A 115,343-nucleotide genomic window follows, 5' to 3' on the forward strand; every position below is an offset into this window, starting at 1 on the left:
GTCGGCGACCTCTTCGACGTCGTCCCCGCCCTCACCGAAGAGGTCAACACCCGCAAGGGCTGATCTCATCGACCGTACGAGGCCCTCACCCCGCAGTGCCGGGTGAGGGCCTCGGCGCGTCACAGGGTCAGGCTCGCCTGCACCGGCAGATGGTCGCTGGGGAACTGCCCGCCCAGCGCGAAGGTGTTGATGGCCGCCGAGTGGACCCGCACCCCGGGCGTCGCCAGGATCCAGTCGATCCGGTCGCCGTCCGGCTTCAGCGGCTTGTAGCCGTGGAAGGTGGCGTACGCCTTGCCGCGCTCCTCGGCCGCGTCCCACGTGTCGACGAGACCGGCGCCCAGCATCGTGTCGTAGACCGGGTTCTTGTGGGCCGCGACGTTGAAGTCACCCGTGACCAGGAGCGGCAGGGACGAGTCGAGGCCGCCGATCCGTTCGGAGATCAGATGCGCGGCACGCGCGCGTGCGTTCTGGCTCGCGTTGTCGAGGTGGGTGTTCAGGACGTACAGCTCCGCGTCCGTGCGCAGATCGTGGAAGCGGACCAGGGTGACCATACGAATCGAGCCGCCGCCCCAGGTGTTCGATCCGATGACGTCCGGGGTGTCGGAGAGCCAGAAGTGGTCGTACTCGACCGGCGCGAGTCTGCGGGTGTCGTAGAAGACGGACATGAACTCGTCGCGGCTGCCGCCGGCCCGGCCGGTGCCGATCCAGTCGTAGTGCTGGCCAAGGTCCCCGGCGATGTCCCGCACCTGCTGGTAGAGGCCTTCCTGGGTGCCGATGACGTGGGGGCGCGCCCGGCGCAGGAGTTCGCGGGTCACCGGGCGGCGGTCGGCCCAGGTGTTGGGCGGTGTGGTGCTCGCGTAGCGGAGGTTGAACGACATGACCTCCAGGCGCCGCCCCGCGCGCTCCACCGCGTGGGCGGGGGAGGCGGCCAGCGCGGTGGTGAACAGGGGCACTGCCGCCGCGGCGAGCGCGGTCTGCAGGCCGAAGCGGCGCGTTACTCGGGTGTCGTTCGGCACGCGGTCTCCTTCGATGGGTGACGGTCAGCATGAGGTGCGGGCACGCGAGTGCGGAAGCAGGATCTGAGACACGGGTGAACGGACGAGGTCCGGCAGACGAGAGAGTGTTGACCAGCGGGAAGGTCGCCGGATAACTTCGCCATACGGATTGCTGATTCCGTGAAGCGGAAAACCTGGGCGGTCCGAGTGAATGATCCCGAGCGTGTGGAGGGTGCAGGAATGGGTCAGCAAGAGAAGGTGGCAACGAGTCTCGCGGGCGCGGTCAGCGAGGGCATCAGCGCTTCCCTCGCCCCGGTGGACGCGGAGCTCGAACGCCGCTACCCCGGCGACCCGGGCACCCGCCAGCCGGTCCACACCGTGTACGTCCCCGGTGAGCTTTTCGGCGCCGACACCATCCGCACGTGGGGCGACCAGGCCCTGAAGGCCCTCGACGAGCACGCCCCGGACGCCGCCTCCTTCGCGTCCGTCCTCGGGCTCTCCGACGAGCTCGCCGTGCCGGTCTACGACCGCGTACGCGCCAAGCTGGAGCGCGAGCCCGTCGAAGACCTGCGCATCGACTTCGAGGACGGCTACAAGGGCGCGAACGAGGACCAGGACGCCGCCCGCGCGGCCCGCCTCGTGGCCGAGGCCTGCAAGAACGGCACCGCCGCCCCGTACATGGGCATCCGCATGAAGTGCTTCGAGGAGAACGTGCGCGACCGCGCCATCCGCACCCTCGACATCTTCCTGTCCGGGCTCATGGAGGCGGGCGGCCTGCCGGACGGACTCGTCCTGACGCTGCCCAAGGTGACCTACCCCGAGCAGGTCACCGCGATGGTGCGCCTCCTGGAGGAGTTCGAGAAGGCGCGCGGCCTGGAGCCGGGCCGGATCGGCTTCGAGATCCAGATCGAGACCAGCCAGTCCATCCTCGCCGCCGACGGCACCGCCACCGTGGCCCGCATGATCGACGCCGCCGCGGGCCGCGCCACCGGCCTGCACTACGGAACCTTCGACTACAGCGCCTGCCTCGGCGTGAGCGCCGCCTACCAGACCAGCGACCATCCGGCCGCCGACCACGCCAAGGCGATCATGCAGGTCGCCGCGGCCGGAACCGGTGTACGCGTCTCGGACGGCTCCACGAACGTCCTGCCCGTCGGCACCACCGAGAAGGTCCACGACGCCTGGCGGCTGCACTACGGCCTCACGCGCCGCGCCCTGGCCCGCGCCTACTACCAGGGCTGGGACATGCACCCCGGCCACATCCCCACGCGCTACGCCGCCGTGTTCGCCTTCTACCGCGAGGGATTCGAGCAGGCCGCCGCACGCCTGTCCGCGTACGCCGCGCACCGCGAGGGCGGCGACGTGGCGGACGAGCCGGCATCGGCCAAGGCGCTCGCCGGCTACCTCCTGCGCGGCCTGGACTGCGGCGCCCTCGACGCGGGCGAGGTCACCCGGCTCACCGGCCTGACGCTGGCCCGCCTGCAGCACTTCTCGGGCCCGCGCCGCGGCGACCTCACGCCCTCCGCCCAGTAACCTCCGGCGTCCGGCGGCCCGGGCAGCGGTCACGTTCCGCCGCTGCCCGTCAGCCCGCGGGCGGCAGTTCGCCCGAACCGCGCTTGATGAGACGCGTCGGAAGTTCGATGCGCTCCGGGGCGTCGGACGCGCCGTCGAGCTGACGGAACAGGCGCTCCGCGGCGGTCCTGCCCAGCTGCGCCGCGTCCTGCGCGACGACGGTCACGCCCGGCTGCAGCAGGTCCGCGAGCTCGATGTCGTCGAAGCCGACGAAGGCCACGGGGCGGGGGAGCCCGGCCAGCACGCGGACGACCGTCACCGTCACACGGTTGTTGCCCGCGAAGATCGCCGTGACGGGGTCCGGGGCGGACAGCATGGTCCTGGTGGCCTGCTCGACACGGTCCGGGTCGGTGGCGCCGAGGGACATCCACTCCTCCTCGACGACGATGCCCGCGTCCTCCATCGCCGCGCGGTAGCCGCGCAGCCGCTCTATGGCGGTGTGGATGCGCGGCTGGTCGCCGATGAAGCCGATGCGGCGGTGGCCGTGCGCGATGAGATGGGCGACGCCGTCGCGCGCGCCGCCGAAGCTGTCGGAGAGCACCACATCGGCGTCGATCTTCCCGGCGGGACGGTCGACGAAGACGGTGGCGACACCGGCGGCGATCTCCGGCTCCAGATAGCGGTGGTCGTCACCGGCGGGGATGACGACGAGGCCGTCGACCCGGCGTGCGCACAGCGCGAGCACCAACTCCTGCTCGCGGTCGGGGTCTTCGGCACTCGAACCGTTGATCAGAAGCGCGCCGTGGGCGCGGGCCACCTCCTCCACGGCACGGCTGAGCGGGCCGTAGAAGGGGTCGGCGAGGTCTTCGAGGACGAGGCCGATGCTGGCGGTACGGCCCTTGCGCAGGACCCGCGCGCTGTCGTTGCGGCGGAAGCCCAGGGCGTCGATGGCCTCCTGTACGCGGCGTTCGGTGTCCGGGGTGACGCCCGGCTCGCCGTTCACGACGCGGGAGACCGTCTTGAGGCCGACTCCGGCGCGGGCGGCGACATCCTTCATGGTCGGCCGGTTGCCGTAGCGGGATTCGGGTCGCTCGGGTCGGCTGGCGGTCTCGGCCACGGTGCGCTGTCCTGTCGTCGACGTAGGTGAGCTGGAAGTGGTGCGTAAGTGATGTGGCGTCGAGCATAGAACCTGGACAACGTTGTCAGATGCAAGAGAGACTGTCCTTCGCATTCTCCGGCCTGCCCTTTCACCGAAAGAGCGGCCTGCCCTTTCACCAGGAGATCTGACACTGATGCACACGGACCTCGTCGCCGCACTCGACATCGGCGGCACCAAGATCGCCGGCGCCCTGGTGGACGGCCGCGGCCGGATCCTGCTGCGCGCCCAGCGGCCCACGCCCGCGCGCGAGGACGGCGACACCGTGATGCGGGCGGTCGAAGAGGTCCTGGGCGAGCTCACGCGCTCCCCGCTGTGGAGCGGGGCGCGCGCGGTCGGCATCGGCAGCGCGGGCCCCGTGGACGCGTCGGCGGGGACGGTCAGTCCGGTCAATGTCCCCGGCTGGCGTGGCTATCCGCTGGTCGAGCGGGTACGCGCGGCCACCGGCAACCTTCCGGTCGAGCTGGTCGGGGACGGCGTGGCGATGACGGCCGCCGAGCACTGGCAGGGCGCGGCCCGCGGGCACGACAACGCGCTGTGCATGGTGGTGTCCACCGGCGTCGGCGGCGGCCTGATCCTCGGCGGCAAGCTGCACCCCGGCCCCACGGGTAACGCGGGGCACATCGGGCACATCAGCGTCGACCTGGACGGCGACCCCTGCCCGTGCGGTGCGCGCGGCTGCGTGGAGCGCGTGGCGAGCGGGCCGAACATCGCGCGGCGCGCCCATGAGGGCGGGTGGCGTCCGGGGGCGGACGGCGACACGTCCGCCGCCGCGGTGGCCCTCGCCGCGCGGGCCGGCGACCCGGTCGCCGTCGCCTCCTTCGAACGGGCGGCACAGGCGCTGGCCGCGGGCATCGCCGCCACCGCGACGCTCGTCGAGATCGACATCGCGGTGATCGGGGGCGGGGTGGCAAAGGCGGGCGACGTGCTCTTCGACCCCCTGCGGCGCTCCCTGAAGGACTACGCCACGCTCTCCTTCGTGCGCCAGCTGACCGTGGCACCGGCCCTGATGGGAACGGACGCGGGACTCGTGGGAGCCGCGGCGGCCGCGCTCAGCCAGGATCGGGCGCTGGATCTGCGTTCTGCGGTGGGGGGCTGACCGTTCCGGTAGGCGAGTCCTTCGGCTGCGGGCCGGGACTGACTTTCCCGGTCCGGCCCGCGTTCGCCGGTCCGCACAGAGCCGAGGCGCACGATCCGCGTTGCCCGCGGGCGGCAGCGCGTCGAGGAGAGGAGGGGGGTGAGGGAGCCCGCCTTCTGGCCGGATGGCGGCCGTCCGCATGACCCCTCTCGTGTCATGGGCTGTCGTCACCCCCGCCGACCAGCGGGATTGAGATTGTCGGGCGTGGCCACCGACAACCTCCAGCAGACGGAGCACTTCGCATGAAAGCCCCGAAGTACGTACGTGACATTCCCGGCCTGTGCTGGGACGAGAGGCCCGGTGACGTCCTCCACTGCACCCTCGAACAGGGCCACACCGGCGATCACTTCCACGCGTACACCCGGACCAGGTGGACCAACCGGGCGGTGAAACGCTGCGCCCGGCCCGGCCGGGCGTAACGGGTCCAGGATTCACACGGGGTGTGAAGGGAATGCATATATGCACCTGGCGCGCACGCTCGCGGCGGCGACACCGTGCGAGGCAGGCTCATGGTGCTGCCCGGACCCCGCAGCACTCCTGCGCCGCCCTGTCAGTCGTCTTCCTGTAGGGCCTTCTCCAGCGTGGGAACGGGCAACAGCGTGGGTGTGAGGCCCGTGAGGCGCAGAATGCGCAGCGTCAGGCGGTGGGTGCAGACCACGGAGAGCCGGGCGCCCCTTGCCGTCATGCGGCGGTGCGCGCGGACCAGCAGGGCGAGGCCGGAGCAGTCGAAGAACGTGGTCCGGGTCAGGTCGATGACCACTGTCGCCGCGGTGCCGCCGGTGATGGGGTCCATGAGCGGGATCATCCGCTGGTAGGCCAGCAGATCGATCTCGCCGTGCAGTTCGACGACCACCGCGCCGTTGTGGCCGTACACGCGTGGTTGCTGGTCGGATTCCTCGAAGGCGAATTCGTTCAGTGCGTCGAGCTGCACGTGTCCCCCCAGTGTCGGCGTCGGCCGGATCCTCGCGGCAGCGGAGTGCGTCGGGAGAGCCGGATTCAGGAGGTCACCAGGGGCTGGGGCGCCTGGCGGATCACGCTAGTGGGGTCGGACGCGTCCTGGAGTGAGGGAACGATTCATGCAGGCTGACTGCCACCCGATGGGGTGAAGTGGCAGCGAATCGCTTGACACATTATGGCGTCTTGCGGTCCAGATATCGGCCGCCTCATCAGGGCCTGGTTTCCGTGGCAGGGTGTTGCGGGCAAGCCACAGGGGGCCGACGGAAGAGGGGGAACCGTGATCGTCTGGATCAACGGTGCGTTCGGTGCGGGCAAGTCCAGCGCCGCACGGGAACTGATCGAGCTGATCCCGAACAGCACACTCTTCGACCCTGAGATCATCGGTGGCGGACTGCCCGACCTGCTGCCGTCCAAGCACCTCGCCGAGGTGAGCGACTACCAGGACCTGCCGATCTGGCGGCGGCTCGTCGTGGACACGGCGGCGGCGCTGCTCGCCGAGCTCGGCGGCGTCCTCGTGGTCCCCATGACCCTGCTGCGGCAGGACTACCGCGACGAGATCTTCGGCGGTCTCGCCTCACGCAGGATCGCCGTACGACATGTGGTCCTGGCCCCGGACGAAACGATCCTGCGTACACGGATATCCGCCGGCCCCGTCCCGGACCCGCCGGACGGCCGGACGCGCGTACGGCAGTGGTCGTCCGACCACATCGAGCCGTACCGCGCCGCGCTCGCCGGCTGGCTCGGCACCGACGCCCACCGCATCGACACCGGCGCGCTCACCCCGCACCAGATCGCCGAGCGCATCGCGGACGCCGTACGCACCGGGGAGGCGAGCGTCTGCGACATCGTGCAGACCCCCGAACCCACCGCGGAGACGGTCGCGGCCGGGGTACTGCTCTTCGACGAGCGCGGCCGGGTGCTGCTCGTCGACCCGACGTACAAGGCCGGCTGGGAGTTCCCCGGCGGCGTCGTCGAACCCGGCGAGGCTCCCGCGCGCGCGGGCATGCGCGAAGTGGCCGAGGAGACCGGCATCCGACTCACCCATGCCCCCCGGCTCCTCGTCGCCGACTGGGAGCCCCCCGCACCGCCCGGCTACGGAGGGATGCGGTTCCTCTTCGACGGCGGGAGCCTCGACGGCGCCCGGGCCACGCAGCTGCTCCTGCCCGGCCCCGAACTCCGCGACTGCCGCTTCGTCACCGAGGAGGAAGCGGCCGCACTGCTGCCCTCCGTACGCTACGAACGACTGCGCTGGGCCCTGCGTGCACGGGAGAGCGGCGTCGCCCTGTACCTGGAGGCGGGGGTGCCGGTGGGCGCGCCAGAGTGACCGGCCCCGTCAGGACGGACGGTCCGTACTCGTCGGCCGTGGGGCCGAGAGGCTCCCCGGGCCCCCGGAATTCTCCCGCCCCCGGCCGGCGGCTCAGCTCGCCGCGTACTTGCGCAGGAACAGTGCCTCCGCGACCGACAGGCGCTCCAGCTCCTGCGGCGACACGCTCTCGTCCACCGCGTGGATCTGGGCCTCGGGCTCGCTCAGGCCGATCAGCAGGATCTCCGCGCGGGGGTAGAGCGCGGCGAGGGTGTTGCACAGCGGGATGGAGCCGCCCTGGCCCGCGTACTGCATCTCCTCGCCGGGGTACGCCTCGCTCATCGCCGCCGCCATCGCCGCGTACGCCGGACTCGTGGTGTCCGCGCGGAACGGCTGGCCCTGCCCGATCTGCTCGGTGGTCACCTGCGCGCCCCACGGGGTGTGCGCCTCCAGGTGCGCCTGAAGCAGCTTGGTGGCCTCGGCCGCGTCCACGCCCGGCGGCACCCGCAGGCTGATCAGGGCCCGCGCGCCCGCCTGCACGGACGGCGTCGCGCCGACCACCGGCGGGCAGTCGATGCCGAGCACGGTGACCGCGGGACGCGCCCAGATGCGGTCGGCGACCGTGCCCTTGCCGACGAGACGGACGCCTTCGAGGACCTTGGCGTCCCTGCGGAAGTCGGCCTCTTCGTACTGAAGCCCGTCCCACACCTCGTCGCCGGTGAGCCCGTCGACCGTCGTCGAACCGTCCTCGGCGCGCAGCGAGTCCAGGACCCGCACCAGGGCGGCGAGCGCGTCCGGGGCCGCGCCGCCGAACTGTCCCGAGTGCAGATTGCCCTCGAGGGTGTCGATACGGACGCGTACGAGGGTCATGCCGCGGAGCGTGGCGGTGACCGTGGGCAGGCCGACACGGAAGTTGCCCGCGTCGCCGATGACGATCGTGTCGGCCGCGAGCAGGTCGGGGTGCTGCTCGGCGTAGCGCTCGAGGCCGCCCGTGCCCTGCTCCTCGGAACCCTCGGCGATCACCTTGACGCTCACCGGAACGCCGCCGTTCGCCTTGAGGGCGCGGAGCGCGAGCAGGTGCATCAGGACACCGCCCTTGCAGTCGGCGCTGCCGCGTCCGTACCAGCGGCCGTTCCGCTCCGTCAGCTCGAACGGCGGGGTGGTCCACGCCGCCTCGTCGAGCGGCGGCTGCACGTCGTAGTGGGCGTAGAGCAGGACGGTGGGAGCGCCCTCGGGGCCGGGCAGCAGGCCGTACACCGACTGGGTGCCGTCCGGGGTGTCGAGCAGGGCCACGTCCTGGAACCCCTCGGCGCGCAGCGCGTCCGCCACCCAGTTCGCGGCGGCCTCGCTCTCGCTGCGGGGGAACTGGTCGAAGTCCGCCACCGACTTGAAGGCCACCAGTTCGGTGAGCTCCGCCTTCGCCCTCGGCATGAGTGAGGCGACGGTTTCGGCGATCGGATCCGGCGACATGGGCACGCTCCTCGCGGGTGCGACGTTGTACGTAAGTGGGTGATGTGATCCTCCCACAGGAGGGTGGCCGGGGTGCCCGCCGTAGGATGCCCTGGAAAGCGCGGCCAACAGCTGGATCGGGAGCGGTAGACCAACGTGAGCAGCGAGAACTCAGCGGACTCGGCGGACGACGCGCAGTATGTGTGGGACGTCGTCGTGGTGGGAGCAGGGCCCGCGGGGGCGTCCGCGGCCTATGCGGCGGCCGTCGCGGGACGCAGTGTCCTCGTCCTGGAGAAAGCCGAACTGCCCCGGTACAAAACGTGTGGCGGCGGCATCATCGGCCCCTCGCGTGACGCGCTCCCGCCGGGCTTCGAACTGCCCTTCAAGGACCGCGTGCACGCCGTGACGTTCTCCCTGGACGGCAAGTTCTCCCGCACCCGGCGCTCGAAGCAGATGCTCTTCGGCCTGATCAACCGCCCCGAGTTCGACCAGCAACTGGTCGAGCACGCGCAGAAGGCGGGCGCCGAGGTGCGCACCGGCGTCACCGTCGCGCGCGTGGAGCAGCACGGCTCCGCGGTGCCCGACCGGCGCACGGTCGCCGTGGTCCTCCAGGGCGGCGAGACGGTGCTCGCCCGCGCGGTCGTCGGGGCCGACGGCAGCGCGAGCCGTATAGGGGCGCATGTCGGCGTGAAGCTCGACCAGGTGGACCTCGGTCTCGAGGCCGAGATCCCGGTGCCGCAGAGCGTCGCCGAGGACTGGGCGGGCCGTGTGCTCATCGACTGGGGCCCGATGCCCGGCAGTTACGGCTGGGTTTTCCCCAAGGGCGACACCCTCACCGTCGGCGTCATCTCCGCGCGCGGCGAAGGCTCGGCCACCAAGCGGTACTTGGAGGACTTCATCGCCCGCCTCGGTCTCGCGGGCTTCGAGCCGAGCATCTCCTCCGGCCATCTGACGCGCTGCCGCAGCGACGACTCGCCGCTCTCGCGCGGCCGGGTCGTGGTGTGCGGTGACGCGGCGGGGCTGCTTGAGCCCTGGACCCGCGAGGGCATCTCCTTCGCGCTGCGCTCGGGGCGGCTCGCGGGGGAGTGGGCGGTGCGGATCGGTGAGGCGCACGACGCGGTCGACGCCCGCCGCCAGGCCCTGAACTACGCCTTCGCCGTCAAGGCGGGGCTCGGCGTCGAGATGAGCGTCGGCAAGCGCATGCTCGCCGTCTTCGAGCGCCGTCCGGGCACGCTGCACGCGGCGATCACCGGGTTCAGGCCCGCGTGGAACGCGTTCGCGAAAATCACCCGCGGCTCGACGACGCTCGGCGAGCTGGTGCGCAGCCACCCGCTGGCGGGACGGGCGCTGAGCGCGTTCGACAAGTAGAGCCGCCGCCGGGGGATTCCGCCGTGCTGCCGGGCGGGGTCACTTCGTGACGGTGATGCGGAAGACGGGGTGGTCGCCCGCGGCTGCCCCGATCTCCGCGTCCGTGGACTTGGCGGTGACGCCCTTGAAGTACTGGTTGACCTCCCAGCCCCACTTCTCCAGATAGCCGCGCAGCAGCGGCAGCTTCTCGGCGTCCGGGACCTCCTCGACCGTGAACCGGCGGATCTTGCGTCCGACGCGCAGCTCGCCGCCGCCCGCCACGCGCATGTTGCGCACCCACTGCGAGTGCCCGCGGGCCGAGATCAAGTACTGGGCGCCCTGGTGCGTGAACGGGTTGACCGGGACGCGCTGCATCTGCCCGCTTTTGCGTCCCCGCACGGAGAGCTCGGCCGACCCGGCCAGGCTGATGCCGTGCCGCGCAAGCCAGCCGACGATGTCGTTGAACCACAGGGCCACGGGTCCGGCCTGGAGGTAATGGGCGCCGGTGCCGTGCGCCGTGGGGGTGGTGGGGTTGGTGGGGGAGATGGGCGCTGTGGGAGCGGAGGTGGCCGCGAGGGAGGGCGTGGGCATGGTGACCGCCAAAGTCGAGAGGGCTTCCGAGAGCACTGCTCTCGCTTAAGAGCAGTGTGCACGAGAGCGGTGCCCCATTTCAAGAGCAGTGCTCTCGAAAATGTGCGGCTCTCTCTCTTTGGTGTGCTGCTCTCGTTTCGGCGCACCGCTCCAAACGCATGTCACACTGCCTGCATGAGCAGCGCCACCAGCGGGGCCAGGGCCCGCGCCCGAGTCGAAGTCACGGCCGCCATCAAGGACGAGGCCCGCAGACAGCTGGCCGCCGACGGCGCCGCCAAGCTCTCGCTGCGCGCCGTCGCCCGCGAGCTCGGCATGGTCTCCTCCGCCCTCTACCGCTACTTCCCCAGCCGCGACGACCTCCTGACCGCGCTCATCATCGACGCCTACGACTCCCTCGGCGCCGCCGTCGAGGAGGCGCACGCGGAGGTCGCGGCGGCCGGACCCGTGCGGCGCTGGACGGTCGCCTGCGAGGCCGTACGGTCCTGGGGGCTCGACCACCCCCATGAGTACGCCCTCATCTACGGATCGCCCGTGCCGGGCTACAGCGCGCCCGTCACCACGATCCAGGCCGCCGCCCGCGTCGGGCTGCTGCTCGTCGGGATCGTGCGAGATGCCCACCGGGGGCGCGGTGTCGCCGTACGGCCGCTGCCGGACACCTTGCGTGCCGAGGCCGAGCGGATCGGCGGGGACCTCGCCCCCGACCTGCCGCCCGCGGTCACCATGGCGCTGGTCGCGGCGTGGGCCCAGCTCTTCGGCCTCGTGGGCTTCGAGGTGTTCGGGCAGTTCAACCGCGTCGTCGAGGACCGATCGGCGTTCTTCTCCTACGCGATCACTCAACTCGCCCACAGCGTGGGCCTCTTGGGTCAGGAGTAGCTGGACCAGGAACAACTGGACCAGGAGTAGCTGGACCAGGAACAACTGGACCAGGAGTAGCTGGACCAGCTGAATCGGGAGCAGCCCGGCCGCTCACGCCGCCGGCGCGGGAGCGGGCGTCCGCGTGGCCAGGAGTTGCGGGTCCTGGCGCAGCATCCGTTCGTGCAGGGACCGCAGGGCCGGGCCCGGATCCGCGCCCATGGCGTCCGCGATCCGGTGCCGCGCCTCCTCGAAGACGAGCAGCGCGTCCGAGGAACGGCCGGTGCGGTAAAGGGCGTTCATCAAGAGCTCGACCGGGCGCTCGCGCAGGGGGTGGGCGGCGACGAGCCTGATGAGTTCGTGGACGTACTCGAAGGAGCGGCCGATCTCGATCTCCCCGGCGATCCTGGCCTCCAGGACGCTGAGCCGCTTCTCGCGCCACCGGAGCCTTTCCGCCGCCAGATAAGGCGCGTTGAGGCCCTCGGCGAACTCGCCGCGCCACAACGCCTCGGCCCGGTCGACGAGTTCACCGGCGTGCCGCAGCTGCCCCGCGTCACGCGCCGCGAGCGCCGCGTCGACCAACTGCCGGCGCTCCCGCAGATCGTCGGCCGCCGCGCCGGAGAGGCGATAGCCGCTACCGGTCCACGTCAGGGCCGGTCCCGCCACGCCCGACAGCGATCCCGATGACGATGCCGGGGGCGCGCCCGCGGACGAGCCCGCGCCGACGGACGCGAAGGCACGCCGCACCCCGGAGACGTACTTCTGCACGAGGTTGCGCACATGCACCGGAGGTTCGTCGCCCCACACCGCGTCGACCAGACCCTCGTACGAGAGGGGCCGCCCCTCCTGGAGGAGCAGTACCGCGAGCACGGCGCGCTGTTTCGGCGGCCCCAGCGGAACCTCCTCGTCGCCGCTCAACGCCCGCAGCGGACCGAGCAGTTCGAAACGCATCCCCGTGGACATCCCCGCACCACCCATGGGCCGAGCGTATCCCGGCGCCCGGCCGCCCGCGTGCCCCGCCTTCCAGCGGATCTTCCAGCGGGCCTTCCAGCGGTGACCGCGACCGTGGCGGCACCGGATCCCGCTCGGGGATCCAGGGGAGAGAGGCAGACAGCGATGCTGACCCGGCTCGGCCGTTTCGTGGTGCGGCGCAGCCGCGCCGTACTGATCGGCGTGGTACTGGCCTTCCTCGGCCTCGGCGCGTACGGAGCCGGCGCCCGGGCCGACCTCGACCTCGCGCGGTGGGGCGCCCCCGGCACCGAGTCCGTGCGCGCGGCCGACATCCTGCGCGAGGAGTACGGCACGGGGAACCCCAACCTCGCGCTCCTCGTCACGGCCCGCGACGGCGACGTCGACTCGCCGCGTACGACGGCCGCGGCCCGCGGACTGGCCGCCGAAGTACGGGACATACCCGGCGTCACGGACGTCAGCGCCTACTGGAGCGGAAAGAGCCCGGCCCTGCGCGCCTCCGACGGCGCGCGCGCCCTGATCCTCGCCCGCCTGGAGGGCAGCGCCACCGACACCCGCGGGCAGCTCGCCACCATTTCCCCGCAACTGGCCGGTACCACGGCGGAGTTGTCGGTGGCCGTCGGCGGTCAGGAGGAGATCTCCCGGCAGGTCGGCGAGCAGGCCCGTACCGACTTCCTGCGCGCCGAGGCGCTAGCCCTGCCCGCCGTCGTGCTCCTGCTGATCCTCGTCTACCGGCGGACGGCGGCGGCCCTGCTCACCGTCGGCGTCGGGCTGCTCTCCGTCGTCGGCACCCTCGCCGGGCTGCGGGCGATCGCGCAGTTCACCGAGGTGTCGACGTTCGCGGCCAATCTCGCCCTCGTCCTGGGCCTCGGGCTCGGCATCGACTACAGCCTCTTCGTCATCAGCCGCTACCGCGAGGAACGGTATGCGGGGTACGCGCAGCAGGAAGCCGTGGTCCGCGCGACCGCCGCCGCCGGACGCACCGTGATCTTCAGTGGGGTCACCGTGGCCGTCTCGCTCTGCGCGCTCCTCGTGTTCCCCTTCTTCTTCCTGAGCTCCTTCGCCTACGCGGGCGTCCTCGTCGTCGTGTCGGCGGTGGCCGGAGCGCTGCTTCTGCTGCCTTCCGCGCTGGCCCGCTGGGGCCACCGCGTGGAGCGCCCGCAGAGCACGGCGAGCGGCTTCTGGGAGCGGATCGCGCGAGGGGCGATGCGCCGGCCCGTCGCCGCGGGCGCGGCCGTTCTCGGCGTCCTGCTGCTCGCCGCGTCACCGCTGCTCGGCCTGCGGTTCGGGCTGCCGGACGAGCGCGCCCTGCCCGTCGGCACATCGTCCCGTACCACCTCCGAAGCCATCCACGAGGAGTTCCCCGCCGAGCCCACCGACACCGTCCACGTCGTGCTCCGGGAAGCGGTGAGCGCCGAGGAGACGCGGCGGTACGCCGCCGAACTCTCGCGAGTGGAGGGTGTGTTCCAGGTGGACGCCCCGACCGGCAGCTATCAGGAAGGCCGCCGCACCGGCCCCTCCACGATCGGCTCCGGGCCAAGGCGTGACGGTGCACGGCTCGCCGTCGTCCCGACCCGGGCCGTGATGTACGGAGACGTGCCCGGCTTCGTCGAAAAGGTCCGCGACACCCCCGCGCCCGCGACCGTTCTGGTCGGCGGCTACCCGGCCGAGACCACCGACTTCCGCGCCACCCTCCTGGACCGTCTCCCGTACGCCGTCGGGCTGGTCCTCGTCGTCACCTTCGCCATCCTCTTCCTGCTGACCGGCAGCCTGCTCCTGCCCGCCAAGGCGACCGTGCTCAATCTGCTCAGCCTGTCGGTGATGTTCGGGAGCCTGGTGTGGATCTTCCAGGACGGTCACCTGTCGGGGTTCCTCGGCTTCACGCCCACCGGGTCGATCGAGCCGAGCATCCCGGTGCTGATGTTCTGCGTGGTCTACGGCCTGTCCATGGACTACGAGGTGTTCATGCTGGCCCGCATCAAGGAGGAGTACGAACGGGTGGGCGACACGGAGCGGGCGGTGGCCACCGGTATCCGCAAGAGCGCCCCGCTGATCACCGCGGCTGCCGGAATCCTCGCGCTCTCCTTCCTCACGTACGCGACCGGGGGCGTCGTCTTCCTCAAGGAACTCGGCGTCGGCACCGCCCTGACGATCCTCGTGGACGCCACCCTCATCCGTGTCGTCCTGCTGCCCGTCGCCATGCGGCTGGCGGGGCGCGCCAACTGGTGGGCGCCCGGTCCGCTGCGCCGCCTGCACCGCCGCTTCGGCCTGCACGAGAAGCACGCGGACTCCGAGGAAGGCAAGACCCCCGTGCTACTCCCGCGGGAGTACGCGTGATCGCCACGCCGGGCTGACGCCCGCCGCCGGTCCCGCGGTCTAGCGTGGCCGTATGGACGAGCGGTGCGAACAGGGGCGCGGCGGTCCGTCCCTCCCGTGGGGCGGACCGCCGATGTGGCGGCACGGTCCGCCCTGGTGGCGCCGGCGGGGCGAGGCGGCGGACGCCGGCAGGCTGCCCTGGGCGACGACACTGGCCATCACCGTGTTCGTGCAGATCGGCTCGAAGTACGCGGCGCAGGGCCAGCTCGACCGGCTGGAGCCGGACGTCCCGGCGCGGCTGCTGCTGCTCGCCGGCACGCTCTCGCTCCTGCTGCGCCACCGTCACCCGGTCCCGGTCGCGTACGTCACGGCCGGGACCGCCCTGTGCTACCTCGGGGGCGGATACGCGTACGGCCCCGTCCTGATCACCGTCGCCGTCGGCTGCTTCGCCGCTGTCGTCGCGGGGCACCGGCGCGCGGCCCGGGGCGCCGTCGCGATGCTGTGGGCAGGGCATCTGCTGGTCGCGCACTGGCTCTACCAGTGGCTGCCGCCGGACGGCGACCACGCGCGGAGCTGGGGCGAGGAGACCGTCGTCGCCGTCTGGGTCGTCGCCATCGTCGCCGTGTCCGAACTGGCCCGGGTACGCCGTGAGCAGTGGATGAAGGAACGGGCGGAGCGCGCGCGGGCCGCCGAGCGGAGGGCCGACGAGGAGCGCCTGCGCATGGCGCGGGAACTGCACGACGTCCTCGCGCACAGCATCTCCGTGATCAACGTCCAGGCGGGCGTCGGCCTCGCGCTGCTCGACTCCGACCCCGAGCAGGCCCGCACCGCGCTGACCACCATCAAGGCCGCGAGCAAAGAGGCGCTGGGGGAAGTCCGCCAGGTCCTCGACACCCTCCGTACGCCCGGTGACGCGCCCCGCGCCCCGGCCCCCGGGCTCGACCGGCTGCCCGAACTCGTGCAGCAGGCCGCGAGCGCCGGGCTCACCGTCGACGTCGACACGCAGGGGTCCGGCAGAAAGCAGACGCCAGGTGTCGACCTCGCCGCCTTCCGCATCGTCCAGGAGGCCCTGACCAATGTCGTACGGCACTCCGGATCGCGCCACGCGCGTGTGCTCGTGCGGTACGAGGCGACGGCGCTCACCCTGCGCGTGGACGACGACGGCCCCGCCACCGGCGCCGACACGGGCGGCAGCGGCAACGGCCTTGCCGGCATGCGGGAGCGCGCCGCCGCCCTCGATGGCACGATCGAGGCGGGGCCGCGCCCGGACGGGGGGTTCCGCGTCACCGCCGTACTGCCCATCCGCACGGCATCTCAGGAGGACCAGTGATCCGCGTACTGCTCGCCGACGACCAGTCGCTGGTCAGGGCCGGGTTCAAGGCGTTGCTCGACGCCCAGCCGGACATCGGGGTCGCGGGGGAGGCGGCGGACGGCGACGAGGCGGTGCGCAGGGTGCGCGAACTGTGCCCCGACGTCGTCCTGATGGACATCCGCATGCCGCTGCTCGACGGGCTCGCCGCGACCCGGGCGATCACCGGCGAACCCGACCTGAACGACGTCAAGGTGGTCATGCTGACCACCTTCGAACTGGACGAGTACGTCTTCGAGGCGATCCGTTCCGGAGCCTCGGGCTTCCTCGTCAAGGACACCGAGCCCGAGGAGCTGCTGCGCGCCGTCCGCGCGGTGGTCCATGGCGACGCGCTGCTCTCGCCCGGTGTGACGCGTCGCCTCATCGCCGAATTCGCGGCCCGTTCCAAGGAGCCGGCGGGCCCCGAGCCGCTGGGCGGACTGACCGAGCGGGAGCGGGAGGTGATGGCGCTCGTCGGCATCGGCCTGTCGAACGAGGAGATCGCCCGCCGCCTCGTCGTCAGCCCGCTGACCGCCAAGACCCACGTCAGCCGGACCATGGTGAAGCTCGGCGCCCGCGACCGCGCCCAACTGGTCGTCCTCGCCTACGAGTCGGGCCTGGTGCGCCCCGGCTGGCTCGGCTGACGCGTCGCGCGCCGGTGGCGGACCAGGATCGTCACCAGGGTCGTGACGAAGACGACGGCCCCCGCGATCACTCCGGCCCGCACGAGCGTGCCCTCGCCGGGCGACGTCACGCCGAAGAAGAACGCGGGCGAGGCCACGGCCAGCACCGTGGCGCACGCCAGGGACGTCGAGACGAAGAGGGCGAAGCCGATCTCCACCGTGTTCGCGTCACGCTCGGCCTGCGTCCTTCGCCCCATTCCGCGAGTGTGCGGTGCGCGCTCCCGGCGGGCAAGCAACCGCGCGCCGGGAGCGGCTCGTTGATCGGGTGGGCCGTTCAGTCGTCGACCGTCACCGGCTCCCTGTCCGCGACCGCTTGTGGCTGCGACTTCGCCACGACGACCGTCTCCCGCGTGTGCCTCGTCCGGACCCCGGTGAGGGTGATGAGCAGTCCCGCGACCGCGATCGCCGTGACCACGATCAGGCCGGGGCGGTAGCTGTCGAGCACGGCCTGCGGCGAGGCGTCGGCGCCGTGCGACGACGCGGTGATCACGGCGGTGACGACGGCGAGGAAGATCGCGCCGCCCACCTGGATCGAGGTGTTCAAAAGGCCCGACACCATGCCCTGCTCGTCGTCGTCCACTCCGTTGGTGGCCTGGATGTTGAGCGAGGGGAAGACCAGGGCGCACGCGAAGCCGAGCAGGATCATGGACGGCAGGACCATGGAGGCGTACGACGGGGTGAGGCTGACGCGCAGGAACAGCGTGTACGAGGCGACGAGCAGGACGAAGCCCGCCACGATGACCCGCGGTGTGCCGAACCGGTCGATGACCGAGCCGACCTTCGTGGACGAGAGGGCGACCAGGGCGCCCGCTGGCAGGAAGGCGAGCGCGGTCTCCAGGGCGGACCAGCCGAGCAGCGTCTGGAAGTACTGCGTGGCCAGGAACTGGAAGGAGACATAGCCCCCGAAGAACGTCATCGCGCCGATCTGCGCACGGAGCTGGGGCCCCGAGCGCAGAACGCCGAGGCGGATCAGCGGGTTGGCGGTGCGCAGTTCGATGCGTACGAAGACGGCGAGCAGTACGGCCGCGGCGAGGAACGACAGGAGGGTGCGGGCCGACGCCCAGCCGGCCTCCGGCGCCTCGACGACGGTGAACACGAGCAGCAGCATCGCCGCCGTGCCGGTGACGGCGCCCGGCACGTCGTAGCCGCCGGTGTTCTTCTCGCGGGCGCTGCGCGGGATCAGCTTGAGTCCTGCGATCAGCGCGATGACGGCGATGGGTGCGGGCAGCAGCATCGTCAGGCGCCAGCTGGCCTCGGTGAGCAGGCCGGACAGGACCAGGCCCATGGAGAAGCCGGTGGCGGCGCAGGTGGTGTAGATGGTGAGCGCGCGGTTGCGGACCGGGCCCTCGGCGAACGTGGTGGTGATGATGGAGAGCCCGGCGGGCGCGGTGAACGCGGCGCTCAGGCCCTTGATGAAGCGGCTTGCGATCAGCAGCGGGCCCGAGTCGACGAACCCGCCGAGCAGTGAGGCAAGGGCGAAGACGGCGAGCGCGATCAGGAAGACCCGGCGTCGTCCGAGCAGGTCGGCGGCCCGGCCGCCCAGGAGCAGCAGGCCGCCGTAGCCGAGGATGTAGCCGCTGACGACCCATTGCAGGGTCGAGGTGGAGAGGTTCAGTTCGGAGCCGATGGAGGGCAGGGCGACGCCGACCATCGACACGTCGAGCGCGTCGAGGAACATCGCGGCGCAGAGCACGAGCAGAGTGCCCCACAACCGCGGGGACCAGCGCTCCGGGGACGCGGAGGCAGCTGTGAGCGGAGAAGTCATGCGGAGCACAGTACATGCACGTGCATTGAGTGCAAGTGCATTTAATTCCAATGCAACAAACGGGGCTTTCTCTGCTACGGTGCGGTGTCATGGCGGTGAAGACGGCCGAGCAAGGGCTCGTGGACCAATGGCGCGACATCCTCGCGGTGCACGCGCGCACCCTGTGCGAGATCGACGGTGCCCTGCGCGAGCACGGACTCGGGGCCAGCGACTTCGAAGTGCTCGACGTGCTGACCGAGGGCGCCGCGGCCGACGGCGACTGCGGCTACCGCGTGCAGGACATCGCCGGCCGGGTGCACCTGAGCCAGAGCGCGCTGTCCCGCCTCATCGGCCGCCTGGAGAAGGACGGCCTGGTGGAGCGCGCCATGTGCAGCGAGGACCGGCGCGGAGTACGGGTCGTGCTCACCGACAAGGGGCGCCGACTGCACACGGAGGTGCGTCCGCTCCAGCGCGCGGCGCTCGAACGGACGCTGGCGCGGACCCCCTCCGCCTAGCCGCCGGAGCCGGAGCCGGAGTCACACGCCCGACGTCTCGCTCCACAGCGTGCTCAGCGCGCTGTCTCCGGTGACCTGCGGGAACGGTCCGCGGTTCCACAGCGCGAGGTAGAGCTGCCCCGCGGGACCCGACACCTCGCAGTCCGCGCGGCCGTCATCGCCCCGCTCCGTGACCGGCGGCTCCTGCGAGAGGCGTACGGTCCACACGGCGTCGTCCGCGTCCGTCGCCCGCACGCGAAGTACCCGGGGCTCCTGTGTGCGCACCCTGCTGCGCGAGCGCGCGTGGAACCCGCGCAGCAGTTCGTCGATCCCGTCCGCCGCGAACTCCGTACCGAACGGCGACGGCGCGCCCCCGCGCGCCGACTCGGCGTCCACGCGGTGGACCGCCGTCTCGTTCGCCTGGCGCCGCGCCCAGAACGCGAGCGGGGAGGGCGCGGGCAGAAACGCCCAGCACCGCACGTCGGGCGCCGCGGCGCGCAGCGTGCCGACCAGACCGCCGTGCGCCTGCCGGTACCAGTCGATCAGTGCGGCGCCGTCCAGCTCCGGCGGGTCGCCCATGGGCCGCGGCGACATGTGCCCCTCGGCGACGAAGGCCGCGGCCCAGAGGTGCACCGACCCCGTGTGCCGCAGCAGATCCCGCACGGTCCAGTCGGGACAGGTGATCACTTTGGCGCCGGTCCCGGCCGTTTCGGCGGCGCGGGCCAGCAACTGGCCTTCGTGGTCCAGGACTTCGAGGTGCTCGGCAATCTCCATGCGGGGGATTGTGCCGGATGGAGTGCGCTCGACGGGCAGCGGGATCCCGGGCGTGCCCGGGGGCTCGGGCACGCCGGGGCTACTGGAGCGCGTACATGCGGATGACGACCGCGTCCTCTCCCTCGCCCGCGGGCCGGGCCAGGCCCACGAAGACCGTCTCGGCGAGCCAGCGATGCGCGGGGGCGTCGGTGCGGAAGACGGGGGAGGTGCGGTAGTAGTGACCGGCGTGGGTGACCTGGAGGTCACCGTCGTGCTGGTCGGGGCTGTCGGGGGCGGGGTGGTAGTAGCCGCGGTTGACGATGTCGATGACGGCGCCGTCGTCGGCCTGGATCAGATAGCGCGCGTCGAGCTGGCAGACCTCCCCGCGCGTACTGCTCCAGTCGCCGCCGCCCGCGAGGATCTTGCCGCTCAGCAGCGGCCCCTCCACGGTCCCGCCGACGATCGGGGTGAACTCGGTGACCTCGCCCTCGCCGTGGCCGATGTGCAGGGACTCGGTGAGGTGGGCGCGGATCTCGAACGCGTAGGTCAGGGCGGGGGAGAAGGGCATGATGTCACTCCGGTGGGCAGAGGGTTCGGGCGGGTGGTCGAGGTACGTCAGGCGGTAGCACCGCGCTTGGGGGTCCAGCCCCGGCGCGGCACCGAGTCGATCAGCTTGCGGGTGTACGCGGCGCCGGGCCGTTCGAGCACGGAGAGCGTGCGCCCTCGCTCGATGATCCGCCCGCGGTGCATCACCGCGATGTCCTCGCAGATGTGCTGGACGATGCCGAGGTCATGGGTGATGAACAGGTAGGCGGTGTCGCTCTGTTCGCGCAGCTCCCGCAGCAGCGTGACGATCTGGGCCTGCACGGACACGTCCAGGGCGGCGACCGCCTCGTCGAGCACCAGGACGCGGGGGCGCACGGCCACCGCGCGGGCGATGGCGACGCGCTGGCGCTGGCCTCCCGAGAGCGCGCGGGGCAGCGACCGCGCCTGGCCGGCGGTGAGACCCACCTGGTCCAGGAGTTCCGCCGTGCGCCGGGCCAGCGCGCTGCCGCGCAGGTCCGTGTGGTGTGCGAGGACTTCGCTGATGCTGTCCGCCACGCGCTGATGCCGGTCCAGTGAGGCGTACGGGTCCTGGAAGACCATCTGGACGTCCCCGGCGAAACTCCCGCGCACGGCGGTGCGGGCCCGGCGCCCCGGCAGGACCCGGCCGTCGAACCGTACGGTTCCGGCGGTCGGCGCCTCTAGGCCGGCGATCATGCGGGCGGTCGTGGTCTTGCCCGAGCCGGACTCACCGACCAGCGCGAGGGACGCGCCGGGGGCGAGCGACAGCCCGACGTCCTCGACCGCGACGAAGTCCCCGTAGGTTTTGCGCAGGCCGGCCGCTTCCAGGGCCGCAGGGGCGCCGGCGTCAGCCATGGCGCACCGTCCTTTCCGTACCGGGCGCCGCGTCGTCCGCGCCCGCGAGGAGGGGGAAATGGCAGGCGGTACGTCCGTCACCGGTCCGCTCCGGCAGCGGACGATCCGTCGTGCAGAGGTCGCGGGCCGCCGGGCAGCGGGGTGCGAACGCACAGCCGGGACCGGCCTCGGACGCCGACAGCGGTCGGCCCTCGATCGCCCGCAACGGCCTCGCACCCGTCCCCGGGTCGGGCCGTGCGGCAAGGAGGGCGCGGGTGTACGGATGACAGGACGCGTCGTGGAGGCGCGCGGCGGGCAGTTGCTCCACCACCGACCCCGCGTACATCACCGCGATGCTGTCGCAGACGGCCGCCGCCAGCGCCAGATCGTGCGTGATGAACAGCATCGCGAGGCCGCGCTGCTCCCGCGCCTCGTCGATGACGGCCATGACTTCGGCCTGTGTGGTGACGTCGAGGGCGGTGGTCGGCTCGTCCGCGAGGAGCAGCCGGGGCTCGCCGATCAGGGCCGCCGCGATCATGACGCGTTGCAGCAGCCCGCCGGACAGTTCGGCCGGGCGCTGGCGCAGCCGCCGCGGCGCGTCGGCGATGCCCACCTCGCGGAGGAGGTCCGTGGCCCGGGCCGTGGCGGCACCCTGGCGCTGCCCGCGCGTGGTGACCAGGCCCTCGGTGAGGAAGTCGCCGATGGTGCGCAGCGGATTGATGTGCGCCCGCGGGTCCTGGAAGATCATCGCCGCCCCGCTGCCGCGCAGCGCGCGCAGCGAGGCCGCGTCCATGGCGGTGACCGAGGCGCCGTCGAAGCGCACGTCGCCGCCGACCCGGGCACCGGGAGGCAGCAGCCGCAGCACCGAACGGGCGGTGAGCGACTTGCCCGAGCCGGACTCGCCCACCAGGCCCACGGCGCCGCCCGCCGGGACGGTGAGGTCCACGCGGTGGACGACGGCACGGTGTTCGCCCCGGACGGGCAGGGTGATGTGCAGGCCCTCGAACGCGAGCAGCGGAGTCTCCATGTGGTTCATCGGTCCTCCCCGAGGAGCCGCCGGGACAGACCGCTGCCCAGCAGATTGCAGGCGATGACGAAGACGACGATGACCAGACCGGCGTACAGCGACTGCTCGGGCTGGCCGGCGATGATGCCCGGCGCGCCGTTGGCCACCATCAACCCCCATTCCGCGGTGGGCGGTTGGGTGCCGAGCCCGATGAAGGAGAACGCCGCCACGTCGAGCATCGTGTAGCCGAACGAAGTGGTCGCCTGCACGAGGACGAGAGGCAGCAGATTCGGCAGCAGATGGCGCAGGCAGATCCGCCGGCCGGAAAGCCCCAGCAGGCCCAGCGCGGACACGTACGGAAGCGCGCGTTCGCGCAGGGCCGCGCTGCGCACGACGCGGGCGATGTACGGCAGATAGGCGAGGGAGAGGGTGATGACGGCGATGTCCAGGCCCGCCCCGAAGACCGCCGCGCCGACCACGGCAAGGACGAGTCCCGGGAAGCCGAAGACGAGGTCGAGGAAGGCGGAGACGACCCGGTCGTACCAGCCGCCGAGCCAGGCCGCAGACACCGCGAGCGCCGTGCCGGCCAGGCCCGCGGTCAGGGTGATGAGCGCGGGCGCGAGCAGACTGGGCCGCGCCCCGTACAGGAGACGGGAGAGGATGTCGCGCCCCGTGTCGTCCGTGCCGAGCCAGTGCGCCGCCGAGCTGCCCTGTGAAACGGCGAGCGGATCAACCGCGTTGGGGTCGTACGGCGCGAGCAGCGGGGCGAACACGGCGGCGAGGACCACGAGCGCCACGACGGTTCCGGCGGCGATCGGCACCCCCTGGCCGCGGGCGAGGGCGCGGACCCGGCCGAGCGGGAGCCTGCCGCCTGCGGCCGGGACCGACTGATAGGCGCTCATCGGCTTCCTCCCGGCGGAAGACGGTGGTCGAGTGCCGCGCTCAGCACGTCGACGGCGGTGTTGATCAGGGCGAACGCCACCACCGTGAGCAGCGCGAGAGCCTGCACGACGGCCAGGTCCTGCTTGGCGGCGCTCTGGATGAGGAGCGCCCCGACGCCGTTGAGGCCGAAGGCCTGTTCCACGATGGACGAGCCGGCGATCAGGCCCGCCACGGCGACCCCCGAGACGGAGACGATCGGTGCGGCGGCGTTGCGCAGGATGTGCTTGCGGACGATGCGGCTCTCCTTGATGCCCCGGCTGCGCGCGGTCTGCACATGCTCGGAGACCAGCTCGGCGCGGATCGCCGCGCGGGACACCTGGGCGACGTAGGCGAGCCATGAGGCGGCGAGGGCCAGGGCGGGCAGGGTGAGATGCTCCAGGCGGTCGGTGAATCCGGTGCCCGAGCCGTAGGCCGGGAACCAGCCGAGCCGCACGGCGAAGCCCCAGGTCAGCAGGACCGCCATGACGAAGACCGGCACCGCCATGAAGGTCGTGGAGAGCACCGTCACCACGGTGTCGGCCCACTCGCCGCGCAGGGCGGCCAGGGCGCCGAGGGCGACGCCGAAGGTGACGATGAGGAGGGCGGCGTAGGCGATCAGGAGAAGGGTGTTGCCGATCCGGGCGCCCAGCAGGTGGGTGACGGAGTCCTGGTAGCTGAGGGACTGTCCCGCGTCGCCCCGCAGCATGCCGGTCAGCCAGCGCCAGTAGCTCGCCGGGAACGGTTCGTCCAGGTGGTACTGGCGGTGAATTTCCGCGAGCAGCCGGGGACTTGGCTCCTTGCCCCCGCCGACCAGCAGCGTCGCCGGATCGCCGGGGGACAGGAACAGGGCGCCGTAGATGGCGACGCTCGCGATCAGCAGGGTCACCGCCAGGGCCGCCGCCCGGCGGACGACGAAGCGGGCGATCACGAGGTGCCCTTGCCGGTGCCGCCGAGGTGGGCCGCCCACGGCATGTTGAGGTAGGCGAAGGATGAAGGGGCGCCGCTGAGACGCTTGTTGAGGAACAGTCGCTCGTGCGGGGAGGCCAGGGGCACCACGGGCAGGTCGGCGCTGTAGCGCTGCTGTGCCCGGGTGAAGAGCCGGGCCGACTTCGTCGGCTCCGTGGCGGCCCGGGCCCGGTCGAGCAGCGAAGTGACCTCGGGGTCGCGGTACTTGGTCCAGTTGAACAGGGATTCCGGATCCGTGAGGAGCTGTGCGTACGAGATCGGGTCCGGGATCTCGACGTACCCGAGGACCATGGTCGCGTCCAGGCCCTTGCGCAGCGAGGCGTCGAAGAAGAGGCCCGACATCTGCGTCGGCTGCAACTGCTTGATGACTATCTTGATGCCGATCCGCTTGGCCCCCGCCTGGAGGAAGGTGAGGGTCTGCTGCGACTGCTGGTCTCCCGCGGCCATGGCGACGGTCAGCGTGCGCCGCTCGGTACGGGCCTGGTCCACCAGCTTCTCGGCCTTCTCCACGTCGACCCCGGGCACGGCGGGCAGGGCGTCGTACCCCTCGGCGTAGATGTCGGCTGCCTCGCCGTTCTCCCACACCAGCGGCGGGACGAAGGTCTTTAGCTTCTGTGCGGCGCCGGCGTACACGTTCTTGATCAGGTCGTCCCGGTCGAGGACGAGCGAGAGGGCCTCGGAAATCTTGCGGTCCGCAAGCGGTGAGTCCTCGCCGATCGCGGCGATGAAGTTCGTCTGCGCCGAGGGGCCGTGGTAGAGAGTGCCCACGTCGGCGGAGCCGAGGGCACGGGCGCCCGCCGAACTGATCTCGTAACTGCCGTCGACCTCGCCGGACAGCAGGGCGCTGGTGAGCGTGGAGCCGTCGGTGATGAACGTGAACCTCAGCTTCTTGATCTTCGGCCGGAGCGAGGTGTCCCAGTACTCCGCGTTGCGCGTGGCGGTGATGGACTCGCCGGGTTTCCACGACGCCAGCTCGAAGGGGCCCGTGCACATCAGTCCGCCCTTGGCGCTTCCGTAGGCGCGCCCGGCCTTCTTCACGTACGCGGCTTCGTTGACCGTGCCGAAGCTGGTGGCGAGCCCTTTGAAGAACATCTCGTCGGGGGACTCGAAGCGGACGGTCACCTGGTGTGCGCCGGTCGCGGTGATCGTCTTGACCCGGGCGAGGAGACTCGCGTTGACGCTCTGCGTCGCGGGGTCCCCCTGGCGCCGCAGACTGCTGACGACGTCGCCCGCGGTCATGGGGTGCCCGTTCCAGAACCTCACGCCCTTGCGGAGGTTGAGGACCAGCGTCTTGTCGTCGGGCCTGCTCCAGGAGGAGGCGAGGCCGGGGGCGATGGAGTAGTCGGGCTCCAGCCGCAGCAGCGAGTCGCAGAGGTTGGCCTTGACGGTGCTCGGCGAGTAGTCGGCGACCTTCGCCGAGTCCAGCGTCCTCGGCTCGCCCATGGGCAGGTTCCAGGTGACGTCGTCGAGGGCGCCCGTGGCGGCGGGCGTGGTCAGCGTGAGCTTCCGGGGGCCCGGTGCCGGATCGGCGGTGGTGCCCGACGTACAAGCGGTCGCGGTGAGCAGGACGCACAGGGCGCCGCCGGCGGCCGGGGCGGTGATTCTGGGAGCCTTCATGAGGGAGCACCTCGGGGAGGGAGTCGGATCGCTGCGGAAGTGTTCTTTCGGCCGGGTGTGGGGTGCGGGGGAGCCGTCGGAGCGCGGAGTGCGCGTCGGTGTGCGGGGCGACGCGGGCGGTTCAGGGGCCGGTCGGGGGCATGACCGTGACGGTCAGCCGGGACGGGCGGGCGCCGCCGGAGTACAGGGTCTGGGTGCTGGGCTTCGTGGTGAGCGCTGTCCAGGGGTTCTCGCCGGTGCCCGGCGCGGGCAGGAAGAGGGGATGGTCGCTGCCGGCCAGGAGCAGTGCGAGGCGGTGGCCGGGGCGCAGCCGGTAGCCGGTGTGCCCGAGGTCGAGACGGATCTCGTCGGCCGTCCCCGCGGCGCGCACCGCCACCTGGCCTCGCGCGATCTGATGTGCGCGCCCGTCCGGCCCGAGGTCGACGAGCTTGGCGAATACGTCGAACTCCGGCGCTGTGCCGGTGACATGGAGACAGACGCCGACCGGGCCCGCCAGATCCAGGGGCTCGCTCACCGCGGGCGCGGAGAATACGAGCACGTCATCGCGGGCGGCCACCGGCGCGAGGTCCGGGTAGGCGTGCAGAAAGGCGAACGAGTCCTCGACCAGGGAGGGCACCGGTGAGTCCGGGTCGTGCGCCCACTGGGCCGCCTGGTCGTCCCCGGCGGGCGCGTCGGCCAGCGAGGCGCCCGGCAGCGGGCCGCTCGCACGGGCCAAGTCGGCGAGGTGGAAGGTCCGTTCGGTGCTTTCGGCGGGCGGCCAGGCGGTCGCGGTCCGCCAGTCGGCATGGCCGAGTTCCCATGTCACCCTGGACAGCGAGGATACCGGCCGTACGCCCTTCAGGAACACGTCGAAGAAGTCGATGGCCGGGTTCGCGTACTCCGGGAGCATCCGGGCGAGGGCGTCCTCATCGGTGTTGTGGTTGTCCTCGTCACGGACCGGCGCCTGCGCGAGGCGGTAGTTCTCGTGGTCGACCGCGCCGGCCCGCAGATACTGCACGGCGTCCCAGCCCGGCCGCGACGCGAGTTCCAGGTAGTCCCGCATGTGCGCCGTGACGATGTTGTCGAACCACCCCACGCAGTGCAGCACCGGCACCGGCCGTGCGTCGAAGGGGTGCAGCCCCGGCTGCGTCGACAGGCCGGCCGGCCGGGGCGCCAGCAGGTCGAACCAGAGGGAGCGGGCCCCGATGGCGCGGAACGCCTCCTCGTACTGCTCGATGACGGGGCGTCTGGAGCGGTCGACGCGGTAGTCGTAGGAGTCGTTGTCCACCCAGTGGTGGGCGAAGTACTCGACGCCCTCCAGCCAGACGGGCGAGGCCTGCCCCTCGGGGTGCCAGATGGTGTTGAAGTCGGCGGCGGTCATCCGGGGCACGATCGCCCGCAGGGCCGGATGCTGGGCGGCGACGGCGGCCCACTGCGTGAACCCGTAGTAGGAGTCGCCGAACATGCCGACGCTCCCGTCCGACCAGCTCTGGTGGACGATCCAGTCGATGGCGTCGTGGCCGTCCTGCGACTCCCGCAGGAAGGGCACCGTCGTGCCGCCCGAGCGGAACTTGCCCCGCACGTCCTGCACCACCACCGCGTAGCCGCGGGCGGTGAAGAGGCGCGCGATGCGGTCGAAGTACACGTAGCGGCTGTTCTTGTCGTAGGGCAGCCGCACGAGCACCGCGGGGAACGCCGCGTCGTCCCGCGGGTCCGCGGCGAGGCGGGGGAGGTAGACGTCGGTGGCGAGTCGCACGCCGTCGCGCATGCGGACCATGTACTGCCGGGCGGTCTCGGCGGGGGGCGCCGCGCCGATCCGCTCGAAGGTGAAGGGCATGGGAATTCTCCGGCCACATGAGATACAACGGCGTTGTGTAACGTCGTTGTATGACAACATTGCAGCAGTTCGCCACCGCGTCAACACTCCGTATCGAGGTCGATTTGAGGTCTCGGGATCGATTTGAGGTCGATGACATGCCGATCGAGGTAGACACAGCCCAGCGGCTCGACGAGATCGCCGCCGCCACCATCCGGGTGGCCCGCGAGCGAGGGGTGCGCGCCGTGACCATCCGCGCGGTCGCCGAGCAGCTCGGCGGCTCGACGGCCATGGTCACCAACTACGTCCCGAGCCGCTCCGATCTGATGGCCAACGCGCTGCGGCACGCGGAGGAGGAATGGGGGCGCGAGGTGGAAGACGTCCTCGAAGGCACGCGGGGGGCCGAGCGTCTCGCGGCGTTCGCGCGCTGGATGTGCACCACCCGCGACGACGACGAGGTGCTGCGCAGGCTCCTGATGGAGACCGTCGGTGCGGCGTCGGGGGCGGGCGCGGCTGTCGGGCGCGAGGTCGACCTGGTCCGGACACTGGCGCGTACCCAGCGCGACGAGTTGGAGGAGGTGACCGTCGCCGCGGGCACGCCGGCCCCGGAGTTGGCGGCGGACGTCCTGCATCTGCTGTTCCGCGGGTACTGGCTCGCCACGCTGGAGGACCCCGAGGGGTGGTCGGACGAGCGGGGGGCGCGGGCCGTGCTCGCCGCGGTCGAGCTGCTCCAGAGCGGGGCGGCCGAGGGGGGTGCCGGGCCCGGGGAGCGAGGCGCCAAGTCTTGACAAGCCGGGTGCGGGGCGTGACGCTGAGCTTCGATCAAACGCCGTTGTATCACGGCGTTTGATATCCGCGCGGAGCGGTCCTCCGCCGCGCTTTCCGTACGACCGGGCGATCTCCCGGACGCCGGGGCAGTCTCCCGGCCGCCGGACAGACGCCGGGGTGCGGGCGCCCCCTTCCCCAGAGGCGAGAGGCGATCATGGAAACCCGGAATCCTGCTGCCGAGCCGTGGCAGCGCACCGCCACCGACCTGGCCGACGCCATCCGCAGGCGCGAGGTCTCGTCCGTGGAGGTCGTACGGTCCTGCCTCGCGCGCATCGAGCAGACCAACCCGCGACTCGCGGCGCTGGTGGACATCCGCCCCGAGGAAGCGCTGGCCGACGCGCGCCGCGCCGACCGGGACGTCGCCGCGGGAGTCGAACTCGGCCCGCTGCACGGCGTACCGGTCTCCACCAAGATCAATACGGACCAGCGGGGCCGCGTCACGAGCCACGGCGTCGCCGCCCTCGCGGGCCGCCCCGCCGAAGGGGACGCGGCCTGCGTCACGGCCCTGCGGGAGGCGGGCGCCGTCCTGCTCGGCCGGAGCAACGCCCCCGCCTTCTCCTACCGTTGGTTCTCCACCAACGCCCTGCACGGCCGCACCCTCAACCCCTGGGACGCCACCCGCACCCCCGGCGGCTCCAGCGGCGGCGCCTCCAGCAGCCTCGCCGCCGGCATGACACCGATCGCGCAGGGCAACGACATCGGCGGCTCGATCCGCTACCCCGCGGCCTGCTGCGGCGTGGTCGGCATCCGCCCCACCGTCGGCCGCGTCTCCGGCTGGACGCCGCCCGCCTACGCCGACACCCCCGCGGGCCGCCGGCAGATCGACGTCCCGCCCACGGTTCAGGCGTGCGCCGTAGAGGGGCCGTTGGCCAGATCGGTGGCCGACGCCCGACTCGCGCTGCACGTCATGACCACCCCCGATCTGCGCGACCCGTACGGCATCCCCGCCGCGCCCGTCCGACTCCCGGAAGGCGTCAAGGCCAAGGTCACGGTGGTGCGCGGCATCGGCACGGTGAAGAACCACCCCGCCGTCGACCGGGCCGTCACCGAAGCCGCCGCCCAGCTCGCCGAAGCCGGGCACGAGGTCGAGGAGCTCGACGATCTGCCGCTGCTCGCCGAGGCCGCACGCATCTGGGCCCTGCTGATCTACGAGGACTTCCGCCCGATGCTCCCGCTGGTGAACGACGTCGGCGACGACGACATCCGCACCTCGCTGCGGTACTCCTTCGGCGCCGCCGCGGCGATCTGGGGCGAGCGCCCGTCCCTCGAGACGTACATCCAGGGCTGGGCGCGCCGCGCCTCGCTCATCACCCGGCTCCAGCAACTCCTGGGCAACCACCGGGTGTTGCTCACCCCCGTCTGCGCCGAGCCGGCGTTCGAGCAGGACGCGGACATCGCGAGCCCCGAACGTGCCGCCGAACTCGTCGCGGCCATGTGGCCGATGGCAGCCGTGCCCGTCCTGGGCTTCCCCGCCGTCACGGTGCCGTCGTCACTGAGCGACGGCCTGCCGGTGAGTGTCCAGCTCATCGGCGGCCGGTACGCGGAGGAGCGCATCCTCGACGCGGCCCGGGCCATCGAGGACCGCACCCCCCGCTTCCTGCCGCCCCTCGGGACCGGTTAGGGGTCCGGTGCCCCGGCTTACCGGGCGGTCCGAAGGCCGGTGGCCGGGTGGTGTTTTCTCCCGGTGTCAAGCTTCCTTCTTTTGGCCGGAAGCCGCCGCGGCGCGCTCGAAGGCGGGCTGCCGCACGGGCCGCCGGCCGCACCGTGGTGCGCGGTCCTCGGCGGCCCGGTCTCCGCGACCGCGGTCGCCCTGTGGGAACCGCACCGGACGCGCACCCGCCACGGCGTCCGCATCCGGCGCTGGAGACGGCGTCAACAGGGGCCAAATCAAGCCCAGTTGACAATTCCGGAACGGCTCGGAACCGCCGGTGGCGGTAGCCCGGGAGATTCACGTCGTCACAGGTCACAGGGTGTGTCCTTGTCGTCACGGCGTGCCGGGGGCCGCGCCGGCCGGTGCGTCCAGTCCCAAGGGTTGAACACGAATTCCACACACCCCCTCTACACGGCGACCCCGATGGTCTAAATTGACCGTGCTTCAGCTGTTCGAGCATGAAGCGACCAACAAACATCAATAGGTCCGGCGCTAGAGGCAGGCGGCAGTCGCGTCCCCGGCGCCAGACGCGGAAGTTGTCAACACCGGGGCCCGGAAGGGGCCTTGGGTGCGGGGAGCACCCGGGGTTTCGACGGGTTCCCAGGCATGGCAACTCGAACGTCTGGCAGGTCACGCGAGTCTGCTGCCCGTCGGGGTGGGCTGTGCCGATATCGGCGAGGCAGCCGGGATGTTGCACGCGGAGGGTGGGGGCCTTCCGCCGGGGGAAGAACGGCGCGACGCGGGAGGCGGGGGCCTCCCGTAGGGGGAAGAAGAGCGCGACTCGGGGGGCGGGGGTCTCCTGAGGGAACCAGGCGACCTGTGGGGGGTCCGGTGCAGCAGGGGGAATTAGTCGACCCGTTTCCGTCGGCGCGAGGGCGTCTGACCAACGGGACCATCAGACGACCGGCCAGTGACTGGGAACAGCGGTACCGCCGTACCGTGATCATCAGCGACACGGTGGTCACCGCCGTCGTGGTGGCGTCCATCGGCATCTTCTTCGGTGCCAGGGACGCGGCCAACTGGCACGAGAAGTGGGGCATCCTCGCCTTCGGCACCGAACTTCTGGTGCTGGCGGCGCTCGCGATGAGCCGGGCCTGGGTTCCGGCCGTACTCGGCCAGGGCGCCGAGGAATTCCGCCGGCTCGGGCGCTCCCTGTTCACGGCGGTCGTCGTACTGGCGCTCGGCGGGATCGCTCTCACCTCGCGCAACATCAAACTCTGGATCTTCGTCGCGGTCCCCGCGATCGCGCTCGTCACCATGACGGCGAGATATCTGCTGCGCCTGTGGCTGCACAAGCAGCGCAAGGAAGGGCGGTGCCTGCGCCCGGTGCTCGCCGCCGGCAGCCTGGCCACCGTCAGTGACCTGATCGCCCGCACCCGCAAGTTCCCGCATCTGGGCTGGCAGGTGGACGCGGTGTGCACGACGGACGGTCTCGGGCTCGACGGAGACCGACTCGACGGCGTGCCGGTCGTCGGCCAGCTGACGGACGTCGCGAACCACGTGCACCGCGACGGCTACCGCGTCGTCGCGGTCACCCCGGACCCGCACTGGTCACCGGACCGGCTGCAACGCCTTGCCTGGAACCTGGAGGGCAGCGACGCCGAGATGGTCGTGGCCCCGGTCCTCATGGAGGTGGCCGGACCGCGGCTGCACGTGGACGCGGTGCTCGGAATCCCGCTCCTGCGGGTCAGCATGCCGGCCTTCACCGGGGGGCGCCGGGTGGTCAAAGGAGTGGTCGACCGCCTCGGCGCCGCGATCCTGCTGGTGCTTTTCGCGCCGCTGATGGTGCTCGTCGGCCTGCTCGTCCTCGCGGAGAGCCGGGGCGGGGCGCTCTACCGCCAGCGCAGAGTCGGCAAGGACGGCCGCGAGTTCACCATCTTCAAGTTCCGCACGATGGTGGTCGGGGCCGACGCGGCACGCGCCCAGCTCGCCCACCGCAACGAAGGCGCGGGGCTGCTGTTCAAACTGCGCCGGGACCCGCGGGTGACCCGGGTGGGAGCCGTGCTCAGGCGGTACTCGATCGACGAGCTCCCGCAGCTTTTCAACGTACTGACCGGATCGATGTCGCTCGTCGGCCCGCGGCCTCCGCTGCCGGAGGAATCCGCCGCCTACGGCCCGGACATCCGGCGGCGGCTCCTGGTCAAGCCCGGCCTCACCGGCCTGTGGCAGATCAGCGGCCGCAGTGACCTGCCGTGGGAAGAGGCGGTCCGGCTCGACCTGCGCTACGTGGAGGACTGGTCGCTCGCCCTGGACACGGTGATCTTGTGGAAGACGCTGCGTGCGGTGCTCTATGGCCAGGGGGCCTACTGATGCGCGGGGTGCGTCGCCCGCCGGGCGCGCGGATCGCAGGCCGTGGGGGCCTGCTTGGGGGGATGGACGGGGTATGAGAGTCAGCGTTTTCGGTCTGGGTTACGTGGGCTGCGTGTCGGCGGCGTGCCTGGCCAGCATGGGCCACGAGGTCATCGGGGTGGACGTCAACCAGGTCAAGGTCGACCTGGTCAACGACGGCAAGGCACCGGTGGTCGAGGAGCGGATCGGCGAGCTCACGGCCGAGGTCGTACGGAGCGGTGCGCTGCGCGCCACCGTCGACGTCCGCGAGGCGATCATGGGCAGCGAGGTGTCGCTGATCTGCGTGGGCACGCCCTCGGAGCCCAACGGCAGCCTGTGCACCACGTACTTGGAGCGGGTCACCGAGCAGATCGGCGCCGCGGTGGCCGAGCGGGGCGGGCGGCAGACCGTCGTCTTCCGCAGCACCATGCTGCCGGGCACCTGCCTGAACCTGCTCGTGCCGATCCTGGAGAAGGCCCTCGGCGGCACCGCCGGGGTGGACATCGGGGTCGCGGTCAACCCGGAGTTCCTGCGCGAGGGCACGAGCGTGCGGGACTTCTTCGACCCGCCCAAGACCGTCATCGGCGAACTCGACCCGGCGAGCGGCGACGTGGTCGCGTCGCTGTACGAGAGCGTGCCCGGCGAGGTGTTCCGGGTGCCGGTGCCGACGGCCGAGGCGATCAAGTACGCCGACAACGCGTTCCACGGCCTGAAGATCGGCTTCGCGAACGAACTGGGCGCGGTGTGCCAGGCGCTCGGCGTCGACTCGCACCAGGTCATGGACGTGTTCCTGGCCGACCGCAAGCTCAACATCAGCCCCGCCTACCTGCGGCCCGGCTTCGCCTTCGGCGGCTCCTGCCTGCCCAAGGACTTACGCAGCCTGGTGTACGCGGCACAGCGGGCGGACATCTCGGTGCCGATCCTCTCCCACGTGCTGCCCTCCAACGCGGACCACCTGCAGCGCGCGGTGGAGCTGGTCGAGCGCACCGGCAAGCGCCGTGTGGGCCTGTTCGGTCTCTCCTTCAAGCCAGGCACCGACGACCTGCGCGAGAGCCCGCTCGTCGAGCTGGCCGAGAGACTCTTCGGCAAGGGCTACGACCTGCGGATCTACGACGCCAACGTCAGCCTCTCGCGGCTGATCGGCGCCAACCGCGAGTACATCGAGACCCGCCTCCCGCACCTCGCCCAGCTGCTCGCGGACTCCGCCGAAGAAGTGGTCGAGCACTCCGAGGTGTGTCTGGTCGGAACCAAGGATCCGGCCGTCCTCTCGGCGCTGCCCCACGGGGCAGGACCGGTGCTCATTGATCTGATCCGCCTACCCGACGCCGAAGCGCGCCGGACAGAACCGGGGTACGTAGGCCTTGCTTGGTAATGCAACGAGCGGCGGCGGGCCTGCCCGCCGCGCGCTGATCTTGGTGGAAAACCTGTCGGTGCCGTTCGATCGGCGGGTGTGGCAGGAGTGCACGACACTGCGCGACGCGGGCTGGAAGGTGCACGTCATCTGCCCGCAGGGCACCAAACGGGACACGGAGGCGGAGGTCGAGATCGACGGGGTGCGGATCCACCGCTACCCGTTGCAAGCGGCCACCGGAGGGCCGTCCGGCTATCTGCGCGAGTACGGATCGGCCCTGTGGCACACGGCCCGCCTGATCCGCAAGGTCGGCCCGGTCCATGTGGTGCACGCCTGCAACCCGCCCGACCTGCTGTTCCTGCCCGCACGGTGGCTGCGGCGGCGCGGCGCGCGGTTCATCTTCGACCAGCACGACCTGGTGCCCGAGCTGTACCTCTCCCGGTTCGACCGAGGCGAGGACCTGCTCTACCGCGCCGTGTGCGCCCTCGAACGGCTGACGTACCGGGCCGCGGACGTCGTCCTCGCAACGAACGAGAGCTACCGCGACGTCGCGGTGCGGCGTGGCGGCAAGCGGCCGCAGGACGTGTTCGTGGTGCGCAGCGCGCCCGCGGTCGACCGGTTCCAACCGGTGCCGCCCGAGCCGGAGTTGAAGCGCGGCAAGCCTCATCTGCTGTGCTACCTCGGCGTCATGGGCCCGCAGGACGGCGTCGACTACGCGCTGCGGTCCCTGGCCAAACTCCGTGACGACCTCGGGCGTACCGACTGGCACGCGGTGTTCGTCGGTTCCGGTGACGCCTTCGACGCGATGGTGGAACTGTCGCGGCAGCTCGGGCTCACCGACCAGGTGGAGTTCACCGGGCGCATCCCGGACGCCGACCTGGTGCGCTACCTCTCCACCGCGGACGTGTGCCTGTCCCCGGACCCGCGCAATCCGCTCAACGACGTGTCGACCATGAACAAGGTCCTGGAGTACATGGCCATGGGCCGGCCGATCGTCTCCTTCGACCTGCGGGAGGCGCGCGTCTCCGCCGGCGACGCCGCCGTGTACGCGCCCGCCGACGACGAGGCCGAATTCGCCAGACTCACCGCGCTGCTCCTCGACGACCCGGAAAAGCGGGCCAGAATGGGCAAGCTCGGCCAGGAGCGGGTCAGCGGACCGCTGTCCTGGGAGAACTCACAGGCGTCGCTGCTCGCCGCCTACGCCGTCGCCTGCCGCGACCACGCCCGTGTGGGCGGCACCCCGATCCGGAAGGGGAGGAGGCGGCGACGTTGAGCGAGGACACCATACGTCTGGTGACGATCGGACGGATCTTCCGCAGGCGCTGGCGGCTGCTCGCCGTCGTCGCCCTGGCGGGCGCACTCCTCGGCTACGGCGCCTCGTTGGTGCTGTTCCCGCCGCGCTACACGGCATCGGCGTCCGTACTGCTGCCGGGCGCGTGGGAGGAACGCGAGCTGCTCACCCAGGTGAACGTCGCGACCAGTTCGTCGGTCGTCGACCGGGCGGCCGGCGCGCTCGACTGGACGGACGGCGACGGCAGCGAACTCATCGACCAGGTGAGCGCCAAAGCAGCCGACGGCAACATCGTCGAGATCTCGGGTACGGCCGACACCCCGGAGCATGCCCAGCAGCTCGCCGACCGGGTGGCCAAGGAGTTCGTCACCTTCGCCACCCGGGTCGCGGGCGGCAGCACCGACCCCGCACGCGCCTCGGGCCCCGAGGCGCTGCGGAAGAAGGTCGAGGAGACCAACCGCCGCATCAGCGAACTGGCCAAGGCGGCCGATCCGGGACAGACCGTGGAGAGCGTGCAGGCCCGCACCTCGCTCGAGAAATTGCGCAGCTCGCTGGAGGAGGCCATGAAGAAGCTTGAAGAGGCCGACCCGGCGACCGGAAAGGCCGGCATGGTCGTCATGGGAAACGCGGTCCTGCCGACCGGCGAGGCACCGCCGACGAGGACGCAGCTCATGGTCGGCGGGGCGCTGCTTTCCCTGCTGGCCGCGGTCATCGCCCACCTCACCGCGGCACGGTCCGATCGCCGCCTGCGCGCCGAACCGCAGATCGCCGCGGCGCTGGGCTCGACGGTCATCGGCACCGTCGACGTGCCCGGCGGACGGACCGCGCACCGGCCCCGGGGCGGCGGCCCGCGGGCCCGGGCGCGCCGTTTCCTCGGCCTCGACACCCGCTGGAACACACCGGCCCCCCTGCCCTCCGACGAGGCGGGCAGACAGCTCCGCTACCGGCGCGTGTGCGCGCGTATCCGGATCCAACTGCCGGGCTCCCGCGGGCTGCTCGTGGTCGTACCGGACGGTGACGAGATCGGCCGCCAGGCCGCCGGGCGGCTCGTCGACGAGGCCGGGAACGATCCGCACATGCGCCTTGTGGACGTCTCGGTGTCCCGGCCGGTGGTGCCCGACCGCGAGGCCGAGTCCGGCGCCCTGGTCGTGCTGAGCGCGGGCAGTTGGACCGCGGGTGACCTCGCCGCCATCGCCGACGCGTGTGCGGACGGCAGGCACGAGGTCGTCGGCGTCGTCGTCGCCGGCACGGTCCGGGCCCGTCCCGGCCGGTCAACCGGAGACCCCGCGCGGAACGCCACACCCGCGCTCGCGGGCCGCGGCCAAGCGACGGGGGGCCCGGCGTGACGACCGACACGACCCCGGAGCCGTCGCCGGCCGCTCCGCTGCTGAACCTCCAGGCGCTGGTGGTGGCGGTGCGCAGGCGCCGCCGCCTCTGGTGCTCCCTGGCAGTCCTCGGGCTGCTGCTCGGCGCGGCGGTGGCGGTCCTGCGACCGCCGCCCCCGGCCGCCATGGCCAAGGTGCTCGTCGCGCACCAGGAGGACCAGCCGAACGACACCGGCACCCTGATCCGCACCGACGTGGAGGTACTGCAGACCACGCGGATCGCCGACAAGGCCCTGAAGTCCCTCAAGTCACCGGTGAAACCGGAGGACTTCCTGCAGGACTACCGGGGCACCGGCGTGACCAACAATCTGCTGCAGATCGACGTGACGGGTGACAGCGACGCGGACGCGGTGGCCCGGGCGAAGGCCCTGGCGGACGCGTTCATCGCGGACCACATACGGCGGATGCAGGCGGCCGCGAAGGCCGAGTCCAAGGCCCTGCGCGACCAGGGCGACCGCATGCGCAACGAACTCGCCCGGGTCAACAAGTCGATCGGGGGCAGGACACCGGAGAGCGACCCCGGGTCGTCGGCGAGCATGGAGTCGCTCTTCGCCCGCCGGGCCGAACTGACCTCCCGGATCGCCGATTTCGACCAGCGCGCCGAAGAGGCGCGGATGGGCGCGCCCCGGATCATCGCCGGCACCCAGATCGTGGACGATCCGCGCGCGGTGGAACACTCCCTGCCGATGGCCGTCGTGACCAACGCCGGGATCGGGCTCGTCCTCGGGCTCGTCCTCGGGCTCGCGGTGGCCGCGGTCGGTTCGGTGGTGGCGGACCGTCCCGTCCTCCGCCGGGAGATCGCCGCGAACCTCGGCGCCTCGGTCATCGCGGAGCTGCGGCGCGTGCCCCGCCGGCCGATCAGGCTCTGGCAGCTGCGACGGACCCGTGCGGCACACGAACGGCTCGTATCGACCCTGGCCCGCACCGTGCGCGACTCCGCGGAATCGGTGTCGCTCCTGGAGCTGGGCTGTGCGCACAGCACGAGCGTGCTCGCCATCGACCTCGCCAAGGCGCTGTCGGAGGAGGGCCCCGTCGTCATCATCGATGACCTGCCGGCCCTGCAACGCGCCGGCCGCGGCCAGGAGCCGGGAGGCCCGGCCGTGGTCAGCGCCGACCGCGCCGCCACCGTGCCGCATCAGATGCGCCGGCTCGGTGTCGGCTCCGTCGCACCCGGCACGGCGTGGACCGGCCTGCAGGACCTCGGTTCCCAGACCGTGCTCGTCGTGCGCGCCGGGCACGGCAGCACCGCGTGGCTGCACACCGTGGCGCGGCAGCTCGCGGACCTGCTCATCCCGGTGATCGGTGTGGTGCTCGTCGACCCCGATCCGCGGGACCGGACCGACGGCACCCTGTGGGACGGCCGGCACACCGCGCTGCGCGGCCACAACGAACGCCTTGCCCGGCAGAACGCGGCAGGCAGGCAGCCGGCGGAGCGGCCGTCATGGTCAGTACGAGTCCCGGACAGCGACCAGGAAGCGCGGTAAGACATGTGTGGCATCGCAGGCACCTACAGATGGCCGGACGGGAAAGCCGTGACCGACCGGCTCACCGATGTCCTCGCCCACCGCGGACCGGACGGGGCGGGCCGCTACGGCCACCGGGCCGCTGACGGCGAAGTGCAGCTCGGGCACCGCCGCCTGTCCATCATCGACCTGTCCGAGACCGGCGCCCAGCCGATGGTCTCGGGCGGACTCGCCCTGACGTACAACGGCGAGCTGTACAACGCGCCCGAGCTGCGCGCCGAACTGGAGGCCGGCGGGGTGCGCTTCCGCGGCACCTCCGACACCGAGGTGCTGCTCGAGGCGTGGCGGCGCTGGGGCACCGACTGCCTGCCCCGGCTGCGCGGCATGTTCGCCTTCGGCGTCTTCGACGAGCGGACCGGTGAACTGGTGCTGGCCCGCGACCAGCTCGGCATCAAACCGCTGTTCCTGCTGCGGCGCGGCGGTGGCCTCGTCTTCGCCTCCGAGCTCAAGGCGCTCGCCGCCGTGACCGGCGGCTCGCTCCAGGTGGACGACGCGGCGCTGGTGGCCTCGCTGCTGTACTACTGGGTGCCGGACTCGCGTTGCGCGTTCCGCGAGGCGGAGAAGCTGCCGCCGGGCAGCTGGCTCAGGTGCCGGCCCGACGGCCGGGTGGAGCGCGGGCAGTACTGGAACCTGCGCGACGTCGCCGCCGAGGGGCAGGAGCGGGCCCGCAGCGGCGAACTGCCGGACCTGGCCGCCGTCGTCGAGGAGTCGACCCGGCAGCACCTGCTCTCCGACGTGCCCGTGGCGACCTTCCTCTCCGGCGGACTCGACTCCAGCTACCTCACCGCGCTCGCTGCCCGGGACCGGCCCGGGATCTCCGCTTACACGATCGGGTTCCGCCCCGAGGACGCCAAGTTCGAGGCGATGCCGGACGACCTGCGCTACGCCCGGCAGGTCGCCGAGCAGTTCGGCGTCGACCTGCACGAGATCGAGATCGCCCCGAACGTGCTCGACCTGCTGCCGCGGATGACGCACCACCTGGACGAGCCGATCGGCGACCCGGCCGCGATCAACACCTTCCTGATCTGCTCGGCGGCCCGCGAGGCCGGGATCAAGGTGATGCTCTCGGGGATGGGCGCCGACGAACTGTTCGCCGGCTACCGCAAGCACCTGGCCAACGTGCTCGCGCTGCGCTACCAGCGCGTCCCGCGGCCCCTGCGGCGCGGCCTGTCCAGGGCGGTGGACCGGCTGCCGGTCGCCACGGCCCGCCGGGGATTCCGCTCGGTGCGCTTCGCGAAGCGGTTCCTCTCCTTCGCCGATCTGTCGGAGGAGGCCGCGTTCCGGCGCAGCTACACCATGTACGACCAGGACGAGCTGCTCGCCCTGGTCAATCCGGACCTGGCCGGGACGGTCGAGGACGTACTGACCGAACACGCGGACATCTACGAGGACAACACGCTCGACGACTTCGTCAACCGCATGTGCCTGGGCGATGCCCGGATGTTCCTGCCGGGCCTGAACCTCGCCTACACCGACCGCTCCAGCATGGCCGCGTCGACCGAGGTGCGGGTGCCGTACGTGGACGTCGAGGTGGTCAAGGCGGCGTTCGCCCTGCCCGGCGATCGCAAGATCGTCGGACGGCAGAGCAAGGCCGTCCTCAAGGAGGCGGCCACCTCGATCCTGCCCGGGGAGATCGCGTACCGGCCCAAGGGCCTGTTCAGCGCCCCGCTGCGGGCCTGGATGAGCCGGGATCTGGCACCGCTGGTGCGCGAGGTGGTCAACGACGGAGTGCTGGTCAGTTCCGGGATCCTGCGCCGCGAAGCGCTGGAGCGGATGGTCGCCGAGGACGCCGCGGGGCAGCGAGACTTCTCCAAGCATCTGTGGCACGTGCTGACCCTCGAGTACTGGTATCGCGACGCGACCTCCGGCTCCGGCCAGAGGCAAGCGGCTTGACGGCGTTGGAAGTTGAAACAAGAGGAGCTCGGGTGAAGCAGGTCGTACAGAACTACAAGAGCGGCGAACTGGCGCTGCTCGACGTCCCGGTGCCGGGATGCAAGCCGGGCGGAGTGCTCGTCCGGAGCGCCTACTCGCTGATATCCACCGGGACCGAGCTCATGAAGGTGTCCGAGGCCGGCATGTCGATGGTGGGCAAGGCCCGCTCCCGGCCCGACCAGGTGGCCAAGGTCGTGCAGAGCGTGGCCACCAACGGAGTGCCCGCCACCTACCGCAAGGTGATGGGCAAGCTGGACTCCTACACCCCCCTCGGCTACTCGCTGTGCGGGGTGGTCGAGCAGGTCGGCGCCGGGGTCGACGACGTGAAGGTCGGCGACCTCGTGGCCTGCGCCGGCAACGAGCACGCGCTGCACGCCGAGCTCAACTGGGTGCCCAAGAACCTCTACGCCCCCGTGCCCGAAGGGCTCGCGCCGCGGCACGCGGCCTTCGGCACCGTCGGGTCGATCGCGATGCAGGGCGTCCGCCAGGGCGAGCCGCAGCTCGGCGAGGTGGCTCTTGTCGTCGGCCTCGGCCTGATCGGGCAGCTGGTGGTGCAGCTCCTCGTCGCGGCGGGAGTCCGCGTCGTCGGGGCCGACCCCGACCCGGCCCGCTGCGAGCTCGCCGAGCGCCTGGGCGCCGCGGCCTGCGGCGATCCGGGCTCCGCGGCCGTGGAAGCCGCCGTCGCCGAACTTACCGGCGGGCACGGCGTGGACCAGACGTACCTGGCCGCCGGTGGTGGCAGCAACCAGCCCGTCGAGCTGGCCGCCCGGCTCAGCAGGGACCGCGGCAGGGTTGTCGACATCGGCAAGTGCCGCCTTGACCTGCCGTGGAACGCGTACTACGAGAAGGAGCTCGACGTCCGGTTCTCCCGCTCCTACGGCCCCGGGCGCTACGACCCGGAGTACGAGCTCGAAGGGCGTGATTACCCGATCGGTTACGTGCGCTGGACCGAGCGCCGCAACCTGGCGTGCTTCCTCGACCTGGTCGCCCGCGGCTGCGTCGACGTGGAGCCCCTGATCTCCCATGTCGCCGACTTCGACGACGCCGTGGAGACGTACCAGAGCCTGAAGGACGGCGAGTTGAAGGCCGTGGCCGTGCTGTTCCGCTACGCCGAGCAGGCGGCGGCGGAAGCAGGGCCCCGGACGGTGGCCGTGCCCTCGGCGACCGTGCGGCCGAGGGCGGCCCGCTCCGTCAGGACTCCGGTGCGCGTGGCGTTCGTCGGGGCGGGCAACTACGCCACCTCGATGCTGCTGCCGCACCTGACGGGCCGCGAGGGCGTCGAGTTGTCCACGGTCGTCACGACGACGGCGCTCTCCGCGGCCAACGCGAAGCGCAAGTTCGGCTTCACCGATGCGACCACGGATCTGGACGCCGTGCTCGGCGACAGTGCCGTCGACGCGGTGTTCGTGGTCACCCGGCACAGCTCGCACGCCGAACTGACCAAGAAGGCCCTGCACGCAGGCAAGGCGGTATTCGTCGAGAAGCCCCTGGCCCTCACCGAGGACGAGCTCGCCGGTGTGCTCGCGGCGGTGGAGGAGTCCGGCAACGACCGGCTGCAAGTGGGCTTCAACCGCCGGTTCGCACCGCTCCTGCGGGAGGCCAAGGAGCGGTTCGGCACCCGGACAGGACCGGCGAGCCTGCGCTACCTCGTCAACGCGGGCCGGTTGCAGCACGGCAGCTGGTACCTCCGCCAGGACTCCGAGGGCTCGCGGTTCGCCGGAGAGGGCGGGCACTTCATCGACACGGCGAGCTGGCTGCTCGGGGCCGACCCGGTCTCGGTGTACGCGGCCGCCACCTCCGGCAACGAGGACCTCCAGATCGTCCTCGGCTACCCGGACGGGTCCACCGCCACCATCAGCTACGTCACCACCGGCCCCGGCAGCTTCCCCAAGGAGACCCTCGATCTGATCGCGGACGGCAAGGTGCTGCGGCTCGACGACTTCGTGCGTGCCTCGGTGTTCGCGGAGGGGGGAGCCGGTCGCAAGCGGTGGGTCAGCTCGCGGCTGCCGAAGGCCAGGGACAAGGGCCAGAACGCCGAACTGGCCTCCTTCGTCAAGGCCGTGCGCACCGGCGGGCCGATGCCGGTGCCGCTGGATTCCCTCGTCGCGACCACGGCGGCCACCCTCGCCGTGCAGGCCGGCCTGGCCGGCGGCGCCCCTGTGGCATTGACGAGGACCCGATGACCACGAGCGCGGGCTGGTACCTGCGGCGGCTGTCCCGGATGGGGCCGCGGGAGGTCGGGGGCCGGGTGGGCGACGCGCTGCGCAGGCGGCAGTGGCGGCGCTCGGCGCCGCCCGACTGCCCGGCCGTGAGCGGCGCCCGGTTCACCGCGGTGCTGCCCGCGGGGACGATCGCCGCGGTGTCGCCGGACGCCGCGAAGCGGCTCGTCGCCGAGGCCGACCGGCTGATGGACGGGCACGCCACGTACTTCGGGGTGGACCGCGACGACATGGCCGACCCCGACTGGTGGTACGACCCGAAGACCGGACGCCGGGCGCCGTGGGGCTACGCCTTCGACGTGCCGTACCGCGACGAGGACGCGGTCGGGGACATCAAGCAGATCTGGGAACCCTCCCGGCACCAGTACCTCACCGTGCTCGCCGCCGCCTACGCGGTCACCGGGGACGAGCGGTACGCCGAGCGGGTCGCCGCGCATCTGCGGTCGTGGTGGGAGGTCAACCCGCCGCTGCGCGCCGTGCACTGGATCAGCGGCATCGAGCTGGGCATCCGGCTGCTCTCCTGGGTGTGGATCCGCCGGCTGCTCGACGGCTGGGCGGGCGCGGCCGGGCTCTTCGAGGACAATCCGGTGGCGCTGAACCAGATCTGGCACCACCAGCGCTGGCTCGCCGCCTTCCCCAGCCGGGGCTCGTCGGCGAACAACCACGTCATCGCCGAGGCCGCCGGGCAGTTCGCCGCGGCCTGCGCGTTCGACTGGTTCCCCGCATCGGAGCGCTGGCGGGCCGACGCGCTGCGGTCCCTGGAACGGCACCTCAAGAGCAACACCTTCACCTCCGGCCTCAACCGCGAGCTGGCCACCGAGTACCACGGGCTTGTCCTGGAGCTGGGCCTCGCCGCGGTGGCCGAGGCGGACGCAGCCGACGTGCCGGTCCCCGCGGCCGTCCGCCTCGTGCTGCTGCGGATGACCGACGCGCTCGCGGCCGTCGTCGACAGCCGCCTGCGGCCGCCGCGCCAGGGAGACGCGGACGACGGGCACGGTCTGGTGGTGGACGGAGCGGGCACCGACCGCTGGGGCTCCCTCCTCGCCACCGGGGAGGCCGTGTTCGGCCGGCTCGCCTGGTGGCCCGAGGTGACCGGCACCGATGTGCGCACCCCGCTGCTCGCCGCGCTCGTCCGGCCGTACGCGGGCAAGCAGACCGCCCGGCCGGCAAGCCGTCCGGCCCACTTCGCCGACGCGGGCATGACCATCCTGCGCGGCCCGGGGGAGATCTGGTGCCGCTGCGACGGCGGACCGCACGGGTTCCTGTCCATCGCCGCGCACGCCCACGCCGACGCGCTGTCCGTGGAGGTCCGGCACGACGGGGTCGACGTGCTCGCCGACCCGGGGACGTTCTGCTACCACGGACAGCCCGAATGGCGGCAGTACTTCCGCTCGACCCTCGGCCACAACACCCTGCGCCTCGGCGGCGGTGACCAGTCCCTCTCCGGCGGCCCGTTCCTGTGGACCCGGCACGCCCGCAGCCGCGTCCTGGTCGCGGACACGTCCGGCGCGTCCGATGCCTCCGACGGGGGCACGGCCCGCTGGTGCGCGGAGCACGACGGCTACCAGCGCGAGGACGGCGCAGTACACCGCCGCCGGGTCGAACTGAGCGCCGCCGAGCGGGAGTTGCGCGTGATCGACGAGGTGCGCGGACAGGGCATGGCCGCGCAGTTGGCCTTCCACCTCGGCCCGGAGATCACCGCGGAGCTGACGGGAAGCAGGGCAGTGCTGACCTGGACCAGGGACGGCGAGGACCGCTCCGCGGTGCTCGACCTGCCCGCGTCGCTGAACTGGCGGGCGCACCGCGGCGAGAGCAACCCGCCGCTCGGCTGGTACTCCGCGGGCTTCGGGCGCAAGGAGCCCGCCACGACACTGATCGGCACCGGCTTCGCCGACGGCAAGCAGGGTTTCACGACCGTGCTCAGGTTCCGGGGATAGGGGGCTGGGGGACGTGGGGATGAACTGGCGGAACCGGGCGTTGGCGGTGGCCGCGTCGGCCGTGCTGTTGGCGACCGGCTGCGAGAGCGCGCCGGGCGAGCGGGCGGAGCCGACCTCCGCGCCGTCCGGGTCCGGGGCCCGGGCCGCCGTGGCCCGGGTGTGCGACAAGCCCGCGGACGGGCCGGCGAAGGCGCCGGAGGGCGCGGTGACGGTCGACCCCGCGGTGATCAACGACCTGGCCGCGAAGACCAAGAGCAGCCCCGCGAACACCACGTTCTGGCTCCGGCCGGGCAAGCACCGGCTCGAACCGGGGCGCCACACCCAGGTCATCCCCAAGAAGGGCAACCGCTACCTCGGCGCGCCGGGCGCGGTGCTCGACGGCCGGAAGAAGAACCAGTACGCGTTCGGCGGCGACGCCCCTGACGTCACCATCCGCCACCTGACCGTGCAGCGTTTCGTCGCCCCGCACGACCAGGGCGTGGTCAACCACGACTCGGCCGACGGCTGGGTGATCGAGCACGCGAAGATCCAGCACAACTCCGGCGCCGGAATGATGGCCGGTGCCCGTCAGCAGGTCCGAGACAACTGCCTGCGCGACAACGGCCAGTACGGCATGAACGCGTACAAGGGCACAGGGCCCCTCCGAGATCTGGTGGTGGAGGGCAACGAGATCACGGGCAACAACACCGGCGACTGGGAGCGGCGGCGGGAAGGCTGCGGCTGCACCGGGGGCATCAAGTTCTGGGCCGTCGAGGGCGCCGACATCCGCGGCAACTGGGTGCACGACAACCGCGGGACCGGGCTGTGGGCGGACACCAACAACAACGACTTCCGGATCGAGGACAACGTCCTGGAGGCCAACGACGGTGCCGCACTGATCTACGAGACCAGCTACAACGCGGTCATCAGGAAGAACACGGTCCGGAAGAACAACTGGGTCGAGGGCCGCAAGGGGGCCTCCGGCGGCGACAACTTCCCCTTCGCGACCGTCTACCTGTCCGAGTCCGGCGGCGAACCACGGGTCCGGGCCCGCACGGACAAGATCGAGGTGTACCGCAACCTCTTCGAGAACAACTGGTCCGGGATCACCCTCTGGGAGAACGCCGACCGGTTCTGCAACAGCCCCGCCAACACCTCGTCCGGCGACTGCACGTTGCTGGAGAAGGAGCCCGACCGCTGCGCGCAGCCGAAGATCGCCACCGCGCCGCTCTACACGGACTGCCGGTGGAAGACCCAGCGGGTGGACATCCACACCAACCGGTTCGTCCTGGACAAGTCCGTCCTCAAGTGCACGGAGAGGTGCGACCGCATGGCGGTCCTCGCCAACTACGGCACCTATCCGAAGTGGTCGCCGTACAAGGGCGAGCGGGTGGCCGACGCGATCACCCACAAGCAGGGCAACCGCTGGCACGACAACGTCTACGTCGGGCCGTGGAAGTTCGTCGCCCACGACCCGAGCCGGGTGCTCGACTTCGGGCAGTGGCAGGGCGCGCCGTACGAGCAGGACGAGAGCAGCACCCTCCGCGTACGGGACGGTGATTGAGATGAGCCAGGACCTGCGGCGCACCGGGCTGCCGGGCGCAGCGGACACGCGTGACACGGCGGGCAGGGCGGCCACGGCGGGCACCCGCCCCGCCACGCCGAAGCTCGTCGGCACCGTGTGGGGGCTGCTGATCCTCAACACGCTCGGCTCCGCCGGGGCGGAGACCGTCATCCCGCTGCCCCGCTCGCTCATCCAGGTCGTCACCATGGGCGCGCTGGTCGCCGCGTTCACGCTGGCGCTCGCGCTCAACACGCGGCTGCGCATCCACGCCAGCGCCTTCCTGCTGCTGCTCACCCTGCTCCTCGTGCCGAGCGTGATCTCCAGCCTGCAACTGGTGTCCGGGTTCGGCGCGCTGTTCCGCTGTACCCGCTTCGCCCTCTTCATCGGCACACTGTGGCTGCTCAGCCGCTGGTGGGACGGGAGCGAGACGTTCGTACGGCACCACATCCGCATCTACTTCGCGGTGCTCGGCTCGGTCGCCGCCGGCGCGCTCATCTCGCCGGGCGCGGCCATGCCCGACGTCTACGGCGGGCGGCTCGTCGGCGCCCTGTGGCCGCTCACCCCGCCGCAGATCGGACAGTACGCCGCGGTGATCATCGGGCTCACCGTGCTGCTCCTCATGGGGCGCAGGACCGACCGGGTCAGCGCGGCGGTCATCATCGTGCCCTCACTCGTCCTGCTCGCGCTGACCCATACCCGCACGGCCACGCTCGGCATGCTCGTGGGGCTCGCCCTCGCGATCGGCTCGCTCGTCCTGACCAGCGCCGCCGCCCGCCGGTTCTTCACCTGGTCGGTGGTCGTCGCCGCGGTGGCCGCGGTGGGATTCGCCCCTCTGCTACGCGCGTGGTTCCTGCGCGGACAGAGCCAGGAGTACCTCACCAGCCTCACCGGCCGGGCCAAGGTCTGGGACGCCCTGCTCGCGGCGCCCCGGACCACCGCGGAGAAGCTGTTCGGCATGGGCCTGGGCGACAAGTCGTTCGGCGGGCTGCCGATCGACAACAGCTGGCTGGCCGTCTACCACGAGCAGGGCTGGATCGGCATCACCCTCGTGGCGGCGCTCGTCACCATCCTCGGCGCCGTCGCGCTGCTACGGCCGCCGTCCCTCGCGAGGGCTTGCGCGATCTTCCTGATCAGCTACTGCGCCATCGCGTCGTACACCGAGGCCGGCCTCGGCGACGCCTCGCCGTATCTGCTGCACCTGGCCCTTGCCGCCTCGCTCCTGGCGGCTCCGCCCGCGGCCGCGCCCCCGGCGAAGCCCGCGGTTTCCCGCCGCCGTATCCCGCGCTGGGCCCAAGATCGGAGGCGATCGTGAGCATGCACGTCCTCGTGGTGCACAACCGCTATGCCTCGGCCCAGCCGAGCGGCGAGAACAACGTCGTCGACCAGGAGACGGCGCTGCTGCGCTCGGCCGGACACCGGGTCGAGGTGTTCGAGCGGCGCAGCGACGACATCGGCGCCATGCCGCTTGCGACCAAGGCCACGGTGCCGCTGCTCGTGCCGTGGAACCCGAGGGTCCGCTCCGAGCTCGCGGCCCGGCTGCGTGCCGAACGCCCCGACGTGGTGCACGTCCACAACGTCTTCCCGCTCCTGTCGCCCGCCGTCATCGCCGCCTGCGCCGACGCCGGCGTGCCCGTCGTGGCGACGCTGCACAACTACACCCAGATCTGCCCGCCCGGCACGCTGCAACGGGACGGCCGTCCGTGCACCGAGTGCGTCGGGGGGACGCCGCTGCCCGCCGTCCGGCACGGCTGCTACCGGGGCTCCAAGCTCGCCACGGTGCCGCTCGCGGTCAGTCTCTCGGTCAACCGGCGGCGCTGGTGGTCCGGCGTGGAACGGTTCTTCTGCATCTCCGCGGCGCAGCGCGACATCCTGGTGCGGGCCGGCATGCCCGCCGAACGGCTCGCGGTGAAGCACAACTTCGTGCCGGACCCGGACGCCCGCCGATCCGGCGCCGGCGAGCATCTGCTCTACCTCGGCCGCCTCGCGGAGGCCAAGGGCGTGCGGCTGCTCATGGCCGCGTGGGACGAGCTCGCCGCGTCCGGCGGTGTGGGCGTGCCGCTCGCCATCGCCGGCACCGGGCCGCTGAAGGACGAGGTGACCGCCTGGGCGGCGGGCCGGGACGACGTACGGTACCTCGGCCTGTACGACCCGGAGCAGTGCAGGCAGGCCATCGCGCGCTCGGTGGCCGTGGTCGCTCCCTCGACGTGGCTCGAGGCGTTCGGCCTGGTGGTCGTGGAGGCGATGGCGGCCGGGGTGCCGACCGTCGCCGCCGGTCACGGAGCCTTCGTCGAACTCGTCGAGGACGGGGTGACCGGGCTGCTGCACCGGCCTGACGACGCCGCCTCACTCGCGTCCTGTCTGCGCCGGATCACGTCCGATCCGGCGCGGAACCAGGAGATGGGCCGGGCCGGCCGACACCGTTACGAGCAGGGCTTCAGCCCGGCCGTCGGTCTCGAACGCCTGGTGGAGGGGTACCGCACCGCGATCGCGGGACGGTCCGGCGGCGGGGAGAGCCCGCCGCCCGCACGAAATGGAAACTCTGGCTCGCGGTGGGGCACCCGCGCGAGCAGAACTGGGGGGAATTAGATGACACGATGCCGACTGTGCGGCTCGTCGGCGCTGGGGAGCGTCGTCGATCTGGGGGCTACTCCGCCGTGCGAGAGTTTTCTCGCCGCCGACCAACTGGACAAGCCCGAACCGGCGTACCCGCTGCATCTGCGGGTCTGCACCGACTGCTGGCTCGCGCAGATCCCGCCGCTGATCAAGCCGGAGGAGACGTTCACGGAGTACGCGTACTTCTCCTCCTTCTCGACGTCCTGGGTGGAGCACGCGCGCACGTTCGTCGCCGACGCGGTGGAGCGGGCGGGGCTCGGCTCCGACGCCTTCGTGGTCGAGGTCGCGAGCAACGACGGGTACCTGCTGAAGCACGTGGTGGACCGGGGGATCCGCTGCCTGGGCATCGAGCCGTCGGTGAACGTCGGCGCCGCGGCACGGGACGCGGGTGTCCCCACGCTCACGGAGTTCCTGAGCCCGGAGACCGGTGCGGCCGTCCGCGCCGCGAACGGCCCGGCCGATCTGGTCGTGGCCAACAACGTGTACGCGCACATCCCCGACGTGGTCGGCTTCACCGAGGGACTGCGCGCCCTGGTCGCCGACGACGGCTGGGTCTCCATCGAGGTGCAGCACCTGCTGACCCTGATCGAGGAGAACCAGTACGACACGATCTACCACGAGCACTTCCAGTACTACACGGTCGCGTCCGCGATCCGGGCGCTCGCGAGCGGCGGACTCGCGCTCGTGGACGTCGAGTTGCTGCCCACGCACGGCGGCTCCATCCGGCTGTGGGCCCGGCCCTCCGAAGTGGCGGGCGAGCCGTCCCAGAGGGTGCTTGACGTCCTCGACAGGGAGAAGGCCGCCGGTCTCCAGGAGCTGTCCGGGTACACCGAGTTCTCCGCGCGGGTGGCCAAGGTGCGCAGGGACCTCCTGAAGTTCCTCGTCACGGCGGCCGAGGACGGCAAGACGGTCGTCGGCTACGGCGCCCCGGGCAAGGGCAACACCCTGCTCAACCACTGCGGCATCCGGCCCGACCTGCTCGCCTACACGGTCGACCGCAACCCGTACAAGCACGGCAGGTTCACGCCGGGCACCCGCATCCCGATCCTGCCGCCCGAGCAGATCGGCGTCGACAAGCCCGACTACGTCCTCGTCCTGCCGTGGAACCTGCGGACCGAACTGGTCGAGCAGCTCGCGTACGTGCACGAGTGGGGCGGCCGCCTTGTCTTTCCCATCCCGGAACTGAGCATTGTCGAGGTCAAGCGATGAAGGTCGTACTGTTCTGCGGCGGTTACGGGATGCGGATGCGCAGCGGCGCCGCGGACGACGTGCCCAAGCCGATGGCGATGGTCGGCCCGCGGCCGCTGATCTGGCACGTGATGCGCTACTACGCGCACTTCGGGCACACGGAGTTCATCCTGTGCCTGGGGTACGGGGCGCACCACATCAAGAACTTCTTCCTCAACTACGAGGAGACGACGTCCAACGACTTCGTGCTGCGGGGAGGGAAGACCGAGCTGCTCTCCACGGACATCTCGGACTGGACGATCACGTTCGCGCAGACCGGCATCGAGTCACCGATCGGCGAACGGCTCCGCCGGGTGCGCCACCACCTGGACGGCGACGAGATGTTCCTCGCCAACTACGCCGACGTGCTCACCGACGCCCCGCTGCCCGAGATGATCGACCGGTTCGCCGTGCGTGACGCGGGCGCGTCGATGATGGTGGTGCCGCCGCAGTCCTCGTTCCACTGCGTGGAGCTGGGCGAGGACGGCCTGGTCGGGGGCATCACCCCGGTCAGCGAACTGCCGATGTGGGAGAACGGCGGCTACTTCGTGCTGCGCCAGGAGGTCTTCGACCACATACCGGAGAACGGTGACCTGGTCGCCGACGGATGCGGCGGCCTCGCCAAGCAGGGACGCCTCGTGGCGCACCAGCACCGCGGCTTCTGGAAGCCGACCGACACCGTCAAGGAGCGGGCCGCGCTCGACGAGGCCTACGCCCGCGGCGAGCGCCCGTGGGCCGTGTGGGAGCGGGACAGTGCCGGGGTGATCGCGTGATCCGGCTCGGGTCCGGTCGCCTCGACCGGGTCGTCGCGGTGGGCGCCCACTGCGACGACATCGCCATCGGCGCGGGCGGCACGCTGCTCGCGCTGTGCCGGGCGCGGCCGGGTATCCGCGTCGACGCCCTCGTGCTCACCGGCGGCGGCAGCGAGCGCGAGCAGGAGGAGCAGGCCGCGCTCGCCGCCTTCTGCCCGGGCGCCGATCTGCGCCTGACCGTGCTCAAACTGACGGACGGCAGGCTGCCCGCGCAGTGGGAGGAGGCCAAGGCCGCCGTCGAGGAGCTGCGCGAGCGGACCGAGCCGGACCTGGTCCTCGCCCCGCGCACCGATGACGCGCACCAGGACCACCGCGGCCTGGCGCAGCTGATGACCACCGCCTTCCGCGACCACCTCGTACTCGGCTACGAGATCGTCAAATGGGACGGCGACCTCGGCCGCATGGCGGCCTACCAGCCGCTGGCGCCAAAGACCGCCGAACAGAAGGTGCGGCTGCTGCAGGAGCACTATCCCTCGCAGCGGCACCGGCCCTGGTACGACCGGGAGGCCTTCCTCGGCCTCGCCCGGATCCGGGGCATCGAATGCCACGCGCGATACGCCGAGGCGTTCGCCGTCACCAAACTCACGCTCGATCTCGGCACTTCCGACCTGGGGGAATGAACCTTGCGCGTACTGCTCACCGGACACCAGGGCTACTTGGGCACCGTCATGGCCCCGGTACTCACGGCCGCCGGACACGAAGTCGTCGGCCTTGACGCCGGTCTGTTCGCCGACTGCGTGCTCGGCCCGCCGCCCGCGGACCCGCAGGGCCACCAAGTGGACCTGCGCGACCTCACGCCCGAACACGTGGCCGGGGTGGACGCAGTGATCCACCTGGCCGCGCTCTCCAACGACCCGCTGGGGTCGCTCGCGCCGGAACTCACCTACGACATCAACCATCACGCGTCCGTACAGCTCGCCCGGCTGGCCCGCGAGGCCGGAGTGAAGCGCTTCCTGTACGCGTCCACCTGCTCGGTCTACGGCGCCGCGGGCGGCGGCGACCTGGTCGGCGAGGACGCCCCGCTGCGCCCGGTCACGCCGTACGCCGAGTCCAAGGTGCGCGTCGAGGACGACCTGCACGCGCTTGCCGACGGCGACTTCAGCCCGGTGTACATGCGCAACGCCACCGCGTTCGGCTACTCGCCCCGGCTGCGCGCCGACATCGTCCTGAACAACCTGGTGGGCCACGCGCTCCTGTCCGGCGAGGTGCTCGTGCTCTCCGACGGCACGCCCTGGCGCCCGCTGGTGCACGCCGCCGACATCGCGCGGGCCTTCACCGCCGCGCTCGACGCGCCGCGAGAGGCGGTGCACGACCGGGCGTTCAACATCGGCAGCGAGACCAACAACGTCACGGTCGCCGAGATCGCCGAGCAGGTCGCCGAGGCGGTGTCCGGCGCGAAGATGCGGATCACGGGGGAGAACGGCGCCGACCCGCGGTCCTACCGGGTGGACTTCTCCCGGTTCCGCGCCGCGATCCCCGGCTTCGACTGCGAGTGGACGGTCAAGCAGGGCGCGCTCGAACTCGCCGACGCCTACCGCAAGTTCGGACTCACCCGCGAGGACTTCGAGCAGCGCTTCACCCGCCTCGCCGTGCTGCGCGCGGCGTCCGAAGCCGGCACCGTCGACGACACCCTGCGGCGGCGCGGATGACACCGCAGTTCGAGGAAGGCGCCGGCGAACAGATGCACGCGCTGGTGGAGCGGCTCTACCCGCTCTGCCGCAGCATCACGGGCGACGGCGTGCGCGCCACCCTGGACATCGTCGGCGAGTACATCCCCTTGCAGGTGCACGAGGTGCCGACCGGGACGCAGGTGCTCGACTGGACGGTGCCGCAGGAGTGGAACATCCGGGACGCCTACGTCGCCGACGCCGCCGGCAACCGGGTCGTCGACTTCGCCGCGTCCAGCCTGCACGTGCTCGGCTACAGCGTGCCGGTGTCGAGGACCATGCCGCTGGCAGAACTCCGCGAGCATCTGCACACCCTGCCCGACCAGCCGACCCTGGTGCCGTACCGCACCAGCTACTACAAGCCGGCCTGGGGATTCTGTCTGGCGCAGGAGACCCTGGACGCGCTGCCCGACGGCGAGTACGAGGTGTGCGTCGACTCCACGCTCGCCGACGGCCATCTCACCTACGCCGAGCACGTCGTCCCCGGACAGGTGCCCGACGAGGTGATCGTCTCCTGCCACGTCTGCCATCCGTCGCTGGCCAACGACAACCTCGCCGGGATCGCCGTGGCGACGTTCCTGGCCAGGGCGCTCGCGGAGACGACTCCGTACTACACCTATCGGTTCATCTTCGCGCCCGGCACCGTGGGGGCCATCACCTGGCTGGCCCGGAACAAGGAGCGGGTGGACCAGATCAAGCACGGCCTCGTGCTCGCCTGCGCCGGCGACTCGGGCCAACTGACGTACAAACGGAGCAGGCGCGGCGACGCGGAGATCGACCGGGTGCTGCAACACGTGCTCCAGGCCTCCGAACGCCCGCACCGCGTCACCGAGTTCACTCCGTACGGCTATGACGAGCGGCAGTACTGCTCACCCGGGTTCAACCTCGGCGTGGGCTCGCTCAGCAGGACCCCGTACGCCGAGTACCCGGAGTACCACACCTCGGGCGACAACCCGGACTTCGTGTTCCCGGCGGCGATGGCGGACACCCTCGATGTCTGCCGCGAGGCGTTCGCCGTCCTCGACCGCAACCGGCGCTATCTGAACCTCAGCCCCTACGGAGAACCGCAGTTGGGACGGCGCGGTCTGTACGACGCGCTCGGCGGCCGCAGTGACACCAAGGAGGCCCAGCTGGCCATGCTCTGGGTGCTCAACCTCTCCGACGGCGAGCACGATCTGCTCGACGTCGCCGAGCGGTCCGGGCTGCCGTTCGACACCGTCGCCGCCGCGGCCGACGCCCTGCACGGCGCAGGGCTGATCAAAGCGTGACGCCGATGACCACCGGGGAGGAGAAGACGGCCCGGCCCGCCGCCAGACGGGCCATCCTCGGCCGGCTGTCCTGGGGCCTCGCCGACCAGGCGGCCTCCAGCCTGTCCAACTTCGCGGTGGGGATCTACGTCGCCCGCTCCCTCGGCTTGACCGCGTTCGGCGTGTTCAGCCTGGCCTGGGTGACCTACGGAGTGGTCCTCAGCGTCTCCCGCGGCCTGGCCACCGACCCGCTCGTGGTGCGCTTCAGCGGCGTGTCGGACACCTCCTGGCGCGGGGCGGTCGCCCGGTCGTCGGGCACCGCGCTCGGCGTCGGTGTCGTCATCGGCGCGGCCTGTGTGGTCATCGGCCTCGCTCTCGGCGGCCGGGTGGGGCCCGCCTTCGCCGGCCTCGGCCTGATGCTGCCGGGGCTCCTCGTACAGGACGCCTGGCGGTACTCGTTCTTCGCCGCGGGCAGCGGTCAGAAGGCGTTCGTGAACGACGTCGTGTGGGGCGTCGCGCTCGTGCCGGCCATGGTGGTGGCGGCCCGCGTGGGCACCGTGACCGCTTTCGTGCTCGCCTGGGGCGCGTCCGCCACGGTGGCCGCGGTGTACGGCTGTTTCCAGTCCGGCATCCGGCCCCGGCTCACCGGAGCGCGCGACTGGCTCCGCGAGCACCGCGACCTCAGCTACCGGTACCTCGTCGAGAACGTCGGCGTCAGCGGCTCCAGCCAGCTGCGGGCCTACGGGCTCGGCGCGATCGTCGGGGTCAGCGCGGTGGGCGTGATCCGGGGCGCCGAACTGCTGCTCGGCCCGTTCCTCGCCGTACTGATGGGGCTGACGCTGGTCACCGTCGCGGAGGCGGCCCGGATGCTGCGCCAGGCACCGGAACGGCTCGGCCGGTTCTGCCTCTACCTCGGCGCCGGACAGGCCGTCGGCGCGCTGCTCTGGGGCGCGGCGCTGCTCCTTGTGCCGGACCGGGGCGGCGAGTTCGTTCTCGGCGACGTCTGGAGCTCCGCTTCGGCGATCATCGTGCCGGTCACGCTCGGCGTCGCGGGCGCAGGCATCGGCACCGGCGCGGCGGCCGGCCTCCGCGCCCTCGCCGCGGCCCGGCGCAGCCTGCGCTGCCAGCTGTTCGCCTCCACCTGCTACGTCGGCGGCGGGCTCGGCGGGGCACTCATCGCCGGCACGCCCGGCTCGGCCTGGGGCGTCGCCACCGCGTCCCTCTGCAGCTCCGCCGTGTGGTGGCTGCAACTGCGGTCCGCTCTGCGCGAGCGCCGCCAGAACCCCATTCCCGAAGTGAGGACGCAATGACCGCCCATCCCCGGTTGAGCATCGGCCTGCCCGTCTACAACGGCGAGGAGTACCTCGCCGAGTCCCTCGACGCGCTGCTCGGCCAGACCTACGAGGACTTCGAGCTGGTCATCACCGACAACGCCTCGACCGACAAGACCCGGGACATCTGCCACGAGTACGCCGCGAAGGACTCGCGCATCCGATACATCCGGCTGCTGCGCAACATCGGCGCAGCCCCGAACCACAACTACGTGTTCACCCAGTGCCGCGGCGAACTGTTCAAGTGGGCGTCGCACGACGACCTGTACGCACGGGACCTGCTGCGGCGCTGCGTGGAAGCGCTGGACGAACGCCCCGACGTGATCCTCGCGCACGCCGACCAGGCGGTCATCGACGGCGACGGCAAGGTGACGGTGCCCTACGAATACACGCTCGCCACCGACTCGCCCCGCGCGCCGGAACGCTTTCGCAGCATGCTGTTCGAGCCCGGCGGCGACGACTTCTACGGAGTGATGCGGGCCGACGTGCTGCGCCGGGTGAGGCCGCACGACAGCTACCACCACGCGGACCGCACCTTCGTCGCCGAGATCGCCCTGCACGGACCTTTCCACCAGGTGCCCGAGCTGCTGTACTTCCGCCGCGACCACCCCACCCGCGCCGAGCGGGCGAACCCCTCCGTGCGCTCCCGGTGCGTCAACCTCGACCCGCGCCGGGCAGGACGGCTGCACCCGACACCCCGGCTGCTCGCCGAGTACGTCCTGGGTTTCGTCGAGGCGATCCGGCGGGCCCCGCTCTCCGCGGCCGACCGGCGCGCCTGCTACCGCCACCTGGCCGCGTGGATGACCAGCCGGGCCCGGCCGGGCGCCGGAGAACGGGTCGAGGACCGTGCCCCGGTCGACCCGGACCTGCTCACCGTCTCCGTCGACGACCTCGTCGCCGGCCGTGAAAAGAGGCAGGCATGACATCCGGAGACGAAACCGCGCTGCGTGTCGGGGTGTTCGGCCTGCTCGGCTCCGGCAACGTCGGCAACAACGGGTCGCTCGAGGCCGTGCTCGGATTCCTCCGCGCCGAGCACCCGAAGGCGGTCGTGGACGCGCTGTGCGGCGGACCCGAGGACGTCACGGCCCGGTACCGGATCCCCGCGACACGGCTGAACTGGTACCGCGGCGAGTACCGCACCGCGTCACGCGCGGGCGCGATCGCGGCCAAGGGCCTGGGCAAACTCGTCGACGTCGTCCGCACCGCCGCCTGGGTGCGTCGGCACGACGTGGTGATCGTGCCGGGCACGGGCGTCCTGGAGACCACGCTGCCGCTGCGGCCGTGGGGCTTCCCCTACTCGCTGTTCCTGCTCTGCGCGACCGGCCGGCTCTTCGGCACCCGGGTCGCCCTGGTCAGCGTCGGCGCCGGCCCGATCGGCAACCGGCCGACCCGGACCCTGGTGCGCTGGTCGGCACGGCTCGCCGCCTACCGCTCGTTCCGGGACGACCAGTCCCGCGAAGCGATGCGGGCGATGCGCGTGGACACCAAGCGCGACAAGGTCTACGAGGACCTCGTGTTCGCCCTGCCGACGCCGTCGGCGAACGAGCCCGCCGGGCCGCCGGGCCCGGTCTGCGTCGGCGTCATGGACTTCCACGGCAGCAACGACGAGCGCGCCAGGGCCGCCGAGATCAACCGGCGCTACCTCGACGGGACGACCGCGTTCGTGCGCGCGCTGGTCGAGGACGGCAGACCGGTCCGCCTCGTCACCGGCGACGATCTCGACCGGCCGGTGGCCGAGGCGATCCTCGACGCGGTGGACTCGCCGCTGGTCACCGCGGCCGAGACGGCCACGCTCGACGACCTGATGAAGGAGATGGCGGCCGCCGACACCGTGGTCGCGACCCGGTACCACAACCTGATCTGCGCGCTGAAGGTCGGCACGCCGACGCTCGCCGTCAGCTATTCGGCCAAGAGCGACGCGCTCATGGACCGCATGGGCCTCGGCGCGTACTGCCAATCGGCCCGCGACCTGGACACCGGCCGACTGCTCGAACAGTTCCGGGCACTCGAACAGAACTCGGCCGAGGTGCGGCGGGCCCTCGTCGAGCAGAACCAGCTCGCCACACGGCGTCTCGACGACCAGTTCACCGCCCTGACCGCGGCCCTGTTCCCGGCGAGCGACCACATCCTGCGGGAGGCCACATGAAGGTGACCGAAGTCCCGGCGATAGCCGGGGCATACCTGTTCGAGCCGACGCCGTACGCCGACGAACGCGGCTTCTTCTGCCGTACGTTCGACGCCGACGTGGTCCGCTCGGTGGGCCTGGACCCGGACGCCTTCATCCAGGACAGCGTGTCCCGGTCGGTCCGGGGGGTGCTGCGCGGGATGCACCTGCGCTCCGGAGCCGGCGAGGCCAAGCTCGTGCGGTGCTCGTACGGGAAGATCTTCGACGTCGTCGTGGACCTGCGCCCGGACTCGCCGACCTACCTGGGCCGGGCCTTCTTCGAGCTGTCCGGCGAGACACAGGCGACCCTGTACATCCCGGCGGGATGCGCGCACGGCTTCCAGGCGCTGACCGAGACCGCCGACACCTCGTACCGGATCGACCGGCCGCACGATCCGGCCGAAGACGTGACGATCGCCTTCGACGACCCGGAGCTCGCCATTCCGTGGCCGCTGCCGCCCGCGTTGATGTCGAAGCGGGACCGCGAGGCGCCGAGCCTCGCCGAAGCCCTGAAGCAACAAGAGAACTGAGGCCGGAGTGAGCACCGAAGACTTCCGACTGCCGCGATCGCACAGGGCGAACGAGCGGCTGCACACCATGATCCCCGGCGGCGCGCACACCTACGCCAAGGGCGACGACCAGTACCCCGAGCACTTGGCGCCGGTCATCAGCCACGGCCACGGCGCCCATGTGTGGGACGTCGACGGCAACCGCTACATCGAGTACGGCTCGGGGCTGCGGTCGGTCAGCCTCGGCCACGCCCACCCGCGCGTGCTCGAAGCGGTGCGGCGCGAACTCGACCGGGGCAGCAACTTCGTACGGCCGTCCATCGTGGAGGCCGACGCCGCGGAACGCTTCCTGGCCACCGTGCCGACCGCCGAGATGGTGAAGTTCGCGAAGAACGGCTCCGACGCCACCACCGGCGCGGTACGCCTCGCCCGCGCCGTCACCGGGCGCCCGCGGGTGGCCATCTGCGGCGACCATCCGTTCTTCTCCGTCGACGACTGGTTCATCGGCACCACACCGATGAACGCAGGCATCCCGGCGGCGACGACCGACCTCACCGTGGCGTTCCCGTACGGGGACCTGGCCGCCACGGAGGAACTGCTCAGCCGGTACGAGGGCGAGATCGCCTGCCTGATCCTCGAACCGGCCACCACCCACACCGAGCCGCCGCCCGGCTACCTCGCGGGGCTGCGCGATCTCGCCGACCGGCACGGCTGCGTACTGGTCTTCGACGAGATGATCACCGGCTTCCGCTGGTCCGAGGCGGGCGCCCAGGGGCTGTACGGCGTCACGCCCGACCTCTCCACGTTCGGCAAGGCGCTGGGCAACGGGTTCGCCGTCTCCGCGCTCGCCGGGCGCCGCGACCTGATGGAGCGGGGCGGGCTCCGCCACTCCGGCGAGCGGGTGTTCCTGCTCTCCACCACGCACGGTGCCGAGACACACTCCCTGGCGGCCGCCATGGCCGTGTGCGCCACGTACGTCAAGGAGGACGTCACCGCGCGCCTGCACGCCATCGGCGAGCGATTGGCGGCCGGTGTGCGCGAGGCCGCGGCCGGCATGGGCGTCGGCGACCACGTCCTGGTCCGGGGCCGGGCCAGCAATCTGGTCTTCGCCACTCTCGACGAGAACGGGGAGCCGTCGCAGCCCTACCGCACCCTGTTCCTGCGCCAGCTCCTTGCGGGCGGGGTGCTCGCCCCCTCGTTCGTGGTGAGCAGCGCGCTGGACGACACGGACATCGCCCACACCGTCGATGCGGTGGCCCGCGCATGTGCGGTCTACCGCAAAGCACTTGACGCCGGTGACCCCACTCCGTGGCTGGCGGGGCGGCCGGTGAAGCCGGTCTTCCGGCCCTTCGCATGAGGTGAGGTGACGTTCCGTCAGCGGTGCTTCCACGGGCCGCTGTCGGCCACCCGGTCGGCGACCCGGTCGACCAGCAGGGCGGTCACCGGCACCACGGCAAGCGCCGTGCACCAGCCGCCGAGGATGTCGGTCGGGTAGTGCGCGCCCAGGGCGACCTGCGCCCAGCCCATGGCGACGCCGGCCACCACCGCGGCGGCGAGCACGAGCAGCAGCCCCGCCGTCCTGCCGAGGCCGAGCCGTCCTGCCGCGAACAGCGCGGCCACGAGGGCGAACGCCGTGAGGAAGGCAGCGTGCCCGCTCGGGTAGGAGAGGTTGTCGGGGCCGTGGATGGTGCGTCCCACCAGGGACTTGAGCAGCGTCGCCGCCACGACGGCCAGGCCGGTGGCCAGCACGGCGAACACGGCCGTACGAGGCCGCCGCAGCAGCAGGCAGCCCGCCACGGCGGCCACGATCAGCAGCGCCGCCCCGGCGGGCTCCGCCAGGAAATCGGTGGCCAGAGCGACGCCGCGCCAGGGTTGGCGCACGCTGTCGTCCGTCGGCTGGATGAACCACCTGTCCACCGTGCCGGACTCGCCGTGGCCGGAGTACATGACCCCCAGCACGACGACCGGCAGCACGGCGAGGACGGCGACCAGCCCGAGCCACCCGCGCAGGGGCGGGGGAAGCACCGCGGACGGTAAGTGGTGTTCCGGATCTTGTTTCCCCGAGGCGTCTGCGACGGGGTCGGGGCGCGGCCCCTCGTCCGACCGGTGAGCAACCATGAATCCGCGGCCTCCGCTTCCCCTGTCCGAGACCCGCACTCCCCGGCCCGACCATCACCCTAACCAACAACCGCTCGCGGCACGTTGGAGTGGGGCAGCCGGCGCCGCGGCCCGCCGTCCTTCGTCATCGACGGGCCGTGAGCCCGATCAGCGCGGCGACGCCCGCGAGCACCGCCACGCTGGTGAGGGCGATGGGCAGGGTGAACCAGTCGGCCATGAAGCCGATGGCGGGCGGCCCCAGGAGCATGCCGCCGTAGCCGAGGGTGGAGGCGGTGGCGACGCCGTCGGGCCCTGCCATCGCACCGGCGCGCTCGACGGCGACGGGGAAGATGTTGGCGAGGCCGAGCCCGGTGACGGCGAAGCCGATGAGCGCGAGCCACACGGTGGGGGCGAGTGCGCCGAGGAGCATGCCGGCGGCGGCGGTGGTGCCGCCGGCGACGAGTATGGGGGTCTGGCCGAGGCGTTCGAGCAGGGTGGTGCCGCTGAGCCGGCCGATGGTCATGGCGAGGGCGAAGCAGGAGTAGCCGGCGGCGGCGACGCCGGGGTGGGCGGCCAGGTCCTGTTCGAGGTGGAGGGCGCCCCAGTCGGCGAGCGCTCCTTCGCCGAAGGCGGTGCAGAGGGCGATGAGGCCGAAGACGATCACCAGCCGGCGGGTGCGGCCGTCGAGGCGCTCGGGGGCGCCGTCCGTGTCGGTGCGGTCGGCCGGGGGCACCGGCGCTTCGAGGCGCAGCAGTGCGCGTCCGGCGACGGCGGTGACGAGCAGGCCGAGCACGGTGAGGCCGAGCAGGTGCCGGGTGGGGGACAGGGACCCGGCGATCAGCCCGCCGAGCCCGGCCCCTGCCATCCCGCCCAGGCTGAAGGCGGCGTGGAAGCCGGGCATGATCGGGCGCCGCAGTGCGGCCACGAGGTCGACGGCGGCGCTGTTCATCGCCACGTTGATCCCGCCGTAAGCGGCCCCGAACACCAGGAGCACGAGGCCGAGCGCGAGGGCCGAGTGCGTCAGCGGCGGCAGCGCGACGCTCAGCGGCAACAGCACCCCGCAGGCCACGGTCACCGGATGGCTGCCGAAGCGGCGGCAGAGCCGCCCGGTGAGCGTCATCGTGATCACGGCACCGGCGGAGACGCCGAGCAGCGCGAGCCCGAGGTCGCTCGCCGACGCGCCGGTCTGTTCCTTGATGGCGGGGATACGGACGACCCATCCGGCGAAGATGAAGCCGTCGAGCGCGAAGAAGACGGTGAGTGCGACACGGAGCCGGACAAGGTCCGGGGGAGTGGCCCGCGACGCTGCGGACGTGGTTTTGTTTAGTAGCGGCACAAACTCAGGGTAGAGGTGCGCACCCGTGGCATACAAGCCAGCTCGTGCGAGGCGGCGGTCACCGATGGGCGGAGGATTCCTGTGAGGCTTCAGGGGAAGGGCAGTGGACGCGCGGTGTACGAGCAGATGTCGGCCGAACGGCGAGACGGCGTACGGATCATGGGAGACTCGCCCTCATGAACGGCAAGGCTGCCTCCCGTACCGAGGGGGATCTGTCCACGCGTACGCGCCTGGAGCGCGGACGCGGCGTGCTCGGTCCCGCTCTTGAGCTGGTCCATACCGGGCGCGCCCCGACCCGTGCCGTGCTCACCGCCGAACTCGGCGTCACCCGTGCCACGGCGGGCGCCGTCGCCGCCGAGCTTGAGGCGCTCGGTCTGATCAGGATCGACGCGAAGCCGAGCGCCCCTGCGGGTTCGCAGGGCCGCCCCTCGCACGGTCTCTCCCTCGCGGACGACGGCCCTGTCGCGCTGGCCGCACAGGTGCACTCCGACGGCTTCCGGGCCGCGCTCGTCGGGCTCGGCGGCCGGATCGTCGCCACCGCGCCCGGCTGCGAGACGATCGACGCCGACCCGGCGCAGGTCCTCGGCTCGGTCATCGACGCCGGCGCGCGGCTCCTCGAGGACACCGGCAGGCGGTGTGTGGGCGCAGGGCTCGCGGTGCCGTCCGCCGTCGCGCAACCGGAGGGCACCGCCCTCAATCCGCTGCATCTGGCGTGGCCCGCGGGCTCGCAGGTCCGCCAGATCTTCGCCGACTGCGTACGGGACGCCGGCATCACGGGACCGGCGTTCGCCGCCAACGACGTCAACCTCGCGGCCCTCGCCGAGCACCGGCACGGAGCCGGGCGCGGCGCCCGCGACCTGCTGTGCGTCGCGACCGGGCACCGGGGGGTCGGCGGCGCGCTCGTCCTCGACGGGCGCCTGCACACGGGCAGTTCGGGCCTCGCCCTTGAGGTCGGGCACCTCACCGTCAATCCGGAGGGCCGCCCCTGCTACTGCGGGAGCCGGGGCTGCCTGGACGTCGAGACCGACCCGCTGGCCTTCCTCACGGCGGCGGGTCGCGAGCCCGGCCCCGAGGGGCTGTTGCAGCAGGCCCGCGAACTGCTTGCCGACGCGGGCGGCGACCCCGCGGTCCGCGCGGCGGCCGAGGAGCTGATCGACCGCCTCGGTCTGGGGCTCGCGGGCCTGGTGAACATCCTCAACCCGGACCGCATCATCCTGGGCGGCCTGCACCGTGCGCTTCTGGAGGCCGACCCCGAGCGGCTGCGGGCCGTCGTCGCCGACCGGAGCCTGTGGGGGCGCAGCGGGGGCGTCCCGATCCTGGCCTGCACCCTGGACCACAACAGCCTGGTGGGGGCCGCCGAGCTGGCCTGGCAGCCGGTGCTCGACGACCCCCTCGGGGCGCTCGGCTAGAGGCGGACGTTCTCCTTCGCGGCGGGACTCCGAACCTCGACCGCGTCTGTGGCGGTGGAGGTCCGCCCGGCACGTGCCCGCCTCAGATCGGGCAGCAGCGTGAAGAGGCCGAGTCCGGCGAGTACGGCGCCGATCCAGAGCGGCGCCCGCAGCCCGAACGCGTCGATGGCCGGTCCGCCGACGGACGTGGCGACGATGATGCCGAGGGTGATGAACGAGGAGTGGACGGTGTTGACCAGGGGCCGGGCGTTGCCCGCGCGCTGGACGCGGGTCACGAGAGCCGGGTTCATGGTGACTCCGACCAGGCCGATGCCCGTGAGCAACGCCACGGCGGGGAAGCGCAGGCCGGCGAACAGGGCGAAGCCCGCGAGGAAGGCCATGTTGAGCAGCAGGCCGATGAGCAGCACCGGCAGGGTGTGCTTGTCGGCGAGCCTGCCGACGACGGTGTTGCCGATGACCGTGGCCGCTCCGTACGCGATGAGCAGCAGGGGTACCGTGCCCGCGGAGAAACCGGTGACCTCGGTGAGGATCGGATTGAGGTAGCTGAAGGCGGAGAACGTGGCCCCGATGGCGAAGGTGCTGGTCGTCAGGGACAGCCAGAGCCGGGGGCTGCGGAAGGCGCCGAGCTCCCGGCGGAGACCGCCGTCGTCGTCGGCCCTCTCGATACGCGGAACACCGACGAGGGTGGCGAGCGCGGCGAGGACGGTCAGGCCCGTGATGGCCCAGAACGCGGCGCGCCAGCCCAGGTGTTCGCCGATGACGGTGGAGAGCGGCAGGCCGAGGAGCGTACCCAGCATCAACCCGTTGAGCGCCACCGCGATGGCCCTGCCCCGCGCTTCGGGCCGGGTCAGCCGCGCGCACAGGGAGATGGAGACACCGAAGAAGGCCTGTGACGCGATGCCCGTGATGACGCGGGCCACGAGCATGGTGCGGTAGTCCGGGGCGAGGGCGGCGAGGACGTTGCCGACGAGGAAAATCCCGAACAGGACGAGCAGAGCGCCCTTCTGACGCATCCTCAACAGCGCAACGGTGAGAAAGGGCCCGCCGAAGGCCATGGCCGCGGCGAAGGCGGTGATCAGGTACCCGATCTCCGGGATGGTGGCGTCGAGTCCTTCGGCCATCTGCGGCATCAGACCGGCGACCACGAACTCACTGGTCACCATGGCGAAGATGCCGAGGGCCAGGAGATAGACGGCGCGGGGCATTGGGGACTCCTGTCGGGGCTGGGGTGTTGGGCGGGCGAAGAAGCGCGTGCGGGTGGTGCACGCGTACGTTATGAACTGCTCAGTCCAAAACAAGGGCGTGCGAGAGCGCGGATGGAGTCAAGGGGCGGTCCGGGCCGGGTCGTTCCGCATCGGGCCGCATCGGGCCGGGGGAGCGGCGGCGCGGCGGAGCGCTGGCGCCGGGGTGTCCGAGTCGGCGTGTCAGCGTGTCAGCGAGTCCAGGGCGGTCTCCGCGATGGCGGTCAGGGCGGCACGGTCGGCGCCGCCCTGTGCCGAGATCCGCATGCCGCCGATGACGGCGTTCAGGAAGCGGGCCAGATCGCCCGCGTCCCGCGTGGAAGAGATGTCACCGCCGCTCTGGCCTGCACGGATGACGGCGCTGATGGCGGCAAGACGCGCCGCGAGGTCGCGTGCGAGCAGCTCGGCGGCCTCGGGGTCACGCCCGGCGAGCTCCACGGTCGTGTTGACGGTCAGACAGCCGATGCTGTGCCCGTCCTCGCGGCACTCGAACTCGGAGTCGACGATGCGGGCGAAGAGGGCGCGAAGACGCTCCATCGGGGAGCGCCCGGCATCCTCCAGGATCTCGACCTGACCGGCCGTCATGGAATCGATGTAGCGGGCCAGGGCTCGCTGGAACAGCTCGTGCTTGCTGCTGAAGGTGTTGTAGATGCTGCTGCGGCCCAGTCCGGTGGCGTCGCACAGATCCTGGGTCGAGGTGGCCTCGTAGCCGTTCACCCAGAAGGCGCGCATCGCCGCGTCCAGGGCCCGTTCCTCGTCGAAGGTTCGCGGTCGGGCCATGCCGGGACGGTACCTGTTTTGGAACGCCCAGTGCAATACGTAAGGTAGAGTTACCCCTTAATCGATCCTACTGGTAACGTCGATCTCCAGGACGGGAAGCCGGAGCTGATCGACGACAGCGGGGGGTATCCGAACATGACCAGGCAGTGGCAGTTGGGGGAGACGTTCGAGACGCCGGACGGCTATGTGAGGTGGGCGTCGTTCGGGGAGGGGGACCCGGTGGTCCTCCTGCACGGCTCGCCGTTCTCGTCGTACATCTGGCGCGAGATCGCCCCCGCCCTGGCCCGTACCCGCAGGGTCTACGTCTGGGACCTGCTCGGCTTCGGGCAGTCGGAGCAGCGGGAGGGGCAGGACGTCGGCCTGGCGGCACAGGGCAGGCTCTTCGCCCGCCTTCTCGCCCACTGGGGCCTGGACCGCGGCGACCGCCCCAGCGTCGTCGCGCACGATGTCGGCGGTGCGGTGGCGCTGCGGGCGTTGCTCCTGGAGGGCGCGGAGTACAAAGACCTCACGCTGGTCGACGCGGTCGGCGGCGGCGAGTGGGGGACGGGCTACTTCAAGCTCATCCGTGAGAACGCGCACGTCTTCGAGCAACTCCCCGACTACGCCCACGAAGCGCTGGTGGCCGGCCACCTCCGCCACGCCACGCACACCGGCTACGGACCGGGCGTCCTGGACGCGTACATCGACCCATGGCGCGGCACGGCAGGCCAGGCGGCGTTCTACCGCCAGTACCGACAGTTCGCACAGTCTCAGACGGACGAGCTCGAACCTCTCCTGGGCAAGGTGGACGTGCCGACCCGCATCATCTGGGCCCGCCAAGACCGCCTTCTCCCAACGGAGTTCGCCGATTTCCTCGATGCCCGGATTCCGCACGCCGAGCTGACCTGGCTGGACAACGCGGGCCACACCATCCAGGAGGACGCACCGGCCCGCTTGCTCGCACACCTGACGACAGGCTTCCGGACTGCTTCGCAGGTCTGAGCGCCCTTACGCCACTCCACCGCGAACGCCCGCGCCGGATTCGCGGTGAACATCCCGGGAGTGCTCATGGCCCAAGGCGATCCAGCAGCACGCGGGCGCGGGCCAGGGCAGCATGGGACAGGAGTCGGATTCAGTCGCGTCCGCCGCGCGGGAGCTGGCGTCGTTCCGGACGGCCGGCGGCGAGAGCGTGATCAAGTGGACACCGCTGGACACCGTACGGAATGGGCCGCAGGACAGGAGACCAGCCGGGAGCAGTCCCGCCACGCCCACGTACTCCCGCAGTGGTACGCGCACGGCCGCTGGCCGTACGACGACCCGGACCCCCTCGGAGCGCGAGCCTCGAAGCATCGCTCAAGCCGAACCGTCGGCCGGCCTCCGCGCCAGTTTCCGCGTCGGCCCCCGCGCTGACCTCCGAGGAGATGGACACCATGAACACCCTGGCTCACTTCGACGGCGGGCCCGGCCCGTGGATCCTGTTCTTCCCGCTCGTCTGGGCGGCCGTCGTGATCGGCGGCATCACCCTCCTGCGCCGCACCGTATGGCGGGGCCGCCGCGCACCGTGGCAGCGGTACGGCGCCGAGCACCACGCACGCATCGACGAGAAGTCCCCCATCGCCCTGCTCGGCCGTCGCTTCGCCGCCGGCGAGATCGACGAGGACGAGTACTGGCGCCGCCTGTCCGTCCTGAACGAGGAGTTCGGACGCACCCCCAAGGGTGGACGCACCCCCAAGGGCGGTGCGGCATGACCACCGCGACCGGACAACCCGGCCCCGGCCCCGGCCCCGGTTCCGGCTCCGGCCCCGGTTCCGGCACCGCCACCCGCGACGCCGCCCGCGTCACCGACGCCGTCAAGGTCTACGGCAGCGGCGACACCGCCGTACGGGCCCTGGACGGGGTGAGCGTCGGGTTTCCCGCCGGACGCTTCACCGCGATCATGGGCCCGTCGGGCTCGGGCAAGTCCACCTTGATGCACTGCGCCGCGGGCCTAGACACCCTCACCTCGGGAAGCGCCCGCATCGGCGGCGCCGAATTGGGCGCGCTCGACGACCGCCGCCTCACGCTCCTGCGCCGCGACCGCGTCGGCTTCGTCTTCCAGGCCTTCAACCTGGTGCCGACGCTGACCGTGGCCGAGAACATCACGCTCCCGATGGACCTCGCCAAAAAGCGGGGCGACCGCGCGTCGGCGGAGTGGACCGACGCCCTCATCGATGTGGTGGGGCTGCGCGACCGACTCCACCACAGGCCCGCCGAGCTGTCCGGCGGGCAGCAGCAACGCGTCGCCGTGGCGCGGGCGTTCGCGGGCCGGCCCGACGTCGTCTTCGCCGACGAACCGACCGGCAACCTGGACTCGCGCTCCGGCGAGGACGTCCTGCGGCTGCTCGGCCGCGCCGTGCGGCAGATGGACCGTACCGTCGTCATGGTCACCCACGACCCGGTGGCCGCAGCCCACGCCGACGAGGTCGTCTTCCTGGCCGACGGCCGCCTCGTGGACACGATGACGGACCCGACCGCCGACAAGGTCCTTGACCGGCTCAAGGAATTCGACACGACGAGCGCGGCAGTTCCCGGCGGCAAGGGGGCGCCGTCATGAGCCCTCCCGGCACGTCCAGGAGTTCCCTGGGCACGTCCGCGCGCCTCAGCCTCTCCTCGCTGCGCGGCCACAAGCGGCGCTTCGCCGGTACGTTCCTCGCGGTCATGCTCGGCGTCGCCTTCCTGGCCGGCACGCTCGTCATGGGCGACACCCTGCGCGGCAGCTTCGACACGATGTTCGGCAACGCGACGCGCGGTACCGACGCCGTCGTCCGCAGCGCCGACACCATCACCACGCCCGACGACAGCCAGGGCACCCGGCAGCCCGTCAAGACCTCGCTGGCACAGAAGATCGAGCGGACCGACGGGGTGGCCGCCGCCGCACCGGCCATCCAGGGCGCGGGCCAGCTGCTCGGCAAGGACGGGGAGCCCATCGGCGGCGAAGGCCCGCCCACCCTGGCCGGCAACTGGATCGACGACGGCGAACTGAACGCCTACCGGCTGGCCGAAGGCCGCGCCCCCGCCAGGTCCGGCGAGGTGGTCGTCAACCGTGGTGCCGCCGAAGCCGGTGACCTGGAGATCGGCGACACGACGACGCTGCGCACCCCCGGGCCCGTCGAGGTGACGATCGTGGGCCTCGCGACGTTCGGCGGCGAGGACGGCATGGCGCAGACCACCTTCACCGGCATGACCCTGGCCGACGCGGAGAAGTACCTGACGCCGAAGCCCGGCGAGGCCGCGTCCATCCAGGTGCGGGCCGGCCCCGGCATGAGCGAGCAGGAACTCGTCGACGCGCTGAGTCCCGTACTTCCCGGGGGAGTTGAGGCGATCACCGGCGAGGCGTCGGCCGCGGAGAACACCGACAACATCTCCGGGCAGTTCCTGACGCTCTTCACCGGCTTCCTGCTCGTCTTCTCCGGCGTCGCGCTGCTCGTCGCGACCTTCAGCATCCACAACACCTTCGCGATCGTCGTCGCCCAGCGCACCCGCGAGAACGCCCTCCTGCGCGCACTCGGCGCCTCGCGGAGGCAGGTCACCGCGGCCACCCTGATCGAGGCGGGCGTGGTCGCCATGGTGGCGTCCGTCGCGGGCCTCGCGGGCGGCATCGGGATCGCGGCCGGACTCCAGAGGCTCTTCCCGGTGATCGGCTTCCCCTTCCCCGAGGGCGACTTGGTGATCAGCGCCCTGTCGATGCTGCTGCCGCTCGCGGTGGGCATCGTGGTCTGCCTGGGCTCGGCCGTACTGCCCGCCCTTCGCGCCGGGCGCACCGCACCGCTCGCGGCACTGCGCGAGACCGCTCTCGACCAGTCCGGGGCGTCGCGGAGCCGGGCGGTGACGGGCGCGCTCCTCGCGCTCGCCGCCGTGGGGCTCTCGCTGACCGGCGTCCTCGTCAGCCCGTCCGTATGGCTGGCGGGCGCCGGGGCGGTTCTCGCGCTCGCCGCGTTCGTCGTGCTCGGGCCGGTCGCTTCCTCGCGGGCGGTACGCGTGCTCGGCGCGCCCCTCGACCGGCTGCGCGGCGTCACGGGCGGACTCGCCCGGCGCAACGCCCTGCGCAGCCCCAAGCGGACCGCCGCCACCGCGGGCGCACTGATGATCGGCGTCGCCGTGGTCTCGCTCTTCACGGTCTTCGGCGCATCCCTGAAGGCGACCATGGACCAGACGGTGAACCGCTCCTTCGCCGGTGACCTGGCCATCAGCACCCCCGGCTTCGGCGCGGGCGGCAGCGGACTCAGCCCCGAGCTGGCCCCCGCGCTCGCCGGGCGGCCGGAGGTCGCGACCGCGGTCGGCCTCGGCAAGGGCGCGGCGGAGGTCGAGGGGGAGGGGCGCGCGCTGACCGTCACCGACCCGGCGCCCTTCGCCGAGTCCTTCGACCTCGGCAAGGTCGAGGGATCGCTGAACGGCCTCGGCACCGACGGCATCGCCATCACCCGCGAGGAGGCCGACAAGCAGGACCTCGAGGTCGGTTCCAGGGCCCGGCTCGCCTTCGCCGACGGGCAGAAGGCCACCTTCACCGTCCGGGCGGTGTACGGCAGGTCGGAACTCGCCGGGGACTACGTCATCACCCGCGAGGCCTGGGCGCCGCACCGCATGCAGGACGCCGACAGCCTCGTCTCCGTCACCCTCAAGGACGGCGTGAGCGCGGAGGACGGCAAGGCGGCCGTCACCAGGACCGCGCGGGAGTACGGCAATCCGGATGTGCAGACCCGTGACGCATATGCACGGTCCGCGGCGGGCGGCATCGACATGATGCTGACCCTCGTCTACGCCCTGCTGGCGCTCGCCGTCCTGATCGCCCTGCTCGGCATCGCCAACACCCTGACGCTCGCGATCCACGAACGGACCCGCGAGCTCGGCCTGCTGCGTGCCGTCGGCCAGACCAGGGCGCAGCTGCGGGCCATGGTCCGCTGGGAGTCGGTCCTCGTCGCCGCCTTCGGCACGGCCGGTGGTCTCGTGCTCGGCGGGTTCCTCGGCTGGGTGCTCGTCAAGGCCTCGGACGGCGCGACGAGCAGTGCCTTCGCGTTCGCGGTGCCACCCGTGCAACTGGCGGTGGTCGTCCTGGTGGGCCTGGCGGCGGGAGCCCTGGCGGGTCTGCGTCCGGCACGGCGGGCCGCACGCCTGGACGTGCTGCGTGCCATCGCCACCGAGTGACGTAGGACGCCCGGTCCGCGGTGACAGGCACGGCCCGTCCCGCGGAGTCTGTCACCGCCCGGTCAGCCGACAACGGCCGACCGGGCGGGAGCGTGTCCGGGCGCGTGCCCGTCGGCGAGCGACGGCGCCCCGGTGCCCAGGTCCGCGAAGGGGCCGGGCGTGGCAACGCCGTACGCGGGATACGTGGACGGCAGCGCGACGGCGGGCGTGGGGGCCGGAAGGGTGAACCAGACGACTTTGCCCGTGTCGCCGTGGGGGCGTACCCCCCAGCTCTGGCTGACCGCGGCGACCATGGCAAGCCCGCGGCCGCACGTCTCGAAGAGTTCCGCGTCGTGCACTTCGGGAAGACGCGGATCGTGGTCGTGCACGGAGACCGTGAGGCGGTCGAGCAGCAGCTCGATCTCCACGGTGCACACCTTGTCCGGCTGTGCGTGCCGGTGCACGTTGGTCAGAAGCTCGGTCACACCGAGCGCGGCTCGGTCGATCAACGGATCGAGATGCCAGTAGCGCAACTGCGCCGATACGATTCTGCGGACCTGGCCGATCCGCGACGGCAGGGCCTGAAGCTCTACCGTGCAATACCTGCTTGGCTGGCTGATCACGGTTGCGACTCCCCGAATTGCGTCCGGAAGAAGGCGACGATCGGATTCAGCAGCGGCCGCGGGGTCTGCCGGCTGCTGTTGGTGCCGGCGGGCTGGTTCGCAGCGTCATCGCCGATGAACCCAGAGTGATGTGACACCAGAGTGACTCAGGGGGCGCGGGCCTGCAACTCGCACCGCACCCCGGGAGCGCACGGGCCTCTCAGGCGCGTGCCCGGTGACCTCCGGCCCTGCGAACCGCGTCGATGAACCTGCCTACCGTGGGCGGCCCCGACTTGCCGGGGGCCGGCTCATGGTCGGCGAGGGTGAGCCGATAGCGCGTGCCGTTCAGTTCGGCAAGAGCGCGGTCGTCGGAGGCGAACCACGGCTTTCCGGCCCGCACCGTCTGGACCGGCGCGCTGTCGATCTCCCGGCCGTAACTCGTCAGGAGCTCGAACCGGCCGTCGGTGATGCGGATTTGACCCGCCCGGGTGAGAGAGCGCAGCCGTCGTCCGATTCGCACGCCCGTGGCCGTGAACTCCGGCTCCGCCATGACGTTCCGCCCCCTTGAGCGATTCGGTTGGTCGTTCCGTACGGGACCGCCGTCCCGTGCGGTGCAGTCTGCACGCACATGGCGTCGAGCACCAGTGCGTATGAAGTCGTGGTCATAAATGGACGCCGTCCTCTTCCCAGTGTGCCGTGCCGCGGTGTCAGTCGGCTGAGCCAGGTGTTCCTTTGAGGTGCTCAAAGGTGTGTTTATGCAGGTGAGGAGCGTGCGGAAGGTGCTTATGATCGAAGTGTCCGGCCCGCTGCGAGCGCGGCCAGGTTGTCGCCCTAGGAGCCGCGCGGTGAGCACCACACAGCAGGATCAAGCCGATGAACCGATGGCCACGCTCGACGTGGACCGCAGCGACGCGGAGTACCGGGCCTGGCTGAATGAAGCCGTACGCAAGGTCCAGGCCGACGCCAACCGCTCCGCCGACACGCATCTGCTGCGCTTCCCGCTGCCGGAGCAATGGGGCATTGACCTGTATCTCAAGGACGAGTCGACCCATCCGACCGGCAGCCTCAAGCACCGGCTGGCCCGCTCGCTGTTCCTCTACGGCCTCTGCAACGGCTGGATCCGGCCAGGACGGCCGGTCATCGAGGCCTCCAGCGGCTCGACGGCCGTCTCCGAGGCGTACTTCGCGAAGCTGATCGGGGTGCCCTTCATCGCGGTGATGCCCCGCACGACCAGCGCCGAGAAGTGCCGCCTGATCGAATTCCACGGCGGTCAATGTCACTTCGTGGACGACTCGCGCATGATGTACGCAGAGTCCGCCGCCCTCGCCGTCGAGACCGGCGGCCATTACATGGACCAGTTCACCTACGCGGAACGGGCCACGGACTGGCGCGGCAACAACAACATCGCCGAATCGATCTACCAGCAGATGCGCCTTGAACGCTATCCGGAACCCGCGTGGATCGTCGCCACGGCGGGCACGGGCGGCACGTCGGCGACCATCGCCCGTTACGTCCACTACATGCAGTACGACACCCGGCTGTGCGTCGCCGACCCCGAGAACTCGTGCTTCTTCGACGGCTGGACCCAGCACGACCCGGACGCCACCAGCGACTGCGGCTCCCGCATCGAGGGCATCGGCAGGCCCCGGATGGAGCCGAGCTTCGTGCCCGGCGCGATCGACCGCATGATGAAGGTACCGGACGCGGCGAGCGTCGCCGCCGTACGGGCGCTCGAGCAGGCGATCGGCCGCAAGGCGGGCGGCTCGACCGGCACCGGCCTGTGGAGCTCCCTGAAGATCGTCGCCGAGATGGTGGCCGCGGGCCGCACGGGCAGCGTCGTCACCCTCATCTGCGACCCGGGCGACCGCTACCTGGACAAGTACTACTCGGACGCGTGGCTGGCCCAACAGGGCCTGGACATCACGCCGTACGCGACCGCCATCAAGTCGCTCCTCGCCGACGGCACCTGGACCTGAAGGGCCCCAACGGCCCTGCGGCGCTCAGGCGTTGGCCGCTGCGAGACGCAGGTCGAGGGCCGTGACCGCGTCGCGGAAGGCGCGCCCCATGCCGGACCTGCCGAGCGTCAGGGCGAAGCGGAAGGGCGCGGCGCCGTCCGCGGCGAACGTCCACTGCACGCGGGTGCCGGTCCCGGCCGGGGTGAGCCGCCACTCTTCGAGGAGCGCGCGCAGGCCGGGGGCGTTCGACTCGTCGACGCGGTAGGCGTACCGCTGGGGCGCCTCGGCCGCGACTATGGTCTCCCAGAATCGGGTGCCGCCCTTGAGCCGGACCTCGCGGCCCTTGCTGCCGTCCGCGCCTTCGGTGGGGCGGCAGAGGGTGACCGCCGTGAACCACTCGGGCCAGGCGGTCGTGTCGTCAGCGAGGGCGCGGTACACCGCCTCCGGGGACGCGCTCACCTCACGGGCGAAGACCAGACGCAGCGGAGCGGTCTCGGCGAACTCGAGCCCCACGGGCCTCAGTCGGCGTGCCATCGAACTCGGCCCCCAAGCGGGATCGGGTGGTTGACCGTCCACCGTCACCATAGCTGGCGGCCCGTCAGATGTCTGCGGTGCCCCCGGCGTTCTCCGCCCGCTCCGCGATGTCCGTCTGCCCGCCGGGGCCCGGCTCTGTGGCCTCGTCCGTGACCACCAGGCGCCGCAGATGCTCGGAGATCTCCGCCCGCGCCTCCGTCGGCAGCCCGGAATCCGTCACGAGCGTGTCCACCTGCTCCAGGGTGGCGAACGAACTCAGGCCCACCGTGCCCCACTTGGTGTGGTCGGCGACCACGATGACGCGGCGCGCCGACTGCACCAGACGCCGGTTGGTCTCCGCCTCCGCGAGATTCGGCGTGGACAGACCGGCCTCCGCCGATATGCCGTGCACGCCCAGGAAGAGCACGTCGAAGTGCAGCGCGCCGATCGCCTGGTCGGCGACCGGGCCGACCAGCGAGTCCGACGGAGTGCGCACCCCGCCCGTGAGGACCACGGTGGCCGCGCCCTGCCGCCGCCCCGACGTGCGCTGCGCGGAGTGGAAGACGTCGGCGACCCGCACCGAGTTCGTCACCACCGTCAGGTCCGGCACGTCCAGAAGATGATGGGCCAGCGCATACGTCGTCGTGCCGCCGGAGAGCGCGATCGCCGTGCCCGGCGCCACCAGGGAGGCCGCGGTGCGCGCGATGTCCTCCTTGGCGTTCAGCTCCAGGCCCGACTTCGCCTCGAAACCCGGCTCGTGCGTGCTGGCCTCGACCACCGGCACCGCGCCGCCGTGCACCTTCTCCAGGACGCCCTGGCGGGCGAGGGCGTCGAGATCCCGGCGGACCGTCATGTCCGAGACGCCCAGCTTGCGGGTCAGCTCATTGACGCGGACGCCGCCTCGGCGGCGCACCTCGTCGAGGATCAGGGCGCGGCGCTGCTCGGCGAGGAGGTTCTGATTCTCGCTCACGTCCGTCCCGGCCCTTCTGCCTCGTCACACCCGTCGCGCCCGTCCACATGCGCTGCCTCATCCTCGCACGCGCCACTGACGGGCGGCCCACCGCCCGACGCCGCGCGTTCACCCGGAACGGGGAGATTACGTGAGGAGAAGGTTGGGCGGGGCCGGGAGCGGAGATCCTACTTGCCTGACCACGCGCACATTCGGGGGAAGCGGAACAGTGGCAGCAGACAACAGAGATGAGACGGCTCTCGAACTCCTCGTGCACGGAGTCGGGGGCACCACACCACAGGCGATGCTGGACGACCCGAGGACCGTCCGCGTCTCCGGTGACGACACGGCGGCCGTCTTCCGCCGCGCACAGGACGCCGACGCCGAGAAGCGCCCGGACGACTACCGCGGCAAACCGGTCCCCGAGGCGTACGTCTGGTGCAACCTCACCTCAGGGAACGGCTCGCGGGCCCTGTGGCTCCTGCTCCTTCCGTTCATGGTGGCCAACCTCGCGCACTGGATGCGGCCCACGTCGCGGCGCATGAAGAAGACGGTCCGCACGTACGGCCTCCTGGTGCGCCTCATCGGGCTCACCCTCACCGTCCTGCTCGTCGCCGCCGCCTGCGAGGTCGCCATCGACCTGACGGCCTGGCAGTGCGCCGGCACCCCCGAGTGCGCCGCCGAACGCTCCTGGCTCGGCTTCCTGGCACCCGACGCCTCCGGACACGGCGGCTGGTGGAGCCAGCCGGGCCGCCGCCTCGCGCTCGCCGCCGTCGTGCCCGCCGCGCTCACCGGCCTGCTCTGGTATCTGTCGCAGCGCACCTGGAGCGCGTACGAATCCCAGACTCCGCTGCCCCACCAGACCGACCCCGAGGAGGAGGCCGGGCGCACCGGCGCGCTCGGCAAGCCCGGCTTCTGGTACGGCCGCCGTCTCGTGGCCCGGCTGCGGGCCGCGCACACGGCGGCGGGATTCCTCACCGTGGCCGCCGCGGTCGGCACGTCGGCAGCGCGCCACGACCGGCGCCCCGGCGGATCCGCGCTGCTCGACGTCCTCGGCTGGGCCCTCGACGCGACGCTCCTGATGGGCGGCGGCATCGTCGTCCTGGTGGTCTGGCGCAGGGGCCGCAGCGAGAACAAGCTCGACCGGCACCTCGACGAGAAGCTGATCCGCAGGCTGCCCCTCGGAGCGCTCGCCCTCCTTGTCCTCACCCTTCTCTACGCCGGATGGTCACGCCCCGGCTGGACCTCCGAGGGAAGGCTGCCGGGCAACGCGACCTTCGGCGGCATCGCACTGGTCCAAGGTCTCCTGGTCATCGCCCTCGCCGTGATCGCCCGCGCGCTCTACCGCACGGCACCCGACCCCCGCACCGCGCTGCGCGGCTTCGCGGGGCCGGCCGTCGCCATGCTGTCCTGCGCGCTCGGCGGGGTGATGTCCGGAGGCGGCGCGCAGCGCGTCGCCGACTGGCTCGACGGCTCGGGAGAGCCCGGCTCCGGCGGCACCATCGACGGCCCGCCCGTACTGCTGACCTGGCAGGCGTCCGTGATCCCGCCGCTCCTCGTGGTCGTCGCGGCGCTCTGCGGCTGGCTCGGCGTCCGCACCTGGCGGCGGGCCCGCCGCGACCGGGCGGACATCCCGCGCGAGTACCCCGGCGAGCCCGAGGACGCGGCCCGCAGCCGCCGTATCGCGGGCACCCGCGCGCGTGCCGCCCTCACCGACCGGGCGCCGCTCCTGGTGGGCATCACATCGGCGGTCACACTGCTGCTCGGCGCGGGCGCGCTCGTCGGCGCCTGGGTGAGCGAGGAGGTGCCCAGCGAGGCGGCACAGGGGCTGCCCATCTTCTTCGAAGGAGCGGCCGAGACCTCGCAGGCGCTGGGCTCCTGGCTGATCGGCTTCGGCTTCATACTGTTCGTGACCTGGGGCCGCCGCGCCTACCGCGATCCTTCCGCACGCCGCACCATCGGCATCCTCTGGGACGTCGGTACGTTCTGGCCCCGCGCCGCCCACCCCTTCGCGCCCCCCTGCTATGCCGAGCGCGCCGTCCCCGACCTCACCTGGCGCATGCACACCTGGACCCGCGCGACGCGCGCCACCGGCGGCAGGCTCGTCATCTCCGGTCACTCCCAGGGCAGCGTCCTGGCCGCCGCGGCCGCCTGGCAGCTGTGGCCCTCCGTCCGCAAGCGGGTCGCCCTCCTGACGTACGGCTCACCTCTGGAGCGCCTCTACGGACGCTGGTTCCCGGCCCACTTCGGTCCGGCCGCCCTGAGCTCGCTGCACCGCGAGGTCGACTGCTGGCGCAACCTGCACCGCACCACCGACCCGATCGGCGGCCCCGTCAGGGTGGTCCCCGACGGCGACGGACCGCGGGTCGACCACGAAGCCCTCAAGGACCCCTTGGTCTACGGCCGCACGGAGGAACACCCCCTGCCCGCACCGATCCTGGGCCACTCCGACTACCAGGCGGACCCGGCCTTCGCCGAGGAGCGCGCCCGGCTCCTCGCCCGGCTCAAGGCCGCCGTGCCCGCCCCGCGCCCGCGTGCCGTCGAGCCCGCCGAGCCTGTTGAACTCGTCGAGTCCGCCGAGCCCGTCGCGGCGCTCACGGCAGCTCCGGCAGATCCTCCGGATACAGCAGGGTGAGGTCGTCCGTGCTCGGCTCCGCGAACTGGGCGACCCGTCCCGCGTGCCGCTCCACCATCGCCTCGAACGTCTGGCGGGCGGTGCGGCCGTTGCCGAAGCCGGGGCCCTTGGGAAGCACCGTGAAGTACTTCAGGAGCGCCTCGCCCGTCCCCGTGTCGAGACGGTACTCGTGCTCCTCCGCCTGCTGCTCGACGATCCGGAGCAGTTCCTCGGGGGCGTAGTCGCCGAAGGTGATGGTCCGTGAGAAGCGGGACGCGACACCGGGATTGACGGAAAGGAAGCGCTTCATCTCCGCCGTGTAGCCGGCGACGATCACCACCACCGCGTCCCGGTGGTCCTCCATCAGCTTCACCAGCGTGTCGATGGCCTCCCGGCCGAAGTCACGCCCGGAGTCCTCGGGCGAGAGGGCATACGCCTCGTCGATGAACAGCACACCGCCGCGCGCCCGGTCGAACGCCTCCTGGGTGCGGATCGCCGTCGACCCGATGTGCTCGCCCACCAGGTCGACCCGCGACACCTCGACGAGATGTCCGCTCTCCAGGACGCCGAGCGAGGCGAGGATCTCGCCGTAGAGCCGGGCGACGGTCGTCTTGCCGGTGCCGGGAGAGCCCGTGAACACCAGATGGCGGCGCACGGACGCGGCCTTGAGCCCGGCGAGCTGCCTGCGCCGCCCGACCTCGATCATGTCGGTGAGGGCGCGCACCTCGCGCTTGACGCTGTCCAGGCCGACCAGCGTGTCGAGTTCACCGAGCACGTCCTTCGACGAGCGGGACGGCGGGCCGGGGGGCGGCTCGCTCACGGCCGCCGGGTTCGTGGCGCGCTGTCCGGGCATCGCGCCGAGCAGGCCCACGGTCTGGGTGGCCGTCTGCGGGGCGGGCTCCCGGCCGGGGGCCGCCGCGGTGCGCACCCCGCCGCTCTCGTCGCTGGTGCAGTCCTCGACGAGCGGCCCGTCCTCGGCGAACTCGAAGCCGCCGCGCGCACACCGTTCCGTACGGCACTTCTTCAGTGTCGTACGGCAGCCGTCTATGACGTGGAAGCCGTAGCCGCCGCTGTCGTTCACCCGGCAGCCGTGCAGGCTGCCGCGACCGCCCGCCGAGACGTAGAACCCGGCCTCCGCGGGCGAGGTGACCGTGCAGCGCTCGATGGTGGGGTCGGCGCCCTTGGTGACGATGACGCCGGTCTGCACGCCGTCGACCGTGCAGTTGGCCAGGGTGCCGCCGCTGCCGTGGTCGCGGAACCACGCGCCGGTGGCGGCGTCGCGGATGCGGCAGTCGTCCAGCTGCGCCGTCGCGCCGTCGCTCACGGACACCGCCGTGTTGCGCACCTGGGAGAGGTCGCTGTCGACGACGTCCGCGCGCGAGCCGCGGTCCAGGACGAACAGGGCGTCCGGCACGTCGTGCACCCGGCAGGACTCCAGGACGGCCGTCGCCCCGTCGCTGACCCACACCGCGGGGTAGTCGCCGGTGCTGTCGTGGATCTCGCACTGGTTGGCGTCCACGCGCGTGCCGGGATCCCACACCGAGAGGCCGTTGCGCCCGAACCGGCTCACCGTGGAGCGGGTCAGGGTGAGCACCGAGCGGGAACGCAGATCGATCGCGTTCTCCGGGATGTCGTGGATGCGGCAGTCGGCGAGCGTGAGCACGGCGTCCGTGTCGAGCGTGACGCCGTCCGACGTCGTGCGGTGCACGTCGCAGTCCGTCAGATGCGCGGCCGCACGCCCGGTGACCTGCACGCCCGAGCCCTTGACCTCGTACACCTCGCAGCCGAGCGCTTCGAGCCCCGAGTGCTCTCCGGTCACCGAGAGTCCCGCGCCGGATGCGTGATGCACCCGGCAGCGCTCGAGGCGGGGGTGCGCCCCGCCGCGTACGGCGACGCCCGACTGGCCCGCCGAGACGACCTCGCACTCCTCGAAGACGCCGCCCCCGCCGTCGAGCACGGCGATGCCGATGCCGCCGGGGTTGTCGACCGTGCACCGCCGCACGGTCGGGCGGGCTCCGCCGCGCACCTCGATGCCGGTCGCGGAACGCGTCACCACGCGTATGTCGACGAGCTCGGGCGCGCCGTCCTCGACGAGCAGCGCGGGCGCCGCCGAGTCCTGCCCCTCGACGTGCAGGTCCTGCACCACGGCGGACGAGCGGACGGTGAGCGGCACCCCGTCCGACGGCGCGATGCGCACGGAGCCGGGGGAGCCCTCGGGGCCGCGCAGCGTCACCGCCCGCTGGACGACGAGGTTCTCGCGGTACGTGCCGGGGGCGATGGTGAGCACGTCCCCGTCGCTCGCGGCCTCCAAGGCGGCAGCGAGCGATGCGTACTCACCCGTGCGGCGCCGCCACCGCGAGGTGCCGGTGTGCGTCACCTGGACCGTGCCCTGTGCCATGGAGTTGCTCTGCCCCCACCTTGTCGTACGCGGGACCTCACGACCTCGCGCAAGGCGCCGAAGAGTTCGGCCGGACCACCGTAGCGCGCGCGGGGAGGGCGAGTTGACCCGATCGCCAGGCTCTCACCTGGTCATCGCCGCTCTCTCACGGCACCGGGAGGCGGTGGCGGCCGCTCAGAGGGCTGCTCAGGAGCCGGTGCCGGTGCGTCCCCAGTCCGGCCCCGCCTTGTCCCAGGCCTGGTCCCAGCGGTCGTAACGCCGCAGGACGATCCGCCAGACGACGATCCTCCTGGTGCCCTCCACGAGTCCGGCCACCGCCGCCGCGACGCCGAATCCGGCGAGCGCCGCATGCGTGGCCGCGGTCGCGTCGTCGAGGGGGCGCCCGACCACCTGGCCGCGCTCGTCCGTCCAGAGCTTGAAGCGGTCGCCGGGGCCGGGGGCCCGGAGGTCGGCGAGGACGGTGCCGGAGTGCGCCGTGCCGTCCGGAGCGGTCCATTCGGCGAGCACGCGGCTGTGCCTGTCGCGGGCGGAGGACGTCTCGGGGTCAGGGTCCACCGGGGGTCTCGAGACCTTCCTGACCACAGTGCCCGTGACTTCGTGCCGCACCTCGTGCTGCTTGCGCACGGACTCCTGCAGAGCGTCTTTCGAGAGGCCGCCGACCGCTATTCCGGCCAGTGGCGCCGCGAGGACGATGAGCAGCAAGGCCGCACAGGCCACCCAGGCCTCGACGAGGTCGGTCTTCCGGCGCAGCGGATTGTGCCGCCAGCGCCAGAGTCCGACTAGTGCTCGCACAGTCCCGCACCCCCTTCCGCGTCCGTCATAACCGCGACCGGCACGGCCCAAGCGTCGGCGGGGAGAAGAGAGAGGGAAATCACCCTTCTCGTCCGAGTCCAACGTCCGGACCGGGCCTTCGAGTTCCCCGTTCCGGGGACCTCAGCCGATAACGGTGAACGGGTCACCGATCCTGATCGATCCAGTCGTCTCCGGCACCAGATTCTGGCCGAACACCAGCTGGTCGCCGAAGCGGCGGTGGTGGGCGAGCGTACGCAGGGGCTCCTTGCCGCGCTCCGCGGTGCGCTGGTCGGTGGTGGTCACGACGCAGCGGCCGCACATTTTGGCCACCCGGAAGGTGACGTCGCCGATCGCGACGCGCGTCCAGTCGTCCTCGGCCCAGGGGGCGGTCCCGTCCACGACCACATTCGGCCTGAATCGGTTCATGGGGAGCGGGCCCTCGTCGGAGTGGTCGCCCTGCGCGATGAGCGAGTTCAGGGCGTCGAGGGAGGAGAGCGTGGTCAGGAGCAGGGGATAGCCGTCGGCGAAGGAGACGGTCTCGCCGTCCTCGGCGTACGCGGGGTCGATGGGGCGCCGGGTCGCGGGCTCGCCGAGGTGGACGAGCCGGACGTCCGTGTCCAGATAGGCGCTGAACCACGCGTGCGCCTCCTCGTCGGCGGGCTCCGCCTCGACGAGGTCCTTCCAGATGTCCACCGTGACGGTCTTGCCGGAGGGCGGCACGGCGACCGTCAGCGGTTCGAGGCCGGGAGCGGACATGCGTATGCCGCCGCCGGGCAGGAGCTCGGCGGCGGCCAACGCCAGCTGCGGATGCGGCCGTTGCGTGACGATCTGCCCGTCGCCGTCCACCAGCACCCACCGCCGGTCGCCCGCGAGTCCCCAGGGCTCGACGACGGCCTCACGCGGAGCGTGTCCCCCGACCGCCTTGAGCGGGTAGAAGTGGATCGAGTGCAGGGCTGGATTCGGCATGCGGCCATCCTGCCAGCAGCCGCTGACAGGGATGCCCGCGGGCGAATCAGTAGCCGCGGTACGGGCGGTTGTACGGATCCTCGTACGTCGCGGGCGCGGGGCGCGGTGCCGCGGGGCGCATGGCCTCGTAGCCCGTACCGGCCGGGGGGCGCTGCTGTTGCTGGGGGCCCGGATACCCGCGCGGTGCCGAGGGCTGCTGCGGGATGTACGGCGCGGGCGCCTGCTGCATCTGCTGCACGGGGGCGGGCTGCTGGGCGTAGCCGTACGCCGGGTTGTGGTGGGACGGGGCGGCCGGCAGCGCGGGCAGGGCGGCCGGGAGGGCGGGCAGATGACTGCCCGTGTCGTACGCGGAGGGGACCCGGATCGGGGCGATCTGAGGTGTACCCCGCTCGGCGACAAGGGAGTCGTAGATCGGGGTGTCCGGGAAGGACGGCGCGGAGTAGTAACCGCCGCCATAGGTGGAGCGGGGGGAGGTCATGACACATAAGTTAAGCCCTTGATGTGCTGGTTGGGGAGACCGATAAGAGGGTTGTTTTACGCGTCGGTAGTGACTCAGCGTCCCCAATTTGCGTGAACTCGGTAAAAATCGGTCGCAAGTCGGCGTACAGATCGTGTAAAAGGCGAGCTCCGTGCGGGTTACCGGCGGTTGACGCACGGTTGACGGGGCGGTGTGCGGCGGGGGTGTCGGCGGTGGGCGTGGGCCTCCGGTGGGTCCGGGTAATAGGTTGGTCATGAACGGGACGGCGGCCCGGCCGGACGTGGCGACTTGCGATGGGGGCGGACATGACAATGGCCAAGGGATCGAATGTTCCCGTGCCGGCACCTGCCGTGCGGATCGAACTGGGGTGGGCCTCGGGAGCAGGCGTGCCGGACGCCGACGCGTCGGCCCTGCTGCTCGCCGCTTCGGGCAAGGTCCGCTCGGACGACGACTTCATCTTCTACAACCAGGCGGTCCACTCCTCCGGCGCGGTGCGCCACGAGGGCAAGAAGACGGACGGCGGCCGGGTGACCGACGCGCTTCTGGTGGACCTCGCGCGCGTGGAGCCCGCCGTCGAGACCGTGGTGCTCGCCGCCTCGACGGACGGGGGCACTTTCGGCCAGATTCCCGGCCTCTTCGTCCGGGTCGTCGACGCGGCGAACGGCGCCGAGATCGCGCGCTACGACAGCGAGGACGCCACCGTGGAGACGGCGTTCGTCCTCGGGGAGCTCTACCGCCGCCAGGGCGCGTGGAAGTTCCGCGCCGTCGGACAGGGATACGGCAGCGGCCTGGAGGGCCTGGCCACGGACTACGGCATCTCGGTGGACGAGCCGCAGCAGGCCGCGCCGCCCGCCCCGGCCGCGGCGCAGCCTCCTGTGGCTCCCGCCCCTCCCGTGGCCCCGGCGGCCCCCGTCCAGACCCCTCCGCCGCCCCCGGCCCGGACGCCTGCCGCCGCGCCGCTGAGCCTGTCCAAAGTCACGCTCACCAAGGAGGCGCCGTCCGTCTCGCTGAAGAAGCAGGGCGGCACCTCCGGGGCGATGCGCGTGAACCTCAACTGGGAGGTGCGCAAGCAGTTCAAGGGCTGGGCCAGCAAGCTCGGCCGGGCCGTGGCGATGCACGCGGACCTCGACCTGGACCTGTGCGCCCTGTACGAACTGGCCGACGGCCGCAAGGGAGTCGTCCAGGCCCTCGGCAACGCCTTCGGCTCCCTCGACCAGCCTCCGTACCTGCTGCTCGACGGCGACGACCGCACCGGCGCCGTGGCCAGCGGCGAGAACCTCACGGTCAATCTCGACCACATCAACGACTTCAAGCGCATCGTCATCTTCGTGACCATCTACGAAGGCGCGCGCAGCTTCGCCGACCTGAACGCCACGGTGACCCTGCAGCCGCAGCACGGCGCCTCCATCGACTTCTCGCTCGACGAGTGCACGGTGCCCTCCACGGTCTGCGCGCTCGCGCTGATCACGAACAACAACGGCGACCTCTTCGTCCAGCGCGAGGCCCGCTACCTGGTGCCCGAGCGCGGCGTGAGCCCGCAGCGCACCATCGACTACGCGTACGGCTGGGGCATGAACTGGACGCCCGGCAGGAAGTGAGTCAGGTCAGCGCTGCCCGGCAGCCGGGTCGGGGCGGGTGTACGTCCGCCCCTTCCACGCCGCCCCGCGTCCCCTGTAGTGCCGCACCGCCGAATCCACCGTCATGAGGAGGTAGAGGAACGCGGTGAAGGGCAGCAGGGGAGCGAGCCAGAGGGTCTGCCGGTAGTAGCGCAGCATCGGGACGTACGTCGCCGTCATCACCAGCCACGCGAGCCCCCCGAGCACGGCCGGCGTCGCGCTGCCGCCCACCAGACCGGCGACCAGCGCGAACGGCGGCGCCAGATAGATCAGGGCGAGCCCCAGGACCGTACCGACCAGGACCAGGGGGTTGTGCCGCAGCTGGGCGTAGGCGCTGCGCGCGACCATCCGCCAGAGATCCCCGAGACCGGGGTAGGGGCGCACGCTGTCGACGTGCTCCGCGAGACCCAGCCAGATGTGGCCGCCCGAGCGCTTCACCGCCCTGGCGAGCGACACGTCGTCGATCACCGCGTGCCGGATGGAGTCGGGGATCCCCGCACGCTCGGCGGCCTCCGCGCTCACCAGGACACAGCCCCCGGCGGCGGCCGCGGTCCTCGCGTCCTTCTCGGCGATCCAGCGGAACGGATAGAGCTGCGCGAAGAAGTACACGAACGCCGGGACGACGAGCCGCTCCCACACGCTCGCGACCCGCAGCCGCGCCATCTGCGAGACAAGGTCGTATCCGGCCGTCTCCGCCGCGGCGACCAACTCCCGCAGGCTGTCCGGCTCATGGGCGATGTCCGCGTCGGTGAGCAGCAGATACCGCGGGGCACGCGCGCGTGCCAGGCCGATGCCGTGCCGCACGGCCCACAGCTTGCCCGTCCAGCCGGGCGGCGGCTCACCGGGAGAGCCGACCGTCAGCGTGAGGCCGCCGTGCCGGTCGGCGAGGGAGCGGGCCAGCGTGCCGGTGCCGTCCGAACTCCCGTCGTCGACAAGGAAGATCTCGGCCTGCCCCGGATAGTCCTGGGCAAGGAGCGAGGGCAGGCTCCGGGGGAGAACCGCGGCCTCGTCGCGGGCGGGGACGACGACGCAGACCGGGGGCCAGGTCTCCGGTTCGCGGCGTGCGGGCAGCCGCAGGTCAGTGCGCCAGAAGAAGCCCTGGCCCAACAGCAGCCACAGCCACGCGGCAAGCGATCCGGCGGCGGTCCACACAACGGCGCTCATCCGCCGAAGTCTGCCGCACGGCGCCGGGCGCCGGAGGCCGATCGACTATGGTGACCGGGTGAAGATCGCGCTCATGGACTCCGGTATCGGCCTGCTCCCCGCCGCGGCGGCGGTACGTCGTCTGCGGCCCGACGCCGATCTCGTGCTCTCCTCGGACCCCGACGGACTGCCCTGGGGACCGCGCTCCGCACAGGACATCACGGAGCGCTCGCTCGCCGTCGCCGAGGCGGCGGCCGCGCACCACCCGGCGGCGCTGATCGTGGCCTGCAACACCTCGTCCGTGCACGCCCTGCCCGCGCTGCGTGCCCGGTTCGAACCCGAGCTGCCCGTCATCGGGACCGTACCGGCGATCAAGCCGGCCGTGGCGGGCGGCGGCCCCATCGCCATCTGGGCCACCCCCGCCACCACCGGCAGCCCCTACCAGCGCGGCCTCATCGAGGAGTTCGCCGGCGGCGTCGAGGTCGCCGAGGTGCCCTGCCCCGGCCTCGCGGACGCCGTGCAGTACGCCGACGAGGCGGCCATCGACAAGGCGGTCGCCGCGGCAGCCGCCCTCACCCCGCGTGACGTAAGGGCCGTCGTCCTGGGCTGCACCCATTACGAGCTGGTCGGTGAGCGCATCCGCGCGGCCCTCCAGCAGCCCGGCATGCCGCCCCTGGTCCTGCACGGCTCCGCGGGAGCGGTCGCGGCCCAGGCGCTGCGCAGGGCAGGCGAGCAGCCCGGCACCGGCACCGGCACGGAGGGCGGCCTGACGGTGATCCTGAGCGGGCGCGCCGCCGAGCTGCCGGTCGCCGCCCATACGTACGCCGAAGGCAGGCTGCTCGCGGCGGTCAGCCCCGCGCACTGAGCCCCGCCCCGTCCGGAGGCCGGAAATCCGCGGGTGGGTGACGCGCCGGAACGGTAACGCTCCGCGACGCGATGCCTTCCCTGCGGAACGTGAGTAGTCTCGGACGCATGACGGACCACACCCACGGCGAGCGGGGCAGTACGGCCGACGCCCCGCCGGAAGTCTGGACCGGTAGCGCGACCAACCGCGTGCAGTGGCTCCTCGCGCCGGCCGGCGCCCTCTGCCTGGCGCTCGGCATCGAGCTGGCCGTCGACAACATGTGGACGTCCGGGATCGCCCCACTGGCCATGTCCGTCGTGGGGTGCATCGCCGCGGGACTCCTGATCCTGTTCGGGACCCTCGCCTTCGTCCATGTCGCCGTGAAGGTCGACAAGGACTGCCTGGAAGTGCGCTGCGGCCACATGGGCCTGCCGCGTCGCCGCATCCTCCTCTCGCACGTGGAGGGCGCCGACTTCGCGCAGGTCGTGTGCCCCAGGCAGTGGGGCGGATGGGGTTACCGCACGCGGCCCGAGCTCGGTACCGCCGTCGTGGTCAGGCGCGGCGAGGGCCTGGTGCTCCGCCTGGGCGACGGCCGCAAGTTCACGGTCACCGTCGACGACGCCGAAGCCGCCGTGCGGATCATCCGGGACCGGCTGACCCCGGCGAAGCGGCCGACGGCCTGACCTGCGCCGGTTCGTCGCCGAGGGGGCGCGCCGTGGCGATGCCCGCGAGGTAGCCCGCTCCCGTCGTCACCGCCGTGACGCTGAGCGCGTTGCCGACCGAGGCGACGGCGGCGAGCGCCGTCAGGGCCGAGCCCGCCGACAGGACGACCTGGGTGGAGCGCGGCGAGCGGTACAGCGCGTACAGAAGCCAGCAGAACACCGCGGCGAGGAGCAGCACGCCCGCAAGGCCCTGCTCGGCCGCCTGCTGCAACGGCGCCGAATGCGGCCGGCCGTCCGTCAGGAAATGCTCGGCCACCGTGGGACTGGAATCGGCGAACCGGCCCGGCCCCACCCCGAGCGCGGGTTCCTCGCCCGCGAGCGCCAGCGCGTCGTGCCACAGCTCGACGCGGTACCCGTCGAGCTGGCCCTCCAGGGACGCGCTCAGCCCCTCGGGCAGTACGTCGTCGGCGATCGCCCAGGTCAGGCCGGTCACCACCGCTGTCGCCAGGGCGAGGCCGACGAGGCCCAACACCCGGCCCCGCATCAGGGCGGTCGCCAGCGAGCAGAGCAGGATGCCGGTGCAGGCGATGACGCCGGCCACCGAGCCGAGCACCACCGCGGCCACCACGATCCCCACGGCGAGCAGCCGCATCGCGAGCCGCGTCGAGGGCCGCCGGGCCGCCCACGCCGCGCTGCACGCCGCCCCCGACGCCAGGATCAGGAGCGCGGCGGTCGCGCCGGTGTGGCCGAGCGGCGCCGTGCTGACGGGTCCCGGCGACAGATGCGGGGCCGCCGCCGCGAGCCCGATGCCGGCCAGCGCGCCCGCGCAGGGCGCGGCCACCGGCAGGAGCGCGCCGCAGATCCGCCCGCCCGCGTACCCCGCGGCCACGGCGAGCACCGCGAGGAGCACGCCCTCGGGCTGTCCGCCGTGCACCCCGGCGCTGATCAAGGTCCAGGCCGCGCACACGCCGAGCAGCGCGACGCCCGTCGCGTCGGACGCGCTGCGCCGTTCGTATGCCCCCGGTGGCCCGGCTGTCGCGGCCATCCCCGTTGTCCCCACCCCGTCGCCCCCCGCCGTATGACGGGCCCCGAACACTGTGGCTTGATCCGGCCGCAGGTCAGGGACTCGGGCACACCGTAACCGCTGGGACCGTGCGGTGTGCACATCTTGCGCAGGAACGATCCGGCAAACCCCCGGGCACGACCGTCCTGTCGGTGTCCACGAGACGCGCCGTACACTCCCCGAGTGACCGCCACCACCACCCCCGCAGCCGAGTCGGAGCAGCTCGGGGCGCAGCCCGCGCCCCTCTCGCGCAAAGCCCGTTTCCTGCGGGCGCTCGTCCCGGCCGCCGCGTCGGCACTCTCCGGAGTGCTGCTGTACGTCAGCTTTCCGCCACGCACCTTGTGGTGGCTGGCCCTGCCGGCCTTCGCGGTGTTCGCCCGGGTCCTGCACGGCAGAGGCTGGAAGGCGGGGCTCGGGCTCGGCTATCTCTTCGGTCTCGGCTTCCTGCTGCCGCTGCTGGTGTGGACCGGTGTGGAGGTCGGCCCCGGGCCCTGGCTGGCGCTCGCCGCCATCGAGGCGATGTTCGTCGCCCTCGTCGCGGCGGGCATCGCCGCCGTGTCCAAGCTGCCCGGATACCCGCTCTGGGCGGCGGCCCTGTGGATCGCCGGTGAGGCGGCACGCGCGCGCGTGCCGTTCAGCGGCTTCCCCTGGGGGAAGATCGCCTTCGGGCAGGCGGACGGCGTCTTCCTGCCGCTCGCCGCGCTCGGCGGCACCCCGGTGCTCGGCTTCGCGGTGGTCCTGTGCGGCTTCGGCCTGTACGAGATCGTCCGCCAGGCCCTCGACCTGCGCGGCACCCGAGTCCTGCGCCGTGGCGCGGCGGCAGCGGCTCTGCTCGGCGTGGTCGTCCCGGTCGCCGGTGCCTTCGCCGCGCGTCCGCTCGTCAGCGACGACGCCGAGGACGGCACCGCCACCGTGGCCGCCGTCCAGGGCAATGTCCCGCAGGCGGGCCTGGAGTTCAACGCCCAGCGCCGCGCGGTGCTCGACCACCATGTGCGCGAGACGCAGCGGCTCGCGGACCGGGTCAAGGCGGGCAAGACCGAGCAGCCCGACTTCGTCCTGTGGCCGGAGAACTCCTCCGACATCGACCCGTTCACCAACCCCGACGCCCGCGCCGCGATCGAGCGTGCGGCCAAGGCGATCGACGCCCCCGTCTCCGTGGGCGGTGTCGTCGAGAGCAAGGACGGCAAGCTCTACAACGAGCAGATCCTGTGGGACCCGCAGAAGGGCCCCACGGACACCTACGACAAGCGGCAGATCCAGCCCTTCGGCGAGTACATCCCGCTGCGCGGCATCGTGGGCTTCTTCAGCAGCGACGTCGGCATGGTGCGCCAGGATTTCAGCCGCGGCACCAAGCCCGGCGTCTTCACCATGGCGGGCACCAAAGTCGGCCTCGCCACCTGCTACGAAGCCGCCTTCGACTGGGCCGTGCGCGACACGGTCACACACGGCGCGCAGCTCATCTCGGTGCCCAGCAACAACGCGACGTTCGACCGCAGCGAGATGACCTACCAGCAGCTGGCCATGTCACGGATCCGCGCCGTCGAGCACAGCCGCACCGTCACCGTCCCGGTGACCAGCGGCGTCAGCGCGATCATCATGCCCGACGGGCGCGTCTCCCAGAAGACGAAGTGGTTCACCGCCGACTCACTCGTCGAAGAGGTGCCGCTGCGCTCCTCGCAGACCCCGGCCACCCGGCTCGGCACCCTGCCCGAGGGCATCATCGTGCTGATCGCCGCCGGTGGTCTCGGCTGGGCCGTGGCCGGCGCCGTACGGGACAGGCGGGCGCGTCAGGCCCGTTAGGGTCGGACTCATGGCAATCCCTGACTTCATCCGCACGATCCGGGCCGACGCCGGCCACCAGCTGTTGTGGCTCCCCGGGGTCACCGCCATCGTCTTCGACGGCGAGGGCAGAGTGCTCCTCGGGCGGCGCGCCGACAACGGCAAGTGGTCGGCCATCGGCGGCATGCCGGACCCGGGGGAGCAGCCCGCCGCGTGTGCCGTGCGCGAGGTGTTCGAGGAGACCGCGGTGCACTGCGTGCCCGAGCGCGTGGTGCTCGTGGAGTCCCTGGACCCGGTGACGTACCCCAACGGCGACATCTGCCAGTTCATGGACATCACCCTGCGCTGCCGCGCCGTCGGCGGCGAGGCGCGGGTCAACGACGACGAGTCCCTCGAAGTGGGCTGGTTCGCCCTGGACCAGCTGCCCGACCTGCACGAGTTCAGCCTCTTCCGGATCAAGCAGGCGATGGCCGAGGAGCAGCCCACCTGGTTCGACCGGACGTGATCCCCCGCGCGGTCCCGGTCAGGTCGCCTTGATCATGTCCGCGCACTTCTCGCCGATCATCATCGTGGTGATGCACGGGTTGACCGCGGGCAGGAACGGCATGATCGAGGCGTCGGCGACGCGCAGCCCGCTGACGCCCTTGACCCGCAGTTGAGGGTCGAGCGGCGAGTCCGCGTCGTCGCTCGCGCCCATCCGCACGGTGCCCGCCGGGTGGTAGACGGTGTTGTGGGTCTGGCGGATGTACGCGAAGAGCTCGTCGTCGGTGGTGGCGTCCGGGCCGGGAGCAAGCTCGGCGCCCGCCCACTCGGCCATCGGGGCCTGCGCCGCGATCTCGCGGGCGAGCCGGAGCCCGTACGTCATCACGCGGACGTCGTGCTCGTCGGTGAAGTAGCGCGGGTCGACCTTCGGCTTGTCCCGGAAGTCGCGGGTGCGCAGCCGGACCGTGCCCATGGAGCGGGCGCGGGTGACGTTCGGGGTGAGGCAGAAGGCGTTGTCGGTGGTGGGATAGCCGCGCCGGTAGGTGTTCAGGTCGAAGGGCACCGAGCCGTAGTGGAACATCAGGTCCGGGCGGTCGAGGCCCGGCTCGGTGTCCGCGAAGATGCCGATCTCCCACCACTGGGTGGAGGAGGTGACCATCGGCTGCTTCGCCTCCCACATGATCACGCCCTCGGGGTGGTCCTGGAGGTGGGAGCCGACGCCGGGGGAGTCCGCCCGCACCTCGACGCCGCACTCCCGCAGATGCCCCGCGGGGCCGATCCCCGACAGCATCAGGAGCTTCGGCGAGTCGATGGCCCCGCAGGAGACGATCACCTCGCGGCGTGCCGAGACGCTGCCGCTGTGGATCGTGTCGGGGTGCAGGTACTCGACGCCCGCGCAGCGCCTGCCCTCGTCGAACAGCAGCCGCTTGGCCTGCAGACCCGTACGGATCTCCAGGTTGGGCCGCTTGCCGATGACCGGGTGCAGATACGACACCGAGGCGGACGAGCGGGTGCCGTCCGGGCGGGAGTTGATCTGGAACCAGTGGGCGCCGCGCTTCACCGTCGTACCGGTGTTGAACGGCGTGGTGGGGATGCCCGCCGCCGCACACGCTTCGAGCAGGGCCGATCCGCACGGGTCGTTCGGCGGGACGCTCATGATGTTCACCGGGCCCGAGCGGCCGTGGTGGTCGCCCGGCGCGTCGTTGGTCTCCAGGCGCTGGTAGAGGGGGAAGCAGTCCGCGGCGCTCCAGCCCGTACAGCCCAGGGAGCCCCACTCGTCGAGGTCCTCGGCGGGGGCCCAGAAGGCGATGCAGGAGTTGTGCGACGAGCAGCCGCCGAGGACCTTGGCACGGGCGTGCCGCATGAAGCTGTTGCCGTTCTCCTGCGGCTCCACCGGGTAGTCCCAGTCGTAACCGGACTCGAGCAGGGCCATCCACTTGGTCAGCCGGAGGATGTTGTCGTCGCCGACGTCCGAGGGGCCGGCCTCCAGCACGCAGACGGTGACGTCCGGGTCCTCGGTCAGCCGCGCGGCGACGACGGCGCCTGCCGTGCCGCCGCCCACCACCACGTAGTCGAACTCGTCCCGGGGACTCTCAGTGGGCATGGTGACTCCAGATCAGCGACAGATCGGCGGGGTTCAGGGGGCGGTCGGGGGCGACGGGGGAGTGGTGGGGTCCACGGGAGGCTCTTCGAAGCGGTGCTCGGCGAGCACGCCCGCCTTGTGCCGCTGCACGAACCAGTAGTAGGCGAAGCCGCCGCAGGCCACGATGCCGATGAAGAGGAACGCGCCCCAGCGCAGATACCAGTGCTGCGGTCCGGTCGCGTTGTAGACCTCGGCGCGCGGCCAGGCCAGGTTGAGGGACATGGCCGCGCCCCAGAGCACGGCGAGGATGTTGACCGGCAGGCCGAACTTGCCGAGCGAGAACTTGCCCTCGGCGGGCTGCCACTGGCCGCGCAGCCGCCTGACCAGCATCGGCAGGGTGACCAGGAGATAGGCCAGATAGATCATGATGATCGCGATGCTCGTGATCACCGAGAAGATCTGCGGCTGGTTGATGTTGATGACCAGGATGCCGACGCCGACGAGTCCGATGATGATCGCCGGCAGTACGGGCGTCTGGAAGCGCGGGCTGACCTTGGCCAGCAGCGAGGACGCGGGCAGGCAGCCGTCGCGGGCCATGGCGAAAGCCAGGCGGATGCCCGCGGCCTGCACGGCGAGTTCGCAGACGGTGATGGCGATGACCACGCACCACAGGACGATCTCGCCGATCGTGGAGCCGAGCGTGCTCAGGACCACGTACTGGAGGCCGTCGACGGAGAGCTCCTTCGCGTGCAGATCCGGCACCGCAAGGAGTGCGAACAGCAGGATGAGCCCGCCGATGAGGAACGAGAAGACGAGCGCCCGCAGGATGGCCCGCGGGGCGTTGCGGCTCGGGTCGAGGGACTCCTCGCCGAGCGAGGACGCGGTGTCGAAGCCGTACATGACATACGCCGACGCGAGCGACGCGGTCAGGAAGGCGCCGAAGTATCCGAGGTTCTGGCCCTCGCCCAGGCCGCCGGTCTCGGTGATGGCGCTGGGGCCGCGCGTGATGTGGGCGGCGAGCAGCACGATCAGGACGACGGCGGCGATCAGCTCGATCAGTACGCCGGCGGAGTTGATCCGGGCCATCAGCTTGACGCCGAAGGCGTTGACCAGCGTGGTGAACAGGATGAGGACCGAGCCGAGCAGCACGGCGTTCTTCGCCGCGTCGGTCGTGCCGCTGCCGTCCCCGATGAACTGGAAGAAGTCGGAGATCTGCGGCAGCGTGATCTGGTACGCGAGGGCGACCGCCGCCAGAGAGACCATGGTGGCCGTCAGCATCATCCAGCCGCCGAGCCAGCCGACGTGCTTGCCGCCGAGCTGCTTGCCCCAGTTGTAGACGGACCCCGCGACGGGGAAGCGGGCGGCGAGCTCGCAGAAGCACAGGGCCACCATCAGCTGGCCGACGAAGACCATCGGCCACGACCACCAGTAGGCGGGGCCGCCGAAGCTGACGCCGAAGTAGAACAGCTGGAAGGTGCCGGTCAGGATCGAGATGTAGCTGATCCCGGCCGCGAAGGTGTGGAAGTTGCCCAGGGTCCGCTTGAGTTCGGGACGGTAGCCGAGCTCGCCGAGCGCGTCGTCGTCCTCCTGGTGCGGGCTGCGGTCCGCGTCGGCGGCGTCGGCACCCTTGCCGTGCTCCGTGCTCATTCGAACCACCTCTGCGGTGTCGCCGCGAGATTGCGCCAGATGTGCTTGGCCTCCTGGTACTCGGCGAGACCGGCCGGGCCCAGTTCGCGGCCGAAGCCGGACTGCTTCATGCCGCCCCACTCCGCCTGCGGCACATAGGGATGGAAGTCGTTGATCCACACGGTTCCGGCGCGCATCCGGGCCGCCACGCGCTGGCCCTTGCCGGTGTCCTGCGTCCAGACGGCGCCCGCGAGGCCGTAGACGGTGTCGTTGGCGAGGCCGATCGCCTCGTCCTCGGTCCTGAACCGCTCGACGGTGAGCACCGGACCGAACGACTCGTCGGTGACCACGGACATGCCGGGGGTGCACTCGTCGAGCACGGTCGGCGGGTAGTAGTAGCCGTCCTTCAGCGCCGGATCGTCGGGGCGCGCGCCGCCGCAGCGGAGCACCGCGCCCTCGGCGATGCCCGCCGCCACGTACGCCTCGACCTTGTCGCGGTGCTCGGCGGAGATCAGCGGCCCCGTGCGGGCGTCCTCGTCGAAGGGCCCGCCGAGCCGGATCCGCCGTGCCCGTGCGATCAGTTCGTCGACGAATCTGTCGTGCAGCTCGTCCTCGACAAGGAGCCGCGCCCCGGCCGAACAGACCTGGCCCGAGTGCAGGAAGATCGCCATCAGGGCGTAGTCGACCGCCGTGTCGAAGTCGGCGTCGGCGAAGACGATGTTCGGGTTCTTGCCGCCGAGTTCCAGGGCGACCTTCTTCACGGTGGGTGCCGCGGCGGCCATGATGCGCCGCCCGGTGGCGAGCCCGCCGGTGAAGGACACCAGGTCGACCCGCGGGTCCTCGCTGAGCGGCGCGCCCGCGGTGGGCCCCGCGCCGAGGATCAGATTGGCGGCGCCGGCGGGCAGCCCGGCCTCGGTGAGCAGCCGCATCAGGATGATGCAGGTGTGCGGGGTCAGCTCGCTGGGCTTGAGGACGAAGGTGTTGCCCGCGCCGAGCGCGGGGGCGACCTTCCAGGCGGTCTGGAGCAGCGGATAGTTCCACGGCGTGATCAGCGCGCACACCCCGACCGGCTCGTGCACCACCCGGCTGTCCACCTCCGGGCTGCCCGCGTCCACGACGCGGTCGGTGCCGCCCGCCGCCGTCAGGTTGCCGAAGTAGCGGAAGCAGTTCGCGATGTCGTCCATGTCGTACTCGCTCTCCACGAGCCGTTTCCCGGTGTCCAGGGATTCGGCGCGGGCGAGCGCGTCCTTGTCGCGTTCGAGGAGGTCGGCGACGCGCAGCAGCAGACGGCCGCGTTCGGCCGCGGGGGTGCGGGGCCACGGGCCGCGGTCGAAGGCCTCCCTGGCCGCGGAGATCGCCGCGGCCGCGTCCTTCGGTCCGGCCTCGTCGACGGTCGCGACCAGGGTGTTGTCCGCGGGGCAGCGGATCTCCCGTACCTGGCCGTCCACGGCAGCGGTCCACGTTCCGCCGATGAAAAGCTCCGGCATGACGGCTCCTCCGGGGGGATGGGTAGCGCGGGTGCTCCAGAATGGACGGTAAGGAGCACCAGCCACGCCCGCACCACAAGAGCCGCTATTCGGCGCAGACGCTCACCGGTCCGCCATCGGTGCCGCACGCCCGTGAAGATCGTCCGCCCGCCACTCCGTTAGCCTGAGGGCACGATGAACCGGCTGATCACGTCATGGGGCGCGTACGACCTCACACGATTCCCCGAGGACCCCCGCGACCCGCTGCGCGCCTGGTCCGCCGCCGACGCCTACCTCCTGCGGCACCTCGCGGGCGAGACGGACGGGAGCGGCGCGGCGGGCGAGAAGGGCGGGAGCGGCACAGCGGGCCCGACGGACGAGGAGGCGGCGAAGCCCGTCGACCTCTCCGGCTCCGTGGTCGTCGTCGGTGACCGCTGGGGCGCGCTGACCACCGCCCTCGCGGGGTACGGGCCGACGCTGATCACCGACTCGTTCCTCGCCGCGGAGGCGACGCGGGCCAACACGGCACGCGCCGGGTTCGCGCCGGACGCGGTGCGGATCTCGACGACCGGCGACACCCCGCCGAGCCGCGTCGACGTCCTCCTGGTCCGGGTGCCGAAGAGCCTCGCGCTCCTGGAGGACCAACTGCACCGGCTCGCCCCCGCCCTGCACGCGGGCACGGTCGTCGTCGGCACCGGGATGGTCACCGAGATCCACACCTCCACGCTCGACCTGTTCGAGCGGATCATCGGCCCCACGCGGACATCGCTGGCCCGGCAGAAGGCGCGGCTCATCTTCAGCACGCCGGATCCGGAGCGCGCCACCGGTGTCAGTCCCTGGCCGCGCAGCTATGTCCTCGACGCCGATTCCGGCGCGGGCGCGGGACTGACGGCCGTCAACCACGCGGGCGTGTTCTGCGCCGAGCACCTCGACATCGGCACCCGCTTCTTCCTGCGCCATCTGCCGACCGGCGCCGGCGCCGCGCACATCGTGGACCTGGGCTGCGGCAACGGCGTGCTGGGCACGGCCGCCGCCGTCGCCGACCCGCGGGCCACCGTCACCTTCATCGACGAGTCGTACCCCGCCGTCGCCTCGGCCGAGGCGACCTTCCGCGCGAACGCGCTCGATCCCGCGCGGGCGGAATTCGTCGCGGGCGACGCGCTGTCGGCCGTACCCGGCGGGTCGGTGGACCTCGTCCTGAACAACCCGCCCTTCCACAGCCACCAGGCGACCTCCGGCGCGACCGCCTGGCGGATGTTCGCCGGGGCACGCTCGGCGCTGCGGCCCGGCGGCGAGCTGTGGGTCGTCGGCAATCGCCACCTCGGGTACCACGTGAAGCTGCGCAAGCTCTTCGGCAACAGCCAAGTCGTCGCCAGCGATCCGAAGTTCGTGGTCCTGCGGGCGGTCAAGCGCGAGCGCTGACGCCGGGCCACCGGCCGCGGACCGCGCCCGTCAGGCGTCGAAGGCCGTCGCCCGCGCCACCTTCTCCCACGCGCCGATCTCCGCGCGTACCGAGTCGAGGTGACCGATGACCGCGTCCACGGAGTCCTCGCCGAGCGGCAGCCGCAGCGGGGTGTCGTCCGCGTCGAGCGCGGTGATGATCGCGGCGGCGGCCTTCGCCGGGTCGCCGGGCTGTTCCCCGTCGCCGCCCGCGACCATCGTGCGGGTGGCGCCCGCCGTCTTCGCGTAGTCCGGGATCTCGACGGGGCTGGCGCTGGTGTTGCCGAACAGGCCGGTGCGGAAGGCGCCGGGCTCCACGACCAGGACCTTGATGCCGAGCGGTCCCACCTCGGCGGCCAGCGCCTCCGACATGCCTTCGAGGGCGAACTTCGTGCCGCTGTACGCCGAGAAGCCCGCGAAGGACATCTGCCCGCCCATGCTGCTCATCTGCACGATCGCTCCCGAGCGCCGGGCCCGCATGTGCGGAAGGACGGCGCGGGTCAGCGCGGCCGGGCCGAAGACATGCACGTCGAACAGGGAGCGCAGCTCGGCGTCCGAGTCCTCCTCCAGGGCGCCGACGTGGCTGCGCCCCGCGTTGTTCACCAGGACGTCGATGCGACCGTGCCGGTCGGTGACGTCGCGCACGGCGGCCTCGATGCCCGCCGTGTCGGTCACGTCCAGGGTGCGGGCCTCGACCTGGTCGGGGTGGGCGGCCACCAGGTCGTCCAGGGACGAGGTGTCGCGTGCGGTGGCCACGACCACGCCGCCCGCGGCCACGGCCGCCTCGGTGATCGCCCGGCCGAAGCCGCTGTTCGCACCCGTCACGAGCCATACCTTCGTCATCCCGAACTCCCTTGCTGTGTACGCCGGTTCGTCCGCCGGCTCGTTCGTTCCCGGCTCTGCTGACCAGCCTGCGGGAGCAGCGGGTGGCCCGTCCAAGACCTGACGTGATAGCTGATGGTTATGGACCTTCAGGACCTTCACGGCAGGGACGTACACAGCAGGGATCTGCGCTACTTCGTCGCGGTGGCGCAGGAGTTGCACTTCACGCGGGCCGCCGAGCGGCTCTTCGTCTCCCAGCCCGCGCTGAGCAAGCAGATACGGGCACTGGAGCGGCAGTTGGGGGCGGACCTCTTCGTGCGGGACCAGCGGGGTGTGCGGCTCACCTCCGTCGGCGCGGCTCTGCTGCCGCACGCCCGGCGGGTCCTGGAAGGCTGGCACTCGGGCGTGGAGGCGGTGGAGCGCGCCAAGACCGAGGAGCGGGCCACGCTCCGGGTGGGCATGAGCACGCGGCCGGCCCGCGGCGGGCTCCTGCCCGCGGTGCGCTCGCGCTTCGGCGAGGCCCGTCCGGCGGCCGTGATCCGGCTGCGGCAGGTGGGCTGGGACGATCCGAGCGCCGGACTCGCCGACGGCACGGCGGACGTGGCCTTCATCTGGCTGCCGCTGCCCGGCATGGAGCGCTACGAGTGGGTGGTGGTCGCCGAGGAGCCGCGCCGTGTCGCCCTGCCCGAGACGCATCGCCTCGCGGCCCTGGACGAGGTCGACTTCGCCGACCTCGCCGACGAACCCTTCCTCGCACTGCCGAAGAGCGCGGGCGCGCTGCGGGACTACTGGCTCGCCCTCGACGCCCGCGCGGGCCGCCCGCCGCGCATCGGCGCGGAGATCGCCAGTACCGACGAGACGTACGAGGCGCTGGTGGACGGGCGTGGGGTCTGTCTGGTGGCCGCGGGCAACGCGCCCCTGATCACGCTCGGCGGTGTCGTCACGCGCCCCGTCCGCGGCATCACGCCGAGCCGGTTCGCGCTGGCCTGGCGCGCGGGCGAGGGCCGGCGTCCGCTGGTGAGCGCGTACATCGAGGCGTGCGGTGAGGCGCTCGGGCGGGTGCGGTAGGCCCAGCCGCGGGCCCGCGCGGGCGTTTCCGTCGCAACCGTTGACCCTCGCCCCAACACCCCCTTACCGTTTCGGCGTTCGGAGTATCAGATGGCGTTCGAAATCACGAACGTCGGCGTGAGGGGACGCTCGCACCATGGAGCGCACAGTGCTCGCAAAGACCGCGTGGCGGCTGCTGCCGTTTCTCGGCCTGCTGTATGTGATCGCCTACCTCGACCGCTCGAACGTCGGCTTCGCGAAACTCGAGCTCCAGGCCGAACCGGGCGTCAGCGCCACGGCGTTCACCCTCGGCGGCGGGTTCGGCCCGCTCGGCATCGCGGCCGTCGTCGACTCCACGGGCAGCGCGCTGACCGGGCTGCTCTTCCTGCTCGCGGTCGCCGTGCTCGGCCTGCTCGCCGTCCCCCTGCTGCGGCGTGCCCCGGGCGCGCCGGCCGCACCCCCGACCGTTGTGCCGCCCGGGGCGCAGTCCGCCGCGGGCAAGTCCGCCTCGTCCGCCTGACAAGACCACCAGGGAGCCACATGAACCACCGCGAAGTACCCACCCGCAGAAGCGTGTTGAGAGGGACCCTGGCCGTCGGCGCCCTCGCGGCCGCACCGGTCCTCGCCGAGGCGCCGGCCCACGCGGCGCCCCGGGCGGCCGCCTACCGCAATCCGCTCGTCGAGCAGCGTGCCGACCCGCACATCACCCGCCACACCGACGGCCGCTACTACTTCACCGCGACCTCTCCCGGGTACGACCGCATCATCCTGCGCCGCTCCCGCACCCTGCGGGGCCTGACCCGGGCGGACGAGTCCGTCATCTGGCGGCGCCACGCGAGCGGCGACATGGGGGCGCACATCTGGGCGCCGGAACTGCACCACATCAACGGCAAGTGGTACATCTACTTCGCCGCGGCCCCCGCCGACGACGTGTGGAAGATCCGCATCTGGGTCCTGGAGAACGACAACGCCGATCCCCTCAAGGGCAGTTGGACCGAGAAAGGACAGCTCACCACGGCCTGGGACACCTTCTCCCTCGACGCCACCACCTTCACTTACCGCGGCAGCCGCTACCTTTCCTGGGCGCAGTACGAGCCCGGCATGGACAACAACACCGGCGTCTTCCTCTCCCGGATGGCGAACCCCTGGACCCTGACGGGGCCTCAGATACGCCTGACCACACCTGAGTACGACTGGGAGTGCGTCGGCTTCAAGGTGAACGAAGGGCCCTCCGTCATCCAGCGCGGCGGCCGCGTCTTCCTCACGTACTCGGCGTCCGCGACCGACTCCAACTACTGCATGGGGCTGCTCACCGCCGACGCCCGCAGCGACCTCATGAACCCCGCCTCCTGGTCCAAGTCGCCGACCCCCGTCTTCACCAGCAACGACACGACCAAGCAGTACGGGCCGGGCCACAACTGCTTCACCGTCGCCGAGGACGGCCGCACCGACGTCCTCGTCTACCACGCCCGCCAGTACAAGGACATCGTCGGCGACCCCCTCGACGACCCCAACCGCCACACCCGTATCCAGAAGTTCGGCTGGAAGGCGGACGGCACCCCGGACTTCGGCGTGCCGGTCGCCGACGCCCCGGTGTCCTGAACGCGCCGGCCGCGGGTCAGCCGAGGAAGGGACGGAGGAAAGAGCGCACGAAGGCGTTGCGGAACTTGCCCCGCGGGTCGAGGCGCCCGGCGAGCGCCGCGAAATCGGCCGCGTGCGGATAGCGGGCGCCGAGCTCAGAGGGGCCGGCGCCGAACACCTTGCCCCAGTGCGGCCGGGGTGTGAACGGCGCGAGGCGCTCCTCCAGGAGCGTGACCACCGGGAGCACGGCCTTCGCGTCCGGCACCCACGTGAAGTGCAACGCCACGGTGTCCCGGCCGTGAGCGGGGCTCAGCCACTGGGTGTCGGCGGCGACGGTGCGCACCTCGCAGACCTGGAGCACCGGCGCCACCTCGGCCCTGAGCGCGTCCAGGGCGTACAGCGCGGCGAGCGCGTGCTCGCGCGGCAGCAGATACTCCGACTGGAGCTCGGCGCCGCTGCTCGGAGTGAACTCGGCCCGGAAGTGCGGGAGCCGCTCGTGCCACGACCCCGGCACGCCCAGCTGCTCGGTGCAGTGGACGGCGGGCATGCCCGGCACCGGATGCCGGGGCTCGCTCACGGGCGCCGCCCAGGGGAAACCGACGGCGGCGTCCCCGCGGTGCTTGAGCCACACCTGGTTGAAGCGCGGGCCGCGCCAGTCCGTGAACAGGCTCACGCTGTACGCCGCCGCCGACACCGACTCGAAGTCCAGCCCGGCCAGGGCGAGTTCGCCGAACACGTGCTGGCTCACGGTGTAGAGGGGCTCCAGGTCGAGGGTGAGGGCGAGGACGACGCCGAGCGCGCCGAGCGAGACCACGGCGCCTTCGAAACCGTCGTCGCCACGGCTCAGCACGCACGTCTGCCCGTCGGCCGTCATCAGCTCCACCGAGCGCACGACCTCAGCGAGGGACCGGTTCTCGTTGCCCGAGCCGTGCGTGCCGGTGGCGACCGAACCGGCCACCGAAATGTGCGGCAGCGAGGCCATGTTGGGCAGGGCGAGCCCGTACGAGGCGACATGACGGGCGAGTTCGGCGTACCGCACGCCACCCGACACCCGTACGGTGCGCGCCTTCGAGTCCACGTCGACGGACGGCTCGAAGGCGGCGAGGGACACCAGCGCGGTGGCCCCTCCTTCGACCGCGTCGCCGTCCACGTCGGCGATCCGGTTGAAGGAGTGGCCGCTGCCGAGCACCCGCACCTGGCGGCTGCGGGCGACGAGGGAGCGCAGGGCGGCATGCGACGCGGGCCGGTGCAGCTCGGAGGCGGAGAAGGTGATGTTCCCCGCCCAGTTGGTCACGGCACCGTCACGTCCGGTGGCCAGGGCGTCAGTCATGTTCGGGTCCCTCCCTCAGGGCAGCGGGGACGGAGCCCCCGCTGCCTCGTCCTCGTACGTCAGGCCGATCCGCGGATCACGAGCTCCGTCGGCAGGATCACCGCGGCCGGGTCCTCGCCGCCTATCTGGGCGAGAAGGACCCGCACCATCTCGGCGCTGATGCGGTCCCAGGGCTGGCGGACCGTCGTCAGCTCCGGGCGGGCGCTCAGAGCGGCGGGCGAGTCGTCGAAACCGCCGACCGCGATGTCCTGCGGCACGCGGCGGCCCGCGCGGTGCAGGGCGGTCAGGACGCCCTGCGCCATGAGGTCCGACGCGACGAACACGGCGTCCAGGTCGGGCGCTTGGGCAAGCAGCCGGGTCGCGGCGGCCTCACCGCCCGCCCGGCTGTAGTCGCCGGACGCGATGAGCCGCTCGTCGACCTCGATGCCCTCACCGGCCAGGACCTCCCGGTAACCCGCGAGCCGCTCCACACCGCCGGGTGTGTCCAGCGGCCCGGTCACCGTGCCGACACGGCGCCGCCCGAGGGAGAGGAGATGGCGCACCATGTCGCGGGCGCCGTCCCGGTCGTCGGCGGCGACATAGCTCATCTTGGAGGCCCGGCCGATCGGCTTCCCGCACGCCACCAGGGGCACCCCGGCATCGCGCAGCTCGTCGGCGACGGGATCGCCGGAGTGGCTGGAGACCAGGAGCACGCCGTCGACGTGCCCCGCGGTGATGTAGCGCATGATGCGGCGCCGCTCGTCCGGAGTGCCGGCCAGCATCAGGAGCAGCGGGATGTCGTGTGCGGCGAGCGCCTGTGTGCAGCCGCGCAGCAGGACGTTGAAGTTCGGGTCCTCGAAGAAGCGCTCCTGCGGTTCGGTGAGCAGGAAACCGACCGAGTCGGAGCGGCCGGTGATCAGCGAGCGGGCGTGCCGGTTGACGACGTAGCCGGTCTTGCGGATGGCCGCGTTGACGGCTTCCTCGGCGGCGGGGCTGACATAGTGCCCGCCGTTCAGAACGCGGGACACCGTGCCGCGCGAGACTCCGGCCTCCCGGGCCACGTCGTGGATCGTCGGCGGCCTGCGCCTGCCCCCCGTTGCGTTCATGGTCACGACTTTACGGCTCCGGACAGCAGGTCGAGGCTCCAGAAGCGCTGGATGACCAGGAAGAGGGCGATGAGCGGTACGACGGCGAGCAACGCGCCGGTGATCACGAGGGTGTAGAGCGCGGGGGTGTTGGAGCCCTGTTCCAGGAGCGTGAACAGGCCCAGCGTGATGGGGAACTTCTCGTCGTCGCTGAGCATGATGTAGGGGAGCAGGAAGTTGTTCCACACCGCCACGAACTGGAAGAGGAACACCGTCACCAGGCCGGGCACCATCATCGGCAGCGCGATCCGCGTGAAGATCCGCCACTCGCTCGCACCGTCCATCCGCCCCGCCTCCACGACGTCGCCGGGCACGGCGGCGGAGGCGTAGACGCGGGCGAGGTACACGCCGTAGGGGGAGAGGATGAGCGGCAGCAGGACCGAGGCGTACGAATCGGTGAGGTCGGCCTTGGCGAGCAGGAGGTACTGCGGCACGGCAAGGATCACCGGCGGCATCAGGACGCCCGCCATCAGGATGTTGAAGACGGTCTCGCGGCCGCGGAAGCGGTAGACCGCCAGGGCGTAGCCGCTGACGGCGGAGACGGCCGTGGACAGGAGCGCGCCGAGCCCCGCGTAGAGGGCGGAGTTGCCCATCCACCGCCAGTAGATGCCGTCGCGGTAGGCGGACAGGTCCGTGAGGTTGTCGGCGAAGCCGCTGCCGGGCCAGAACGTGAAGGTGGAGAACAGCTCGCGGCCCGACTTGGTGGAGGCGATCACCACCCAGAGCACGGGCAGCAGGCAGTACAGGGCGCCGAGCACGAGCACGGCGGTCGGCAGGACGGCGATCCGTCGTGGCGGCGGGCCCTGTGCGGTACCGGGTGTGGTGCCCGCGGCGGGCGCGGCCTTGCGGACGGCGAGCGAACTAGGCGAACTCGGCGAAGTCAACGGGTTGCCTCCTTCTTTGTGCGGGAGTTCGCGGCGCGCAGGAAGCCGAAGGACAGGAGGAGCGTGACGACCGCGATGATCACGGCGGTGGCCGCCGCCGAGTTGATGTCACCCTTGCCGAAGGCGTCCTGGTACACCTTCATCAGCGGACTCCAGGTGGTGGAGACGGAGTTGGTGAGCGGCTTGAGGGTGGTGGGCTCGCTGAACACCTGGAGCGTGGCGATGATCGAGAAGAAGAAGGTGAGCACCAGCGAGGGCGCCACCATCGGGATCTTGATCCGCAGAGCGATCTGCAGCTGCGAGCAGCCGTCCAGCTTCGCCGCCTCGTGGACCTCGGCGGGGATGGACCGCAGCGAGGTGTAGATGACGATCATGTTGAAGCCGGTGCCGCCCCAGACGGCGATGTTGGAGAGCGCGAGATAGAGCGGGCCGCCGTCCAGCAGGTCGGGCTGCGGCAGGCCCAGCTTGTCGAGGACGTAGAAGAAGGGGCTGACGTCCTGGAGGTAGAGGAACCCCCACAGGAGCGCGGCGATGACCCCGGGCACGGCGTACGGCAGGAAGATCGCCAGGCGCGTGAAGGGGGTGAGGCGCACCCGCTCGGTGTCCAGGAGCAGCGCGAAGAGCAGGGCGAGGCCGAGCATCACCGGGATGACGATGGCGCCGTAGCCAAGGACGCGCAGCGCGCCGTGCAGGAGCTCGGAGTCGGTGAGCGCGTCGGTGTAGTTGCCGATGCCGGCCCACACCTCGTGGCGGGCGTTCTTGCCCAGGCCCAGGCCATCGACCTCGACCTTGTGCAGGCTGAGCCAGAGCGCGTAGCCGATGGGCAGCGCGAAGAACAGCGCGAAGAGCAGGGCGGCGGGGAACAGGAACGCGTACGGGGCGCTCCTCGTCCCGTGGGAGGTGCGGCGGCGCGGGCGTGCGGAGGTCACGGCGCGACTCCGAAGCCCTGCTTCTTCAGGTCGGCGACGGTGGCGTCCTGCATGGTCGTGAGGGCGTCGCCGAAGTCGGACTTGTTCTTGGCGGCCGAGCCGAAGGCGTCCTTGAACGAGGTGTAGGCGACGTTCACGTTCGGGCCCCAGGCGCCGGGTGCGGCGGTCTTCGCGATCTCGGCGGCCCGCGGGTAGAAGTCCTTCTGTCCGGCGAAGAAGGCCGGGGGCTCGGCGAACGCGCCGCTGGTCTGGGCCGCGGTGGCGGCGGGGTAGATGCCGCCTTCCTTCGCGAGCGCGCCCAGGGCCTTCGGGTCGGTGTTCAGCCAGGCGGCGAACTTGGCGGCGGCGCCCTTGTGGTCGCTGTCGGTGGTGACGGCGGTCGACGAGCCGCCCCAGCTGCCGGTGGTGTTCTCGCCCTTCGACCACTGCGGCAGCGGCGCCATGGCCCACTTGCCCTTGGTGTCGGGGGCGGCCGTGGTGAGGGTGCCGGGCGCCCACACGGCGCTCACCCAGGCGATCTGCTTGCCGGTGTTCAGGGCCTTGTTCCAGGCGGGGGTGTACATCGGCTGGTTGTCGATGGCGCCCTCCTCGACCAGGCCGCCCCAGAAGTCGGCGACCTTGCGCGTGGCGGCGTCGTCGATGCCGACCTTCCACTTCTCGCCCTCGGTGGTCCACCATTTGGCGCCGGCCTGCTGGGCGAGGCCCGCGAAGAGCCCGGAGTCGTTCGCGGAGAACGTGGTGAGGTCCTTGTCCGGGGCCTTCTTCTTCAGCGCGCGTGCGGTCTTCGCGAACTCGTCCCAGGTGGCGGGGGCCTTGAGGCCGTACTTCTCGAAGAGGTCGGCGCGGTAGTAGAACATCATCGGCCCCGAGTCCTGCGGCACCGCGTACACCGCGTCCGAGCCGAGCGTCGTCTGCTGCCAGACGCCCGCCGGGAACTCACTCTCCGCCTTGCCCACTTCACCGGATATGTCGGCGAGCGCGTCGTTGCTGACGAGGGTCGGCAGAGCCTGGTACTCGGCCTGGACCAGGTCGGGTGCCTTCTTGGCCTTGTGGGCGGTGAGGATCTTGGTGACGAGGGTGTCGCCCGAGGCCTGCTTCTTGACCGTGACCTTGATCTGTTCCTTCTTGCCGGGGCCCTTGTTCCACAGGTCGACGACCTTGTCCATGCCGGGCGTCCAGGCCCAGTACGTCAGTGCTGCGGGGCCCGACTCGGCCTGGCTCTCGTCGTCCGACGAGCCGCAGGCGGTGAGGGTGGCCGCGCCGAGAGCGAGGGCGAGCGAAGTGGCGTGGAAGCGGCGGTGCTTCGTGAACGGCATGGATGGTCTCCCCTGACCGGGTGGCTGTGCCGACTGCGTCGAGTGGCCTGCCACGCATCTGTGAGCGTTCACAGTAGAGAAACATCCAGGACACTTGTCAATGGTTGTTGCTGTGCGGTTATGTTGAACTCGAAGCCGCGAACGTGTGTGTGCACGTTCCCATTTGATGTCCCTCATTGACGTGTCCAACTGATCGACGACTCGGGAGAGATCCATGCCGGAGAACACCCCCACGGGCCTGACCGGGCTCGCCTTCGGTGGGGACTACAACCCCGAGCAGTGGCCGGAATCCGTCTGGCGCGAGGACATGGCGCTGATGCGGGAAGCCGGCGTCACGATGGTGAGCGTCGGGATCTTCTCCTGGGTGCTGCTCGAACCGTCCCCCGGTGTTTACGATTTCGGCTGGCTCGACCGCGTCCTCGACCTCCTGCACGAGAACGGCATCCGCGCCGACCTCGGGACCCCGACGGTCGCGCCGCCCGCCTGGTTCTACCGCGCGCACCCCGATGCGCTGCCCGTCACCGCCGAGGGCGTGCGCCACGAGTTCGGCTCACGCGGCGCCATCTGCCACAGCAACGCCGCCTACCGCGAGGCGTCATCCCGCATCACCGAGCAGCTCGCCCGCCGGTACGCCGGGCACCCGGCGCTCGCGATGTGGCACGTCCACAACGAATTCGGGGTGCCGGTCTCCGCCTGCTACTGCACGTCGTGCGCCGTCCACTTCCGGGGCTGGCTCCAGACGACGTACGGCAGCGTGGAGGCGGTCAACGAGGCGTGGGGCACGGCCTTCTGGGGGCAGCGCTACGGCTCCTTCGACGAGATCGAGCCGCCGCGCGTCACGCCCACCGTCGGCAATCCGGCGCAGGCCCTGGACTACCGCAGGTTCGCCGACGCCACCCTGCGCGAGAACTTCGTGCGCGAACGCGACATCCTGCACCGCCTCGCCCCCGGCGCCCCCGTCACCACCAACTTCATGACCGCGCTCAGCCAGTGCGACTCCCTGGACTACTGGGCCTGGGGCCGCGAGGTCGACCTCGTCACCAACGACCACTACCTCATCACCGACGGCCGCCGTACCCACGTCAACCTCGCCATGGCCGCCGACCTCACCCGATCCGTCGCGGGCGGCGCACCCTGGCTGCTCCTGGAGCACTCCACGTCCGGCGTCAACTGGCAGCCCCGCAACCCCGCGAAGGCGCCGGGGCAGATGGCCCGCAACTCCCTGGCCCATGTCGCGCGCGGCTCCGAGGGCGCCATGTTCTTCCAGTGGCGGCAGTCGCGGCGCGGCGCGGAGAAGTTCCACTCGGCGATGCTGCCGCACGCCGGCACGGAATCCCGGGTCTGGCGCGAAGTCACCGAACTGGGCGCGAACGTAGTAAAGTTGAGCGCGCTGAAGGGAACCCGGACCGTCGCCGACGTGGCGGTGCTGTGGGACTGGCACTCCTGGTGGGCGCAGAACCTGCAGTGGCGGCCCAGCGAGGACCACGACGCACGCGAGCGCGCCGACACGTTCTACGAGGCGCTCTACGACCGCCACCTCACCGTCGACTTCGCCCACCCCGAGGCCGACCTCTCGGCCTACCCCCTGGTCGTCGTCCCCGCCCTGTACCTGGCGACGGAGGCCGCGGCGCGCAACGTCGAGGGCTACGTGGCACAGGGCGGCACCCTCCTCGTCTCCTACTTCTCCGGCATCGTCGACGAGCACGACGCCGTGCACCCCGGCCCATGCCCCGGCGCCCTGCGTGACGTGCTCGGCCTGACCGTCGAGGAGTTCTCACCGCTGCTCGACGGCGAATCGGTCCGCATCACGGGCCCCGACGGCGCCGAACTCACCGGCGACGTATGGACGGAGTTCGTCGTGCCGCGCGGCGCCGAGACCGTGTGGACGTACGCCGACGGACTCGCCGCCGGGCACCCCGCCGTCACCCGGCACCGGCTCGGCGAGGGCACCGCCTGGTACGTCTCCACGCGCCTGACCGCCCGCGACCTCGACACCCTGTTCGCCGCGGCCTGCGCCGACGCGGGTGTCGCCGAGCGGCCCGAGCTTCCGCGTGACGTAGAGGTGGTGACCCGGCGGGGCGAGAGCGGCACCTACGTCTTCGCCCTCAACCACCGCGGGTCCGACGCCAAGGTGCCGCTCGACGCCCACGGCACCGAACTCCTCACCGGCGAGCGCGCGGCGGGCCACCTGGCGGTGCCCGCGGGCGCGGTCCGGGTCGTACGTCTCGACCGCTGACCCGGCCCCCGAACGCCGGGCGGGTCCGTGGGGGACCCTGCCCGGTCCGGTGGCGTCGCGCTGATCGCTTCGGGCGCGGCGTCACCACCCACCCCCCCCACTCCACGTACCGCGAAGTCGAAGGGACATCGACGATGCACGGAAACGGAACACCAGGGTCGGACGCAGCTCGCGGCCCACGCGCCACCCGCAGAACCGTCCTGGCGGCCGCACTCGGCGCCGCCGCCCTCACGGTCCTGCCCGACCGGCCGGCGAGCGCCGCGGCCACCCTCGCCAACGGGGGCTTCGAGAGCGGCACCACCGGTTGGAGCACCTACGGCAGCACCACCGCCTCCTTCGCGGAGGCGGGAGGCCGCACCGGCGGCGGGCGCCTGTCGCACTGGTCGGCGTCGGCGTACAAGGTCGAGACGTACCAGTACCTCACCGGCCTCACCGACGGCACGTACACGCTCACCGCCTGGGTCCGTTCGAGCGGCGGGCAGAGATCCGCCTACCTGGCCCTCAAGAGCGGTTCCGCCGAACAGCGCACCGACCTGCCGCCCACCCCGAACGGGAAGTGGATACGCCTCGTCACCTCCGTCAGGGTGACCGGGGGAGCCTGCACCGTCCGCCTGTACTCCGACGCGAACGCGGGGAACTGGGCGAACTTCGACGACATCACCCTCACGCCGGGATCGACCGGGCTCCCGGTCAAGGGCGCCGACATCTCCTCGCTCGCCAAGAGCGAGGACTTGGGCGGCGTCTACCGCACCGGATCGGGCGCCGAGGCCGACGCGCTCGCCGTGCTCAAGGCCGCCGGCATGAACTACGCCCGCCTGCGTGTGTGGGTCGACCCGGCCGACGGCTACTGCGACAAGGCGCACGTCCTGGCCGTGGCCAAGCGCGTCAAGGCGCGCGGGATGAAGCTCCTCGTCGACTTCCACTACTCCGACACCTGGACCGACCCGGGCGCCCAGACCATCCCGTCGGCCTGGGCGGGACACACCTACGACCGGCTGAAGACCGACGTGTACGACCACACGTACGACGTCCTGAACGCCCTCAAGGCGCAGGGCACCACGGCCGACATGGTCCAGATCGGCAACGAGCTGAACGGCGGCATGCTGTGGCCGACCGGGTCGACCTCCGACTGGTCGCGGCTCGCGGGTCTCCTGACCGCGGGGGCCGCGGCCGCGAAGGCCGTCTCGACGGACACGCTGGTCGCCCTGCACCTGGCCAACGGCGGGGACAACGCGCTGTACCGCACCTGGTTCGACAACGCGGTCTCCCGCAAGGTGCCCTTCGACGTCATCGGCCTGTCCTTCTACGGCTACTGGCACGGCGCCCTCAGCGACCTCCAGGCCAACATGGACGATCTCGCGGCGCGCTACGCGAAGCCGCTCTTCGTCGCCGAGACGGCCTACCCCTTCCGCCTCGGCAGCGACGACGGCTGGGAGGACGTCATCGACAAGCCGGAGGAACTCGTCGGCGGATACCCCGCGACCGAGGCAGGGCAGGCGGCCTGGTTCAGGGACATCCAGAGCGTCGTCGAGGCGGTCCCGTCCCGCCGGGGCCTGGGCGTCTTCTGGTGGGACGCCACCTGGACGGCCGTCGAGGGCAACGGCTGGGACCCGACGGACCCCTCGACGGGCAACGCCTGGGAGAACCAGGCGCTGTTCGACTACGACGGGGCGCCGACCGAGGCCGTGAACGGCTTCGCGCACCGGTGACGCCGGGGGCTCAGGCCCGCATCACAAGACGGTCCACCGCCGGGTTCCCCGTGCCGTAGGGGACCGGCAGAAGTCCGCCGCCCCCTGTCGCGTACAGCGTCTGTTCGAGCCCGCCGACCAGGTGCTGTACGTCGACGGGCGGGCGGACGACCAGGCGCAGGAAGCGGCTGGAGCTGCCGATCTTGTTGCCGCACTCGCGCACCAGGATGCCGTGCTCGGCGAGGAGCCGGTCGCGCAGGGCGGCTCCGTCGACACCGTCGGGCAGCCGCACGTACACGAAGTTGCCCTGCGAGGGATAGCTCGTGAGCCCGGGCAGGCGGCCGAGGTGCCAGATCATCTCCTGGCGGTCGCGGCGGACCTGACGCAGGCTCAGGTCGTAGGCGTGGCGGTGCTGTCTCAGCATGAACACCACGGTCTCCGCGAAGGAGTTGAGGTTCCACTTCGGCAGTGCGGCGCGCACTCTGCCGGACAGGCCCGGATTGGCCACGAGATAGCCGAAGCGCACGCCGTGCAGCCCGAAGTTCTTGCCGAGGCTGCGCAGGACGATGACGTTGGGCCGCAGGACCGCCTCGTCGGCGACGCTCGACTCCGGGCCCGCGTCGGCGAACTCCAGGAACGACTCGTCCACGACGACCAGGTCGAGGTCTTGCAGGGCGTCGAGCAGCGCGAGCACGGAGCGGCGCGGGAGCATGCCGCCGTCGGGGTTGTTGGGGTTGCAGACGACGGCCGTACGAGAGCCGCGGGAGCGCACGAAGTCGACGAAGGCATGCGGATCGAGCACGAATCCGTCGGACTCCGGAAGCAGGAACATGTCCACGCGCTTGCCGGTCTCCATCGACTGATCGGTCCACCGCCCGAAGGTCGGCACCGGCACGGCGAGCGCGTCGCGCACCAGCAAGTGGTCGATCCAGGTGATGAGTTCGGTCGATCCGTTGCCCATCACGACGGTCTGCGGATTGAGCCCGAGCACGGCACTGAGCTCGGCCGCGATGGTGTCCGCGCCGCTCGGGTAGTACGTGAGGATGTCCCGCAGCCGCCCGCCGAGCTCCTCGTACATCTCGGGAGTGGGGAAGTAGGGGTTGCACGGGATGCAGAAGTCGACGAGCGGCTGTCCGCCGTCCGGGGCCGCCCTGTTCAGCGCGGAGTACGAAGGGGTGTGCGCGGTGGACGCGCGGAAGAGAGCGGTGACGTTGCCCGCGTCTGCCATGGGAGGCCTCCGGAGGGGGGAGGTGGTGTCTGCCGTACATACGTACGCGGGAGCGCACATGCTCAACCAGAGGGGCGCGAGGGGAGTGTGAGTCAGTCACCCGCCGATCCCCGGCGGCGGCTTCTACGATCAGGGCGCATGAGCCCCCGTCTGCTGATCTACAGCCGCACGACCGCCTACCGGCACGCGTCGATCCCCGCCGGAGTCGCCGCCCTGTCCGAACTCGCCGAAGAAGTGGGCTGCTCCGCCGACGCGACCGAGGATCCGGCCGCCTTCGAGCGGGACCTGTCCGGCTGTGCGGCGATCGTCTTCCTCTCCACCAGCGGCGACGTCCTCACCCCTGCCGGGCGGGCCGCTCTGCGGGAGTACCGGGCGGCGGGCGGCGGCTTCATGGGGGTCCACGCCGCGGCCTGCACCGAGTACGACTGGCCCTACTACGGCGAGCTGCTCGGCGCGCGCTTCGCCCGCCACCCCGCCTTCCAGCCCGGCCGCCTGACCGTCGAGGACCACGCGCACCCCGCCACCGCACACCTCCCGGCCTCCTGGGAGTTCACCGACGAGTGGTATGACTTCCGGTCATCGCCGCGCGGTGCGGTGCGGGTCCTGGCATCCGCCGACGAGTCCTCGTACGAAGGGGGCGGGATGGGCGCCGACCACCCCCTGGTGTGGTGCCACGACCACGGCGGCGGCCCGGTGTTCTACACGGCGCTCGGCCACGCCGACGAGGCCTACGCGGACCCGGACTTCCGTGCCCACCTCCTGGGCGGCCTGCGCCACGTGACCGGGCGGTAGTCGCCTGCCGCCGCCGCCCGTGCCGCGCGGCCGGCGGTTCAGATCTGGTTCTCGCCGCCGTCGACGTAGACGTTGGCGCCGAGCATGAAGCTGCTCTGGTCGGAGGCGAGGAACGCCACGACCGAGGCGACCTCCTCGGGGCGGCCCATCCGGCCGAGCGCGGTGTCCGCGGCGAGCTGCGTGCGGACGTCGCTCGCGTCCTCTCCTGCGAACAGATTCGTGATCCCCGGGGTGTCGACCGGCCCCGGCGAGACGGCGTTGACCCGGACGCCGCGGCCCTTGAGCTCGTTGGCCCAGGTCCGCGCGAAGGTCCGGACGGCCGCCTTGGACGCCGCGTACAGGCCGAACGCCTCCGCTCCGTTGTCGGCGGCGGTGGAGGCGTTCAGGATCACCGACGCGCCGTCGTTGAGCAGCGGCAGCGATTTCTGGACGGTGAACAGCGTGCCGCGCACGTTGATGCCGAAGATGTGGTTGAAGTCGTCCTCGGTGATCTGCTCGAGCGGCACCAGTGAGGCGGTCGCCGCGTTCGCGAAGACCACGTCCAGGCCCCGGCCGCGGGCGCGGACCGCGTCGTACAGCCGGTCCAGGTCCGCCGGGTTCGAGATGTCTCCCGCCACCGCGGTGGCCCTCGCCGCGCCGATGGTCTCGACGGCCGCGTCCAGTTCCGTCTTGCGCCGGCCGGTGATGAACACGTGCGCGCCCTCGTCCGCGAGGCGTACGGCGCTTGCCAGGCCGATCCCGGTGCCGCCGCCGGTGACTACCGCGGTCTTGCCTTCGAGCTGTCCCATGCGAATGACCTCCACAAATATATGTATCGATCGGTACGGAAAGAGACCGTAGCACGGTTCGGGACCGGTCGGTACAGAAGGAGTAGGATGCGTTCATGGGAACGCAGAAGAAGGCGCCGATCGGCCGGCCGAGGGGCTTCGACGCCGATGAGGCCCTGGAACGGGCCATGCGGGTCTTCTGGGAGAAGGGCTACGAGGGCGCCGGCCTCACGGACCTGACCAGCGCCATGGGCATCACCCGCACCAGCATGTACGCGGCCTTCGGCAACAAGGAGTCCCTGTTCCGCAAGGCGCTGGAGCGCTACACCGAGGGCCCCGCCTCCTACACGGCACGGGCCCTGCGCGAACCGACCGCCCGGCAGGTGGCCGCCGCTTTCCTCGACGGCTCCGTGCGGGTCACCACCCGCCCCGACTGCCCTGCCGGATGCCTCGGCGTCCAGGCCGGACTCGCCGCCGGGAACGCCGGGGCCAACGCCCGCGACACCCTTGCCGCTTGGCGCAACGACGGCGTCGATCAGCTGCGCGACCGGTTCCGGCGCGCCGTCGATGAAGGCGACCTGCCGCCGGACACCGACCCGGGGCTGCTCGCCCGCTACATCATGACCGTGGCGAACGGCATCGCCGTCCAGGCGGTGAGCGGAGCCACACGCGACGATCTCCAGCACGTGGCCGACATGGCCCTGCGGAACTGGCCGGGCGCCTGACGGCCGCCGCAAGCCGGCCCACCGGGGCGGGCGAGCCCCGGCAGGCATGCGTGAGCCCCCGCCTCGACGAGGCGGGGGCTCACGTCAGACGCTTAGAGCGTGCCCGAGGCGGAGATGGTGATCTCGGCCTTGGTGGCGCCGGACTGCGAGCCGAAGCTCTCGATCTTCTTGACGAGGGCCATGCTCTCCTCGTCCGCGACCTCGCCGAACACGACGTGCTTGCCGTCGAGCCAGCTCGTGACGACCGTGGTGATGAAGAACTGCGAGCCGTTCGAGTTGGGGCCCGCGTTGGCCATCGAGAGCAGGCCCGGCTTGGTGTGCTTCAGCTGGAAGTTCTCGTCGGCGAACTTCTCGCCGTAGATGCTCTTGCCGCCGGTGCCGTTGCCGGCGGTGAAGTCGCCGCCCTGGAGCATGAAGTCCGGGATGACGCGGTGGAACGACGAACCCGCGTAACCGAAGCCCTTCTCGCCGGTGGCGAGCGCGCGGAAGTTCTCCACGGTCTTCGGCACGACGTCCTCGAAGAGGTTGAACGTGATGCGGCCTTCGGGCTGGCCGTCGATGGTGATGTCGAAATAAGCCTTGATTGTCATGGTCCTCATCCTGTCATTGCTCTGTCCCCACCCGCCAACCGAACCCCCAGATGAGGCGCTCGCAGCCCAGGTGACCAGGCATTATACCGTCCGGACTCAGTCCATCGTCGAGCCGATGGCCGTGCTTCCCGTCGTCAGGAACGCCGTCGCGGGCAGGGCTCCGTCCGCCCGGCGGGCGCCGTACGCCGTGGTGGCGTCCTTGGACCGGAACGCCGGGGTCGCCACACCGCTGTCCCAGTTGTCGGCGGACGAGACGGTGCCGGGGCCGAGCTCGGCGGGGCCCTTGCCGTTGGCGACGGCGAGATTGCGGGTCAGGCGGCCCTTGCCCGTCGCGAAGCAGAAGCCGTTCTCCTTGTTGGCGTACGCGGTGTTGCGGTGGAGACGGAGTCCGCCGGGGTTGGAGTTCTCCGTGAAGCCGTGCAGCGTGTTGTCCCAGGCCGCGTTGTCGTTCACCACGTGCGCGGCGCTCGCACCGCCGCCGCCCAGCTTGAACCCGTTGCCGTTGCCCTCCCACGCCGGGTCGTTCCAGCGGTTCTCGCCGTTGCCGAAGGCCCAGGTGTGCTCGACGGTGACGGGGGAGGCGTACTGCCACAGGTCCAGGCCGTCGTCGGCGTTGTCGAACAGACGCGCCCCGGTGATCTTGTTGCCCGTGCCCGAGCCGAACTTCACCGCGAGCCCGTCGGCGTTCTGGCCGTGCGTGGCGGCGTCGTAGTTGCCGTGGCTGTCGAGGTTCCGCACGAGGTTGCCGGTCGTGCCGTCGCCGCGCAGGGTGAAGCCGGAGTCGCCGTTGTCGGCGGTGACCAGGTTCTCGAAGACCGCCGACGGACGACGTGGCGACGAAGCCCTGCGCGGGGGAGTCGCGGAAGGTGAGGTTCTGCACGGTCCAGTGGTCGCCGTGGAGCGCGGCGAGCCAGGAGCCGTCGGCGAGCTTCGAACCGTCGATCTTCACCTTCTCGGTGCCGTACGCGGCAAGGGTGATGCGCGCGGACGGGCTGCCGTTCGCCGTCGACTTGAGGGTCTTCGCCGGGTAGTAGGTGCCGCCCCGCACCTGGATCGTGGTCCCCGCCGAGGCGTTCGCCACCGCGGACTCCAGTGCCGCGGCCGTCGACACGACCACCGTGCTGCTCGCGGCGCCGGCGCCGTCCGCGTCCAGGCCCAGGCAGACTCCGCCCGCTCCCGCCGCCACGGCGACGGCCGCGGCGAGGGTGATCGTACGGGTCCTGCGGTGGCGTCCGGCGCTGCTGCTCACAGCAGACGTTCCTCTCCTGGGGGGTGTGGTGCGGCGGCCGCCCGGGAACCCCATGACCTCCGGGCGGCCGCCGCTCCTCCCTAGTGCCCGCCGCGCACCCCCGGGGTTGCCGCGGACAAGGATCTTTTTCGGCCGGTCCGCGGACCGGTCACTCGGTCCTGATCCTCATGAAGGTGATCGAGTTCGCCGGGAAGGTGTACGAGAAGGTCTCGGACACGCCCTTGAACGTCGAGGTCACCGGCTTGACCGGCGTCGCGTCCTTCGTGTTCTCCGCGGCCGGGTCGGCGGCCAGCGTGGTCACCTTCGCGTTCCGGCCGACGCGCGTGCCCGAGCCGAGTCCGATCTCGGTGCGCGCCTCGGAGCCCTGCGCGTTGACGACCTTGACGATGAGGTCGCCGGTGGCCTTGTCGCGGGTGACGACCTGGCGGAACGGCTCGGCGGGCTTGTCGTCCGTGAAGGAACCCCACTTCTTGCCGTCGAGGAAGAGCGTCACCTGCCGCCCGCGCACTTCCACGCGCAAGTCGTAGGTGCGGCCCGTCTCGATCGCCGTCGTGTCCTGGACCATGGTCTGCTTCGCGCCGTCGACGCTCTTCTCGACGGCCGACTGAGTGTTGTTCCAGCCGCCCAGGTTCCACCAGTAGTGGTTGCCGGAGTCCTTGACCCCGAAGGCGACCATGAAGCCCTCCTTGCCGGACTTCTTGGTGGCCTTCACGTTCAGGTCGTAGTTCTGCCAGCCCTTGTCGCCCGCCGTGACCAGGGTGTTCTCGGCTGCCTCGTCGGACTGCACGTACGCGCCGTCCTGGACGGCCCACGTGCCCTTCTCCGCCGCCTTGCTCCACTGGCCGTCGCCGCCGGAGAAGTCGTCGGTCAGGAGCGTCTTGCCGTCCTCGCCGGTGACCTTCACGTCGTCGTACGCGGCGCTGGTCGCCCAGGTGGAGAGGCCGACGGCGCCGGTGATGGGGCCGGACGTGGCGGGTGTGCCGGATGCCGTGGACGGCACGACCTCGTCGCCGACGTTGCGCATGAAGAGCTTCTGCGTCTCGTAGTTGGCCGAGCCCCATGACTGGTCGTTGTCGTACCAGATCATGTTCGGCTTCCACTGCACGTAGTCCTCGTTGGCGAGCAGCGGGGCGTACGAGGCGAGCTTGACGACGTCGGCGTTGCGTTCAAGGCCGGTCATGAACGCCGCTTCGGACAGGGCGTTGGAGAACTTGTTGCCCTGCGAGGCGTACTCGCCGAGGAAGACCTTCGGTCCCTTGCGGTCGTAGGAGTCGTAGCGGTCGTTGTTCTCCAGGAACCACTGGGGACTGTTGTAGTAGTGCTCGTCGACCATGGCCACGTCCGCGTCGCGGCCCAGCTGCCAGGCCTTGTCGAAGATCGAACCGCTGTCGTCGGGGCCGGAGTTGGAGATGACGTTGATGTCCGGGTACTTCGCCTCGATGGCCGCGCGGAACTCCTTGAAGCGGGCGAAGAACTCCTCGGGGAGGTTCTCCTCGTTGCCCACTCCCAGGTGGGTGAGGCGGAAGGGCTCGGGGTGGCCCATCGCCGCCCGCTTCTTGCCCCATTCGCTGGTCGCCGGGCCGTTGGCGAACTCGATCAGGTCCAGGGTGTCCTGGATGTGCCGCTTCAGGAGGGCCGGGTCGTCGGTGGCCTTGTTCTGGCCGCAGCCGGTCACCAGGGCGGGGACCACGGGCAGCGGCATGGCGCCGATGTCTTCGGCGAACTGGAAGTACTCGTAGTAGCCGAGCCCGTAACTCTGGTTGTAGCCCCAGAAGTTGGCGTTAGTGGCCCGCTGCTCCACGGGCCCGATGGTGTCCTTCCACTGGTAGGAGCGCTTGCGCTGCCAGCCCGACTTCTCGTCGTACGCCTCGTGGGATCCGGTGTTGACCAGGCAGCCGCCGGGGAAGCGCAGGAAGCCGGGGTCGAGGTCGGCGATCTTCTGGGCGAGGTCCTTGCGCAGGCCGTTGGCGCGGCCCTTGAAGGTGTCGCGGGGGAAAAGGGAGATCTCGTCGAGCGAGACGGGGGCGGTGTCCGAGGCGACCGTGAGCCGGCCGGTGGCCGAGGTGCGGGCGGCGGTGAACGTCGCCTTGTATTTCGCCCAGCCGCCGCGTGCGGTGACGCGGCGCGCCGGGGCGAGGTCGCCGGAGGCGTCGCGCAGGCCGATGGTCAGCGGAGCCTTCTGCGTGCCGCCGGTGCGGGCCCAGACGGAGAAGTCGTAGCGCTTGCCCTTGGCGACCGCGAGTCCGGTGTTGTATCCGGTGTTGGTGACGGATGAACTGCCGCCGAGGGAAAGGTAGTTGCGGTTGCGGGCGTTGAGGCGGCCCTCGTCGTTCACCACCTCGGCGGTACCGGACGTGTCCCATGAGGTGAGCGGCTTGTAGGAGGCGTTGTCGGCGGTGCTGTACTCGAAGGAGCGGTTCTGGACGAGCTCGGCGTAGAGGCCGCCGTCCGCCGCGCGGTTGATGTCCTCGTAGAAGACGCCGTACATCGAGTCGTCGATCTTCGCGCCGGTGCGGGAGGGGTCGACGTCGATGGTGTAGTCGGTGGGTTCGGCCGCGGCGGTGGGTCCCGCGGCGAGCGTTCCGGCGAGCAGGGCTCCGAGCGTGAGCCCGAGTCTCCATCGTCTGCGTGCCATGCCTACCCCAGTCCTGTGCGGTATATCGAACGATGGTCAGTGGGTCGAACGGCAACTTAGGTAGCGGGGAGCCGCGCGTCAACGCATTGCGCAGGAAGTGGCCGAGGTGGCCGCCGGGGTTCGTGATCTCGAACAACTCTCGTGCAATTCGCGGGACTTCGCCTCTGTCTCTGTCCGAACCGTTGACGCGCCTCGCGTTCGACCTTACGGTCCGTTCGAAGTTGCGAGCAGCATTCGAAATATCGAACAGAAGTGAGCCGCAATGTCACCACCCCTCCCGAGCCGACGAGGTGTGCTCGGCTCCATCGGAGCACTCGCCGTCGCGGGCAGTTTCGGACTCGCCGCCGCCAATCGCAGCGCGTCGGCGATCGCGTCGGACGCGGACGTACGGGTCCGCTACTGGAATCTGTTCTCCGGCGGTGACGGCGCCAACATGATCGCCATGCTGGACTCCTTCCGCGCCGCGAACCCCCGTACCGACGTCAAGGACTCGACGCTCCAGTGGGGCAACCCGTACTACACCAAGCTCGCCATGGCGGCGGCCGGGAACCGCGCCCCC

At 71.6% G+C, this 115,343-nt stretch carries 97 protein-coding genes and 1 pseudogene (1 of these 98 running past the window's edge); 54 read left to right on the forward strand and 44 right to left on the reverse strand.

Going from position 1 to position 115,343, the window contains the following annotated elements:
- Positions 1–119: 119 nt before the first annotated feature.
- Positions 120–1,016 carry an endonuclease/exonuclease/phosphatase family protein gene (locus tag IE226_RS13755; RefSeq protein WP_190081470.1) on the reverse strand — a complete coding sequence of 299 codons (897 nt, stop codon included), beginning with the start codon at positions 1,014–1,016 and terminating at the stop codon, positions 120–122.
- Between the two features lie 219 nt (positions 1,017–1,235).
- On the opposite strand from IE226_RS13755, the gene IE226_RS13760 reads away from it, so the two are divergent.
- Positions 1,236–2,528 carry a DUF6986 family protein gene (locus IE226_RS13760; RefSeq protein ID WP_190081471.1) on the forward strand — a complete coding sequence of 431 codons (1,293 nt, stop codon included), beginning with the start codon at positions 1,236–1,238 and terminating at the stop codon, positions 2,526–2,528.
- A gap of 49 nt (positions 2,529–2,577) precedes the next feature.
- Here the strand turns inward: IE226_RS13760 and IE226_RS13765 are convergent, their stop codons facing one another.
- Positions 2,578–3,624, reverse strand: a complete 1,047-nt coding sequence (locus tag IE226_RS13765; RefSeq protein WP_190081472.1) for a LacI family DNA-binding transcriptional regulator — start codon at positions 3,622–3,624, stop codon at positions 2,578–2,580.
- 175 nt (positions 3,625–3,799) lie between these two features.
- On the opposite strand from IE226_RS13765, the gene IE226_RS13770 reads away from it, so the two are divergent.
- Both IE226_RS13770 and IE226_RS13775 read left to right on the forward strand, forming a co-directional pair.
- A complete protein-coding gene (locus IE226_RS13770) occupies positions 3,800–4,762 on the forward strand; it encodes an ROK family protein (protein ID WP_190081473.1) in 963 nt (320 codons plus the stop codon).
- 281 nt (positions 4,763–5,043) lie between these two features.
- Positions 5,044–5,220 (forward strand): hypothetical protein, encoded by a 177-nt coding sequence (locus tag IE226_RS13775; RefSeq protein WP_190081474.1) that lies wholly within the window; start codon positions 5,044–5,046, stop codon positions 5,218–5,220.
- A gap of 131 nt (positions 5,221–5,351) precedes the next feature.
- Here the strand turns inward: IE226_RS13775 and IE226_RS13780 are convergent, their stop codons facing one another.
- Positions 5,352–5,732 (reverse strand): STAS domain-containing protein, encoded by a 381-nt coding sequence (locus tag IE226_RS13780; protein ID WP_190081475.1) that lies wholly within the window; start codon positions 5,730–5,732, stop codon positions 5,352–5,354.
- A 303-nt stretch (positions 5,733–6,035) separates the two neighbouring features.
- Between IE226_RS13780 and IE226_RS13785 the strand changes: the two genes are divergently transcribed.
- A complete protein-coding gene (locus IE226_RS13785; protein ID WP_229870900.1) occupies positions 6,036–7,082 on the forward strand; it encodes an NUDIX hydrolase in 1,047 nt (348 codons plus the stop codon).
- A 93-nt stretch (positions 7,083–7,175) separates the two neighbouring features.
- Here the strand turns inward: IE226_RS13785 and IE226_RS13790 are convergent, their stop codons facing one another.
- Complete coding sequence (locus IE226_RS13790) at positions 7,176–8,531, reverse strand: dipeptidase (protein WP_190081477.1); 1,356 nt, start codon at positions 8,529–8,531, stop codon at positions 7,176–7,178.
- Positions 8,532–8,666: 135 nt separating this feature from the next.
- Here IE226_RS13790 and IE226_RS13795 point away from each other — a divergent pair, with 135 nt between their 5' ends.
- Positions 8,667–9,878: a geranylgeranyl reductase family protein gene (locus IE226_RS13795; protein WP_190081478.1), complete on the forward strand. Its 1,212-nt coding sequence runs from the start codon at positions 8,667–8,669 to the stop codon at positions 9,876–9,878.
- 39 nt (positions 9,879–9,917) lie between these two features.
- Here the strand turns inward: IE226_RS13795 and IE226_RS13800 are convergent, their stop codons facing one another.
- A complete protein-coding gene (locus tag IE226_RS13800) occupies positions 9,918–10,448 on the reverse strand; it encodes a nitroreductase family deazaflavin-dependent oxidoreductase (protein ID WP_190081479.1) in 531 nt (176 codons plus the stop codon).
- Positions 10,449–10,622: 174 nt separating this feature from the next.
- Between IE226_RS13800 and IE226_RS13805 the strand changes: the two genes are divergently transcribed.
- Entirely contained in the window at positions 10,623–11,321 is a 699-nt protein-coding gene (locus IE226_RS13805) for a TetR/AcrR family transcriptional regulator (protein ID WP_190081480.1), read from the forward strand.
- Between the two features lie 93 nt (positions 11,322–11,414).
- On the opposite strand, the gene IE226_RS13810 is transcribed toward IE226_RS13805, so the two are convergent.
- A complete protein-coding gene (locus IE226_RS13810; protein ID WP_190081481.1) occupies positions 11,415–12,278 on the reverse strand; it encodes an AfsR/SARP family transcriptional regulator in 864 nt (287 codons plus the stop codon).
- A gap of 138 nt (positions 12,279–12,416) precedes the next feature.
- Here IE226_RS13810 and IE226_RS13815 point away from each other — a divergent pair, with 138 nt between their 5' ends.
- Genes IE226_RS13815 through IE226_RS13825 form a run of 3 tightly spaced genes read left to right on the forward strand, consistent with a single transcriptional unit; the run spans position 12,417 to position 16,577 of the window.
- Positions 12,417–14,606 carry an MMPL family transporter gene (locus tag IE226_RS13815; protein ID WP_190081482.1) on the forward strand — a complete coding sequence of 730 codons (2,190 nt, stop codon included), beginning with the start codon at positions 12,417–12,419 and terminating at the stop codon, positions 14,604–14,606.
- A 52-nt stretch (positions 14,607–14,658) separates the two neighbouring features.
- Positions 14,659–15,915: a sensor histidine kinase gene (locus IE226_RS13820; RefSeq protein WP_190081483.1), complete on the forward strand. Its 1,257-nt coding sequence runs from the start codon at positions 14,659–14,661 to the stop codon at positions 15,913–15,915.
- On the forward strand, positions 15,912–16,577 hold the full coding sequence (locus IE226_RS13825) for a response regulator transcription factor (RefSeq protein WP_190081484.1): 666 nt from the start codon (positions 15,912–15,914) through the stop codon (positions 16,575–16,577). The genes IE226_RS13820 and IE226_RS13825 overlap by 4 nt, the downstream gene beginning before the upstream one ends.
- Here the strand turns inward: IE226_RS13825 and IE226_RS13830 are convergent.
- Complete coding sequence (locus tag IE226_RS13830; protein WP_190081485.1) at positions 16,538–16,813, reverse strand: DUF6332 family protein; 276 nt, start codon at positions 16,811–16,813, stop codon at positions 16,538–16,540. The two genes, IE226_RS13825 and IE226_RS13830, sit on opposite strands and share 40 nt — an antisense overlap.
- A gap of 77 nt (positions 16,814–16,890) precedes the next feature.
- Positions 16,891–18,381, reverse strand: coding sequence for an MFS transporter (locus IE226_RS13835; RefSeq protein WP_190081486.1), 1,491 nt, complete (start codon positions 18,379–18,381; stop codon positions 16,891–16,893).
- Positions 18,382–18,470: 89 nt separating this feature from the next.
- Between IE226_RS13835 and IE226_RS13840 the strand changes: the two genes are divergently transcribed.
- The gene (locus IE226_RS13840) at positions 18,471–18,875 is read left to right on the forward strand and encodes a MarR family winged helix-turn-helix transcriptional regulator (RefSeq protein ID WP_190081487.1); all 405 of its coding nucleotides are present in this window, start codon (positions 18,471–18,473) and stop codon (positions 18,873–18,875) included.
- Positions 18,876–18,896: 21 nt separating this feature from the next.
- Here IE226_RS13840 and IE226_RS13845 read toward each other — a convergent pair whose 3' ends face one another.
- From IE226_RS13845 to IE226_RS13880, 8 genes are all read right to left on the reverse strand, one after another.
- On the reverse strand, positions 18,897–19,628 hold the full coding sequence (locus tag IE226_RS13845) for a maleylpyruvate isomerase family mycothiol-dependent enzyme (RefSeq protein ID WP_190081488.1): 732 nt from the start codon (positions 19,626–19,628) through the stop codon (positions 18,897–18,899).
- 79 nt (positions 19,629–19,707) lie between these two features.
- Complete coding sequence (locus IE226_RS13850; protein WP_190081489.1) at positions 19,708–20,175, reverse strand: DUF3237 domain-containing protein; 468 nt, start codon at positions 20,173–20,175, stop codon at positions 19,708–19,710.
- 47 nt (positions 20,176–20,222) lie between these two features.
- On the reverse strand, positions 20,223–21,026 hold the full coding sequence (locus IE226_RS13855; protein ID WP_190081490.1) for an ABC transporter ATP-binding protein: 804 nt from the start codon (positions 21,024–21,026) through the stop codon (positions 20,223–20,225).
- Entirely contained in the window at positions 21,019–22,041 is a 1,023-nt protein-coding gene (locus IE226_RS13860; RefSeq protein WP_229870903.1) for an ABC transporter ATP-binding protein, read from the reverse strand. The genes IE226_RS13855 and IE226_RS13860 overlap by 8 nt, the downstream gene beginning before the upstream one ends.
- Entirely contained in the window at positions 22,038–22,913 is an 876-nt protein-coding gene (locus tag IE226_RS13865; RefSeq protein ID WP_190081491.1) for an ABC transporter permease, read from the reverse strand. The genes IE226_RS13860 and IE226_RS13865 overlap by 4 nt, the downstream gene beginning before the upstream one ends.
- On the reverse strand, positions 22,910–23,860 hold the full coding sequence (locus tag IE226_RS13870) for an ABC transporter permease (RefSeq protein WP_190081492.1): 951 nt from the start codon (positions 23,858–23,860) through the stop codon (positions 22,910–22,912). The genes IE226_RS13865 and IE226_RS13870 overlap by 4 nt, the downstream gene beginning before the upstream one ends.
- A complete protein-coding gene (locus tag IE226_RS13875; protein WP_190081493.1) occupies positions 23,857–25,515 on the reverse strand; it encodes an ABC transporter substrate-binding protein in 1,659 nt (552 codons plus the stop codon). Before IE226_RS13875 ends, IE226_RS13870 begins: the two co-directional genes overlap by 4 nt.
- Positions 25,516–25,636: 121 nt before the next feature.
- Positions 25,637–27,331 carry a CocE/NonD family hydrolase gene (locus IE226_RS13880; protein WP_190081494.1) on the reverse strand — a complete coding sequence of 565 codons (1,695 nt, stop codon included), beginning with the start codon at positions 27,329–27,331 and terminating at the stop codon, positions 25,637–25,639.
- Between the two features lie 137 nt (positions 27,332–27,468).
- Here IE226_RS13880 and IE226_RS13885 point away from each other — a divergent pair, with 137 nt between their 5' ends.
- The 23 genes from IE226_RS13885 (at position 27,469) to IE226_RS13995 (ending at position 58,225) form a co-directional block, all read left to right on the forward strand.
- Positions 27,469–28,098, forward strand: coding sequence for a TetR/AcrR family transcriptional regulator (locus tag IE226_RS13885; protein ID WP_190081495.1), 630 nt, complete (start codon positions 27,469–27,471; stop codon positions 28,096–28,098).
- 194 nt (positions 28,099–28,292) lie between these two features.
- Positions 28,293–29,759, forward strand: a complete 1,467-nt coding sequence (locus IE226_RS13890; RefSeq protein WP_190081496.1) for an amidase — start codon at positions 28,293–28,295, stop codon at positions 29,757–29,759.
- An 861-nt stretch (positions 29,760–30,620) separates the two neighbouring features.
- Positions 30,621–32,099, forward strand: a complete 1,479-nt coding sequence (locus IE226_RS13895; protein WP_190081820.1) for a sugar transferase — start codon at positions 30,621–30,623, stop codon at positions 32,097–32,099.
- A gap of 73 nt (positions 32,100–32,172) precedes the next feature.
- Positions 32,173–33,489: a nucleotide sugar dehydrogenase gene (locus IE226_RS13900; RefSeq protein WP_190081497.1), complete on the forward strand. Its 1,317-nt coding sequence runs from the start codon at positions 32,173–32,175 to the stop codon at positions 33,487–33,489.
- Positions 33,479–34,741, forward strand: a complete 1,263-nt coding sequence (locus IE226_RS13905) for a glycosyltransferase family 4 protein (RefSeq protein WP_190081498.1) — start codon at positions 33,479–33,481, stop codon at positions 34,739–34,741. The genes IE226_RS13900 and IE226_RS13905 overlap by 11 nt, the downstream gene beginning before the upstream one ends.
- Positions 34,738–36,105 carry a Wzz/FepE/Etk N-terminal domain-containing protein gene (locus tag IE226_RS13910; protein ID WP_190081499.1) on the forward strand — a complete coding sequence of 456 codons (1,368 nt, stop codon included), beginning with the start codon at positions 34,738–34,740 and terminating at the stop codon, positions 36,103–36,105. Before IE226_RS13905 ends, IE226_RS13910 begins: the two co-directional genes overlap by 4 nt.
- Positions 36,102–37,628: a Wzz/FepE/Etk N-terminal domain-containing protein gene (locus IE226_RS13915; protein WP_190081500.1), complete on the forward strand. Its 1,527-nt coding sequence runs from the start codon at positions 36,102–36,104 to the stop codon at positions 37,626–37,628. Before IE226_RS13910 ends, IE226_RS13915 begins: the two co-directional genes overlap by 4 nt.
- A 3-nt stretch (positions 37,629–37,631) precedes the next feature.
- On the forward strand, positions 37,632–39,560 hold the full coding sequence (gene asnB / locus IE226_RS13920) for an asparagine synthase (glutamine-hydrolyzing) (RefSeq protein WP_190081501.1): 1,929 nt from the start codon (positions 37,632–37,634) through the stop codon (positions 39,558–39,560).
- A gap of 32 nt (positions 39,561–39,592) precedes the next feature.
- Positions 39,593–41,782, forward strand: coding sequence for a bi-domain-containing oxidoreductase (locus IE226_RS13925; protein ID WP_190081502.1), 2,190 nt, complete (start codon positions 39,593–39,595; stop codon positions 41,780–41,782).
- Positions 41,779–43,755 (forward strand): alginate lyase family protein, encoded by a 1,977-nt coding sequence (locus tag IE226_RS13930; RefSeq protein WP_190081503.1) that lies wholly within the window; start codon positions 41,779–41,781, stop codon positions 43,753–43,755. Before IE226_RS13925 ends, IE226_RS13930 begins: the two co-directional genes overlap by 4 nt.
- Before the next feature lie 19 nt (positions 43,756–43,774).
- Positions 43,775–45,298: a right-handed parallel beta-helix repeat-containing protein gene (locus IE226_RS13935; protein ID WP_190081504.1), complete on the forward strand. Its 1,524-nt coding sequence runs from the start codon at positions 43,775–43,777 to the stop codon at positions 45,296–45,298.
- A gap of 1 nt (position 45,299) precedes the next feature.
- Positions 45,300–46,610, forward strand: a complete 1,311-nt coding sequence (locus IE226_RS13940; RefSeq protein ID WP_190081505.1) for an O-antigen ligase family protein — start codon at positions 45,300–45,302, stop codon at positions 46,608–46,610.
- Positions 46,611–46,612: 2 nt separating this feature from the next.
- A complete protein-coding gene (locus tag IE226_RS13945; protein WP_190081821.1) occupies positions 46,613–47,884 on the forward strand; it encodes a glycosyltransferase in 1,272 nt (423 codons plus the stop codon).
- Entirely contained in the window at positions 47,885–49,120 is a 1,236-nt protein-coding gene (locus tag IE226_RS13950; protein ID WP_190081506.1) for a class I SAM-dependent methyltransferase, read from the forward strand.
- Positions 49,117–49,911: a glycosyltransferase family protein gene (locus IE226_RS13955; RefSeq protein ID WP_190081507.1), complete on the forward strand. Its 795-nt coding sequence runs from the start codon at positions 49,117–49,119 to the stop codon at positions 49,909–49,911. Before IE226_RS13950 ends, IE226_RS13955 begins: the two co-directional genes overlap by 4 nt.
- Positions 49,908–50,570 (forward strand): PIG-L deacetylase family protein, encoded by a 663-nt coding sequence (locus IE226_RS13960; protein ID WP_190081508.1) that lies wholly within the window; start codon positions 49,908–49,910, stop codon positions 50,568–50,570. Before IE226_RS13955 ends, IE226_RS13960 begins: the two co-directional genes overlap by 4 nt.
- A 3-nt stretch (positions 50,571–50,573) precedes the next feature.
- Entirely contained in the window at positions 50,574–51,599 is a 1,026-nt protein-coding gene (locus IE226_RS13965) for an NAD-dependent epimerase/dehydratase family protein (protein ID WP_190081509.1), read from the forward strand.
- Positions 51,596–52,885 (forward strand): DUF4910 domain-containing protein, encoded by a 1,290-nt coding sequence (locus tag IE226_RS13970; RefSeq protein ID WP_190081510.1) that lies wholly within the window; start codon positions 51,596–51,598, stop codon positions 52,883–52,885. Before IE226_RS13965 ends, IE226_RS13970 begins: the two co-directional genes overlap by 4 nt.
- Before the next feature lie 5 nt (positions 52,886–52,890).
- Positions 52,891–54,174 (forward strand): MATE family efflux transporter, encoded by a 1,284-nt coding sequence (locus tag IE226_RS13975; protein ID WP_190081511.1) that lies wholly within the window; start codon positions 52,891–52,893, stop codon positions 54,172–54,174.
- Positions 54,171–55,118 carry a glycosyltransferase family 2 protein gene (locus tag IE226_RS13980; RefSeq protein WP_190081512.1) on the forward strand — a complete coding sequence of 316 codons (948 nt, stop codon included), beginning with the start codon at positions 54,171–54,173 and terminating at the stop codon, positions 55,116–55,118. The genes IE226_RS13975 and IE226_RS13980 overlap by 4 nt, the downstream gene beginning before the upstream one ends.
- Positions 55,115–56,341 carry a polysaccharide pyruvyl transferase family protein gene (locus tag IE226_RS13985; RefSeq protein ID WP_190081513.1) on the forward strand — a complete coding sequence of 409 codons (1,227 nt, stop codon included), beginning with the start codon at positions 55,115–55,117 and terminating at the stop codon, positions 56,339–56,341. The genes IE226_RS13980 and IE226_RS13985 overlap by 4 nt, the downstream gene beginning before the upstream one ends.
- Complete coding sequence (locus IE226_RS13990) at positions 56,338–56,889, forward strand: dTDP-4-dehydrorhamnose 3,5-epimerase family protein (protein ID WP_190081514.1); 552 nt, start codon at positions 56,338–56,340, stop codon at positions 56,887–56,889. The genes IE226_RS13985 and IE226_RS13990 overlap by 4 nt, the downstream gene beginning before the upstream one ends.
- Positions 56,890–56,896: 7 nt before the next feature.
- Positions 56,897–58,225, forward strand: coding sequence for a glutamate-1-semialdehyde 2,1-aminomutase (locus IE226_RS13995; protein WP_190081515.1), 1,329 nt, complete (start codon positions 56,897–56,899; stop codon positions 58,223–58,225).
- Between the two features lie 17 nt (positions 58,226–58,242).
- On the opposite strand, the gene IE226_RS14000 is transcribed toward IE226_RS13995, so the two are convergent.
- Both IE226_RS14000 and IE226_RS14005 read right to left on the reverse strand, forming a co-directional pair.
- A complete protein-coding gene (locus IE226_RS14000; RefSeq protein WP_229870909.1) occupies positions 58,243–58,893 on the reverse strand; it encodes a phosphatase PAP2 family protein in 651 nt (216 codons plus the stop codon).
- A 217-nt stretch (positions 58,894–59,110) separates the two neighbouring features.
- Entirely contained in the window at positions 59,111–60,301 is a 1,191-nt protein-coding gene (locus tag IE226_RS14005) for an MFS transporter (RefSeq protein ID WP_190081517.1), read from the reverse strand.
- A 176-nt stretch (positions 60,302–60,477) separates the two neighbouring features.
- Here IE226_RS14005 and IE226_RS14010 point away from each other — a divergent pair, with 176 nt between their 5' ends.
- Positions 60,478–61,710: an ROK family protein gene (locus tag IE226_RS14010; protein ID WP_190081518.1), complete on the forward strand. Its 1,233-nt coding sequence runs from the start codon at positions 60,478–60,480 to the stop codon at positions 61,708–61,710.
- On the opposite strand, the gene IE226_RS14015 is transcribed toward IE226_RS14010, so the two are convergent.
- Both IE226_RS14015 and IE226_RS14020 read right to left on the reverse strand, forming a co-directional pair.
- Positions 61,707–62,915 (reverse strand): MFS transporter, encoded by a 1,209-nt coding sequence (locus tag IE226_RS14015; RefSeq protein WP_190081519.1) that lies wholly within the window; start codon positions 62,913–62,915, stop codon positions 61,707–61,709. The genes IE226_RS14010 and IE226_RS14015 overlap by 4 nt on opposite strands.
- A gap of 219 nt (positions 62,916–63,134) precedes the next feature.
- Positions 63,135–63,731, reverse strand: coding sequence for a TetR/AcrR family transcriptional regulator (locus IE226_RS14020; RefSeq protein WP_190081520.1), 597 nt, complete (start codon positions 63,729–63,731; stop codon positions 63,135–63,137).
- 135 nt (positions 63,732–63,866) lie between these two features.
- Here IE226_RS14020 and IE226_RS14025 point away from each other — a divergent pair, with 135 nt between their 5' ends.
- From IE226_RS14025 to IE226_RS14040, 4 genes are all read left to right on the forward strand, one after another.
- Positions 63,867–64,712: an alpha/beta fold hydrolase gene (locus IE226_RS14025; RefSeq protein ID WP_190081521.1), complete on the forward strand. Its 846-nt coding sequence runs from the start codon at positions 63,867–63,869 to the stop codon at positions 64,710–64,712.
- 428 nt (positions 64,713–65,140) lie between these two features.
- Positions 65,141–65,458, forward strand: a complete 318-nt coding sequence (locus IE226_RS14030) for an SHOCT domain-containing protein (RefSeq protein ID WP_190081522.1) — start codon at positions 65,141–65,143, stop codon at positions 65,456–65,458.
- Positions 65,455–66,303 (forward strand): ABC transporter ATP-binding protein, encoded by an 849-nt coding sequence (locus IE226_RS14035; RefSeq protein ID WP_190081523.1) that lies wholly within the window; start codon positions 65,455–65,457, stop codon positions 66,301–66,303. Before IE226_RS14030 ends, IE226_RS14035 begins: the two co-directional genes overlap by 4 nt.
- A 26-nt stretch (positions 66,304–66,329) precedes the next feature.
- Positions 66,330–68,891, forward strand: coding sequence for an ABC transporter permease (locus tag IE226_RS14040; protein WP_190081822.1), 2,562 nt, complete (start codon positions 66,330–66,332; stop codon positions 68,889–68,891).
- Between the two features lie 62 nt (positions 68,892–68,953).
- On the opposite strand, the gene IE226_RS14045 is transcribed toward IE226_RS14040, so the two are convergent.
- Together IE226_RS14045 and IE226_RS14050 are read right to left on the reverse strand one after the other, a co-directional pair.
- Positions 68,954–69,493 (reverse strand): ATP-binding protein, encoded by a 540-nt coding sequence (locus tag IE226_RS14045; RefSeq protein ID WP_190081524.1) that lies wholly within the window; start codon positions 69,491–69,493, stop codon positions 68,954–68,956.
- Between the two features lie 199 nt (positions 69,494–69,692).
- Positions 69,693–70,022, reverse strand: coding sequence for a hypothetical protein (locus tag IE226_RS14050; protein WP_190081525.1), 330 nt, complete (start codon positions 70,020–70,022; stop codon positions 69,693–69,695).
- A gap of 331 nt (positions 70,023–70,353) precedes the next feature.
- Between IE226_RS14050 and cds1 the strand changes: the two genes are divergently transcribed.
- The gene (cds1, locus tag IE226_RS14055; protein ID WP_190081823.1) at positions 70,354–71,448 is read left to right on the forward strand and encodes an L-cysteine desulfhydrase Cds1; all 1,095 of its coding nucleotides are present in this window, start codon (positions 70,354–70,356) and stop codon (positions 71,446–71,448) included.
- Between the two features lie 24 nt (positions 71,449–71,472).
- On the opposite strand, the gene IE226_RS14060 is transcribed toward cds1, so the two are convergent.
- Entirely contained in the window at positions 71,473–71,961 is a 489-nt protein-coding gene (locus IE226_RS14060; protein WP_190081526.1) for an SRPBCC family protein, read from the reverse strand.
- Positions 71,962–72,025: 64 nt separating this feature from the next.
- Positions 72,026–72,910: a DeoR/GlpR family DNA-binding transcription regulator gene (locus tag IE226_RS14065; RefSeq protein ID WP_190081527.1), complete on the reverse strand. Its 885-nt coding sequence runs from the start codon at positions 72,908–72,910 to the stop codon at positions 72,026–72,028.
- A gap of 283 nt (positions 72,911–73,193) precedes the next feature.
- Here IE226_RS14065 and IE226_RS14070 point away from each other — a divergent pair, with 283 nt between their 5' ends.
- Entirely contained in the window at positions 73,194–75,524 is a 2,331-nt protein-coding gene (locus tag IE226_RS14070; protein WP_229871000.1) for a hypothetical protein, read from the forward strand.
- Here IE226_RS14070 and IE226_RS14075 read toward each other — a convergent pair.
- The 4 genes from IE226_RS14075 to IE226_RS14090 all read right to left on the reverse strand — a co-directional run bounded on the left by IE226_RS14075 (position 75,484) and on the right by IE226_RS14090 (position 80,137).
- The gene (locus tag IE226_RS14075) at positions 75,484–77,901 is read right to left on the reverse strand and encodes a right-handed parallel beta-helix repeat-containing protein (RefSeq protein WP_190081528.1); all 2,418 of its coding nucleotides are present in this window, start codon (positions 77,899–77,901) and stop codon (positions 75,484–75,486) included. The genes IE226_RS14070 and IE226_RS14075 overlap by 41 nt on opposite strands.
- Before the next feature lie 186 nt (positions 77,902–78,087).
- Positions 78,088–78,693, reverse strand: a complete 606-nt coding sequence (locus tag IE226_RS14080; RefSeq protein ID WP_190081529.1) for an Rv1733c family protein — start codon at positions 78,691–78,693, stop codon at positions 78,088–78,090.
- Positions 78,694–78,834: 141 nt separating this feature from the next.
- Positions 78,835–79,659: an MOSC domain-containing protein gene (locus tag IE226_RS14085; protein ID WP_190081530.1), complete on the reverse strand. Its 825-nt coding sequence runs from the start codon at positions 79,657–79,659 to the stop codon at positions 78,835–78,837.
- 46 nt (positions 79,660–79,705) lie between these two features.
- On the reverse strand, positions 79,706–80,137 hold the full coding sequence (locus IE226_RS14090; protein ID WP_190081531.1) for a DUF6643 family protein: 432 nt from the start codon (positions 80,135–80,137) through the stop codon (positions 79,706–79,708).
- Between the two features lie 311 nt (positions 80,138–80,448).
- Between IE226_RS14090 and IE226_RS14095 the strand changes: the two genes are divergently transcribed.
- Positions 80,449–81,735 (forward strand): TerD family protein, encoded by a 1,287-nt coding sequence (locus tag IE226_RS14095; RefSeq protein ID WP_229871003.1) that lies wholly within the window; start codon positions 80,449–80,451, stop codon positions 81,733–81,735.
- Between the two features lie 6 nt (positions 81,736–81,741).
- Here IE226_RS14095 and IE226_RS14100 read toward each other — a convergent pair whose 3' ends face one another.
- Positions 81,742–82,917: a glycosyltransferase gene (locus tag IE226_RS14100; protein WP_190081533.1), complete on the reverse strand. Its 1,176-nt coding sequence runs from the start codon at positions 82,915–82,917 to the stop codon at positions 81,742–81,744.
- 58 nt (positions 82,918–82,975) lie between these two features.
- Here IE226_RS14100 and IE226_RS14105 point away from each other — a divergent pair, with 58 nt between their 5' ends.
- Positions 82,976–83,761, forward strand: coding sequence for a glutamate racemase (locus tag IE226_RS14105; RefSeq protein WP_190081534.1), 786 nt, complete (start codon positions 82,976–82,978; stop codon positions 83,759–83,761).
- A 107-nt stretch (positions 83,762–83,868) separates the two neighbouring features.
- On the forward strand, positions 83,869–84,423 hold the full coding sequence (locus tag IE226_RS14110) for a hypothetical protein (protein WP_190081535.1): 555 nt from the start codon (positions 83,869–83,871) through the stop codon (positions 84,421–84,423).
- Here IE226_RS14110 and IE226_RS14115 read toward each other — a convergent pair.
- Positions 84,380–85,447, reverse strand: coding sequence for an O-antigen ligase family protein (locus tag IE226_RS14115; protein WP_190081536.1), 1,068 nt, complete (start codon positions 85,445–85,447; stop codon positions 84,380–84,382). The genes IE226_RS14110 and IE226_RS14115 overlap by 44 nt on opposite strands.
- A gap of 201 nt (positions 85,448–85,648) precedes the next feature.
- Between IE226_RS14115 and lnt the strand changes: the two genes are divergently transcribed.
- On the forward strand, positions 85,649–87,265 hold the full coding sequence (lnt, locus tag IE226_RS14120) for an apolipoprotein N-acyltransferase (RefSeq protein ID WP_190081537.1): 1,617 nt from the start codon (positions 85,649–85,651) through the stop codon (positions 87,263–87,265).
- A 10-nt stretch (positions 87,266–87,275) separates the two neighbouring features.
- Complete coding sequence (locus IE226_RS14125; RefSeq protein ID WP_190081538.1) at positions 87,276–87,749, forward strand: NUDIX hydrolase; 474 nt, start codon at positions 87,276–87,278, stop codon at positions 87,747–87,749.
- A gap of 18 nt (positions 87,750–87,767) precedes the next feature.
- On the opposite strand, the gene IE226_RS14130 is transcribed toward IE226_RS14125, so the two are convergent.
- The 3 genes from IE226_RS14130 to IE226_RS14140 are packed head-to-tail and all read right to left on the reverse strand — an operon-like array spanning position 87,768 to position 92,422.
- Positions 87,768–89,330, reverse strand: coding sequence for a GMC family oxidoreductase (locus IE226_RS14130; RefSeq protein WP_190081539.1), 1,563 nt, complete (start codon positions 89,328–89,330; stop codon positions 87,768–87,770).
- A gap of 33 nt (positions 89,331–89,363) precedes the next feature.
- Positions 89,364–90,956 carry an APC family permease gene (locus tag IE226_RS14135; protein WP_190081540.1) on the reverse strand — a complete coding sequence of 531 codons (1,593 nt, stop codon included), beginning with the start codon at positions 90,954–90,956 and terminating at the stop codon, positions 89,364–89,366.
- Positions 90,953–92,422, reverse strand: a complete 1,470-nt coding sequence (locus tag IE226_RS14140; protein WP_190081541.1) for an aldehyde dehydrogenase family protein — start codon at positions 92,420–92,422, stop codon at positions 90,953–90,955. The genes IE226_RS14135 and IE226_RS14140 overlap by 4 nt, the downstream gene beginning before the upstream one ends.
- 174 nt (positions 92,423–92,596) lie before the next feature.
- Between IE226_RS14140 and IE226_RS14145 the strand changes: the two genes are divergently transcribed.
- Complete coding sequence (locus IE226_RS14145; protein ID WP_190081542.1) at positions 92,597–93,823, forward strand: methyltransferase; 1,227 nt, start codon at positions 92,597–92,599, stop codon at positions 93,821–93,823.
- Between the two features lie 30 nt (positions 93,824–93,853).
- Here the strand turns inward: IE226_RS14145 and IE226_RS14150 are convergent, their stop codons facing one another.
- The gene (locus tag IE226_RS14150) at positions 93,854–94,684 is read right to left on the reverse strand and encodes an oxidoreductase (RefSeq protein ID WP_190081543.1); all 831 of its coding nucleotides are present in this window, start codon (positions 94,682–94,684) and stop codon (positions 93,854–93,856) included.
- Positions 94,685–94,804: 120 nt separating this feature from the next.
- Between IE226_RS14150 and IE226_RS14155 the strand changes: the two genes are divergently transcribed.
- The 3 genes from IE226_RS14155 (at position 94,805) to IE226_RS14165 (ending at position 97,312) form a co-directional block, all read left to right on the forward strand.
- A complete protein-coding gene (locus IE226_RS14155) occupies positions 94,805–95,731 on the forward strand; it encodes a LysR family transcriptional regulator (RefSeq protein WP_190081544.1) in 927 nt (308 codons plus the stop codon).
- A gap of 136 nt (positions 95,732–95,867) precedes the next feature.
- A complete protein-coding gene (locus IE226_RS44080) occupies positions 95,868–96,230 on the forward strand; it encodes a hypothetical protein (RefSeq protein ID WP_229870911.1) in 363 nt (120 codons plus the stop codon).
- 20 nt (positions 96,231–96,250) lie between these two features.
- Positions 96,251–97,312, forward strand: a complete 1,062-nt coding sequence (locus IE226_RS14165) for a glycoside hydrolase family 43 protein (RefSeq protein WP_190081545.1) — start codon at positions 96,251–96,253, stop codon at positions 97,310–97,312.
- 16 nt (positions 97,313–97,328) lie between these two features.
- Here IE226_RS14165 and IE226_RS14170 read toward each other — a convergent pair whose 3' ends face one another.
- Genes IE226_RS14170 through IE226_RS14190 form a run of 5 tightly spaced genes read right to left on the reverse strand, consistent with a single transcriptional unit; the run spans position 97,329 to position 102,874 of the window.
- Positions 97,329–98,621, reverse strand: coding sequence for an FAD-binding protein (locus IE226_RS14170; protein ID WP_190081546.1), 1,293 nt, complete (start codon positions 98,619–98,621; stop codon positions 97,329–97,331).
- A 59-nt stretch (positions 98,622–98,680) separates the two neighbouring features.
- On the reverse strand, positions 98,681–99,712 hold the full coding sequence (locus IE226_RS14175; RefSeq protein WP_190081547.1) for a LacI family DNA-binding transcriptional regulator: 1,032 nt from the start codon (positions 99,710–99,712) through the stop codon (positions 98,681–98,683).
- On the reverse strand, positions 99,709–100,629 hold the full coding sequence (locus IE226_RS14180; protein ID WP_190081548.1) for a carbohydrate ABC transporter permease: 921 nt from the start codon (positions 100,627–100,629) through the stop codon (positions 99,709–99,711). Before IE226_RS14180 ends, IE226_RS14175 begins: the two co-directional genes overlap by 4 nt.
- Positions 100,626–101,558, reverse strand: coding sequence for a carbohydrate ABC transporter permease (locus IE226_RS14185; protein ID WP_190081549.1), 933 nt, complete (start codon positions 101,556–101,558; stop codon positions 100,626–100,628). Before IE226_RS14185 ends, IE226_RS14180 begins: the two co-directional genes overlap by 4 nt.
- Positions 101,555–102,874, reverse strand: a complete 1,320-nt coding sequence (locus IE226_RS14190) for an extracellular solute-binding protein (protein ID WP_190081550.1) — start codon at positions 102,872–102,874, stop codon at positions 101,555–101,557. Before IE226_RS14190 ends, IE226_RS14185 begins: the two co-directional genes overlap by 4 nt.
- A gap of 214 nt (positions 102,875–103,088) precedes the next feature.
- On the opposite strand from IE226_RS14190, the gene IE226_RS14195 reads away from it, so the two are divergent.
- Both IE226_RS14195 and IE226_RS14200 read left to right on the forward strand, forming a co-directional pair.
- Positions 103,089–105,110, forward strand: a complete 2,022-nt coding sequence (locus tag IE226_RS14195) for a beta-galactosidase (protein ID WP_190081551.1) — start codon at positions 103,089–103,091, stop codon at positions 105,108–105,110.
- A gap of 134 nt (positions 105,111–105,244) precedes the next feature.
- A complete protein-coding gene (locus tag IE226_RS14200; RefSeq protein ID WP_190081552.1) occupies positions 105,245–106,819 on the forward strand; it encodes a glycosyl hydrolase 53 family protein in 1,575 nt (524 codons plus the stop codon).
- 10 nt (positions 106,820–106,829) lie between these two features.
- Here IE226_RS14200 and IE226_RS14205 read toward each other — a convergent pair whose 3' ends face one another.
- Positions 106,830–108,026, reverse strand: a complete 1,197-nt coding sequence (locus IE226_RS14205) for a pyridoxal phosphate-dependent aminotransferase (RefSeq protein ID WP_190081553.1) — start codon at positions 108,024–108,026, stop codon at positions 106,830–106,832.
- 138 nt (positions 108,027–108,164) lie between these two features.
- Between IE226_RS14205 and IE226_RS14210 the strand changes: the two genes are divergently transcribed.
- Complete coding sequence (locus tag IE226_RS14210; protein WP_190081554.1) at positions 108,165–108,818, forward strand: ThuA domain-containing protein; 654 nt, start codon at positions 108,165–108,167, stop codon at positions 108,816–108,818.
- Positions 108,819–108,856: 38 nt separating this feature from the next.
- Here IE226_RS14210 and IE226_RS14215 read toward each other — a convergent pair whose 3' ends face one another.
- Positions 108,857–109,606, reverse strand: a complete 750-nt coding sequence (locus tag IE226_RS14215) for an SDR family NAD(P)-dependent oxidoreductase (protein ID WP_190081555.1) — start codon at positions 109,604–109,606, stop codon at positions 108,857–108,859.
- Between the two features lie 95 nt (positions 109,607–109,701).
- On the opposite strand from IE226_RS14215, the gene IE226_RS14220 reads away from it, so the two are divergent.
- Positions 109,702–110,310 (forward strand): TetR/AcrR family transcriptional regulator, encoded by a 609-nt coding sequence (locus tag IE226_RS14220; protein ID WP_190081556.1) that lies wholly within the window; start codon positions 109,702–109,704, stop codon positions 110,308–110,310.
- A gap of 92 nt (positions 110,311–110,402) precedes the next feature.
- Here IE226_RS14220 and IE226_RS14225 read toward each other — a convergent pair whose 3' ends face one another.
- The 3 genes and pseudogenes from IE226_RS14225 to IE226_RS14235 all read right to left on the reverse strand — a co-directional run bounded on the left by IE226_RS14225 (position 110,403) and on the right by IE226_RS14235 (position 114,784).
- Positions 110,403–110,900, reverse strand: a complete 498-nt coding sequence (locus IE226_RS14225) for a peptidylprolyl isomerase (RefSeq protein WP_190081557.1) — start codon at positions 110,898–110,900, stop codon at positions 110,403–110,405.
- A 96-nt stretch (positions 110,901–110,996) separates the two neighbouring features.
- A pseudogene (locus tag IE226_RS14230) lies at positions 110,997–112,149 on the reverse strand (right-handed parallel beta-helix repeat-containing protein).
- Positions 112,150–112,297: 148 nt separating this feature from the next.
- Positions 112,298–114,784 carry an alpha-L-arabinofuranosidase family protein gene (locus IE226_RS14235; RefSeq protein ID WP_190081558.1) on the reverse strand — a complete coding sequence of 829 codons (2,487 nt, stop codon included), beginning with the start codon at positions 114,782–114,784 and terminating at the stop codon, positions 112,298–112,300.
- A gap of 262 nt (positions 114,785–115,046) precedes the next feature.
- On the opposite strand from IE226_RS14235, the gene IE226_RS14240 reads away from it, so the two are divergent.
- Positions 115,047–115,343, forward strand: partial view of an extracellular solute-binding protein gene (locus IE226_RS14240; protein WP_190081559.1) — the 5' portion only. It continues 1,056 nt past the right edge of the window; the window shows 297 of its 1,353 coding nt (coding positions 1–297); its start codon is at positions 115,047–115,049; its stop codon lies beyond the right edge, outside the window.

This window comes from Streptomyces longisporoflavus (assembly GCF_014649775.1).
Classification (GTDB): domain Bacteria; phylum Actinomycetota; class Actinomycetes; order Streptomycetales; family Streptomycetaceae; genus Streptomyces; species Streptomyces longisporoflavus.

Bases quoted from the DNA above. Each gene is read 5' to 3' on its own strand.
- IE226_RS13760 (WP_190081471.1), top strand. From the start codon at position 1,236: ATGGGTCAGCAAGAGAAGGTGGCAACGAGTCTCGCGGGCGCGGTCAGC.
- IE226_RS13770 (WP_190081473.1), top strand. From the start codon at position 3,800: ATGCACACGGACCTCGTCGCCGCACTCGACATCGGCGGCACCAAGATC.
- IE226_RS13775 (WP_190081474.1), top strand. From the start codon at position 5,044: ATGAAAGCCCCGAAGTACGTACGTGACATTCCCGGCCTGTGCTGGGAC.
- IE226_RS13790 (WP_190081477.1), bottom strand. From the start codon at position 8,531: ATGTCGCCGGATCCGATCGCCGAAACCGTCGCCTCACTCATGCCGAGG.
- IE226_RS13800 (WP_190081479.1), bottom strand. From the start codon at position 10,448: ATGCCCACGCCCTCCCTCGCGGCCACCTCCGCTCCCACAGCGCCCATC.
- IE226_RS13805 (WP_190081480.1), top strand. From the start codon at position 10,623: ATGAGCAGCGCCACCAGCGGGGCCAGGGCCCGCGCCCGAGTCGAAGTC.
- IE226_RS13810 (WP_190081481.1), bottom strand. From the start codon at position 12,278: ATGGGTGGTGCGGGGATGTCCACGGGGATGCGTTTCGAACTGCTCGGT.
- IE226_RS13815 (WP_190081482.1), top strand. From the start codon at position 12,417: ATGCTGACCCGGCTCGGCCGTTTCGTGGTGCGGCGCAGCCGCGCCGTA.
- IE226_RS13820 (WP_190081483.1), top strand. From the start codon at position 14,659: ATGGACGAGCGGTGCGAACAGGGGCGCGGCGGTCCGTCCCTCCCGTGG.
- IE226_RS13830 (WP_190081485.1), bottom strand. From the start codon at position 16,813: ATGGGGCGAAGGACGCAGGCCGAGCGTGACGCGAACACGGTGGAGATC.
- IE226_RS13835 (WP_190081486.1), bottom strand. From the start codon at position 18,381: ATGACTTCTCCGCTCACAGCTGCCTCCGCGTCCCCGGAGCGCTGGTCC.
- IE226_RS13840 (WP_190081487.1), top strand. From the start codon at position 18,471: ATGGCGGTGAAGACGGCCGAGCAAGGGCTCGTGGACCAATGGCGCGAC.
- IE226_RS13845 (WP_190081488.1), bottom strand. From the start codon at position 19,628: ATGGAGATTGCCGAGCACCTCGAAGTCCTGGACCACGAAGGCCAGTTG.
- IE226_RS13850 (WP_190081489.1), bottom strand. From the start codon at position 20,175: ATGCCCTTCTCCCCCGCCCTGACCTACGCGTTCGAGATCCGCGCCCAC.
- IE226_RS13855 (WP_190081490.1), bottom strand. From the start codon at position 21,026: ATGGCTGACGCCGGCGCCCCTGCGGCCCTGGAAGCGGCCGGCCTGCGC.
- IE226_RS13860 (WP_229870903.1), bottom strand. From the start codon at position 22,041: ATGAACCACATGGAGACTCCGCTGCTCGCGTTCGAGGGCCTGCACATC.
- IE226_RS13865 (WP_190081491.1), bottom strand. From the start codon at position 22,913: ATGAGCGCCTATCAGTCGGTCCCGGCCGCAGGCGGCAGGCTCCCGCTC.
- IE226_RS13875 (WP_190081493.1), bottom strand. From the start codon at position 25,515: ATGAAGGCTCCCAGAATCACCGCCCCGGCCGCCGGCGGCGCCCTGTGC.
- IE226_RS13880 (WP_190081494.1), bottom strand. From the start codon at position 27,331: ATGCCCTTCACCTTCGAGCGGATCGGCGCGGCGCCCCCCGCCGAGACC.
- IE226_RS13885 (WP_190081495.1), top strand. From the start codon at position 27,469: ATGCCGATCGAGGTAGACACAGCCCAGCGGCTCGACGAGATCGCCGCC.
- IE226_RS13890 (WP_190081496.1), top strand. From the start codon at position 28,293: ATGGAAACCCGGAATCCTGCTGCCGAGCCGTGGCAGCGCACCGCCACC.
- IE226_RS13900 (WP_190081497.1), top strand. From the start codon at position 32,173: ATGAGAGTCAGCGTTTTCGGTCTGGGTTACGTGGGCTGCGTGTCGGCG.
- asnB (WP_190081501.1), top strand. From the start codon at position 37,632: ATGTGTGGCATCGCAGGCACCTACAGATGGCCGGACGGGAAAGCCGTG.
- IE226_RS13930 (WP_190081503.1), top strand. From the start codon at position 41,779: ATGACCACGAGCGCGGGCTGGTACCTGCGGCGGCTGTCCCGGATGGGG.
- IE226_RS13935 (WP_190081504.1), top strand. From the start codon at position 43,775: ATGAACTGGCGGAACCGGGCGTTGGCGGTGGCCGCGTCGGCCGTGCTG.
- IE226_RS13940 (WP_190081505.1), top strand. From the start codon at position 45,300: ATGAGCCAGGACCTGCGGCGCACCGGGCTGCCGGGCGCAGCGGACACG.
- IE226_RS13945 (WP_190081821.1), top strand. From the start codon at position 46,613: ATGCACGTCCTCGTGGTGCACAACCGCTATGCCTCGGCCCAGCCGAGC.
- IE226_RS13950 (WP_190081506.1), top strand. From the start codon at position 47,885: ATGACACGATGCCGACTGTGCGGCTCGTCGGCGCTGGGGAGCGTCGTC.
- IE226_RS13955 (WP_190081507.1), top strand. From the start codon at position 49,117: ATGAAGGTCGTACTGTTCTGCGGCGGTTACGGGATGCGGATGCGCAGC.
- IE226_RS13970 (WP_190081510.1), top strand. From the start codon at position 51,596: ATGACACCGCAGTTCGAGGAAGGCGCCGGCGAACAGATGCACGCGCTG.
- IE226_RS13975 (WP_190081511.1), top strand. From the start codon at position 52,891: ATGACCACCGGGGAGGAGAAGACGGCCCGGCCCGCCGCCAGACGGGCC.
- IE226_RS13980 (WP_190081512.1), top strand. From the start codon at position 54,171: ATGACCGCCCATCCCCGGTTGAGCATCGGCCTGCCCGTCTACAACGGC.
- IE226_RS13985 (WP_190081513.1), top strand. From the start codon at position 55,115: ATGACATCCGGAGACGAAACCGCGCTGCGTGTCGGGGTGTTCGGCCTG.
- IE226_RS13990 (WP_190081514.1), top strand. From the start codon at position 56,338: ATGAAGGTGACCGAAGTCCCGGCGATAGCCGGGGCATACCTGTTCGAG.
- IE226_RS14010 (WP_190081518.1), top strand. From the start codon at position 60,478: ATGAACGGCAAGGCTGCCTCCCGTACCGAGGGGGATCTGTCCACGCGT.
- IE226_RS14015 (WP_190081519.1), bottom strand. From the start codon at position 62,915: ATGCCCCGCGCCGTCTATCTCCTGGCCCTCGGCATCTTCGCCATGGTG.
- IE226_RS14020 (WP_190081520.1), bottom strand. From the start codon at position 63,731: ATGGCCCGACCGCGAACCTTCGACGAGGAACGGGCCCTGGACGCGGCG.
- IE226_RS14025 (WP_190081521.1), top strand. From the start codon at position 63,867: ATGACCAGGCAGTGGCAGTTGGGGGAGACGTTCGAGACGCCGGACGGC.
- IE226_RS14030 (WP_190081522.1), top strand. From the start codon at position 65,141: ATGAACACCCTGGCTCACTTCGACGGCGGGCCCGGCCCGTGGATCCTG.
- IE226_RS14035 (WP_190081523.1), top strand. From the start codon at position 65,455: ATGACCACCGCGACCGGACAACCCGGCCCCGGCCCCGGCCCCGGTTCC.
- IE226_RS14050 (WP_190081525.1), bottom strand. From the start codon at position 70,022: ATGGCGGAGCCGGAGTTCACGGCCACGGGCGTGCGAATCGGACGACGG.
- cds1 (WP_190081823.1), top strand. From the start codon at position 70,354: ATGGCCACGCTCGACGTGGACCGCAGCGACGCGGAGTACCGGGCCTGG.
- IE226_RS14060 (WP_190081526.1), bottom strand. From the start codon at position 71,961: ATGGCACGCCGACTGAGGCCCGTGGGGCTCGAGTTCGCCGAGACCGCT.
- IE226_RS14070 (WP_229871000.1), top strand. From the start codon at position 73,194: ATGCTGGACGACCCGAGGACCGTCCGCGTCTCCGGTGACGACACGGCG.
- IE226_RS14075 (WP_190081528.1), bottom strand. From the start codon at position 77,901: ATGGCACAGGGCACGGTCCAGGTGACGCACACCGGCACCTCGCGGTGG.
- IE226_RS14085 (WP_190081530.1), bottom strand. From the start codon at position 79,659: ATGCCGAATCCAGCCCTGCACTCGATCCACTTCTACCCGCTCAAGGCG.
- IE226_RS14090 (WP_190081531.1), bottom strand. From the start codon at position 80,137: ATGACCTCCCCCCGCTCCACCTATGGCGGCGGTTACTACTCCGCGCCG.
- IE226_RS14095 (WP_229871003.1), top strand. From the start codon at position 80,449: ATGGCCAAGGGATCGAATGTTCCCGTGCCGGCACCTGCCGTGCGGATC.
- IE226_RS14100 (WP_190081533.1), bottom strand. From the start codon at position 82,917: ATGAGCGCCGTTGTGTGGACCGCCGCCGGATCGCTTGCCGCGTGGCTG.
- IE226_RS14110 (WP_190081535.1), top strand. From the start codon at position 83,869: ATGACGGACCACACCCACGGCGAGCGGGGCAGTACGGCCGACGCCCCG.
- IE226_RS14115 (WP_190081536.1), bottom strand. From the start codon at position 85,447: ATGGCCGCGACAGCCGGGCCACCGGGGGCATACGAACGGCGCAGCGCG.
- IE226_RS14125 (WP_190081538.1), top strand. From the start codon at position 87,276: ATGGCAATCCCTGACTTCATCCGCACGATCCGGGCCGACGCCGGCCAC.
- IE226_RS14130 (WP_190081539.1), bottom strand. From the start codon at position 89,330: ATGCCCACTGAGAGTCCCCGGGACGAGTTCGACTACGTGGTGGTGGGC.
- IE226_RS14135 (WP_190081540.1), bottom strand. From the start codon at position 90,956: ATGAGCACGGAGCACGGCAAGGGTGCCGACGCCGCCGACGCGGACCGC.
- IE226_RS14140 (WP_190081541.1), bottom strand. From the start codon at position 92,422: ATGCCGGAGCTTTTCATCGGCGGAACGTGGACCGCTGCCGTGGACGGC.
- IE226_RS14145 (WP_190081542.1), top strand. From the start codon at position 92,597: ATGAACCGGCTGATCACGTCATGGGGCGCGTACGACCTCACACGATTC.
- IE226_RS14150 (WP_190081543.1), bottom strand. From the start codon at position 94,684: ATGACGAAGGTATGGCTCGTGACGGGTGCGAACAGCGGCTTCGGCCGG.
- IE226_RS14155 (WP_190081544.1), top strand. From the start codon at position 94,805: ATGGACCTTCAGGACCTTCACGGCAGGGACGTACACAGCAGGGATCTG.
- IE226_RS44080 (WP_229870911.1), top strand. From the start codon at position 95,868: ATGGAGCGCACAGTGCTCGCAAAGACCGCGTGGCGGCTGCTGCCGTTT.
- IE226_RS14165 (WP_190081545.1), top strand. From the start codon at position 96,251: ATGAACCACCGCGAAGTACCCACCCGCAGAAGCGTGTTGAGAGGGACC.
- IE226_RS14170 (WP_190081546.1), bottom strand. From the start codon at position 98,621: ATGACTGACGCCCTGGCCACCGGACGTGACGGTGCCGTGACCAACTGG.
- IE226_RS14190 (WP_190081550.1), bottom strand. From the start codon at position 102,874: ATGCCGTTCACGAAGCACCGCCGCTTCCACGCCACTTCGCTCGCCCTC.
- IE226_RS14195 (WP_190081551.1), top strand. From the start codon at position 103,089: ATGCCGGAGAACACCCCCACGGGCCTGACCGGGCTCGCCTTCGGTGGG.
- IE226_RS14200 (WP_190081552.1), top strand. From the start codon at position 105,245: ATGCACGGAAACGGAACACCAGGGTCGGACGCAGCTCGCGGCCCACGC.
- IE226_RS14205 (WP_190081553.1), bottom strand. From the start codon at position 108,026: ATGGCAGACGCGGGCAACGTCACCGCTCTCTTCCGCGCGTCCACCGCG.
- IE226_RS14210 (WP_190081554.1), top strand. From the start codon at position 108,165: ATGAGCCCCCGTCTGCTGATCTACAGCCGCACGACCGCCTACCGGCAC.
- IE226_RS14215 (WP_190081555.1), bottom strand. From the start codon at position 109,606: ATGGGACAGCTCGAAGGCAAGACCGCGGTAGTCACCGGCGGCGGCACC.
- IE226_RS14220 (WP_190081556.1), top strand. From the start codon at position 109,702: ATGGGAACGCAGAAGAAGGCGCCGATCGGCCGGCCGAGGGGCTTCGAC.
- IE226_RS14225 (WP_190081557.1), bottom strand. From the start codon at position 110,900: ATGACAATCAAGGCTTATTTCGACATCACCATCGACGGCCAGCCCGAA.
- IE226_RS14235 (WP_190081558.1), bottom strand. From the start codon at position 114,784: ATGGCACGCAGACGATGGAGACTCGGGCTCACGCTCGGAGCCCTGCTC.